The organism is Pectobacterium atrosepticum (genome assembly GCA_019056595.1).
GTDB lineage: Bacteria > Pseudomonadota > Gammaproteobacteria > Enterobacterales > Enterobacteriaceae > Pectobacterium > Pectobacterium atrosepticum.
Window position 1 is genome coordinate 3,748,649 of the sequence record CP036163.1, and the last position, 115,343, is coordinate 3,863,991.

General features: G+C 48.8%; 114 protein-coding genes and 7 pseudogenes (2 of these 121 running past the window's edge). 77 read left to right on the plus strand and 44 right to left on the minus strand.

The window, feature by feature from the left end:
• A protein-coding gene (gene norW, locus DCX48_17715) for an NADH:flavorubredoxin reductase NorW (GenBank protein ID QXE17291.1) crosses the window boundary here: on the minus strand, positions 1 to 178 show its start. 959 nt of this gene lie to the left of the window's left edge; 178 of the gene's 1,137 nt are visible here — the first part of the coding sequence; the start codon lies at positions 176 to 178; its stop codon lies beyond the left edge, outside the window.
• 10 nt (positions 179 to 188) lie between these two features.
• Complete coding sequence (locus DCX48_17720) at positions 189 to 1,706, minus strand: anaerobic nitric oxide reductase flavorubredoxin (protein QXE16188.1); 1,518 nt, start codon at positions 1,704 to 1,706, stop codon at positions 189 to 191.
• Positions 1,707 to 1,873: 167 nt separating this feature from the next.
• Between DCX48_17720 and norR the strand changes: the two genes are divergently transcribed.
• Positions 1,874 to 3,412 carry a nitric oxide reductase transcriptional regulator NorR gene (gene norR / locus DCX48_17725; GenBank protein QXE16189.1) on the plus strand — a complete coding sequence of 513 codons (1,539 nt, stop codon included), beginning with the start codon at positions 1,874 to 1,876 and terminating at the stop codon, positions 3,410 to 3,412.
• A 258-nt stretch (positions 3,413 to 3,670) separates the two neighbouring features.
• On the opposite strand, the gene DCX48_17730 is transcribed toward norR, so the two are convergent.
• Together DCX48_17730 and DCX48_17735 are read right to left on the minus strand one after the other, a co-directional pair.
• Positions 3,671 to 5,314 carry a fumarate hydratase gene (locus DCX48_17730; protein QXE16190.1) on the minus strand — a complete coding sequence of 548 codons (1,644 nt, stop codon included), beginning with the start codon at positions 5,312 to 5,314 and terminating at the stop codon, positions 3,671 to 3,673.
• A 448-nt stretch (positions 5,315 to 5,762) separates the two neighbouring features.
• Positions 5,763 to 6,641: a LysR family transcriptional regulator gene (locus DCX48_17735; GenBank protein QXE16191.1), complete on the minus strand. Its 879-nt coding sequence runs from the start codon at positions 6,639 to 6,641 to the stop codon at positions 5,763 to 5,765.
• A gap of 264 nt (positions 6,642 to 6,905) precedes the next feature.
• Here DCX48_17735 and DCX48_17740 point away from each other — a divergent pair, with 264 nt between their 5' ends.
• Both DCX48_17740 and DCX48_17745 read left to right on the plus strand, forming a co-directional pair.
• The gene (locus DCX48_17740) at positions 6,906 to 7,376 is read left to right on the plus strand and encodes a multidrug/biocide efflux PACE transporter (GenBank protein QXE16192.1); all 471 of its coding nucleotides are present in this window, start codon (positions 6,906 to 6,908) and stop codon (positions 7,374 to 7,376) included.
• Positions 7,377 to 7,475: 99 nt separating this feature from the next.
• Complete coding sequence (locus DCX48_17745; protein QXE16193.1) at positions 7,476 to 8,294, plus strand: IS630 family transposase; 819 nt, start codon at positions 7,476 to 7,478, stop codon at positions 8,292 to 8,294.
• Between the two features lie 26 nt (positions 8,295 to 8,320).
• Here the strand turns inward: DCX48_17745 and DCX48_17750 are convergent, their stop codons facing one another.
• On the minus strand, positions 8,321 to 8,983 hold the full coding sequence (locus DCX48_17750; GenBank protein ID QXE16194.1) for a DNA-3-methyladenine glycosylase 2 family protein: 663 nt from the start codon (positions 8,981 to 8,983) through the stop codon (positions 8,321 to 8,323).
• Positions 8,984 to 9,206: 223 nt separating this feature from the next.
• On the opposite strand from DCX48_17750, the gene ada reads away from it, so the two are divergent.
• Complete coding sequence (gene ada / locus DCX48_17755; protein QXE16195.1) at positions 9,207 to 10,322, plus strand: bifunctional DNA-binding transcriptional regulator/O6-methylguanine-DNA methyltransferase Ada; 1,116 nt, start codon at positions 9,207 to 9,209, stop codon at positions 10,320 to 10,322.
• Positions 10,319 to 10,975, plus strand: a complete 657-nt coding sequence (gene alkB, locus DCX48_17760) for a DNA oxidative demethylase AlkB (protein ID QXE16196.1) — start codon at positions 10,319 to 10,321, stop codon at positions 10,973 to 10,975. The genes ada and alkB overlap by 4 nt, the downstream gene beginning before the upstream one ends.
• A 229-nt stretch (positions 10,976 to 11,204) precedes the next feature.
• Here the strand turns inward: alkB and DCX48_17765 are convergent, their stop codons facing one another.
• The 6 genes from DCX48_17765 to DCX48_17790 form a co-directional block, all read right to left on the minus strand.
• Entirely contained in the window at positions 11,205 to 12,734 is a 1,530-nt protein-coding gene (locus tag DCX48_17765; GenBank protein QXE16197.1) for an FAD-dependent oxidoreductase, read from the minus strand.
• A 110-nt stretch (positions 12,735 to 12,844) separates the two neighbouring features.
• The gene (locus DCX48_17770; protein QXE16198.1) at positions 12,845 to 13,192 is read right to left on the minus strand and encodes an FMN-binding protein; all 348 of its coding nucleotides are present in this window, start codon (positions 13,190 to 13,192) and stop codon (positions 12,845 to 12,847) included.
• A 57-nt stretch (positions 13,193 to 13,249) separates the two neighbouring features.
• Positions 13,250 to 14,626 carry an MFS transporter gene (locus DCX48_17775; GenBank protein QXE16199.1) on the minus strand — a complete coding sequence of 459 codons (1,377 nt, stop codon included), beginning with the start codon at positions 14,624 to 14,626 and terminating at the stop codon, positions 13,250 to 13,252.
• Positions 14,627 to 15,589 carry a cytochrome c nitrite reductase subunit NrfD gene (gene nrfD / locus DCX48_17780; protein QXE16200.1) on the minus strand — a complete coding sequence of 321 codons (963 nt, stop codon included), beginning with the start codon at positions 15,587 to 15,589 and terminating at the stop codon, positions 14,627 to 14,629.
• On the minus strand, positions 15,582 to 16,280 hold the full coding sequence (locus DCX48_17785) for a 4Fe-4S dicluster domain-containing protein (protein QXE16201.1): 699 nt from the start codon (positions 16,278 to 16,280) through the stop codon (positions 15,582 to 15,584). Before DCX48_17785 ends, nrfD begins: the two co-directional genes overlap by 8 nt.
• 533 nt (positions 16,281 to 16,813) lie before the next feature.
• The gene (locus DCX48_17790; protein QXE16202.1) at positions 16,814 to 17,779 is read right to left on the minus strand and encodes an alpha/beta hydrolase; all 966 of its coding nucleotides are present in this window, start codon (positions 17,777 to 17,779) and stop codon (positions 16,814 to 16,816) included.
• 401 nt (positions 17,780 to 18,180) lie between these two features.
• Here DCX48_17790 and DCX48_17795 point away from each other — a divergent pair, with 401 nt between their 5' ends.
• From DCX48_17795 to DCX48_17820, 6 genes are all read left to right on the plus strand, one after another.
• Positions 18,181 to 19,080, plus strand: a complete 900-nt coding sequence (locus DCX48_17795; GenBank protein QXE16203.1) for a LysR family transcriptional regulator — start codon at positions 18,181 to 18,183, stop codon at positions 19,078 to 19,080.
• A 172-nt stretch (positions 19,081 to 19,252) separates the two neighbouring features.
• The gene (locus DCX48_17800; protein ID QXE16204.1) at positions 19,253 to 20,467 is read left to right on the plus strand and encodes a D-galactonate dehydratase family protein; all 1,215 of its coding nucleotides are present in this window, start codon (positions 19,253 to 19,255) and stop codon (positions 20,465 to 20,467) included.
• Positions 20,468 to 20,496: 29 nt separating this feature from the next.
• Positions 20,497 to 21,519: a Zn-dependent oxidoreductase gene (locus DCX48_17805; protein QXE16205.1), complete on the plus strand. Its 1,023-nt coding sequence runs from the start codon at positions 20,497 to 20,499 to the stop codon at positions 21,517 to 21,519.
• 394 nt (positions 21,520 to 21,913) lie between these two features.
• A complete protein-coding gene (locus DCX48_17810; GenBank protein QXE16206.1) occupies positions 21,914 to 23,287 on the plus strand; it encodes an MFS transporter in 1,374 nt (457 codons plus the stop codon).
• Between the two features lie 102 nt (positions 23,288 to 23,389).
• Complete coding sequence (locus tag DCX48_17815) at positions 23,390 to 24,856, plus strand: mannitol dehydrogenase family protein (protein QXE16207.1); 1,467 nt, start codon at positions 23,390 to 23,392, stop codon at positions 24,854 to 24,856.
• A 90-nt stretch (positions 24,857 to 24,946) separates the two neighbouring features.
• Entirely contained in the window at positions 24,947 to 25,633 is a 687-nt protein-coding gene (locus DCX48_17820; GenBank protein QXE16208.1) for a GntR family transcriptional regulator, read from the plus strand.
• Between the two features lie 160 nt (positions 25,634 to 25,793).
• Here the strand turns inward: DCX48_17820 and DCX48_17825 are convergent, their stop codons facing one another.
• Complete coding sequence (locus tag DCX48_17825) at positions 25,794 to 26,726, minus strand: LysR family transcriptional regulator (GenBank protein ID QXE17292.1); 933 nt, start codon at positions 26,724 to 26,726, stop codon at positions 25,794 to 25,796.
• A gap of 132 nt (positions 26,727 to 26,858) precedes the next feature.
• Between DCX48_17825 and DCX48_17830 the strand changes: the two genes are divergently transcribed.
• On the plus strand, positions 26,859 to 27,746 hold the full coding sequence (locus DCX48_17830; protein ID QXE17293.1) for an SDR family oxidoreductase: 888 nt from the start codon (positions 26,859 to 26,861) through the stop codon (positions 27,744 to 27,746).
• Positions 27,747 to 27,884: 138 nt separating this feature from the next.
• Here DCX48_17830 and DCX48_17835 read toward each other — a convergent pair whose 3' ends face one another.
• From DCX48_17835 to DCX48_17865, 7 genes are all read right to left on the minus strand, one after another.
• The gene (locus tag DCX48_17835) at positions 27,885 to 29,246 is read right to left on the minus strand and encodes an esterase-like activity of phytase family protein (GenBank protein ID QXE16209.1); all 1,362 of its coding nucleotides are present in this window, start codon (positions 29,244 to 29,246) and stop codon (positions 27,885 to 27,887) included.
• A 33-nt stretch (positions 29,247 to 29,279) separates the two neighbouring features.
• Positions 29,280 to 30,614, minus strand: a complete 1,335-nt coding sequence (locus DCX48_17840) for a phospholipase (GenBank protein ID QXE16210.1) — start codon at positions 30,612 to 30,614, stop codon at positions 29,280 to 29,282.
• Entirely contained in the window at positions 30,607 to 31,275 is a 669-nt protein-coding gene (locus DCX48_17845; protein ID QXE16211.1) for a MotA/TolQ/ExbB proton channel family protein, read from the minus strand. Before DCX48_17845 ends, DCX48_17840 begins: the two co-directional genes overlap by 8 nt.
• Positions 31,276 to 31,543: 268 nt before the next feature.
• Positions 31,544 to 33,784, minus strand: a complete 2,241-nt coding sequence (locus DCX48_17850; protein ID QXE16212.1) for a TonB-dependent receptor — start codon at positions 33,782 to 33,784, stop codon at positions 31,544 to 31,546.
• Positions 33,785 to 33,861: 77 nt separating this feature from the next.
• Positions 33,862 to 34,611 (minus strand): energy transducer TonB, encoded by a 750-nt coding sequence (locus DCX48_17855; protein QXE16213.1) that lies wholly within the window; start codon positions 34,609 to 34,611, stop codon positions 33,862 to 33,864.
• Between the two features lies 1 nt (position 34,612).
• The gene (locus tag DCX48_17860; protein QXE16214.1) at positions 34,613 to 35,014 is read right to left on the minus strand and encodes a biopolymer transporter ExbD; all 402 of its coding nucleotides are present in this window, start codon (positions 35,012 to 35,014) and stop codon (positions 34,613 to 34,615) included.
• 338 nt (positions 35,015 to 35,352) lie between these two features.
• Positions 35,353 to 36,546, minus strand: coding sequence for an MFS transporter (locus DCX48_17865; GenBank protein ID QXE16215.1), 1,194 nt, complete (start codon positions 36,544 to 36,546; stop codon positions 35,353 to 35,355).
• A 388-nt stretch (positions 36,547 to 36,934) separates the two neighbouring features.
• On the opposite strand from DCX48_17865, the gene azuC reads away from it, so the two are divergent.
• Complete coding sequence (azuC, locus tag DCX48_17870) at positions 36,935 to 36,991, plus strand: stress response protein AzuC (protein QXE17294.1); 57 nt, start codon at positions 36,935 to 36,937, stop codon at positions 36,989 to 36,991.
• A 123-nt stretch (positions 36,992 to 37,114) separates the two neighbouring features.
• On the opposite strand, the gene DCX48_17875 is transcribed toward azuC, so the two are convergent.
• The 4 genes from DCX48_17875 to DCX48_17890 all read right to left on the minus strand — a co-directional run bounded on the left by DCX48_17875 (position 37,115) and on the right by DCX48_17890 (position 41,681).
• The gene (locus DCX48_17875) at positions 37,115 to 38,983 is read right to left on the minus strand and encodes an avirulence protein (GenBank protein ID QXE16216.1); all 1,869 of its coding nucleotides are present in this window, start codon (positions 38,981 to 38,983) and stop codon (positions 37,115 to 37,117) included.
• Positions 38,984 to 39,217: 234 nt separating this feature from the next.
• A complete protein-coding gene (locus DCX48_17880; protein ID QXE16217.1) occupies positions 39,218 to 40,534 on the minus strand; it encodes a cytosine permease in 1,317 nt (438 codons plus the stop codon).
• Positions 40,535 to 40,548: 14 nt separating this feature from the next.
• Entirely contained in the window at positions 40,549 to 41,238 is a 690-nt protein-coding gene (locus tag DCX48_17885) for a helix-turn-helix transcriptional regulator (protein QXE16218.1), read from the minus strand.
• Positions 41,239 to 41,267: 29 nt separating this feature from the next.
• Entirely contained in the window at positions 41,268 to 41,681 is a 414-nt protein-coding gene (locus DCX48_17890) for an N-acetyltransferase (protein ID QXE16219.1), read from the minus strand.
• 742 nt (positions 41,682 to 42,423) lie between these two features.
• On the opposite strand from DCX48_17890, the gene fhuE reads away from it, so the two are divergent.
• Positions 42,424 to 44,637: a ferric-rhodotorulic acid/ferric-coprogen receptor FhuE gene (gene fhuE / locus DCX48_17895; GenBank protein ID QXE16220.1), complete on the plus strand. Its 2,214-nt coding sequence runs from the start codon at positions 42,424 to 42,426 to the stop codon at positions 44,635 to 44,637.
• A gap of 94 nt (positions 44,638 to 44,731) precedes the next feature.
• Here fhuE and gudD read toward each other — a convergent pair whose 3' ends face one another.
• A complete protein-coding gene (gene gudD / locus DCX48_17900; GenBank protein ID QXE16221.1) occupies positions 44,732 to 46,081 on the minus strand; it encodes a glucarate dehydratase in 1,350 nt (449 codons plus the stop codon).
• Entirely contained in the window at positions 46,074 to 47,420 is a 1,347-nt protein-coding gene (locus DCX48_17905) for an MFS transporter (protein QXE16222.1), read from the minus strand. The genes gudD and DCX48_17905 overlap by 8 nt, the downstream gene beginning before the upstream one ends.
• A 290-nt stretch (positions 47,421 to 47,710) precedes the next feature.
• Here DCX48_17905 and DCX48_17910 point away from each other — a divergent pair, with 290 nt between their 5' ends.
• Entirely contained in the window at positions 47,711 to 48,202 is a 492-nt protein-coding gene (locus tag DCX48_17910; GenBank protein QXE16223.1) for a DUF2569 domain-containing protein, read from the plus strand.
• 66 nt (positions 48,203 to 48,268) lie between these two features.
• Here the strand turns inward: DCX48_17910 and DCX48_17915 are convergent, their stop codons facing one another.
• From DCX48_17915 to DCX48_17935, 5 genes are all read right to left on the minus strand, one after another.
• Positions 48,269 to 48,838, minus strand: a complete 570-nt coding sequence (locus DCX48_17915; protein ID QXE16224.1) for a type 1 fimbrial protein — start codon at positions 48,836 to 48,838, stop codon at positions 48,269 to 48,271.
• Positions 48,839 to 48,865: 27 nt separating this feature from the next.
• Positions 48,866 to 49,900 (minus strand): hypothetical protein, encoded by a 1,035-nt coding sequence (locus DCX48_17920; GenBank protein QXE16225.1) that lies wholly within the window; start codon positions 49,898 to 49,900, stop codon positions 48,866 to 48,868.
• Positions 49,901 to 49,918: 18 nt separating this feature from the next.
• A complete protein-coding gene (locus tag DCX48_17925) occupies positions 49,919 to 50,668 on the minus strand; it encodes a molecular chaperone (protein ID QXE16226.1) in 750 nt (249 codons plus the stop codon).
• 38 nt (positions 50,669 to 50,706) lie between these two features.
• The gene (locus DCX48_17930) at positions 50,707 to 53,205 is read right to left on the minus strand and encodes a PapC/FimD family outer membrane usher protein (GenBank protein QXE16227.1); all 2,499 of its coding nucleotides are present in this window, start codon (positions 53,203 to 53,205) and stop codon (positions 50,707 to 50,709) included.
• A gap of 135 nt (positions 53,206 to 53,340) precedes the next feature.
• Positions 53,341 to 53,889 (minus strand): type 1 fimbrial protein, encoded by a 549-nt coding sequence (locus DCX48_17935; protein ID QXE16228.1) that lies wholly within the window; start codon positions 53,887 to 53,889, stop codon positions 53,341 to 53,343.
• A 675-nt stretch (positions 53,890 to 54,564) separates the two neighbouring features.
• On the opposite strand from DCX48_17935, the gene DCX48_17940 reads away from it, so the two are divergent.
• Complete coding sequence (locus tag DCX48_17940; protein QXE16229.1) at positions 54,565 to 55,338, plus strand: CadC family transcriptional regulator; 774 nt, start codon at positions 54,565 to 54,567, stop codon at positions 55,336 to 55,338.
• Positions 55,325 to 55,795, plus strand: coding sequence for a FidL (locus DCX48_17945; GenBank protein ID QXE16230.1), 471 nt, complete (start codon positions 55,325 to 55,327; stop codon positions 55,793 to 55,795). The genes DCX48_17940 and DCX48_17945 overlap by 14 nt, the downstream gene beginning before the upstream one ends.
• Positions 55,796 to 55,856: 61 nt before the next feature.
• Here the strand turns inward: DCX48_17945 and DCX48_17950 are convergent, their stop codons facing one another.
• On the minus strand, positions 55,857 to 56,429 hold the full coding sequence (locus tag DCX48_17950) for a TetR family transcriptional regulator (GenBank protein QXE16231.1): 573 nt from the start codon (positions 56,427 to 56,429) through the stop codon (positions 55,857 to 55,859).
• A gap of 92 nt (positions 56,430 to 56,521) precedes the next feature.
• On the opposite strand from DCX48_17950, the gene DCX48_17955 reads away from it, so the two are divergent.
• Complete coding sequence (locus DCX48_17955; GenBank protein ID QXE16232.1) at positions 56,522 to 57,415, plus strand: hypothetical protein; 894 nt, start codon at positions 56,522 to 56,524, stop codon at positions 57,413 to 57,415.
• A 105-nt stretch (positions 57,416 to 57,520) separates the two neighbouring features.
• Here the strand turns inward: DCX48_17955 and DCX48_17960 are convergent, their stop codons facing one another.
• The 3 genes from DCX48_17960 to DCX48_17970 form a co-directional block, all read right to left on the minus strand.
• The gene (locus DCX48_17960) at positions 57,521 to 58,072 is read right to left on the minus strand and encodes a hypothetical protein (protein ID QXE17295.1); all 552 of its coding nucleotides are present in this window, start codon (positions 58,070 to 58,072) and stop codon (positions 57,521 to 57,523) included.
• 236 nt (positions 58,073 to 58,308) lie between these two features.
• Positions 58,309 to 59,073, minus strand: a complete 765-nt coding sequence (locus tag DCX48_17965; GenBank protein QXE16233.1) for a sulfite exporter TauE/SafE family protein — start codon at positions 59,071 to 59,073, stop codon at positions 58,309 to 58,311.
• Between the two features lie 315 nt (positions 59,074 to 59,388).
• Complete coding sequence (locus tag DCX48_17970) at positions 59,389 to 59,988, minus strand: TetR/AcrR family transcriptional regulator (GenBank protein ID QXE16234.1); 600 nt, start codon at positions 59,986 to 59,988, stop codon at positions 59,389 to 59,391.
• A gap of 117 nt (positions 59,989 to 60,105) precedes the next feature.
• On the opposite strand from DCX48_17970, the gene DCX48_17975 reads away from it, so the two are divergent.
• Positions 60,106 to 60,693: a flavodoxin family protein gene (locus DCX48_17975; GenBank protein QXE16235.1), complete on the plus strand. Its 588-nt coding sequence runs from the start codon at positions 60,106 to 60,108 to the stop codon at positions 60,691 to 60,693.
• A 74-nt stretch (positions 60,694 to 60,767) separates the two neighbouring features.
• Positions 60,768 to 60,962, plus strand: a pseudogene (locus DCX48_17980) (methyltransferase).
• A 787-nt stretch (positions 60,963 to 61,749) separates the two neighbouring features.
• Here the strand turns inward: DCX48_17980 and DCX48_17985 are convergent.
• Both DCX48_17985 and DCX48_17990 read right to left on the minus strand, forming a co-directional pair.
• On the minus strand, positions 61,750 to 62,256 hold the full coding sequence (locus DCX48_17985) for a GNAT family N-acetyltransferase (protein ID QXE16236.1): 507 nt from the start codon (positions 62,254 to 62,256) through the stop codon (positions 61,750 to 61,752).
• 197 nt (positions 62,257 to 62,453) lie between these two features.
• Complete coding sequence (locus tag DCX48_17990; protein ID QXE16237.1) at positions 62,454 to 63,353, minus strand: LysR family transcriptional regulator; 900 nt, start codon at positions 63,351 to 63,353, stop codon at positions 62,454 to 62,456.
• A gap of 98 nt (positions 63,354 to 63,451) precedes the next feature.
• Here DCX48_17990 and DCX48_17995 point away from each other — a divergent pair, with 98 nt between their 5' ends.
• Positions 63,452 to 63,979 carry an N-acetyltransferase family protein gene (locus DCX48_17995; GenBank protein ID QXE16238.1) on the plus strand — a complete coding sequence of 176 codons (528 nt, stop codon included), beginning with the start codon at positions 63,452 to 63,454 and terminating at the stop codon, positions 63,977 to 63,979.
• Positions 63,976 to 65,163 carry an MFS transporter gene (locus tag DCX48_18000; protein QXE16239.1) on the plus strand — a complete coding sequence of 396 codons (1,188 nt, stop codon included), beginning with the start codon at positions 63,976 to 63,978 and terminating at the stop codon, positions 65,161 to 65,163. Before DCX48_17995 ends, DCX48_18000 begins: the two co-directional genes overlap by 4 nt.
• Here the strand turns inward: DCX48_18000 and DCX48_18005 are convergent.
• Positions 65,161 to 65,331, minus strand: a pseudogene (locus DCX48_18005) (XRE family transcriptional regulator). The gene DCX48_18000 and the pseudogene DCX48_18005 overlap by 3 nt on opposite strands.
• Positions 65,332 to 65,356: 25 nt before the next feature.
• On the opposite strand from DCX48_18005, the pseudogene DCX48_18010 reads away from it, so the two are divergent.
• The 4 genes and pseudogenes from DCX48_18010 to DCX48_18025 all read left to right on the plus strand — a co-directional run bounded on the left by DCX48_18010 (position 65,357) and on the right by DCX48_18025 (position 69,420).
• Positions 65,357 to 65,482 (plus strand): annotated as a pseudogene (locus DCX48_18010) (transcriptional regulator).
• Positions 65,483 to 65,679: 197 nt separating this feature from the next.
• A complete protein-coding gene (locus DCX48_18015) occupies positions 65,680 to 65,973 on the plus strand; it encodes a DUF1778 domain-containing protein (protein QXE16240.1) in 294 nt (97 codons plus the stop codon).
• 67 nt (positions 65,974 to 66,040) lie between these two features.
• The gene (locus DCX48_18020; protein ID QXE16241.1) at positions 66,041 to 66,460 is read left to right on the plus strand and encodes a GNAT family N-acetyltransferase; all 420 of its coding nucleotides are present in this window, start codon (positions 66,041 to 66,043) and stop codon (positions 66,458 to 66,460) included.
• A 353-nt stretch (positions 66,461 to 66,813) separates the two neighbouring features.
• Complete coding sequence (locus DCX48_18025; GenBank protein QXE16242.1) at positions 66,814 to 69,420, plus strand: restriction endonuclease; 2,607 nt, start codon at positions 66,814 to 66,816, stop codon at positions 69,418 to 69,420.
• A 211-nt stretch (positions 69,421 to 69,631) separates the two neighbouring features.
• Here the strand turns inward: DCX48_18025 and DCX48_18030 are convergent.
• From DCX48_18030 to DCX48_18045, 4 genes and pseudogenes are all read right to left on the minus strand, one after another.
• Positions 69,632 to 69,824 (minus strand): annotated as a pseudogene (locus DCX48_18030) (plasmid maintenance protein CcdB).
• Positions 69,825 to 69,864: 40 nt separating this feature from the next.
• Positions 69,865 to 70,083, minus strand: coding sequence for a type II toxin-antitoxin system antitoxin CcdA (gene ccdA / locus DCX48_18035; protein QXE16243.1), 219 nt, complete (start codon positions 70,081 to 70,083; stop codon positions 69,865 to 69,867).
• Between the two features lie 14 nt (positions 70,084 to 70,097).
• A complete protein-coding gene (locus tag DCX48_18040) occupies positions 70,098 to 70,346 on the minus strand; it encodes an XRE family transcriptional regulator (GenBank protein ID QXE16244.1) in 249 nt (82 codons plus the stop codon).
• An 84-nt stretch (positions 70,347 to 70,430) separates the two neighbouring features.
• A complete protein-coding gene (locus DCX48_18045) occupies positions 70,431 to 70,685 on the minus strand; it encodes an XRE family transcriptional regulator (GenBank protein ID QXE16245.1) in 255 nt (84 codons plus the stop codon).
• Positions 70,686 to 70,788: 103 nt separating this feature from the next.
• Here DCX48_18045 and DCX48_18050 point away from each other — a divergent pair, with 103 nt between their 5' ends.
• Both DCX48_18050 and DCX48_18055 read left to right on the plus strand, forming a co-directional pair.
• Entirely contained in the window at positions 70,789 to 71,031 is a 243-nt protein-coding gene (locus DCX48_18050; GenBank protein ID QXE16246.1) for a transcriptional regulator, read from the plus strand.
• A 177-nt stretch (positions 71,032 to 71,208) separates the two neighbouring features.
• Entirely contained in the window at positions 71,209 to 72,096 is an 888-nt protein-coding gene (locus DCX48_18055; protein QXE16247.1) for a ParA family protein, read from the plus strand.
• A gap of 151 nt (positions 72,097 to 72,247) precedes the next feature.
• Here the strand turns inward: DCX48_18055 and DCX48_18060 are convergent.
• Positions 72,248 to 72,547, minus strand: a pseudogene (locus tag DCX48_18060) (hypothetical protein).
• Positions 72,548 to 72,774: 227 nt separating this feature from the next.
• Between DCX48_18060 and DCX48_18065 the strand changes: the two are divergent.
• The 23 genes and pseudogenes from DCX48_18065 to pilV all read left to right on the plus strand — a co-directional run bounded on the left by DCX48_18065 (position 72,775) and on the right by pilV (position 95,590).
• Complete coding sequence (locus DCX48_18065) at positions 72,775 to 73,167, plus strand: hypothetical protein (GenBank protein QXE16248.1); 393 nt, start codon at positions 72,775 to 72,777, stop codon at positions 73,165 to 73,167.
• On the plus strand, positions 73,133 to 74,527 hold the full coding sequence (gene dnaB / locus DCX48_18070) for a replicative DNA helicase (protein ID QXE16249.1): 1,395 nt from the start codon (positions 73,133 to 73,135) through the stop codon (positions 74,525 to 74,527). Before DCX48_18065 ends, dnaB begins: the two co-directional genes overlap by 35 nt.
• On the plus strand, positions 74,527 to 76,251 hold the full coding sequence (locus tag DCX48_18075; protein QXE16250.1) for a hypothetical protein: 1,725 nt from the start codon (positions 74,527 to 74,529) through the stop codon (positions 76,249 to 76,251). The genes dnaB and DCX48_18075 overlap by 1 nt, the downstream gene beginning before the upstream one ends.
• 3 nt (positions 76,252 to 76,254) lie before the next feature.
• A complete protein-coding gene (locus DCX48_18080) occupies positions 76,255 to 76,527 on the plus strand; it encodes a hypothetical protein (protein ID QXE16251.1) in 273 nt (90 codons plus the stop codon).
• Positions 76,528 to 76,551: 24 nt separating this feature from the next.
• Positions 76,552 to 77,166, plus strand: a complete 615-nt coding sequence (locus tag DCX48_18085; GenBank protein QXE16252.1) for a DUF2857 domain-containing protein — start codon at positions 76,552 to 76,554, stop codon at positions 77,164 to 77,166.
• A gap of 8 nt (positions 77,167 to 77,174) precedes the next feature.
• A complete protein-coding gene (locus DCX48_18090; GenBank protein QXE16253.1) occupies positions 77,175 to 77,429 on the plus strand; it encodes a hypothetical protein in 255 nt (84 codons plus the stop codon).
• A 172-nt stretch (positions 77,430 to 77,601) separates the two neighbouring features.
• A complete protein-coding gene (locus DCX48_18095) occupies positions 77,602 to 78,798 on the plus strand; it encodes a helix-turn-helix domain-containing protein (GenBank protein QXE16254.1) in 1,197 nt (398 codons plus the stop codon).
• A 489-nt stretch (positions 78,799 to 79,287) separates the two neighbouring features.
• A complete protein-coding gene (locus DCX48_18100) occupies positions 79,288 to 79,965 on the plus strand; it encodes a TIGR03761 family integrating conjugative element protein (protein QXE17296.1) in 678 nt (225 codons plus the stop codon).
• The gene (locus DCX48_18105) at positions 79,965 to 81,980 is read left to right on the plus strand and encodes a DNA topoisomerase III (protein ID QXE17297.1); all 2,016 of its coding nucleotides are present in this window, start codon (positions 79,965 to 79,967) and stop codon (positions 81,978 to 81,980) included. Before DCX48_18100 ends, DCX48_18105 begins: the two co-directional genes overlap by 1 nt.
• Before the next feature lie 848 nt (positions 81,981 to 82,828).
• Positions 82,829 to 83,320 (plus strand): DUF3577 domain-containing protein, encoded by a 492-nt coding sequence (locus tag DCX48_18110; protein QXE16255.1) that lies wholly within the window; start codon positions 82,829 to 82,831, stop codon positions 83,318 to 83,320.
• A 64-nt stretch (positions 83,321 to 83,384) separates the two neighbouring features.
• Positions 83,385 to 83,933 carry a single-stranded DNA-binding protein gene (locus DCX48_18115; GenBank protein ID QXE16256.1) on the plus strand — a complete coding sequence of 183 codons (549 nt, stop codon included), beginning with the start codon at positions 83,385 to 83,387 and terminating at the stop codon, positions 83,931 to 83,933.
• An 86-nt stretch (positions 83,934 to 84,019) separates the two neighbouring features.
• Positions 84,020 to 84,457 (plus strand): DUF29 domain-containing protein, encoded by a 438-nt coding sequence (locus DCX48_18120; GenBank protein ID QXE16257.1) that lies wholly within the window; start codon positions 84,020 to 84,022, stop codon positions 84,455 to 84,457.
• A gap of 145 nt (positions 84,458 to 84,602) precedes the next feature.
• On the plus strand, positions 84,603 to 85,919 hold the full coding sequence (locus DCX48_18125) for a pilus assembly protein (protein ID QXE16258.1): 1,317 nt from the start codon (positions 84,603 to 84,605) through the stop codon (positions 85,917 to 85,919).
• Positions 85,919 to 86,365: a pilus assembly protein gene (locus DCX48_18130; protein QXE16259.1), complete on the plus strand. Its 447-nt coding sequence runs from the start codon at positions 85,919 to 85,921 to the stop codon at positions 86,363 to 86,365. The genes DCX48_18125 and DCX48_18130 overlap by 1 nt, the downstream gene beginning before the upstream one ends.
• Before the next feature lie 13 nt (positions 86,366 to 86,378).
• Complete coding sequence (locus tag DCX48_18135) at positions 86,379 to 88,043, plus strand: PilN family type IVB pilus formation outer membrane protein (protein ID QXE16260.1); 1,665 nt, start codon at positions 86,379 to 86,381, stop codon at positions 88,041 to 88,043.
• A gap of 10 nt (positions 88,044 to 88,053) precedes the next feature.
• Positions 88,054 to 89,364 (plus strand): hypothetical protein, encoded by a 1,311-nt coding sequence (locus DCX48_18140; GenBank protein ID QXE16261.1) that lies wholly within the window; start codon positions 88,054 to 88,056, stop codon positions 89,362 to 89,364.
• The gene (pilP, locus tag DCX48_18145) at positions 89,361 to 89,861 is read left to right on the plus strand and encodes a type IV pilus biogenesis protein PilP (protein QXE16262.1); all 501 of its coding nucleotides are present in this window, start codon (positions 89,361 to 89,363) and stop codon (positions 89,859 to 89,861) included. Before DCX48_18140 ends, pilP begins: the two co-directional genes overlap by 4 nt.
• On the plus strand, positions 89,861 to 91,420 hold the full coding sequence (locus DCX48_18150) for a pilus assembly protein (protein ID QXE16263.1): 1,560 nt from the start codon (positions 89,861 to 89,863) through the stop codon (positions 91,418 to 91,420). Before pilP ends, DCX48_18150 begins: the two co-directional genes overlap by 1 nt.
• A 131-nt stretch (positions 91,421 to 91,551) precedes the next feature.
• Positions 91,552 to 92,589 carry a pilus assembly protein gene (locus DCX48_18155; protein QXE17298.1) on the plus strand — a complete coding sequence of 346 codons (1,038 nt, stop codon included), beginning with the start codon at positions 91,552 to 91,554 and terminating at the stop codon, positions 92,587 to 92,589.
• A 55-nt stretch (positions 92,590 to 92,644) separates the two neighbouring features.
• Positions 92,645 to 93,250, plus strand: a complete 606-nt coding sequence (locus DCX48_18160; GenBank protein QXE16264.1) for a pilus assembly protein PilX — start codon at positions 92,645 to 92,647, stop codon at positions 93,248 to 93,250.
• A gap of 6 nt (positions 93,251 to 93,256) precedes the next feature.
• A complete protein-coding gene (locus DCX48_18165) occupies positions 93,257 to 93,775 on the plus strand; it encodes a pilus assembly protein (GenBank protein QXE16265.1) in 519 nt (172 codons plus the stop codon).
• A complete protein-coding gene (locus DCX48_18170) occupies positions 93,772 to 94,431 on the plus strand; it encodes a potassium transporter TrkG (GenBank protein ID QXE16266.1) in 660 nt (219 codons plus the stop codon). The genes DCX48_18165 and DCX48_18170 overlap by 4 nt, the downstream gene beginning before the upstream one ends.
• 13 nt (positions 94,432 to 94,444) lie before the next feature.
• Positions 94,445 to 95,590, plus strand: a pseudogene (pilV, locus tag DCX48_18175) (shufflon system plasmid conjugative transfer pilus tip adhesin PilV).
• A 2-nt stretch (positions 95,591 to 95,592) separates the two neighbouring features.
• Here the strand turns inward: pilV and DCX48_18180 are convergent.
• A pseudogene (locus tag DCX48_18180) lies at positions 95,593 to 95,847 on the minus strand (shufflon system plasmid conjugative transfer pilus tip adhesin PilV).
• Positions 95,848 to 95,905: 58 nt separating this feature from the next.
• On the opposite strand from DCX48_18180, the gene DCX48_18185 reads away from it, so the two are divergent.
• The 16 genes from DCX48_18185 to DCX48_18260 all read left to right on the plus strand — a co-directional run bounded on the left by DCX48_18185 (position 95,906) and on the right by DCX48_18260 (position 108,950).
• Positions 95,906 to 97,033 carry a site-specific integrase gene (locus DCX48_18185; GenBank protein QXE16267.1) on the plus strand — a complete coding sequence of 376 codons (1,128 nt, stop codon included), beginning with the start codon at positions 95,906 to 95,908 and terminating at the stop codon, positions 97,031 to 97,033.
• Positions 97,034 to 97,760: 727 nt separating this feature from the next.
• The gene (locus tag DCX48_18190) at positions 97,761 to 98,561 is read left to right on the plus strand and encodes a hypothetical protein (GenBank protein QXE16268.1); all 801 of its coding nucleotides are present in this window, start codon (positions 97,761 to 97,763) and stop codon (positions 98,559 to 98,561) included.
• Between the two features lie 144 nt (positions 98,562 to 98,705).
• Positions 98,706 to 99,908 carry a conjugal transfer protein TraF gene (locus tag DCX48_18195; protein QXE16269.1) on the plus strand — a complete coding sequence of 401 codons (1,203 nt, stop codon included), beginning with the start codon at positions 98,706 to 98,708 and terminating at the stop codon, positions 99,906 to 99,908.
• A 75-nt stretch (positions 99,909 to 99,983) separates the two neighbouring features.
• On the plus strand, positions 99,984 to 100,424 hold the full coding sequence (locus DCX48_18200) for a plasmid protein (protein ID QXE17299.1): 441 nt from the start codon (positions 99,984 to 99,986) through the stop codon (positions 100,422 to 100,424).
• Between the two features lie 66 nt (positions 100,425 to 100,490).
• The gene (locus tag DCX48_18205) at positions 100,491 to 100,790 is read left to right on the plus strand and encodes a hypothetical protein (GenBank protein QXE16270.1); all 300 of its coding nucleotides are present in this window, start codon (positions 100,491 to 100,493) and stop codon (positions 100,788 to 100,790) included.
• Between the two features lie 31 nt (positions 100,791 to 100,821).
• Positions 100,822 to 101,520, plus strand: coding sequence for a DUF2786 domain-containing protein (locus DCX48_18210; protein ID QXE16271.1), 699 nt, complete (start codon positions 100,822 to 100,824; stop codon positions 101,518 to 101,520).
• 97 nt (positions 101,521 to 101,617) lie between these two features.
• Positions 101,618 to 101,992, plus strand: coding sequence for a hypothetical protein (locus DCX48_18215; GenBank protein ID QXE16272.1), 375 nt, complete (start codon positions 101,618 to 101,620; stop codon positions 101,990 to 101,992).
• A gap of 102 nt (positions 101,993 to 102,094) precedes the next feature.
• The gene (locus DCX48_18220) at positions 102,095 to 102,970 is read left to right on the plus strand and encodes a hypothetical protein (GenBank protein QXE16273.1); all 876 of its coding nucleotides are present in this window, start codon (positions 102,095 to 102,097) and stop codon (positions 102,968 to 102,970) included.
• 9 nt (positions 102,971 to 102,979) lie between these two features.
• On the plus strand, positions 102,980 to 103,693 hold the full coding sequence (locus DCX48_18225; GenBank protein ID QXE16274.1) for a TIGR03759 family integrating conjugative element protein: 714 nt from the start codon (positions 102,980 to 102,982) through the stop codon (positions 103,691 to 103,693).
• Positions 103,672 to 104,280 carry a lytic transglycosylase domain-containing protein gene (locus tag DCX48_18230; GenBank protein ID QXE16275.1) on the plus strand — a complete coding sequence of 203 codons (609 nt, stop codon included), beginning with the start codon at positions 103,672 to 103,674 and terminating at the stop codon, positions 104,278 to 104,280. The genes DCX48_18225 and DCX48_18230 overlap by 22 nt, the downstream gene beginning before the upstream one ends.
• A complete protein-coding gene (locus DCX48_18235) occupies positions 104,281 to 104,802 on the plus strand; it encodes an integrating conjugative element protein (GenBank protein ID QXE16276.1) in 522 nt (173 codons plus the stop codon).
• The gene (locus DCX48_18240) at positions 104,799 to 105,416 is read left to right on the plus strand and encodes a restriction endonuclease (protein ID QXE16277.1); all 618 of its coding nucleotides are present in this window, start codon (positions 104,799 to 104,801) and stop codon (positions 105,414 to 105,416) included. The genes DCX48_18235 and DCX48_18240 overlap by 4 nt, the downstream gene beginning before the upstream one ends.
• A complete protein-coding gene (locus DCX48_18245; protein QXE16278.1) occupies positions 105,400 to 105,876 on the plus strand; it encodes a hypothetical protein in 477 nt (158 codons plus the stop codon). The genes DCX48_18240 and DCX48_18245 overlap by 17 nt, the downstream gene beginning before the upstream one ends.
• A gap of 3 nt (positions 105,877 to 105,879) precedes the next feature.
• On the plus strand, positions 105,880 to 107,976 hold the full coding sequence (gene traD / locus DCX48_18250; protein QXE16279.1) for a type IV conjugative transfer system coupling protein TraD: 2,097 nt from the start codon (positions 105,880 to 105,882) through the stop codon (positions 107,974 to 107,976).
• Position 107,977: 1 nt separating this feature from the next.
• The gene (locus tag DCX48_18255) at positions 107,978 to 108,733 is read left to right on the plus strand and encodes a TIGR03747 family integrating conjugative element membrane protein (protein ID QXE16280.1); all 756 of its coding nucleotides are present in this window, start codon (positions 107,978 to 107,980) and stop codon (positions 108,731 to 108,733) included.
• A gap of 22 nt (positions 108,734 to 108,755) precedes the next feature.
• Complete coding sequence (locus DCX48_18260; protein QXE16281.1) at positions 108,756 to 108,950, plus strand: hypothetical protein; 195 nt, start codon at positions 108,756 to 108,758, stop codon at positions 108,948 to 108,950.
• A 141-nt stretch (positions 108,951 to 109,091) separates the two neighbouring features.
• Here DCX48_18260 and DCX48_18265 read toward each other — a convergent pair whose 3' ends face one another.
• Positions 109,092 to 109,631: a hypothetical protein gene (locus DCX48_18265; protein ID QXE16282.1), complete on the minus strand. Its 540-nt coding sequence runs from the start codon at positions 109,629 to 109,631 to the stop codon at positions 109,092 to 109,094.
• A gap of 134 nt (positions 109,632 to 109,765) precedes the next feature.
• Between DCX48_18265 and DCX48_18270 the strand changes: the two genes are divergently transcribed.
• The 10 genes in view from DCX48_18270 to DCX48_18315 are tightly spaced (at most 26 nt apart) and all read left to right on the plus strand, a layout consistent with a single transcriptional unit that may run on beyond the window.
• A complete protein-coding gene (locus tag DCX48_18270; protein ID QXE16283.1) occupies positions 109,766 to 110,086 on the plus strand; it encodes a hypothetical protein in 321 nt (106 codons plus the stop codon).
• 1 nt (position 110,087) lies between these two features.
• Complete coding sequence (locus DCX48_18275; protein QXE16284.1) at positions 110,088 to 110,327, plus strand: TIGR03758 family integrating conjugative element protein; 240 nt, start codon at positions 110,088 to 110,090, stop codon at positions 110,325 to 110,327.
• A gap of 26 nt (positions 110,328 to 110,353) precedes the next feature.
• On the plus strand, positions 110,354 to 110,695 hold the full coding sequence (locus DCX48_18280; protein QXE16285.1) for a TIGR03745 family integrating conjugative element membrane protein: 342 nt from the start codon (positions 110,354 to 110,356) through the stop codon (positions 110,693 to 110,695).
• A 9-nt stretch (positions 110,696 to 110,704) separates the two neighbouring features.
• Positions 110,705 to 111,067, plus strand: a complete 363-nt coding sequence (locus DCX48_18285) for a TIGR03750 family conjugal transfer protein (protein ID QXE16286.1) — start codon at positions 110,705 to 110,707, stop codon at positions 111,065 to 111,067.
• Positions 111,064 to 111,720: a TIGR03746 family integrating conjugative element protein gene (locus DCX48_18290; protein ID QXE16287.1), complete on the plus strand. Its 657-nt coding sequence runs from the start codon at positions 111,064 to 111,066 to the stop codon at positions 111,718 to 111,720. The genes DCX48_18285 and DCX48_18290 overlap by 4 nt, the downstream gene beginning before the upstream one ends.
• Positions 111,717 to 112,643: a TIGR03749 family integrating conjugative element protein gene (locus DCX48_18295; protein QXE16288.1), complete on the plus strand. Its 927-nt coding sequence runs from the start codon at positions 111,717 to 111,719 to the stop codon at positions 112,641 to 112,643. Before DCX48_18290 ends, DCX48_18295 begins: the two co-directional genes overlap by 4 nt.
• Positions 112,633 to 114,165, plus strand: coding sequence for a TIGR03752 family integrating conjugative element protein (locus DCX48_18300; GenBank protein ID QXE16289.1), 1,533 nt, complete (start codon positions 112,633 to 112,635; stop codon positions 114,163 to 114,165). Before DCX48_18295 ends, DCX48_18300 begins: the two co-directional genes overlap by 11 nt.
• Positions 114,166 to 114,174: 9 nt before the next feature.
• Positions 114,175 to 114,618, plus strand: a complete 444-nt coding sequence (locus DCX48_18305; protein QXE16290.1) for a hypothetical protein — start codon at positions 114,175 to 114,177, stop codon at positions 114,616 to 114,618.
• Entirely contained in the window at positions 114,611 to 115,018 is a 408-nt protein-coding gene (locus DCX48_18310; GenBank protein ID QXE16291.1) for a TIGR03751 family conjugal transfer lipoprotein, read from the plus strand. Before DCX48_18305 ends, DCX48_18310 begins: the two co-directional genes overlap by 8 nt.
• A protein-coding gene (locus DCX48_18315; protein ID QXE16292.1) for a conjugative transfer ATPase crosses the window boundary here: on the plus strand, positions 115,018 to 115,343 show its start. 2,536 nt of this gene lie beyond the right edge of the window; the window shows 326 of its 2,862 coding nt (coding positions 1-326); its start codon is at positions 115,018 to 115,020; its stop codon lies beyond the right edge, outside the window. Before DCX48_18310 ends, DCX48_18315 begins: the two co-directional genes overlap by 1 nt.

Genomic DNA, 115,343 nt, shown 5'->3' on the forward strand with positions numbered 1-115,343 from the left:
TGGTTAGATCGTCGGCGTGCTGCTGCAGGCTCATCACATGGCTTAAACCCGGCTTGTTGTACTCATCACCGCTGTCGGCGGTGATGAGGCGGATAGGGCAGTGAGCATCCAGCTTACGTAGCTGCCGGATAAGCTGACGGGCTGCAAAGCCTGCGCCAATAATAACGATATCTTTCATCATCCTCTCCTTAGCGAATTGGATTGAAAACGTCTTTACCCAGCCCGCATTCTGGGCAAAGGAAGCTGTCGGGTACGTCCGACCACATGGTGCCAGGTGTGACATCCTGCATGGGTTCGCCGAGTGCCGGATCGTAGATCCACTGGCAGACGGTGCACTGCATACAGCCGCTTTCTGACTGTACCGCTGACTGTGTAGCAGCGACTTCGTTGCATCCGCAGGCGCTCTCAGCAGAAGCGCTCATCGGCTGTGCCGCAGTGGTAACTTGCGGTGCGGTAGCCGCCGGTTTCATTGGCGAGATGACACGGCGGGCAGGCGTATTATCCAGCGGATGCAGCGCCCACTGACGTGCAATTTCGCGACCGTGCTCGCGGCAAACTTCCAACGCTGAACCGTCAGGACGCCACTTGGTTTTCAACGCCAGCGTGGTTTCAAAACCGGCGTCCATCAGGCGGGTTTGAACGCGGTCTACCGCACCGCCGTTCCAGCCGTAGCTACCGAACGCAGAGGCTTTCTTGTTTTGGAAACGCAGTCCGGTGATCTCTTCCAACATGGCAGCGACTTTTGGCATCATCACGTTATTCATGGTGGATGAACCGACTAACACGCCTTTTGAGCGGAAGACTTGCGTCAGGATTTCGTTCTTGTCGTGGCGGGCGACATTATAGATTTTCACCGCGACACCGGGATCGACATCGTTGATGCCTTGCGCAATGGCGTCGGCCATCATGCGGGTGTTATTGGACATGGTGTCGTAAAACAGCGTAATGCGATCTTCCTGATAGCTGTCCGCCCACTTCAGATACAGGTGGATGATTTGTGCAGGATCGTCGCGCCACACCACGCCGTGCGAGGTCGCGACCATCGACAGCGGCAGGTTGAAGCCGAGCACTTCGTGGATTTTGGCCGTCACTAAGCGGCTGAACGGTGTCAGAATATTGGCGAAATAGCGCTGGCACTGCTCGAACAGTTCGGTTTGATCCACCTCGTCATTAAACAGGTGTTCATCGCAGTAGTGCTGACCGAACGCATCGTTACTGAACAGCACGGCATCCTCGGTCATGTAGGTCATCATGCTGTCCGGCCAGTGCAGCATCGGCGTTTCAATAAAAATCAACTGCTTGCCGTTCCCGATATCCAACGTGTCGCCGGTTTTGACCGTGTGGAAATTCCACTCAGGGTGATGGTGATGGCCGGTAATCGAATCGATCGCGTTATAGGTGCAGTAAATCGGGGTGTTGGGAATACGCGCCATCAGCTCGCTCAGCGCCCCAGCGTGATCCTCTTCGGCATGGTTGATCACGATGTAATCAATCGTGTTCAGATCCACTTCCGCCATGAGATTCTGCACAAATTCACGGCTGAATTTGTGATCGACGGTATCGATCAGCACGGTTTTCTCTTCGCGGATCAGGTAGCTGTTGTAGCTGCTACCTTGCAGCGTCTTGTATTCTGTGCCGTGAAAATCACGGACTTCCCAATCGCGTTGTCCAACCCAGTGGATGTTGTTCTTTACGTGAATAGTCATGTTCTGAAACCTCAATAAGCATATGCGAGAAAATATGCTGTAAAGATTGCAGGAAGCGTGCCAGTTTTTAATATGTTGATTTATAAGGTTTTGATAAATATAGATTGTCAAATTGACACATATTAACTATTGTCCTAATGACACAGGTTATGTCATTAGGACACACCATGACGCTTTCTATTAACGCCCTTGCCCATATCGCTATCGAGCTGCAAATGGGGCTATCGAATCAGGATCGTTTTCAGCGATTGATTAACAGCCTGCGCCAACTGCTGCGCTGTGATGCGTCGGCGTTGCTGCGTTACGAAAATCAGCTATTCCGCCCGCTGGCGATAGATGGCCTGGCACCGGACGTGCTGGGGCGACGTTTTCGCCTGTCCGATCATCCTCGTCTAGAGGCGATTGCCCGTGCTGGGGATGTCGTGCGTTTTCCGGCGGACAGTCAGCTTCCCGATCCGTATGACGGCCTGATCCCCAGTCAAGAGGATCTTAAGGTGCACGCCTGCGTTGGCCTGCCGCTGTTTGCCAATCAGAACCTGATCGGTGCGCTGACCGTAGACGGCATGGATCCGTGCCAGTTCGATCATTTTAGCGATGAGGAACTGCGGCTGGTGGGGGCGATGGCGGCGGCGGCGCTGAGTAATGCGCTGCTGATGGAACGCCTTGAACGGCAGCTGCCCGCGCCGGTGCGTGCCGAAAGTCCGGCAGCGGAAAGCGTGGAAGAAATGGTTGGATTATCAGAACCGATGCAGCGGTTGAAGAAAGAGGTCGATATTGTCGCGGGTTCCGATCTGAACGTGCTGATTATGGGAGAGACTGGCGTCGGTAAAGAACTGGTGGCGCAGGCGATTCATCATGGTTCCGGTCGTGCAAATCATCCTCTGGTGTATCTGAACTGCGCTGCGCTGCCGGAATCGGTAGCAGAGAGCGAGCTGTTTGGTCATGTGAAGGGCGCGTTTACTGGTGCGATTCATCATCGAACCGGCAAGTTTGAAATGGCGGACAACGGTACGCTGTTTCTGGATGAGATTGGCGAGCTGTCGCTGACGCTACAGGCGAAGTTGCTCCGCGTATTGCAATATGGCGACCTACAGCGCGTGGGGGATGACAGCAGCCTGAAAGTAAACGTGCGCGTGCTGGCAGCAACTAACCGCGATTTGCGGCAGGCGGTGCTGGATGGGGCTTTCCGTGCCGATTTATTCCACCGTTTGAGTGTGTTCCCGCTGTCTGTGCCGCCGCTGCGTGAGCGTAGTCAGGATGTAGCGCTGTTAGCTGGTTTCTTCTGTGAGCGCAGCCGTGCGCAGCTCGGGCTGGTACGTCTGGCGTTAACCGCGGAAGCGGGCGCGTTACTGGAACAGTACGATTGGCCGGGGAACGTGCGCGAACTGGAGCATGCAATTTACCGCGCTACTGTGCTGGCGCGTGCCGGACAAGAATCGGGAGAGGTACTTTTAGGCCCTGAGCATTTCAATCTCGAACTTCCCTCCCAACCGGTTCATTCCAGAGCAGGATCGTCGAATGCTATTGAGACCGCGTCCGCGTATTTCATCAGCGGCGGCCTGCGAGAGGCAACGGATGATTATCAGCGTCGGATTATCCAACAAACGCTGGCGCGCCATGAGGGCAACTGGTCATCCTGCGCGAGAGAATTGGAAATGGACAGCGGCAACCTGCACCGTCTGGCGAAGCGGTTGGGCATCAAATGAAAAACGCCCAAAAATCGGGGAGCCGAGGTTGTTGACAAAGCTTGCAGAGCGGGGGTAACGGATAGATCGTAAAGACGCTGCAAGTACGTCCATGTAAGCTCGGCTTGCGCCATCCTTGGCGCAAACGCTTTACTCTTCTATTCCGTTACTCCCGTTTTCATTCGGCAAATAGGTTTGTCAACGGTCTGAACACTCCCCGAAACTCGGGGGAGTTGGCACACGAAATATCCCCTAACCTCTAATCACGCAAAAGCTTCTTTAACCGCATTTCACGCATTTGGCGCTCTGAATCACCTGGAAGAAATCGTTGCCTTTATCATCGACCAGAATAAAGGCAGGGAAATCTTCTACTTCGATTTTCCAGATGGCTTCCATACCCAGTTCTGGGTACTCGATGCAGGTCAGGCTCTTGATGCTGTTTTGCGCCAGAATCGCTGCCGGGCCGCCGATGCTGCCGAGGTAGAAACCGCCATGTTTATGGCATGCGTCGGTGACTTGTTGGCTACGGTTGCCTTTTGCCAGCATGACCATGCTGCCGCCGTTGGCTTGCAGTAAATCGACATAGGAATCCATGCGGCCAGCGGTGGTTGGGCCTAATGAACCCGATGGATAACCTTCCGGTGTTTTCGCTGGGCCTGCGTAGTAGATCGGGTGATCTTTAATGTATTGCGGCAGACCTTCACCGTTATCCAGACGCTCTTTCAGCTTGGCGTGAGCAATATCACGACCCACGATGATAGTGCCAGTCAGGGAAAGGCGGGTGGACACCGGATACTGCGACAGCGTCTTCAGGATCTCGGTCATTGGGCGGTTCAGGTCGATTTTAACCGCATCGCCTTCGCCTGTTTCACGCAGATGCTCAGGGATATATTTGCCCGGATTCTGCTCTAACTGCTCCAGCCAGACGCCCTTGCGGTTGATCTTGCCTTTGATGTTACGGTCAGCGGAACAGGATACGCCCATCCCGACCGGACAAGATGCGCCGTGGCGCGGCAAGCGGATAATCCGCACATCGTGCGCGAAATATTTACCGCCGAACTGCGCCCCCAGACCCAGATCGCGTGCCGCTTCCAGAATCTCCTGCTCCAGTGCGACATCGCGGAACGCCTGACCGTGCTCGTTGCCTTCGGTCGGCAGTTCGTCATAGTACTTGGTCGAAGCCAATTTAACGGTTTTCAGCGTGGTTTCTGCCGAGGTACCGCCAATAGCAAACGCGATGTGGTATGGCGGGCAGGCCGCCGTGCCCAATGAACGCATTTTCTCGATCAGGAAGCTCTTCAGTTTACCCGGCGTCAGCAGCGCTTTGGTTTCCTGATACAAGTAGGTCTTGTTAGCAGAACCGCCGCCTTTGGTGACGAACAGGAATTTATAATCTTCGCCCTCGGTACTGTAGAGATCAATCTGCGCAGGCAGGTTGGTGCCAGTGTTGACCTCTTGGTACATATCCAGCGCAGCGTTCTGCGAGTAACGCAAGTTGTCTTCAATGAACGTGTTGTACACACCCTGAGACAGCGCTTCGGCATCGTTACCGCCGGTCCACACGTTCTGGCCTTTTTTACCCACGATAATCGCGGTACCGGTATCCTGACAGGTCGGCAGAATGCCCTTGGCGGAAATTTCTGAGTTGCGCAGGAATTGCAGAGCAACGTATTTATCGTTTTCGCTGGCTTCTGGGTCATGGAGAATATCGGCAACTTGCTGCTGATGAGCGGGGCGGAGCATGAAAGAAGCATCGTGGAAGGCTTGCTGGGCCAGAAGGGTCAACGCCGCTGGCTCGACTTTCAGGATGTCCTGACCTTCAAATTGCGCGACAGAGACAAAGTCGCTGCTCAGCAGGCGATATTCGGTGTCATCTTTACTGAGTGGAAAAGGATCTTGGTAATAGAAGGGTTTATTCGACATTTTTTTCTCACTTGCAATTGCATTAATTAGTAAATTCCGACCTTTATAGGATTTAACGTCTTATTATTAAGGTAAGGCGTATTACCGCAGCACCACAGGGATGTCTCGAATACAAAAGTAGTAATCCCTATAATAGTATGGTTTTTTGTCGGGAAGTACTACTTTGGTACATCACAATAATAATGATGATGTGCATTATTTTTCCCTGCGGCAGGCGAGAGAAGCCGCCGCGCGGTACAGGATAATGTGCACGGTATAACGTGCACATTATCCTCTTTTAATTGGCTTAATTAAGTAAAGTAAACGGTGAAATTAAAAATAATAACCATTTTATCGTTAATGTTATTCGTTAACGATATAAAGGAATTGTTATCGGCTTTTTATCTCTTTATGAAAAGCGAGCTCATCATAAAAGCCACCGGCTGTGGCCCGTATGATTTTGCCAGCGTTATGGCGGCGTACTCTCTTGTTGAGCAAGGAGATTGTCGATCATCCACAGTCCTGCTGGGCCGGGCGGATGGGGTTTAGACCAGACAACATCTACGTCAATCCACTGCGGCCAGCCTGACACAGGCAGCTCCACCAGCTTCTGTCTGTCGTATTGCGCCACCAGCCAGCGCGGTAGGCTGCTCCAGCCGTGCCCCTGCTGTGCCATCTCTAAGAGCATAAGGTAGGACGGCGCAGACCAGACGATCCCTTCCGGTTGCAGCCGGTCGCTACGTTTATAGGTATTGAGATAGAGCTGGCGGACTGTCGCCAATTGGCTACGTGTTACGGTTTTTTCAGTCGCGAGCGGGTGAGCAACCGACACGAAGACTGCCATTTCAGTCTTAACCTGCAAACGCGCAGCGGCAATATCGGGCGGGTAATCTGTCTGAGCACGTAATAGCCCGACATGCGCGCGGTCCATTTGCAGCAGGTCGATGACGTCGTCGCCTTCCGCAACCAGACATTCAAATTCAATATCGGGAAAGTTGTGTGCGAAACGCTGAATCACGGGTTCGTAATGGGTGGCTTGCCAGATATCGGACAGTACAAACGTCAGGCGGGGTTCGATATGGTCTGCCAGACGGATCGCCAGCTCATCCAGCTCTTCGCTGGCGGACAAGATCGCCTGTACGTGAGAAAGTACTTTTCTGCCTGCCAGCGTCAGTACCGGTTGATGGCCGGCTCGATCAAACAGCGTCAGCCCCAGATCGGCTTCCAGATTGGCAATGGCGGCGCTGATGGTGGACTGGCTTTTATGCAAGCGCCGGGCGGCGGCGGAAAACGAACCTGCATCAACGGTGGTGATAAAAGCCAGCAATGATTCTGGTGAATAACGCATCTTTATCTATACCCTAAATAATTCGAGTTTCAGGAAGGCGGCGACGCAGTGAATCCCCAGGAGCTTACATCAGTAAGTGACTGGGGTGAGCGAGGAAAGCCAACGCACATGCAACTTGAAGTATGACGAGTATATCGTTTTTATCGATGGAATCTAACTGTACTCTACCAGCTTATGCGATGAAAATAAGGCCGTAATACGATGCCATCCATGGTCATGGCAAAAACTGACCAGTAACTTGCAATAAATAAAAGTGAATGTGGTATGCAGAACAAGACTAGCAAAACCTTACGTGAACGCCTGTGCCATGCCGTGGGCTTTGAGCTGATTGCGTTGATGATCTGTGCGCCTGCGGGTGCCTGGCTGCTGAATAAATCCCTTTTCGATATGGGCGCACTGGCCATTATGTTGTCCAGCGTCGCGATGATCTGGAATATGATCTACAACTCGATATTCGATCGCTTATGGCCTGCGGAACGCGTTAAGCGTCGGCTGCCGATCCGCGTCGCTCACGCCTTGGGGTTTGAAGGCGGTTTTATCTTGATTGGTTTGCCGCTGGCGGCATGGATGCTGAACGTCACGCTGTGGCAGGCGCTGATGGTGGAGATCGGTTTCTTCTTGTTCTTCCTGCCGTATACCGTGCTGTATAACTGGGCTTACGACACGTTACGTGAACGCATTGTGAATCGTCGCAATCATGTCCAACACGTATCGGCTGGCTCCCGCCTGCGCTAAATAACTTTGCAAAATAATAGATCACTTGGAGGGAACTCAGTCCGAATTGAGCGATCTGATCAATCGCCAAACATCACAAATCACCAACCGGACTGAGCGATGCCGATCATAGCAGTAATCCCTGATGAAGAACGACAACTGATGCGTAAAGAAATCCAGCAGACACGCGATAAAAATTACGCCAGACGACTCATTGCCATGCTGATGTTGCATCGCGGGATGACCGTCACCGACGTTGCCAGACTGCTCTGCGCTGCCCGCTCATCCGTCGGTCGATGGATTAATTGGTTTACTTTACATGGTATTGAAGGACTACAAAGTCTCAGGTCCGGACGTGCTCCCCGGTGGCCTGTCGCTGATATTCTTCAGGTTCTTCCACTGCTGGTACAACGCTCTCCGCAGGATTTCGGCTGGCTGCGTTCCCGATGGAGCACTGAGTTATTGGTACTTATCGTTAATCACTGGATGCTCAAAGGACAACAGAAGCGTATTACTACGCCGGGACATAACCAAAAACATTATCTGGCAGGTGCACTGCATTCGGACACGAGGCGAGTCCATTATGTCGGCGGTAACAGCAAGTGCTCTGATTTATTTATCAATCTGTTAGAGGCATTACGGCGCACATACCGGCGAGCAAAAACGCTCACGATAGTGGTAGATAACTACATTATCCATAAAAGCCACAAGGTGGAGCGCTGGCTGGAGAAAAACAAGAAGTTCAGGTTGTTGTTCCTGCCAACGTATTCGCCGTGGCTGAATCCAATAGAATTGCTGTGGCTGTCGTTGCACGAAACCATAACGCGTAACCATCAGTGCCGATATATGTGGCAATTGCTGGGTCGGGTAAATCAATTTATGAATGCGGCCTCACCGTTCCCCGGCAATCATCATGGTCTGGCTAAAGTGGAGCGATAATATGCAAAGTTATTTAGTCCCGCCCTTTACCGGTGTGTCAGTTTGAAGCTTTGATACGCCGGTAGCTCAAGCGATCGCCATAAATACCATGACGCCACGGTGCGGTAAGGCTGACAGGGCAGGCTGAGCACCTGTAACTCGCGCGGCTTCGGCATATCCGATAAATCGTAGATGTAGCGCAATCCCTGACGAATGCCCAAATCGTCGAGCGGCATGATGTCGGTGCGTTCCAGCGAATAAATCAAAAACATTTCTACCGTCCAGCGCCCGATCCCCTTTATCGAGGTGAGCTGCTGAATGAGCGTGCCATCATCCCTCTCTGCGGCCTGTTCGAGGCTCGGTACCAGCCCACTTACTGCACCCTGTGCGATGCCATGTAGCGTATCCGCTTTGCGGGCGGAAAAGCCGCACTGCCGCAGCGTGTCGGTGGAACAGGCCAGCATTTGTTGCGGGCTGGGAAAGACATCATCATGTACCCGCAAGAGCTTCGCGACCATCGCATCTCCGGCACGCGTCGTCAGTTGCTGATAGGCAACCGCACGCATCAGCGCCTCATAGGGTTCCCGGTGTGGTGCAGTTTGATGACGACAGTCACCGACCTGCTCGATCACGCTTGCCCAGCGTGTATTAATCGCACTGAGATGTGCTTTGGCGTGCTGCGTCAAATCCGACGATGGGTGGGATGGCATAAACGGCTTCCGTGATGCGAACGCAAAGGACAGGAAACGAGCATAGGTGATTGCCGCGCGACACGCCATCTGGGAAGGGCTATTCGTATGAAAAAGAACATCCGAATGAAAAAGCAAGAATTGAACGTGTGCGCAGGGTGACTTCGGTTTAGCGTTAGCTCATGACGTGACTTTCAGTAATAGTAAGATTAGCAGTAATACTGAATTGAAATGAGGTGCATAAATGCGTAACGACACGATGCTTAACGATACACCGTTTCAGGATGACGACTCGCGCTGGCAGGCGGTAGTAACACGCAATAAGGCGGCTGACGGTTGTTTTATCTATGCGGTGAAGACGACGAGTATCTACTGTGCGCCATCCTGTGCATCACGCCAGCCTCAGCGTGAAAATGTAGTGTTCTTCGCGACGGCTGATGAGGCGCAGGCGGCGGGCTTCCGCCCGTGTAAACGATGTCGTCAGGGGATGCTTTCGCGGCAGGAACAGCAGGCGCAGCAGATTGCCCGCGCGTGCCGGATGATAGAGCAGTCGGATCGTCCGCCGACGCTAGCGGTGCTGGCTCAAGCTGTAGGGATAAGCGCTTTCCATTTTCATCGCGTGTTCAAAACCACAACGGGTCTGACGCCAAAACAGTATGCCAGCGCCTATCGTCACCGGCAGTTACGTGAACATCTGGCAGACAACGGCGAGGTGACCGCAGCGATTGTCGCTGCGGGCTATGACGCCAGCGGGCGCTTTTATGCCGAAGCCGGTACGCATTTAGGAATGACGCCGACGGCGTTTCAGAACAGAGGAAAGGGGATGACGATCCACTTTGCGATTGGCCGCTGCTCACTTGGCGACGTGCTGGTGGCGGAAAGCGAGAAAGGGATCTGTGCGATCCTGCTGGGAGACGATCCTGAGCCTCTGCTCAATACACTTCAGGAGATGTTTGCTCACGCGCATTTAGTTGGCGGTGATGCAACGTTTGAACAACGGATGGCGCAGGTCGTCGGGTTTGTCGACGATCCATCCATCGGCCTGACGCTGCCGCTCGATATTCGCGGTACGGCATTCCAGCAGCGTGTCTGGCAGGCACTGCGGGCCATTCCGGTAGGAGAAACGTTGAGCTATCGTGAGGTTGCTGAGCGAATCGGATCGCCCGCTGCCGTGCGCGCTGTCGCGGGTGCCTGTGCGGCGAACCGGCTGGCGGTTGCGATTCCTTGTCATCGCGTGGTGCGGCATGATGGGGCGCTGTCAGGTTATCGCTGGGGCGTTGAGCGTAAACGTGCTCTGCTGGAGAAAGAGCAAGTGGAGAAAAAACAGATTGTGCATCAGCCAGAGGAATCGCCGCCGTGAACTTTGATTTATTTGCCGATGAAGCACCGCGTCGCTGGACGGAAACGCTGGCTTCGGGCGCGGTCATCCTGCGTGGTCGCGCCTACGACGATGCGGCGGCATTGCTGGCGGCGCTGCAAACCGTCATTGCGTGTGCGCCGCTGCGTAACATGATCACGCCGGGCGGCTTTGTGATGTCGGTGGCGATGAGCAACTGTGGACAACTTGGCTGGGTGACGGATGAACAGGGCTATCGCTACACCTCACACGATCCGCTGAGCGGAGAAGCATGGCCCGCCATGCCGGAGGCCTTTTCCCGACTGGCGAAGCTGGCGGCGAGCGAAGCCGGTTTTGTTGATTTTGAACCGGATGCCTGCCTGATCAATCGCTATGATGTTGGTACGAGAATGTCTCTGCATCAGGATAAAAACGAACGGGATTTTCACCAGCCCATCGTGTCTGTCTCGCTGGGGCTCAGTGCGACGTTCCTGTTTGGCGGTATGGTGCGTAGTGATAAAGCACGTCGTGTTCCGCTGACGCATGGCGATGTGGTGGTCTGGGGTGGTGAATCGCGGCTCTATTTCCACGGTATTCTGCCGTTGAAAAGTGGCGCGGTACCAGAAGGGATGCCTGATGAATGCCGTTTTAATCTGACGTTTCGTAAAGCCGGATAAGAGAACGCTATTCTGCTTACCGTGAATTTTGTTTGCACTTGAGTGAATTCCTTTTAAATAGATAGCCAGCCCGCATCGGTATACAGGCTGGCTTAGGGGAATAATGCTGATCGCTTAAGCCCGTTGTTAGAGGAAACACAGGGGGAGGTTCCCGCAGGGACGCCTCACCCCTGTGGTCGCCCCGTGTATCTCGATGCTTAAACGGTCGGTATTAGGCGTAGAGTCGAGCTTATTTCTTGCTGAACTTCATATAATCAAGGGCGCTTTCTGCCGCAATACGACCTGAGTTGAGCGCAAAGCCAAACGTGCCGCCGCCTAACAGCAGGTCATAGGTGTCGCCATACATGCCAGCGGCATCATTACCTGTGACGTACAGGCCCGGAATGACCTCGCCGGATTTATCTATCGCCTGCATTTTTTCGTTGATCTTCACGCCGCCTAATGTGCCCAGCGCGGCGGGCTGCATTCTCACCGCATAGAACGGGCCGGTTTTTATCGGACGCAGGTAATCCATATTTTTGTTGAACACGTCATCCCGTTTTTGCGTCGCAAACTTGTTGTTTTCTTCCAGCGTATTCTTCAGCACGCTGGCATCCACGCCCATCTCTTTCGCCAGCCCGTCAATGGTGGCGGATTTGAAGACGAAGCCGCGATTTTTCTGACTTTCCTTCGTAAATTCGCTATCGAATTTTGTCAGCTTGGTATTGGCAATAACCCATTCGCCAATCGGCACATCAATGCCGTCTTCGACGTAATGTTTACGGGATGTCTCGTCAAAAATGGAGTACATGATGCCGCCCGCTTTTGACAACGCGTTGCCGGAGTGTGGCCAGATGATGACGTTAGATTCATCGGTAAAGCGGCGGCCGTGTTGATCAATCCACAGATAGGGCTGACGCGCGGCGGCCAGCAGGTGAGAGTTAGGCGCATAGTCTGGTAGGCCGGGGCGATAGGCTTGCAGCAGACCCATGCCGTCCGGTTTGGCACCGGCTTTCCAGGCCATATTAATCCCGTCGCCGTCTTTACCGACGTTGCCAACCATAATGGTGTCGGGGAAGGCGGCATATTTTTGCAGCATCTCTTTATTGTTGGCGTAGCCGCCAGTGGCGATGATGACGGCCTTGGCGTCTATCTGGAAGGTGTTGCCGTCGCTATCTTGTGCGATGACGCCCGTGACTTTGCCGTCTTTCACGACCAGATCTTTACCCGCCGTTTTCACCAACGTGGTGACATCCATACTTTTAAACTGCTCATGGAATGTCTTAATCAGGTGGCGTCCGTGGCCGGGGCCGTCGATCACATGCCAGGTCAACATACCGCCGGGGCCGCCGGGGCCGATGTATTCAAACTTGATGCCTTTCGATTTCACCCACTCAATTGTATCCGCTGAGCGATTCACGAAGGCGCGAACCACAAAGGGGTTTGCCATCCAGTGGCTATAATCCATGATGGTTTTAAACGCCATATCAGGCGTCACTATAATCCCCTGACGTTTCTGCATGCTGCTGTTGGCGGCGAAGATGCCTTCGGCAAAGTTACCCGTGCCACCGACGATCGGCTGTTTTTCCAGTAAGACGATTTTCGCCCCTTTTTCTGCGGAGGCCATGGTTGCCGAGGTACCAGCCGCGCCTGCACCGATAATAACGATGTCGGCACTTTTCGGGATTTCCGGCTTTGCTGCGTCCGCTGCCTGTGCGGTAGACCAGCTCATCATCGAGAGACAGAGCGTCGCGAGTACACTTTTTCTGAAGCGTTTCATGATGTTTTCCTTGATGTTATTAATATTTTTACAACACGGTGTGTTACCGCCGCGTTCCCACTGCCGTATTTCGCGCATGGAGAGCGTCGCACGTGGAAAACCCAACGGGATTAATTCGCTTTAGCCTGCGAGTACGCATCTTCCGCCGCTTCATGCACTGCACCACTGGTCATCGTGGCACCCGACACGCCATCAACCTGTATGCTCTGCTTTTCGGTCATAGTTTTTGCGAGTTCGATTGCCGCTTCCCCGCCGACTTCTGGTGTCTCTTCAGGTGCATCAATGGTCGATTTGAGGACTTTCCCCTGTGCATCGATATCGAGCGTGACGGTGACATCGCCGCCGATACCCTGTCTGGCGGCAGAATAGGTACCAGCTTTAAAATTCCCTTCTTGTGCGACTGCGGTTTCTACTGCGAATAAAAAGCAAAGTGGCAAAATGGCTGAGAATGTTTTCATATAACTTTTCATATAAGTAAGAGAGTCCCGTTGGTTTGAATGAGGTGAATAACTACGCTATCTCCCATGAATCAAGTGATAGCCGTCGTCGTTATTGAGAGGCCTGAATATCAGGCAGCAAATCGGTAAGCCAATGCCGAGTAATAAAAATAACAGGCTGAAATGGTTAAGATTGAAGATGATTTCGAACTGAGAGAGAAAACGTAATAGTGGAAACGTCAGCGTCATACTGAGCATGACGGAAAGTAGTTGGCTAATGGTCAAAAGGTTATTACCGCTGTGATACGTGCTGTTATTCAGATTACTGAAAGCCAGCGTACTTTCAGCTGAATATAACGTCGAAATCAGCACGCCTAACAGCATGGCGATAATGCCGATGAGGTGCATCGATCTCTCTTGCACCGCCGCGCTCAACGCGAGCACGCATAGCGACGTTACGCTGGTTGTCAGCATCAACAGCCGCCGATAGCCAATACGCTTGACCAGCGGCTCAAACAGCAGCTTTGACAACAGCGCACCACTGGAAAAGAGCAGCAGAATCAGGCTGGTTTCTGCTGGCTTACAGGCCAGCGTCGTTTGCAGCATGAGTGAGAGCACAACGGGTATTGATGCCAGTAGCGTTCGCGTCACGATGCCGCCAATGACGCCGACAGAAAAGGTTCTGATGCCAAACAGTGCGCGCGGGAATAATGCTGTCTCTGCAATGAGATGTTGTCGGTAGTAAAGAAAAACCAAACCCAATGTGCTGCAAGACAGAAATAACATGACGAACGTTGGCAGTATATTTCTCGTGGCGGTGGTTAGCATGAACGCCACAAGGAATAACATCAAAATGGGAAAGGCAACTTCATAGGCACCCGTGCGTGACGACTCTTTAGTCGTCGCAACAGGAATATATTTGGTTGCCAGAAAAAAGCAGAGTAAAGCCAGCGGGATATTAACGAAAAAAATAGCCTGCCAGGATAGAAAATTAACCAGAATATTACCGAACACGGGGCCGATTAGGGGGCCGAGTAATCCCAACAAGGTCACCCGATTAAGAAAGCGTAATTTCAGACTCTGCGGCGTGGTACGTAATATCACAGTTCTGATGATGGGCAGCATGAGCGCACCGCCTATGCCTTGAATAAAGCGGTAAAGGCTTAAACTGCCGAGCGTGGTGGCCGTCATACACAGCAGCGAGCCGAGCGTGAAAATGGCAATCGCTATCTGGTAGGTTTTTCTATCTCCTAGCCGTTCCGCCAGCCAGCTATTAGCCGGCGTAAACGCGACAACCGTGACAATGTAGGAAATCACGATCGTTTCCATATTCAATACCGGCTGGTGCAGCGACTGCGCAATAGCGGGAATGGCGATATACACCATGGTGGTATCCAGGGATTGCATGAAAAAGGTGGCTGAAGCAATCCAGAATAAGACCCATGACGTATTCATTTAGGCCACCGTCATTTGTCCGGCATAAAGCACGAACAGTCGTAGCAGGAACACGCCGAACAGACTCATGACGGCTAAGGTAATCACTTGCCCTTTGCCGGAATGGGCAGAAGGTTTGCGTACCCGATTGGCAATGGATGGGATCACAATGCCGATGCCGATAATGCCAATCCAGAATACGCTTCCCCAGAAGCCTGACAGCGCGGTCTGGGCGGCGACAACTTTTTGCCCGCCGCCAAGCAGCAGCCCGACAAAAAACGCCAGCAGCAGGAACAATTCGGCATACACCACTGGGGTTTCTACACGATGGATGAAATGCAGGGAGAGTGAATTCCCTGAAGTATGACGCCCCCACGCGCTGGCCAGCAGTATGACGGCAATACCGGATGTCGTACCGGATACTAAAAACAGGACGGGCAAGACGGGATTGTTCAGCAGCGGGAACGATTTCAGCGCGGACAGCAGAAAGCCGGTATAGCAGCCGAGTAGGATTGCCAAGACCAGCAGCAGGTTTTCAATCACCGCGGCGTTTTTGACGATAATTGCGGTTAATCTACGCGCTCGTGCAGCCAGTGCGGGCCGGTGCCAGACGGTCTCAAGCTGAGTCAGCCATACGTCATGATAAAGCGTGATGAGCCACAGCAGCATTACAACGAAATACACCTGAAAGAGCATCACGCCAAGCGACATGATGGAGGTGGGATTGTAAAAGACCATCAAATACCAAAAGGTCAGCGGCTTAGTCAGGTGAAAAATCAGAATCACGAGCCCGAGGATCACGGCAAGCGGTGCCACGATGGCCGTGGCTTTGATAACGCGATTACTGCCGTGGTATTCGGTAGGAACGTAGTGCCTAAGGAGCAGAGACAGCGACACCATCCCCGACGAGATACCAACCAGAAGAAGATAAACGGCGATGGGCCAATCCCAGACCAGCGTGTCGAACGTGAAGGCGTTATGCATTGTCGATTACTCCTCGTTTCCCAGGCATACGATAGAGTTGAGGTTCGGTGCCCAAATAAACCTTGGAGCGGTAGGTCGCGTTGCTCTCGATCATCTTGGCAATGTTGCTTTCAGGGTCGTTGAGATCGCCAAATACCAACGCTTTAGTGGGGCAGATTTCGACGCAGGCGGGCTGTTTCCCTGCCGCCAGATTGGTTTCCCGACAAAAATTGCATTTGTCTGCTGTTTTCGTGACGGGGTTGATGAAACGCACATGATAAGGGCACGCGGCAATACAGTAGCGACAACCCACGCAGCGTTTATCGTTGACGTCAACAATGCCGGTGAGCGCATCTTTAAAGGACGCCCCCGTTGGGCAGACGGCAACGCAGGGCGGATTCTCACAGTGCTGGCAGGACTTACGGAAAAATTGCTTGATGGCGCGCGTTTTCTCGACGGCGGGAATGTCGACGGTTTGCAGTATGTCCAGCCGGGTTACGCCATCAGGGACGTTATTCGTCTCTTTGCAGGCCTTGATACAGGCTTTGCATCCGATACAACGCATTTCGTTATGTAATAAGCCATATTTAACGGCTAATTTACCCTGCGTTTTTTCTGGCTCATTTTGAGCTTGTACGAGACCGATATTTCCACTAACGGCAATCGCACTTCCCATATAGGCAATAAAACGACGGCGAGATAATTCTTCCATATCATAAATCTTCACATTGAGGTGATAGCCGCGCGAACACCCAATTTTTCATGGATGTTATTAACCCAGCGATAGCGTTAATATTTCGCAGTTTGACGCTAATAGAAAAACAGTGGTCAATCATTATGATGAAAATAATAAATAGGCCATGTTGTTATTGTGGTTTTATTGGAGCATGGCGATAAAAGGCTAAGTGTGCGTTTGGTCACATTTATTTTTTTGTAGTTACCTATATAACAAACATCGATTTGTTATATATGGAATTAAATTGGTCGTTTATTTATTTCTTAGAAGGGTTGTTTTTAGGAGGCAGCGTTTCCATTGTCGTGGTTTGTTTTTTTATCTTTCTGCTTGCGATTATAGTGAGTAATTGATGTATATCAGATTATACGTTTTTTTATCCGCTAATGATGGCGTTTAAATTGATGGTGGTATTTTCTTTGCAACAAATAAAAAACGTTAGTGCTTATTTGGCACTAACGTTTATGTAACATAAGTAATTAAGAATAGAAAATCTTAATGGTAGGTTGGCATCAGGGTTTTAAGTGTTTATCAAGAAAGCGGACGGTAATTTTCATGATGTCCGGTTGCAGCCAATGTTGCCCGCCGTGCTCTGCGTCCTTAACGCTGTAATAGGTCGATTCGATATTTTTCTCTCTAAGAGCCTGATGCAGTCTCTCGGTCTGACGTGGAGAAACCACCGTATCGTTCGTGCCGTGCATGATCAGAAATGGGGGCGTTGCACTGCTGATAAAGTTAATAGGGTTAGCGGCGGCTGCTTTTTCAGGATAGCGGGTGATTGCGCCTCCTTCATTAAATACAGAGGTACCGTTGACCCAAATAGCTTCTGTCGCAGAAGGTGAAGCGTGCCTCTGGACGACATCATCAGGGAAACCTTCTCCCACCAGCGTCAGGTCGGATAGCCCATAAAAATCAATCGCGGCTTGAACATCACTGCTTTGGTCGAGGTTATCGCCTTTATCGTAGGTTTTTGAGCCATTTGTCGCTCCGGCAAATGCTGCCAGATAGCCTCCCGCAGAGGCACCGAAAACCGCAGCGTGTTGGCCGTCAATGCCGAATTTTTTCGCATTGGCGCGCAGATAACGAATAGCGGATTTTACATCTTCCAGCGGCGCGGGGAAAAGAACGGTAGGGGCGACACGATATTCCATACTGGCAACCACATAACCCGCTTCGGCAAGGTTAAGACGCTGTTGCAGATAATTATCTTTATTGGCATTAACGAATCCGCCACCGGTAATGAATAATACGACGGGAAGCGCTGTTTTCGCTTCGGGCTGAAGAATATCCATTTTTAATGCAACATTCGGATAGCCACGCACCGATACCTGAGAATAAACGACATCAGAGATTAATTTCACCGACGTTGTTTCCTGCTTTACGCTAATGTCATGCTGAGTCTGTGCTGCACTTATTGCTGTTGCCCCCATCATTGCCAATGATGCTAATCCTATTTTTGTTGTTTTCGGATAATTCATGTTTTAAGTCCTTTTGTTAGGGGTTTGTAAACTTTTTCGATTTGTAAGGGATGATGTTATTATTTGTAAAAATAATATTAAAAAATCTTTAATGTTATGGGTGTCCGTCTTGGCTAATAAATTATTTCCTTATTGATAATAAGTTGACTATATCTACCATTAACGTTATTCCTCATTAATTAAATGTGCATCTAATCACATTTGATTATTTACAAAACCTTATAATTGTTATCATAGGTGATGATACTCGTCATACTTCAAGTTGCATGTGCGTTGGCTGCGCTTAGTCACCCGAATCACTTACTTGAGTAAGCTCATCGGGATTCCTTCACTTGCCGCCTACCTGAAACTCGAATTATTTAGAGTATATAAATGAGGCAGTTGATGCGTAATATAAAACAATGTTTAGCATAAAGCGTGTGATTTATTATCAGGAACTCATCCGGGTCGGGAGTTTCACCAAGGCGGCGAAAGCGCTGAATATCTCTCAGGCTTTTTTGTCACAGGAGATCGCGCGCCTAGAGATTGAAACGGAAAGAAAACTGATTAACAGAACCACTCGGCAGTTTTCTCTGACGCCATTTGGGCAGATCTTTGCTGACAAAATTCAGGGGATGATTAAAGAACATTATGAGCTGGAACAGTTCGTTAGCAGCTATGAGGAAAGCACGGACGGCGCACTGCTGGTTGGGGTGATCCCAATTTTTAATCGTCTGGCCCACTACAATATGTTTAACCTGTTTCAGAAAGCCTATCCCAATATTGATATCTCTTTTATTGACGGTGTGAGTACCGATTTACTGGAAAGGGTGCGCAACGGCGAGATCCACCTGTCTTTCTCGACGCCTTTCGATGAATACCTGAACGATCCTTTGTTTCATCACACTATTTGCCAGATTGATGACATTGTTGCCGTGATGGCGACGTCGCATCCCTTGGCTGACAATAAGACGCTAAGCCTGCCGCAACTGGTAAAAGAAAAGCTGATCGTTCCGCAGAAAGGGACGGGGGAGCATGCCGCCGTTTCTGAATCCTTCACCAGACAGGGCATCAACCCCAGCTACTTTCGTGAATGCAGCAACATGGACATCATTATGGATCTGGTGATGAACCTATCCGGCGTGGTCTTCCTCTGTTCGTCTGTCGCCAAAAGCCTGACTGCTTACGACGTCGCGGTTATTCCGCTGGAAGAGCAGTTAAAAAGGACTTTCGCCATTAGCTATCTGAAGCGCAGCGTGAACATTCCCATGGTGCGTCTGTTTTTGGATTTTCTGCAAGATTACAGCGAGTCTGTTCGGTAGCGCATTTTATCCCCTCCCTCGATTCATTCAGTTTCCGCTTCCCGCTATTCACACGTTTTAGGTAAATGTTGCAAATGTGAATAAATGTGAGGCGATTCAAATTATCGTCATCAATATACTTGTATGGTAGTCAGCATAAACGAATAGCTATATGCACAGAAGGATAAGTAACGTGAAGATTGTCAGCGCTGAAGTGTTTGTCACCTGCCCGGGGCGGAACTTTGTCACCCTGAAGATTACGACAGATAGCGGATTAACCGGCCTTGGTGATGCGACGCTCAACGGGCGTGAGCTGCCGGTCGCCTCTTACCTCAAAGATCATGTGTGTCCGCAGCTTATCGGCCGTGATGCGCACCAGATCGAAGACATTTGGCAGTATTTCTATAAAGGCGCTTACTGGCGTCGTGGCCCGGTAACCATGTCCGCGATTTCCGCTGTCGATACCGCGCTGTGGGACATCAAGGCTAAAGCAGCCAACATGCCGCTCTACCAATTGCTTGGCGGTGCATCGCGCACGGGTGTGATGGTGTATTGCCACACGACGGGTCACTCGATTGATGAAGTGCTGGATGATTACGCGAAACATCGCGACCTAGGCTATAAAGCGATTCGCGTGCAGTGCGGTGTGCCCGGCATGAAAACCACCTACGGCATGGCCAAAGGAAAAGGGCTGGCGTATGAGCCAGCGACGAAAGGCAGCTTGCCGGAAGAGCAACTGTGGTCCACGGAAAAATACCTCGATTTCACGCCGAAGCTGTTTGAAGCCGTGCGCGACAAATTTGGCTTCAACGAACACATGCTGCACGACATGCACCACCGCCTGACGCCGATTGAAGCGGCGCGTTTTGGTAAAAGCATTGAGGACTATCGCCTATTCTGGATGGAAGACCCGACGCCGGCGGAAAATCAGGAATGCTTCCGTCTAATTCGTCAGCACACCGTCACGCCGATTGCGGTGGGAGAAGTTTTCAACAGCATCTGGGATTGTAAGCAGCTAATCGAAGAACAACTCATCGACTACATCCGCACTACGATTACCCACGCGGGCGGGATTACCGGCATGCGCCGCATCGCCGACTTTGCGTCGCTCTATCAGGTACGCACCGGTTCGCACGGCCCGTCGGATCTGTCGCCTGTTTGCATGGCGGCGGCGCTGCATTTTGACCTCTGGGTGCCAAACTTCGGCGTGCAGGAATATATGGGTTACTCGGAGCAAATGCTGGAAGTGTTCCCACATAGTTGGACATTCGATAACGGTTATATGCACCCAGGCGAAAAGCCAGGTTTAGGCATTGAGTTTGATGAAAAGCTGGCAGCCAAATATCCCTATGACCCCGCGTATTTGCCGGTTGCCCGTCTGGAAGATGGCACGTTGTGGAATTGGTAAGAGTGGAACGGGTAATAAGAGGCCAAAACATGAAAAGTATTGTGATACAGCAGCCAAATTCGCTGGTGATTGAGGAGCGCAGTATTCCGCAACCGGCGGCAGGTGAAGTTCGAGTAAAGGTGAAGCTGGCGGGCATCTGTGGTTCTGACAGCCATATCTATCGCGGACATAACCCTTTCGCTAAGTATCCGCGGGTTATCGGGCATGAATTTTTCGGTGTGATTGAGGCGGTTGGTGACGGTGTGGATGCAGCCCGGTTGGGCGAACGCGTCTCGGTTGATCCGGTGGTGAGTTGCGGCCACTGCTACCCGTGTTCAATCGGCAAGCCGAATGTCTGTACCTCGCTAGTGGTGCTGGGTGTGCATCGTGACGGCGGATTCAGCGAGTACGCCGCCGTATCTGCGAAGAATGCACACGTCATTCCCGATGAGATTCCCGATGAATTTGCCGTGATGGTGGAGCCTTTTACGATTTCCGCCAACGTGACCGCGCAGGTGAAACCGACAGAACAGGATATCGCCCTGATTTATGGCGCAGGGCCGATGGGGTTGACCTCGGTTCAGGTACTGAAAGGCGTGTTCAAAGTGAAGGAAGTGATCGTCGTAGATCGTATTCCCGAACGTCTGGAGATGGCATTACGTAGCGGGGCGGACAGGGTTATCAACAACGCGTCGCTGTCATTAAAAGATGAGCTGGAGACGCTGAATATCAAGCCTACGCTGATTATTGATGCAGCCTGCCATCCGTCTATTTTGCAGGAAGCGATTACGATTGCTTCTCCTGCGGCGCGTATCGCCATCATGGGTTTTTCCAGTGAGCCTTGTCAGATCAGCCAGCAGGGAATCACCAGTAAAGAGATCTCCATCTTCTCATCGCGTTTGAATGCCAATAAATTCCCTATCGTGATTGAGTGGCTGAAAGAGAAACGTATCGATCCGGCAAAGCTGATCACACACCGATTTGATTATCAGCAGGTGGTACAGGCGATTGAGGTCTTTGAAAAAGATCAAAAACGCTGCTGCAAAGTCTTACTGACTTTTAATGAAGCATGACGGGTATTAGCAACAAGGTCCATATAAAAGGGAAACACACTATCGATTACAGAAAACTATAATGATTCCTTTGAAGTAATTATTTCTCTCTTAATCACTCCAGACCATAAATAACGGGCTGGAGTGGATTGCGACACCATGATGAACGGTAATTTTATTTACTGTTATTTATACCCTAAATAATTCGAGTTGCATGACAAAACGTTAACGTTTTGAACAACGCTCTGCGTTGATCCTTTAGGGCAAGGCCCATTTATGGCCTTGTAACGCGGCGACGCAGTGAATCCCCAGGAGCTTACATAAGTAAGTGACTGGGGTGAGCGAGGAAACCAACGCACATGCAGCTTGAAGTATGACGGATATACCATAATTACAAAACGTCGAGAGTATATATATGAATAAGCATAAGATAGCATCTGGACAAGATAAGCCTGCAAGAAGTACCTCTGACTTAGTCAAAGCGGCGGTGTCCGGCTGGCTAGGTACGGCATTAGAATTCATGGATTTCCAGCTGTATTCGCTCGGTGCGGCACTGGTCTTTCATGAAATATTCTTTCCTGAACAATCAGCGGCGATGGCGCTGATTCTGGCAATGGGCACCTATGGCGCAGGCTATATTGCTCGTATTGTTGGTGCCTTTATTTTTGGCCGTATGGGTGACTCCATCGGCAGAAAGAAAGTGCTCTTTATTACCATCACCATGATGGGGATCTGTACCACGTTAATCGGCGTACTGCCGACCTATGCACAGATTGGTATTTTCGCGCCGATCTTGCTGGTGACCTTGCGTATCGTGCAGGGGCTGGGGGCGGGCGCGGAGATTTCCGGTGCAGGCACCATGCTGGCTGAATACGCGCCGAAAGGCAAACGCGGGATTATTTCCTCACTGGTTGCCATGGGCACCAACTGCGGCACGCTCAGCGCTACGGCTATCTGGGCCGTGATGTTTTTCACCCTTGAAAGAGAAGAGTTACTGGCATGGGGCTGGCGTGTACCGTTCCTGGCCAGCGTCGTCGTGATGATATTCGCGATCTGGCTGCGTATGAACCTGAAGGAAAGTCCGGTCTTTGAGAAAGTCAGCAATGATGTCTCCGGTACTGAAGATCCGTCATCTGCTCTGGTGGTTGAGCAAAGCGAGCAAAAATCCATCTTGTCGATGTTCAAAAGCAAAGCGTTTTGGCTGGCAGTCGGGTTGCGTTTCGGTCAGGCGGGAAATTCAGGATTAATTCAGACCTTCCTGGCAGGGTATTTGGTTCAAACGCTGTTGTTCGAGAAGTATATTCCGACAGATGCATTGATGATCAGTTCTATTATAGGTTTTATCACCATTCCATTCTTAGGATGGCTCTCGGATAAAGTCGGTCGTCGCATACCTTATATTATTCTTAATATCTCGGCGATATTGTTAGCCTACCCTATGCTCTCTCTCATCGTTGATAAAGAGAATAGCGTGAATGTCATTATCGTCAGCATTATCATTATTCATAACTTTGCGGTACTGGGATTATTTGCGCTGGAGAATATCACTCTGGCAGAAATGTTCGGCGGACGTAGCCGCTTTACGCAAATGGCGATTGCCAAAGAAACCGGTGGTTTAGTTGCCGTTGGTTTTGGTCCGGTATTAGCGGGTATTTTCTGCAATATGACCGGTTCCTGGTGGCCTATTGTTGTGATGCTGATTGTCTATTCCGTAATTGGTTTATTCGCGGCTATCTGCATGCCGGAAGTCAAAGATCGCGATTTAGATGAATTAGAAGACGCAGCATAACGTTCAGATTGTCATTGTTCGAGTTGCAGGGCGTTGACCTTTCTGCAACTCGAATTATTTAGGGCGTAGACGTATTTTTTGAATCACCTATCAGGGATAACGATGAGTATTAATAAGTTTTCTACTCTTAAACCGCAGGTTGTGGTGCCGCGTTACGACCGCAGCCAGCTAAAAACGCGTATTGCGCATATTGGCTTTGGCGCATTCCACCGAGCGCATCAGGCGGTCTGTGCCGATAAACTGGCAGCAGAGCAAGGCAGCGACTGGGGTTATTGCGAAATTAATCTGATTGGCGGCGAGCAGCAGATCGAGGCCATTCGCCAGCAGGATTTACTGTGGTCGGTTTCCGAAATGGCGGATAGCGGCTGGAATAGTCGGGTCATCGGCGTGGCGACGACTGCGCTGCATGCGGAAGTCGAAGGTATTGAGGCGGTGCTGGAAGCGTTAAGCGCACCGGATATCGCCATCGTGTCGATTACCGTAACGGAGAAAGGCTATTGCCATCATCCCGCTACCGGACAGTTGAATATCGAACATCCGCTGATTTGCCACGATCTGGCGTTACCCGCAGAACCACGCTCCCTGCCCGGTGTGATTCTGGCTGCCATCAAACGCAGACGAGAACGCCAGCTACCGGCATTCAGCGTGATGTCCTGCGATAATATGCCGGAAAACGGACACGTTACGCGCAACGTTATCGTGCAACTGGCTGAACAGCAGGATGTCGGACTGGCGCGTTGGATTGAACAGCACGTCACCTTTCCCTCCACCATGGTGGACCGTATTGTCCCCGCCATTACCGACGAAACGCTGGAGACGATCCAAGGGCAACTGGGCGTCGCCGATCCGGCTGGGGTCGCCTGTGAGCCGTTCTTCCAGTGGGTGATTGAAGATAACTTCGTTAACGGTCGCCCCGCGTGGGAAAAGACTGGCGCGGAGCTGGTACAGGATGTGCTGCCGTTTGAGGAAATGAAGCTGCGCATGCTTAACGGTAGCCACTCGTTTCTGGCGTATCTCGGCTATCTTGCTGGCTATCAGCATATCAGCGAGTGCATGCAGGACAGCGCGCTGGTCGCGGCAGCGCACCATTTGATGCTGCGTGAACAGGCACCGACGCTGCGTACGCAGGGTGTCGATCTTGCCGCCTATGCCGGTGCGTTGCTTGATCGCTATCGTAACCGTGCGTTAAAACATCGTACCTGGCAGATTGCGATGGACGGTTCGCAAAAACTGCCGCAGCGGATGCTGGATTCGATCCGCTGGCATTTGGCGAACGGTAGCCGTTTTGATGCGCTGGCGCTTGGCGTGGCGGGATGGATGCGCTATGTCGGCGGTGTAGATGAGCAAGGGCAACCGATTGAAATCAGCGATCCGCTAAAAGAAACGATCGCTGAAACGGTGCAAAACAGTATGGAAGGGGAAAGCCGTGTCGTTGCATTGCTGGCGCTGACGGCAATTTTCGGTGAGGATTTACCGCAGAATCCCGCTTTTGTGGAAGCTGTGACGCAGCACTATTTATCGCTGTTGGTTAACGGTGTGAAAGGAACGTTGCAGGCGGCAGACTGGTAGGATGAAAAGCGCGGCGGGTTCGGTAACACTGACACTCGCTGCGCTAAGCGTGTATCATAAGCGGTAAATTTCTTGGCTAAGCACAGCGGCATGGATACCTCTTTTCAGATCAACAACAGCGAACCAGTCAACCAGCAAATTTATCGCGTACTGCGCAAAGACATTGTGGAATGCAATATTCCGCCGGGTAAACTGCTGTCTGAAAAAGAAATCTCTGTGCGTTTTGATGTTTCTCGCCAGCCGGTCAGAGAGGCCTTTATCAAGCTGGCCGAGGCCGGACTGGTGCAGATCATGCCCCAGCGCGGCACGTTTGTGATGAAGATCTCTGAGCAGCGCGTGGCGGATGCCCGCTTTATCCGTCAGGCACTGGAATGCGCCATTGTGCGCCGTGCAGCCGAAATGGTGACGGATGAGCAACTCTTGACGCTAGAGCACAACTTACGCCGTCAGGAACTGGCCGCGCAGAATGAACAGGTTCGCGAGTTTCTTAGCCTCGATGACAGCTTCCATCAACTTCTGACGCAGATTGCCAACTGTCCGCTGGCGTGGGAAACCATCGAATCGATCAAAGCGACGATGGACCGCGTGCGTTTTCTCAGCCTGAGTCAGGTTTCACCCCCGCCAAGCCTAATCCAACAGCACTACCTGATTTTTAGCGCCCTGAAAGCGCGCGATCCCGATGCGGCGGAAAAAGCGATCCGTGAGCATTTACAGGAAATGATCTATTCGATCACGCCGATTGCACAGCAGAATAGCGACTGGTTCGAGCACGCCTGAGCGGGTATTGCGATATCCCGATCGCTATAGGTCAGCCGATCGGTAATATCGTAAGCGATGGTGCTAAATACGCCATTTGCTGGGGTTGAACGTTGAGGAAGCGCGCTCTCTGCGAGATGTCCCGAGAAAATAATCGACACAGATTTTGAGAGTGTGATGATCATACTGCACTAAGGTTACTGCCAGACGGGGATAGACCCTTGCTCAGAATATCGAGGAATGCACTGATTCTGGGAATGGTCTGTCTGCTTTTTTGCCATGCAAGATTAATCGGTAGCCCCTCAGTGGTTAGTTCTGGCAGAACTTCTACCAGCGTTCCTTTATCGAGTTGCTGTTTAATCAGCCATGAAGGAAGCTGCGCAATTCCAAGTCCTGCCAAAACGGCGGTGACCTGCCCTTCGCCGTCCCCAATCGCAATCCGCGCCGGAAATGCTTTTCTTTCCGTATCATGAGGCTGCCCCCCAGAGAAATGCCAGGGGGTGGTCATGCTATTATTTTCTGCATAAACGATGCAGGCATGTTGCTCCAGATCTTGCCTGTTCTTTGGTTGGCCATTTTTAAGCAAATAGGAAGGAGATGCGCAAAAAATTTGTTGTTGAACACCTAAATATCGATGCCCTAACGTATTTGACCATATATTAGAACCTCCGATTCTAACGATGATATCAATACCCTCAACCACAGGGTCAACAAAACGGTCGGAGAAGGTAATATGCGGGGTCAGCAGGGGATGTTTTTCAATGAAATTAAGGATAACGGGTAGAACATGCAAGCGTCCGAAGGACGCTGGTAAATCGATCCGCACTTTCCCTCGAGGGTCTGTCGTTTCAGACTGCATCGCAAGTTCCGCTTCTTCCAAATCCGCCAGCACGCTGGTGCAGGTGCGATAAAACGCGACACCGGAATCCGACAGTGACAAGCGTCGCGTCGTTCTATCAAATAACCTGACTTGTAGCCGACTTTCCAGTCTGGCTATCCCTTTACTGACTGCTGAACTGGTTAAATTCATTTTTTCTGCTGCCGCGGTAAAGCTCCCTACATCGGCAACGCAGACAAACAAATCAATCCCCTTTAAACGTTCTGAAGAGTACATCATGAACCTTATTGATGAATTAAATTCCCGTCAATTTGTATTTTATAACGCAAATACGAAATAAATTCACAGTAAACTCACTGATATCAACGCGACTTGATCATCCTTTTTGAAAAAATAGAGGCAGCCATGATGAATACGAAAAAAACAACCATCCTTATTACGGGGGCGACGGGTCAGATCGGCGGAGATACTTTACGTAACCTTTTGACCGATGACTCGATTACTGTTGTTGCAGCAGTAAGATCGCCAGCTAAAGCAAAAGCGTTCGAGGAGAAAGGGATCCGTACCGTGATCCTTGATTTCGACAAAGTTGAAACACTGGCTCCAGCTATGGAAGGGATCGATCGCGCTTTTCTGGTTACTGGATATACCGTGGATATGTTACGTCAGAGCAAAGTATTTCTTGATGAAGCAAAAAACATGGGTATTCGCCATATCGTACATTTGGGAGCCTGTGGCCGTGACGATAGCACTGTGGCACATTGGGTTTGGCATCAATACATAGAGCGCTATATTGAATGGTCCGGTTTCTCTTTTACACATTTACGTCCGGAAACGTTTATGCAGAATCTCCTAAGTTACGATGGCACTAAGGCCATTAAAAATGGAGTAATTCAACAATATACAGGCGATGCACCATTCAGTTGGGTAGATGGCGAAGATGTCGCACTGGCTGCCGCACAGGCTCTTTTACATCCAGATAAACACGGTGGGAAGACTTACCGTTTAGGTTATGACGCCAAATCTTATGGTGAAATAGCCGCGATTATGACTGAGATTCTCGGTCAGCCATTCAGCTATGAAGCCCTTGATCCGACACTGTTTCTTGAAAAAATGCGGGAAGCAGGTGCTGAAATGGCTTATATGCATTGTGTTTACGATAATTTCCGTAGGGTTGCTGCCAGAGATATTCCTGGCGTCGATGATACATTCGATAATTTCCCTAGTATTGTCGGTAAAGAACCCGTTCGCTGGAGAGAATTTATCGAAAGGCACAGAGATGCTTTCGCTTACTAAGCGGTATTAAATCATAAGACCATATTTGTTTTCGGAGATAGGGTTTTTTGATAACCCAGCTCTATTCGAGTACGCCTTAGTGGCTGAATTATGGCTTCCACCTTTGGTGCGATCCTCCGGTGGAGGCCATGCTAAAAGCTATTTCAGCGGCTGCGCCAATTTAATTAACCACAGCTCGTTATCGGCTTCTGGTTTCTGCAACGGTTTGATTTCCAACGTCGTATCGACCGACTTTCCGTCTCGCGTGAGTTTTCCATCGGCAGCGACCTGATAGTCGTCCGCTTTGTCTTTTGCTTTCATGGGAGAGTGCAGCACGGATTGCAGACCAAAGTCGTTGTCGTTGATGATGGCCAGCGTTTGTTTATCTACCAGCGCCAGACCTTCCACTTTCTCCTGCTGCCAGCCGAGCTTACGTAGGTCAACCAACTCCTGCTTGTGCGCCAGCGTAATACCGCGTTTCTCCAACTGAGCGAGATCGTCAAATTCCGGCGATTTACCGTCGGCATCAAATGGCGTCAGGTCGCTTGCTTTGCTTAGATCGACCAGATAGATGCGGTTCTGCATCTGTTTGTCTTTATCCGTACCTTGCTCGACCAGCAGAATGCGCTGATTGTCCAGTGCGACGATATCGCCGATCTTGGCATCCTTCGCTTTCTTATAGCTGTCGATGTTGATGGGATAACCCAGCATGCGGCTGGTTTGGGTTTCCGGATTAAACATCACCAGACGCGTAAACTGCGCTTTGTTTTTACTTTTGCCGTCGATATCCAGCGTACTTTGCACGGCCATGACGATGGTGCCGTCCGGCAGGCGAGTCAGCCCTTCAAAGCCCCGATTCGGCTGACGCCACTTGATGATATTCGGTAAGCCGCTGGCAACCGAGTGCTCATTGCCCGCAGGCGTTGGCCCGAATTTTTGCAGGATCTTGCCGCTGGCATCAGCGTGGATCAGGAACGGGCCGTATTCGTCACACAGCCAGAAGCCGCCTTTGCCATCCGGCGTAATCCCTTCGGTGTCGAGTCCACGCTGGCTGGTGCGGAGCGGTTGCAGGGCGTCATTCAGCGCCACTTCATTGGTGGCGCCAATAAAGTCTGCTGGCAGCGGTAAGCCAGTGATGTTGCCCTCTGCATCGTGCAGCGAGCGAGGGTTTATGGCTTCGGCCGCTTTCGCGCTGACCCGAATGTCCATCATCAGCGGCGCGTAGTCGGGGCTGGCGAAGATCTTGGCGTCTTTCTCGCCGACCAGCGGTGCATCGGCATTTGGGCCACGATCGGTGACGGTGGTGAACATCAGGTCATCACCCTGTTTGCCGGTGAAATAGAGGCCAGAGCCAATGCCGACAGGCAGACCGTTGGGAAAGTTTTTGGCAAATTTGCCCTGATACGGAACATGATCCCCAGCCGGGAAGGTGACGACATAGCGCGTCACTTTTTCTCTTTCGGCCTGGGCGCTGAACGGCAGAAATCCGGCAACCAGCAGTGCTAACAACGTGTGTTTCATGCTATTCCCCATCAAATGTCATTCTGGTGGTGGCTACGGCGCGGTGACCGTGCCGCCTGTCGTGGATGAAGCGGTGTTTTCTTGCTCTTTCTCTTTCACGCCGCCCGGATTGGGCTGCGGGTAATCATAATCAATACGCAGAGGATGCGCGTACGCACTGTTCCACAGTTGTGTATAGAGCAGGTCTACCCGCTGCGCCATCGCTGGGTTCTGAATCACCATCTCTAGATTACGCGAGTTATCCAGATAGCCACCGCTCCAGTTGCTGGTGCCGATCCAGGTTTTCGTGCCGTCGATGGTCATGATCTTACTGTGGATCACGCGGGCAAAAGGGATGAAGCCGCTGCTGACTTGCGGTATCGACACCGTTTTTATCTGGATGTTGGGTAGCAATGCCAGACTTTTCAGGTAGGCGATATTCGGCATTTTGGTGCTCCATTCGGACACCATCAGCTCTACCTGTACGCCGCGTGCGGCGGCGGTGCGAATCGCGTTATCGATAACCGCATAGAACGGGCGCGTTTTATCGGGGCCGTAGGAGAGCGGGACATAATCCATCACCTGAATGCGAACCTGCTGCTGGGCTTCCGCCAGCAGACGAGGGAGTTCTTCTTCTGAATCCATCACGCCAGCGGGATTAAACGCTTTGGGGCTGGCAACCAGATAGTTGCCTGAACGGTCAACGGCATCCGTCGATGCGGGTAGCGGTGGAACGGTTTCTCCGTTGCTCAGTCGCGCCTGTGCCTGCCAGTCTTGTTCAAAAATGGTGCTAATTTGATTCACCACGCGTGGGTCGTCGATCAATAACCCCGTTTCGTGAATGTGCTCCAGCGCTCGCCAATCAAGATTCTGGCTACCCATGTAAGCCTGTTTGCCATCAACCAGCAGGTATTTGGCATGCAGAATCCCGCCGCTCAGGCGTTCAAAGGGAATCACGCGCAGTTCCAGATTCGGGATGGTTTTGAGCTGATCCAGCGTGTCCTGTGTGGAAATTTTTAGCCCTTTTTCTTCGAGCAGCAGACGGATTCGCACGCCGCGTTCTCCGGCGGCACGCAGATGCTGTAAAACGCTATCGAGGCGTGTTCCTGCCTGATTAGCGACATAGAATTGGCCCAGTTCAATCGTGTGCTGGGCGTTATCAAACAGCGATATCCACACCGCATCGCTCGGGCGTAAATCGGGGGTGGTCAGCGTGGTTTCCATCGGGGCGTCATAGACGAGCTCATAGCCGGGAATTTTATAGCCGAGAGCGTTGGAGTCGGCATAGGCTGACGCACTTACAATAAGCAATACGCCTCCTGTCAGCAGCGTGTTGATGCAATGCTTCCAGCGTTGCCCCGGATACGTGAAACCACCACGATTAAGCATAGCGTTTCTCCGCCATCGCTTTCTCTGTCATGGAATTATGTGCCACCGCAGGGCCCGCTTTCTGTTGGCGAGTATGCGGCATTCCGGCACGAATCAGCAGGACTTTCAGCATTTCGTTGATGTGTTCCATCCGGCTTTGCAGAAAATTGTTCCCCAGCAGGCAAACCAGTGCGATGGCGATCCCCAGTCCGGTGGCGTACAGCGCGGTTCCCATTCCGGCAGAAACCTGACTCGGGTCGGAAATTCCGGCGGCGGACAGGGCTTTGAAGGTGTCGATGATCCCCATGATGGTGCCGAGCAGCCCTAGTAACGGTGCTGCGGTAACGACGGTTTCGAGAATCCATAGCCCGCGAGACAGCTGTGGCTTACTTTGCAGATATTGTGCGTCGATCAGGTCGTTAAGCGCATCGCGGTTTTCTGCCTGATGTGACTGCGCCAGAACGGGCGTGACTACTGTGATAGGCAGGCTTGGGCGCTGGGTCAGTGCGTCTGGGAGATCGTGAACGTGGCGAATATCCGCCGTTAGCGCGCGGTCCAGACGTTTGGCCTGCCGGCGTGTATAGGAAAAATAGAGACTGCGCTCGATGATGATCATCAGGGCGATCACCAGTGAGGCGTACATGACGTAGAAAATAATCTCGTGCAGCATATCGGCGTTCATGGCCTGATCCTTCTGTTGTCTTGTTGGGCGTGATTTATGATGACGATGTCCGTCGGGCGGGTGTAATGGGTAGATCGTAAAGACGCTGCAAGTACATCCCTGTAAGCTCGAGCCGCGCAGATATGAATCTCATCCCTGAGATTCACCCTTTCAGGGCCGTCGCAAGCGACGTTCAAAAAACGTTCCTGACGTTTTTGTCCCTGGCGCGGACGCTTTACTCTTCTATCCCATTACCCCCGTTTTGCTCTGTGCTTCGGCTATTAACGAATTAGAACGTGGCTTCCAGTGAGGCGCTGAAGGTGCGTTCTTCCCCGACGTTGTAAAACGGTGTGCCTGCCGATACGCCGTTATACGATCTCGAGTTGAAGCTCACTGAGCGTGCTGAGTCGAGATACTCTTTGTCGAACAGATTGCTGACGCCAACGCGTAAGGTGGCGCTTTTCACGATCTTCTTATCCACTGGCAGATAGACGCCGGCGCTGAGATCGAAAACGGTACGTCCGCCGATCTTCTCGTCATTGGTCATATCGCCGTAGAACGAACCGACATAGCGGCTATTCACGCCGGCGTAGTAAAGGCCGTCGTCATAGCCCAGCCCGAGGTTGAGCATATTTTTCGGTGCATTGGCTGCCTGCTTGCCCGTGGTGGGGAGTTGGCTGCCGCTGGTGGCGAGATTATTTTTCTGCTCGGTATCGGTATAGGTATAAGCGGCGAAGTAGTTGAAGTTGTGAGGCAGCTTGCCGCTCCACTCCAGCTCCAGCCCTTTGTTTTCCACTTTTCCAGCGTTGATCATTTCGTAATCACCGTCGGCGTTACGGCTGGAGATCTGGCGGTCGGTAAAGCGGATAAAGAACAGCGAGGCGCTCAGCAGCATGTCCTCATCCTGGAAGCGCCAGCCGAGTTCCTGATTCCAACTCAGCTCAGGTTTGGTGTTGATAGAATCGCCAACGTTGTATAAGACGTAGTTGGGCGGGGTGCGCATGTTGCGCGTGATGTTATAGAACACCTGATTTTCGGTATTGATGCGGTAAGCCGCGTTAAAGCTGGGCAGGAATTCGTGGTACTTCTTGTTCTTTTTCTCTGCGACGTTATACAGGCTGCCGAGGTTAGTTCCGTCACGTTCTACGTGCTGATAGGCCAAACCGCCGGTGAACGTCCATTCTGGTGAGAAGAACCAAGTGTCCTGTACCCAGATTTTATGCGCTGGCGTGACGGTAAACTGGTTACGACCCTGAACCACTTTTCCGTTAGCGTCGGTGATCTGATTGGCATCGCCGGGTTTGCCGGAGACGTTCACCGGGTTGCCGTCGCTCTGGATTGGAATGAATGGCTGCGTTTGGCGCTGGCGGGCACGCTCGAACCAGTAACCGATATCCAGGCTATGTTCATCGTTAAGATCCCATTTCAGCTTGGTGGTGATACCCGGCCGCCAGGTTTCCGTCCATGAAGGGCGGTAGTAGGTGTTCGAGGTCAGATTACGGAGATCGTAGTTACCCGCGCGGTCCGACGTTGCAGATAACACGCTGGCGCTTCCGCTGCCAAAGCTGCCGCCGTTCGTCGAGAAATAGTAAGGCTGTAAGGTCAACGCCAGATTATCGCGTAGCTGCAATTTCTGGGTGAATGTGACATTCAGCGTTTCAAAGTTATTGCGGTTGAGTTTGTAGGATTGAGAAATCTGTCCACGGCTGTTGTAAACCGGCGTCATGGCGTAATCCATCTTGCGCCCGTTTTGCTCGAACTGCCGTTTGCTCAGCGTTGAATAGTTGATGGTATCTTGCTGATTGTATTTCACAATCAGGTTGCTGCTGTGGCCATTTTCATGTTCGTACAGGCCATTCCACTCGACTTTATCAGCGCGGGAATACCCTGCGCCACGCCATTTGTCGGAATCGGTATACGAGTAAGAAAGCCAACTGCTGAAGCCGTTGTGTTTACCGGTTTCCAGACGCGCAAAGGTCTTGCTGAGGTTGTTACTGCCGAACGTTTGCTTAACGAAGCCGCCAAACTCTTTCGCCGGACGGTGGGAAACCAGCCCGATGTTACCGCCGCTGGCACCGATGTGCGGGCCATCCATTTCTGACGAACCTTGGGTAACGAAAATCTGCTCCAGGTTTTCTGGATCGCCCATCCCGTTCGGGTACACGGCGTAGTCGCCGGAGTCATTGACGGGAATGCCGTCCGATGACAGGCCGACCTGATCCGCACTCATGCCGCGCATGGTATAGCTGACGCCGCTCAAGCCGCTGGCGTCATTGCTGCTGACGTTCAGGCCAGCGGTGTATTTCAGTTTATCAATGGCGTTGCCTGCGGCGGGCATCTTGTCCAGCGCGTCTTTCGTCACGGTCGAACGTGATTTGGCGCTGTCTTCTTGAACCATTAGCCCTGCGCCGAGTGGTTGCCCCTGTACGTTGATGGTGCCGACATTTGTCGCCTCCTCCGCCAGCGCGGAGCCTGCCAATAATGCGCCGACGACGGACAAACATACCCCAGAAAGTTTGAACGGTTTCATTTCATAATCCTAGTATTATCAGTAATATACTGTTGATGTTGTTTTGCTGGTTCACTCTCTTGCTCAGGTGCGAAACGCTATTGCGCCTGATAATCAAACGTGGCTAAAAAGCGTTTTGTGCTTTGTCCTGCAAAGGCATCGGCAGGGAAGGCCCGAACCTGTTTGATGCTCTGTAAGCTGGCCTGTGCCGCGCGGTTAAGCAGCATGTTGGGTGCTTTGCTGTTGATCCCAGAATTGATGACTCGCCCTGTGCGATCGACTTCCAGCCAGACTTCAACACGGCCTTCGGGACGTTCAAGCGATGCCTGTCGCCCAGTCGGGTAACGTTTGGTTTGTTCAAGCTGCGCGCGCAGTGCCTGTGCATAGCTATTTTCCAGCGCGGCGACATTCACCGACGGCGCGGATGGTGCAGCATTCGTCGTCGGTGCCGAGCGTTTGATCGGAACTTCCGGGCGTGGCGCAGTCGGTTTGGCCTGAGCAGGCGTTGGTTTCGGTTTAGTTTCTGCCTTGGGCTTAACCTCTGGTTTAGGCTTCGGCTTCACTTCCGGTTTAGGGGGAATAACCGGCGGTGCTTCTATAATCGGGTCTGGCTCATCAACCGGAATCGGCTCGGGTTCTGGTTTCGGCTGTAGCACGGGTTTCGGCTCTGGGAGCGGTTCGGGCTGGGGAATCGGTTCCGGCTCAGCCAGCGTGAGCGCCATGACCGTTTCGTCGTATTGCTGCTGAACTTTCAGCGGTGGCTGTTGACTGGCGAAGAACAGGCAGGTGGCAAAGACCGGTAACGGCAACCAACTGATGGCGTGGCGTGAGCGATAGAGCGGATACATGTCACGATTTCCGGGTGGCGATAGAAATGGACGAGAAGCCCCCCTGACGCAGGGTATCCATGACGGCGACCAGACGCTCAACCTCGACGCTTTTATCGCTGTTGATAATGATGGTGGTTTGCTGGTCTTGCTGCTGTTGCAGCGTATTGATGAGATCGCTCAGCGCCATCGGCTGCCCGTCCAGCTCAAGTTGATCCTGTGCGCCAAGCGTGATGATCGCTTTTTTCTGCGGCTTGAGTTGCTGTGCACTGCCTGCGGCGGGGAGCTGTGTTTTCAGGCCAAGCGCTGGAATAACGTTCATGCTGATCAGGACAAAGAAGACCAACAGGAACATCATCACATCGATCATAGGAACCAAATCGATATGGGCTTTTTGCTTTTTAGGTTCGTTCCAGTTTCTCATTACTCATTTCCCTACAGGCGCGAATGTCTGAATGTCTAAATGTCTGAACAGGGCAATTCGCGTGGCATCGAAACAAAGCAGCCAATATAGGTAGGGTTTGTTTAAGTTTTTTTACATTTATGTGATTAATTTTTCATATTGATACGTTTTGATGGTAATTTTTTGTCAAAAAATAAGTTTTTTTGATGTTTTTACATCATTTTTTAACAGTGGTGGAATAATTCCGAGAGAAAGGAAAAGCACATTAGGCGGGTGAGAACAGCAGAAAATGAATAGCCAGTGAAGCCATTGGCCGAGTCGTTATACTTTGGTTGGAGAGTTATCCTTTGTCAGGATAGCTATCCTTTTCCGCGCGGTTTCTTGAAGGCGAAAAAGAGTTGCAGCGTGTTGCATAGCACCAGAAAAGCGGTCACGACGAACACCCAGCGGAATCCCATCAGGGCAGACACGCCAGAACCCATCAGCGGCCCCAGCACGTTGCCCAGATACATGAATGACTGGTTATAGCCGAAGATGCGGCCTGTCACTTGTTGGCTGCTGTATTTGACTAATAGCGCCTGCACGGTTGGCATCAGTGCGCCATCGGCAAAGCCCAGCATAAAGCGCAGGATGCCGAGCTGTGTGGGGCTTTGTACCAGCGCCATGACGAGGAATAGCAGTACGCTGATTGCCAGCGCCGCGATCAGGACGCGCTGTGCGCCGATTCGGTCGCCTAAACGGCCAAGGCGTGGTGCCGATAGCAGGGCGGACACGCCGGGAATGGCGGCAATCACGCCGCTGATAAAGGCAATGTTGTTCGTGCCGGGAGCCAAATCGCGGATGAACAGCGTCAGAATGGGGCTGATGGAGCCGTTTGCCATCTGGATCATCATCGTCGTAATGAACAGACAGATGATGAGTGCCGGATAAGGTAGAGAAGCAAAGACGGCTTTCCCGCTTAGCCTATTTTCTTTGGTGACTTTAACCACACTCTCTTTGATAGCGAAAAGCGTAATCAGAAAGCTGGTAAACAGTAGGCCGCCGGTGATGAAAAAGACGATGCGTAACCCAATGTAGTCGGCCATAAAGCCGCCGAATAAGGGACCAAGGATGACGCCAGCAATCTGCCCAGTCGATAGCATGCCCAGCGCCCAGCCGCTTTTTTCACGCGGAACCTGTGAGGCAATCAGCGCCATTGCGTTGGGAATGTACCCGGAGGTCAGCCCCATTAGCGAACGCAGGATGAACAACTGCCACACGTTGGTCGCCAATCCCTGCAACGACATCACGATCGCCATGCCGAGTGCGGCACGCAGCAGCATAAGCTTGCGGCCTTTACGGTCAGCGAGGCTTCCCCACAGTGGTGCAACGATGGCAGAGATCAGAAAAGACGAACTGAAGATCAAACCGGACCACAGGCTTAGAGACTCGTGCGAATTAACACCAAGCTGTTCTATGTACAGTGGCAGGAAGGGCAATATCTGGCTCATGGCCAGCCCGGTGAAAAAGCATCCCAGCCAGGCAGAGAAGAGGTTAAGTTTCCAGGTTTCCATGGGGGTCGGAACGGGCCTTCATCAGCGAATAACCAATGGCGAAACCGCGGTGACTGCGCGTGAAAAAGTGTGCTAACCGGCAGTGAATGGCGCTCAATTAATAACGGGCAGTGACTAAAATTTCGTCTTTCATCATGAGCATAGCATAGCCAGCGGCGTATTGGTCACTGAGGGTAATGATTCGCAACAAAAGAAAATCAGCGCGGGTAGGGGATAGCATAGGTGAGTTTTATTGTGTGACTTGTGTCACAAAAAATTAGCTTTTGCTCAACAGAGGTGTACAATTCACCACCATAAGGCAGGTCACTGCCAGTAAGACAAGATCAACTCCATCGCGTCATTCAAAAGTAAAACCAAGGTGAAAAAAGTGCGTAACTTATTTAAAAAAATGCTGGCGGCTTACCTGAATACCTATAAAAACGTGCCGCCTGGCGCACTGTTCTAGAATCTGTGCTATGCATCGCATAAAACAGGCCGCCAATATGGCGGCCTGTTTATTTATGGGGCTAACTTGTTTTGAGAACCAACGTAACGTGATTCTGAGTCCGTTCCCCTTTTCGTAGTGATACTATTTCGTGCTGTAGACCGGAACCGCCGTTACTTCTGGTACAGCGTCAGTCAGGTAAGCGCCGGCTGCACTGCTTTTGACTTCCTCTTCATCAATAAAACCATAGAACACGCCCTGCGACGCGGAAACGCCGCGAATTTCTGCATCTCCACGCATCTGTGCATTGCCTGACAGCACAATGCCGCGTTCATAGGCTCCTGGCCCCATGAAGACCGTATGCAGTCGCGCGTTATCGCGCACGATAGTATTGCCCTGCATTACTGTCAGGCCGCTGACAACGGCGCGTCCTTCCACCGTTCCGCTCAGAATCGTTGCACGATCTTCAATTCTGGCGTTATCCCTCACCGTACCGCCGATCACGCGAGCATAAGGCCCGACGTATGCAGTAGGGGCGACATTGGCAGAGTTAGACACCCAGCCGCCGCCGTTTGCGTGGCGAGAACCGTTAGCGGTTGGATTCGGTGCGCCGGGTTGACTTCCTTCAGGCCAAACGCCAGTGAAATCAGCCATCCACGGGTAGCGATAAAGAGAGTAGTAAGCCTGATCCCACTTGATTTTCTGCATTTGCGACGGTGTACCCATCACCACCATGTAAATACCGCTATCGTCCTGTCGGATGGTGAAGTTTTTCACCGTGGCAGACGCGCCGCGCTGCAATTCGCTGTAGCGTGAAACGCCATCCGAACCGATAGCGACAATACCCCAGCGCCAGTCGGAATTCGGCTGTGGCATCGTTGCCGGATCGTTTTTCAGCCCAGGGAAGCGGGTAATGGCCGATTTGCTCTGCACCATGCCACGGAATTTAACGGTGATTTTCGTCGCACCACTTTCTGGAATCAGTCGGACGATGTTGTAGCCTAACTGCTGCGGAGCCTGATCGAACGGTACGGAGAAGCGTCGTAGGCTAGCATTGGCACCAGCAACCGGCTCAAGCGCGGTGGTTCTCAGCAGGCGGTCGGCGTTATTCTGGTTGGGTTGGACTGCACCATAACTGCCGTAGGTTGAACGATAAAAACGACCACGATCGAAGCCGTCTGGATCAATGTAATCCCAGTTGACGTTGTGCATCGCCCAGTCACCGAAGGTATCGTTGAATTCAGACTGGCTCCAACCCATGTTAGTACGCAGAACGGACAATGGATCGGCGGTAGACTGTCCGCTTTCGCCCCCTTTCGGCGCTTTTGACCACATGTCGTTGATGGCGCTATAGCCAAAGCGGTTCTTCAGATATTCCATAAACTGCCAGTTGCAGTAACGGTTACGTGTTGAACCCAGATAAATATGTGAATAGTTGACCTGCATTTCTGAACAGTGTGCAGACGTACCGCGGAATTCATCCATCTGGTGCGTCATCCAGTTCGCGTGGGATTCCCAAATCCAGCCAACGTAGTCATCCCCGCCCGCACCCTGGAAGCCGCCAGTTTGCCCTTGTAACGCATGGGTAAATTCATGCGCCAGTCCCCAGTTGTCCTTCAGCGATGCTGGGCCGATCCACATTCCCATGCTGCCACCGCCAGCAATACCGCCGCTGAGTCCAAAAGTGGGATCAATGTGAATATTGGCTTTATATTTTACTGTCTGCTTGCAGTAAGGCTCGGGGTATTGAATTTGGTTAATGAACTTATCCCAAATTTGTTCCAGTTTCTGCCCAGCGGCAACCGCATCATTACGGTTAACGTCGTTATTATTCCAGCGGAAGGCAAAGTGCTCAGTCTGGTATTTTACGGAAGGCATATCGGTGATGGAACTATTTACCTGCCAGTTACCCGCGACGCAAGCTTCAGCGGCATTTGCCGTATTGACCATCAATGCGCCACTTAAAACGAGTAGACAGTTTAGCGGCGTGAGAAGTGTTTTTATTTTTGGCATAAATCCTTTTCCTAGCATGAATATTGCTAATCAGCCTTATTATTTCACGAGAGGGGATTCCTCGTTGATATATAAGACCCCATCCTATATGTCCGTCATATTGCAAACTGCCCGTGCGTTACTGCTACATGCAGTTAGAATTATTCAGGAATTATTTTTGCTTAAGTAAAAAATATCGACCTCTGTAGAAAGGGGTCGATTGGATTATAGATTAATTTTATCTTGTTACCTATTTCATTTTAAATTTTGGTTATGTTCTAGTTTCCTAAAATGAATGTGGTTATTGGTATAAATCTTTATTAGCCAATAAAGCAGACTGGCTGCCAGTAACGAATTAAACGCTGGCACGCCCCATTCAAAGGCTAATCCGACGATGGCACCGGCAATGCTGGCAATAATAGCCGGCCAGCCAATCAGCGGCGTTTGTGCGATATCGGGTAGTTGGCCTTCGGCACGGCTGGTGTCCAGCAGCGTTCTGTGAGTGCGCAAAATATAATAATCAACCAGCATCACGCCGATAATGGGTGGAAACAGCACGCCCAATAGCGTCAGAAAATCGATAAAACGGTCTAGAATACCCGCGACGGATAGCGCGGTGCCGATGAGGCCAATCACCAGCGTTATCGAGACATAGCGTAATTTTTTCCCCGTGACGCCCTCTATGGCATTGGCGATTCCCAAAGAGGAGGAATAAAGGTTGATATCGTTCACCCTCAATGTCGAAAATATAACGGCAATTAGCCCGATGCCACCAGCCGCCTGGGACATGATCGTCACGACATCTGCGGTATTGAGTGCGCGGGCAATAATGATGGCGAGGCCATTCACAATAAACTCCCCGACGATAATCGACAGCATCGTCATCCAGAACACGTGTTTTCCCTTTTGGGAATAACGCGTCATATCTGGAGTAATTAAGCTGGCGACGATGCAACCGCCTACTACCATCGTCGCGCCAGCACTAATGGAAATGACCTCGCCGTTAGGCGCTGAGGCGATCAGTTCAGCAATATTGTGGCCTGAGAGTGTCATTATCGAGATATAGCCGATAACGATAATAAACATGGGTACGGCGATTTTGGCCGTGAAACGTAATGCTCTAAAACCAAAGGCAACCAGTAGCGTTAGCGCAATACCGGACAAGGCGGCAGACCAGCCAAAGCCGAGCTTATCCGCCATCGCAAAGTTAAGCGCTTTGGCGAAAACGGCATTTTGGACGCCGAACCAGCCGATAAGGCTAATGGCGATAACCAACCCAATCAGGACTGAACCCATACGGCCAAAGCCGCACCAGCGTGCGAGCAGGCTTCCCGACATGCCTTCTTTCATTCCCGCATAGCCAAGCCCCACAGTCACTACGCCAAAGATGGCACTGCCAATAAATATGGAGAGGAACGCCTGACTTAGCGTCATTGAATGGCCAAGTACCGCACCTAGCATAAACTGGTCTAGCGCGGTTAACATGCCGATATGCACTAATGCCACGTTTAAGAAAGGCAGCCTGACATTTAGCGGAACGCGGCTGACGGGGTAATCATCTATTTTTTCCATGTAGATATGTTCTCTTATATAAATTGAATGCCTTTCTCGATGAGAGAGTTAGGAATATAACCATCGATTCCCAGATGGCGACAAAACTCCTCAAATTGAGGTAATGAGTGCGCCTCTGCCTTTTGATACATGTTATATATTCTGTTTTCGATTGTTTTGGGTGATACGTTCATTTTTCTTGCGATTTCTTTATTTGAAAAACGCTGTAATATCAGAAATATAATATCCAATTCTGATTGGGTGAAAATGCTGGTAGTTAACTCGGTTTGTAATGTGGTTGGCTTCTTTTGGTCTATGTATATAAGTGGAGACCTTGTATCCAAAGGCCTGGCATTCCACATAGTCCCAATACAAAGCTTATTCTCATCAAAAATGGGGATTTTTTCACTGACGAAGGGGGTCAGCGTTTTCTTTCCATACCAATAGTGTGTTTCGATCACGGTTACGCGCTGTTCACTATTTTCTGTCATCCTGTCATGTTCTTTTAAATCGTCGGAAAGCTCCGCCCAACTGGCAGGAAATTCATCATCAAGTCGTCCTTCAATATCAAAACCCATCGGTGTGTTGGTATAAAGGTAAGCGGCTTTATTCATGTAAACATGGCGTGATGATAAATCTTTAATACCCCATGGTTCATTTAAACACTCCATCATAATAATCAGATTGCGAATATAATCAGTCATGTTTGTTTTTGATGATGGCATCCTGCCCTCCTTAATAGGTCGGGATTAATTCAACGAATTAATTTAGCTAAATAATGTCGAGTATGCTTGTGTGCATACCCCGGCAGGTTCCCATACTCGGTGTATCCCAGTTTTTCGTAGAACCCCTTAGCCTGGAATCCGAATGTATCAACGTAAGCCTGATGGCACCCACGTTTTAATGCTTCATTTTCAGCTTTTTGCATAAGTTTACGGCCAAGACCACTTTTACGATACGCCTCACTGACCCAAAGATATTGAACTTCCAATGCTCCCCACCAGGTTCTGGAAATTAACCCTGCGATAATGTTATTTTCATCATCTTTGAAATTTAAGAAGAGCGGGGAAATATCAACAGACTCGTACTGCTCATTGTGTTTCCAAAGGCTTTCTATTACAAATTCTTCTTCATCTGGCTCTGGTGTGTCAGTAACATTCAAATTCATTACAATAAACCTCATTATTAGCACGCTAAACTATACTTCCAATATGAATATTTCTTTACCATGTTAAAAATATTTAGGCAAGGGTGAATTTCACTCGTTCTTACGTCGCTATATTGCTCTATGATAAGAAACATAATCTGATATTTATTGATTATATGTTGATAAAAAAAGAAATTAAGTCCGTATTTGCCTCGCCAGGGAAAATACCAGACTATTTATAATAAAAATGTATGTTGTGTCGAAAAATATGTTTTTTATGAGTGAGTTACTCTTCGATTCTTCCCCTTGACTGGCTTATCACACAGCTCGGTTTGTGCCAGCGAAATGCATTACCATTTCGCTGGCCCTCCCACCCTTTAATTCCCTCCACATAGCGTATGTTGTGCCATTGCAAAAGGCGACATTGTTATTGTTCTCATTGAATTGTTACGGCTTCTCATGACGCTGTTCTGGTTGAACGTTCGATAGCGCGCTATTTTGCGATTGTCCAGTATGGATCTTTTACCCGCGACACTGGCTGCGCTGTGACCACAGAATCGGTAAATGTTTCTTTTTTAACACTGTCTTGTTAACGATATGGTGATTTGTTCTTTTCTATCTGACTGCATTTCAATGACATTGACCATTTTATTGAAATAACAATAATAATGCGTATAGTTATCATTTTCCTTCCTGTGCAAATGTTGACAAGAAACGCATCAGCATCTCGCCAAAATCATCATTCGTTAACCAAGGATATACCATGTCTTTTGGAGTTACTCGCGCCGGGAAAACGCGCGTTTGTGATTCTTCGCTGGCCGGAGCAAAACCATTCGGAGTTTCTCTTCTCGCCCTGTTGATTTCTGCCTCTTTCCTGCCTACTCAGGCTGTTGCCGAAGAAAATCCCGCCTCAGGCGACACACTTGTCGTCAGCGCTAACGCCAATGCGAATGCAGAGGCCAGCGATCCGCAGGATTACAGCGTGAAAGTCACTAGCGCCGGAACGAAGATGACGCTGACGCCGCGTGATATCCCGCAGTCGGTGAGTGTTATCAGCAAGCAGCGTATCGAAGATCAGAACCTGCAAACCATTGGCGAGGTGATGGCGAACACGACGGGTGTGTCCTCTAAAATTATCGACTCCGAACGTGCGACGTATTTCGCTCGTGGTTTTCGTATCACTAACTATCTGTTTGACGATATTCCGACGGTGGTTAACGAAATCTGGGATTTTGGTGATTCAGGCTCAGACACGGCGATCTATGATCGTATTGAAGTGGTACGCGGTGCGACGGGACTAATGACGGGAACGGGTAACCCTGCTGCTGCGGTGAACATGGTGCGCAAGCATGCGGACAGCCGCGAGTTCAAAGGCTCGGTATCTGGCAGCTACGGTTCATGGGATAAACAACGGATGGTGGCCGATCTGTCTGCGCCGTTGACGGAATCCGGTAACGTGCGCGGGCGCGTAATTGCGGGCTATCAGGATAACGACACCTGGCTCGATCGTTACCATAGTCGCAAGAAATTCCTCTACGGCGTGATTGATGCTGATGTCACCGATTCCACCACGTTGTCGCTTGGCTATGATTATCAGGAACACAACACCGATAGCCCAACTTGGGGTGGTTTGCCAACGTGGTTTACCGATGGCAGCCCCACGAATTTTGGACACAAATTTAACTCCGCGCCGAACTGGAGTTATTCCGATAAAACGTCGAGAAAAGTGTTTGCCGATCTAACTCAACGCTTTGATAACGGCTGGCAGGTGCGTATGAACGGGACGCATGGCGAAACCAACTTCGATTCCAAGCTGATGTATGCCAATGGTTTCCTCGATAAAGATACCGGAATGCTTGTTGATCCGTCTGGCTTCAATACTGGAGCCTATGGTGGATGGAATAAGGGAACCCGTAAAGTTGATGCGATTGACACTTACGCCTCTGGACCGTTCGAGCTATTAGGACGCCAGCATGAGCTGGTGGTAGGCGGCAGCTATAATCGCCAACGTAGCCAGTTCTATAATACGCAATCGACGATCAGCCCGGCAGATATGGGCAATTACTATAACTGGAATGGCAATATTGCCGATCCAGCGTGGGGACCTTGGGCAGATTATGAACATTCAACCACGCGTCAAAAATCGCTCTATGCGTCGGCGCGTTTCTCTCTAGCCGATCCGCTGCATTTGATTGCCGGTGCGCGTTATACCGACTGGAGCATCATTGGTTCGACGGGTGATACCAGCAATAATCGCGTGACGCCTTATGTTGGTCTGGTTTATGACATCAACGATACCTGGTCGACGTATGCCAGCTACACCGATATCTTCCAGCCGCAAACGCAAAAAGATATTAATAAAAAGTATCTGTCTCCTACTACGGGTAAAAACTACGAAACGGGTGTTAAGGGAGACTGGTATAACAGCCGCCTGACTGCCTCGGTATCAATTTTCCGCATTGAGCAGGATAACTTGGGACAATCAACGGGAATCGCGATTCCCGGCGGTGGCGGTGAGTTTGCCTACCGTACAGTTGATGGTGTTGTCAGCAAAGGGATCGAGTTTGAAGTTAATGGCGCGGTGACGGATAACCTGCAAATGACGTTTGGCGGTTCGCGCTATGTGGTTGACGATCAAGATGGTAAGTCGGTCAACCCAGAACAGCCGCGCACGTCGTTCAAGTTGTTTACCCGCTACCAGTTACCAACGCTGCCGGAATTAACCGTTGGCGGCGGCGTGAACTGGCAAAATGGCATCTGGCAGGAGGGTTCCGGCCCGCAAAATACCACGCTGCGTGCCGAGCAAGGCAGCTACGCATTGGTTAACCTGTTTAGCCGCTATCAGGTCACTAAACAGCTGGCGGTACAGGCGAATATCAACAACCTGTTTGATAAAGAGTACAGCGACTACCTTGCGCCTTATGCCGTGTATGGCGCGCCGCGCAGTGTCTCTATGACGGTTAACTATGCCTTTTAAAGATTAAATGCATGTTTTTTTTAAAGTTTAAGTGCATGCATTCTACATCGTAACTCAATGATAATCCCCGCCGACAGTCTCGGCGGGGATTTGATCAACGAACCAGTGAGGGTCGTTTGGCGTTAAATGACCAGTTGGGAATTAAGAATTGCATACCAAGCGCGTCATTACGGTTTTTATCCGGTAGTGACTGATAAAGCCTGTGTGCTTCCTCTACTCGTTTCCTATTCAGGGTAATTCCTAATCCCGGTCCTTCAGGCAAATGTAAGTGTCCTTTGTCAATGCGCGGTGCTTCATGGGTGAGCTGCTGTCCATCCTGCCATATCCAGTGCGTATCAAACGGTGTAATGCGTTCGCCCGGCGCGGCGGCACCTAGATGAGCGACCATGGCGAGCGATATATCGAAATGGTTGTTGGAATGACAACCCGTAATCAATCCCCATTCGTGGCACAACTGCGCTACGGTATTGGCATTACGCATGGTCCAGAAGTGCGGATCGGCCAGCGGGATATCGATAGCATTAAGCTGGAGTGCGTGATTAAGCTGACGCCAATCGTTAGCGATCATATTGGTTGCGACAGGAATGTTGGTGGCGCGTCGGAATTCTGCAAGCGTCTCTCGGCCAGAATAGCCATTCTCCGCGCCGCAGGGATCTTCCAGATAAGGAATTTGACCCTGTAGCTCCCTCCCCAGTCGTATCGATTCATCCAGGGACCAGCTTGCGTTGGGATCTACGGTAACCCGCGAACCTGGGAAGTGTCGCAGCAGTGCTTTTACCGTCTCAACCTCTTTTTCACCGTTATGTACACCGCCCTTGAGTTTGAAATCGTTAAAACCGTAGAGATCGCTAGCGGCTTCCGCCAGACGAATCACGCCGTCGCTGTCCATCGCTGCCTGATGGCGTAGATAAAACCAGTCATGCTTTCCGGTTTCACCGGGCAGGTAATTCATATCGGTTTTGGTGCGATCGGCGATATAAAAAAGATATCCCAGGATGGGAATCGAATCGCGCTGTTTACCGCTGGCCAGAAGTTCCGCGACCTGAAGGTTTAAGAACTGCCCGGTCAGATCCAGCAGCGCAGCTTCTGTCGCGGCTATCGCATTATAAAATTTTTCCGGGTTCATCTGCGGAATATGAATCGCGGTGTTGTCGTTCTGCCCGCTGCTCAGATTACGCTTATCGCTTTTAAACAGCGTACTCAACGTGGTGTTCATTTTGAGTAACTGTGTCCCTTCTATCTGCGGGATGACGTCGTTTAGCAGAGTGAGCGTGCTGGAATGGCAGGGGCATTCTCCCACACCGGTATTCCCCGCGCTGTCTGTCAGTGTCACCAGAATCCGGGTGAAGTAGCAGTTGTGCGCGCCGCCAATATTCAAAAGCATACTGTCATAACCGGCGACCGGAATGACCTCCATTTTTTTAATGATAGGGCTGTCAGACATTGCGATGCTCCATAGGTTTGAGTGAGCTGGGTGGCGTGGCGTGTGTGCTACGCAGTAGTAAGAAAAGACCGGTAACGACGGAGACGCAGGTTAGGGAATAGAGGCCGCCTGTTGTACTGCCGGTTTTTAATTCCAGATAGCCAAATACGGTGGGCGCGACGAAGCCCCCAAGGTTGCCAATGGAGTTGATCAGAGCAATACCCGGCGCGACGATGGACGCAGGCAGATTGCCCTGTGGCATGGGCCAGAAGAAGGTCGCGCTGACCTTTGAACCAATGCAGGCAACGATCATGGCGAAGAAGCCGAACCACGGCGATCCGATTGTTGCCATAAAAGTACCGCAGGCTGCAATGAGCATGGCGACCCCCAGCGCTTTGGGTAAATGCTGGCGATGTTTGTCGCTGAATTTGCCAACCAGGTTGATGGCGATAATGGCACACAGCCAGGGAATAGCGGTAAGCAGGCCGATGCCGAAGCTACTGAACCCCTGAATACGTTGGATAATCTGCGGAAGCCAGAACACCAGCGTGTAACCTGTCATCGTCATGGTAAAGAAGATCGCGCAGTAAAACAGCGTTCTGCGGTCTGTGAGTAAATTCAGTTTCCCCGTGTGCGTTTGCTGCGCATCGCGTTCCATCTCTTCCTGCTGTAGCTGTTGCTCCAATGCGAGCTTCTCTTCTACGCTGAGCCAGCGGGCTTTATCGGGGCTGGATACCAGCACAAAGGCCGCCAGAATCCCTACAAGAATCGAACCGATACCTTCCAGAAACATCACCCATTTCCAGCCCACAATGCCGAGGAAATCATGCATCATCAGGATGCCGCCCGTAATCGGGCCAGAGAAGAGAAACGCCCCCGCACTGGCACTGAGTATTAGCGCTGTTGCCCGGCCACGCCAGGCGTTAGGCACCCAGAGCCGGAAGTAATACAACACGCCGGGGAAGAAGCCCGCTTCGGCTACGCCGAGTAAAAAGCGCAGGACATAAAACTGGGTAGGGCTGGTGACAAAGCCCGTGGCGACTACGACGGCTCCCCAGGTAATCATGATGCGAGTCAGCCATACCCGTGCTCCGTATTTCTTCATCATCAGGTTACTGGGTATTTCAAACAGCGCGTAGCCGATAAAGAAAAGCCCTGCGCCAAGACCAAATGCCGCCGCACTGATGCCGGCATCGGTCTGGAGTTCTGCTTTTATAAATCCGATGTTTGACCTATCTATCTGATTAATAATCAGCATAATGGCCAGCATTGGGATAATACGTTTGAAAAATTTGGCGATAGCTGAGGCGAGATGCGCCTCTCTGGTGTGGGTAGATGATAGGCTTGTTGTCGTTGTCACTTTTTACACCTCTCGTATGTAGGTTACGAAAGTGTTATAGAAAATGAGTGAAAGGTATGACTATGTGCAGATGCCTAGCATACGTTGGGCTACTCCACAGTGATGGCGAAAATGAAGGCGGCCAGCCCAATTAGGAAAAGTGAGGAAATATCACGTCTGGGACGGAGGTCACAGCCTGATGGGGGATGAGAGTTCGACATTGGCGCTTTTTATTCGCTTGCTAAGGTAATGGAAAAAACAGGCTATTCACCCGTCATCATTTTTTGGAATATTTTCACAGGGATTAAGAAATGAAGTGTTTAAACTGCGATAACGATGCGCGTCAAGAGTCTGGTTTGTGTTCAGCGTGTGAAGAGAAAGAACAGCAGAAGATTAACGGTATTCTCTACCTTCCGGCGCTGGGGATTATTCTTTCTGTCATTACGACGCCGTTCTCACTGTATGACATTATCAATGCGATGATTATTCACTTTAAGAACACTGGATTCCTCGGCTATTACGCTTTGGCTCTGGTGTTTTTCCTGCTTGCCATGTTCGCACTGGAAATTTTCGCCGCAATGAGCTTCTTCCGACGTAAAAAACGTACGCGGAATGTCATGGTTGCCTACTATCTTGTTAGCGCGGTGCTGGTGGGGTATATGACATTGCTACCGGCTTACTTGTTTGAGGTTAAGCTCGATACTGGCGATATTCGCGCAATTGTCTCTTCGGTCTTCGGCATTGCCGTCTGGATCCCGTATTTCCTGTTCTCGAAAAGAATTCCGCTGGTATTTAGTCGCTAACACATGCGTTTAGCCGCGTGCCGCCAGTGTGTGGGAAAGCACATGGCGGCACAGATCTTAGCCTCGTTATAAATAGCTCAAGGTGAAGTTCGCCGTTGCCACAAAATCACCGGATTGAATCAGGTCGTCGCGTATCTTTTCGATGCGAGCCGAAAAGGGAATGGCGTTGTCCCCGCTTTGCAGCACAACACTACCCGTGCTGTTGTTGATGCCGACCAGTTTGTTTTCATGATAAATGCCAATCGCGATGCCTTTGGCACCGGATGGGGTGTCCAGCGCCAACCGCTTTGGTAATAACGGCTCTTCTTTTCCTGAAAAGCGGATCGTGGCGTTTTGGTAAGTATCCAGATTGCAGTCCGTAAGGTTAATCGTGAAGTCATGCCAGTCACCGTAACTATTGGCTTTTAAATAGCGATCGGAGACTTCGCTCATGTTCACCACAATGGCTTTGCTCTCCGAACTCACATTGCAGGCGGCGTTGACGACTAAAACGTGAAACGTCACTTCATGGTCGTCCATTGATGATATCTGTTGCGCGATGGACGACCCCGAGGGCAGAGTCAGGATGCCGAGTGTGAAAGCGAGCCATGCGCCGCGTGGTCTGGCTTTTATTACCGTGTTGTCATTTTTTATCATCGTTGCGATCTCGCGTATGAAGACAGATTAATGATAATTAAACCGCAGAATAATATTTTTCTCGGTATCGCCTACCACTGCGGGACCGGAGGCGTAGAGCTTGGCTGTATAACGCCGTTCAAGCATGCCGCTTGATGCCGTCAGGCCGTCAACCAGACCGATGAACTGGTTAAACGTCACGTTATTGCCGCTACGCATATCTTCGATTTTTAATGTGGCACCATTTCCCATATTCATGCCGTCTACCCCGACGAGCGAATTTCCCCGCGAAGAGGCATCGAAGTTGATGTCCAGATCGAATCCCTTACCGCAGTCTTCTCCACCATCGGTCGATACATTGATGTGGAACTCCGTTTGCGCCAGCGCATTCGCTTCCGTACCTGACCATGCTCTAACCGTACCAAAATCGACATAACTATCGGGCGAGACGTTGATCTTCGCCGCACACTGCATAATTTCGATGCCGTGTAGCCCTGACAGGCTTAGACCATAGTTGCTGTCGGGCTTATTGTTGATGCCTCCTTCTCCGTCAATCTGGAAGACGCGCAGTGAATCCACTCCTGCCGTGGTATCGGTGATATTCCCCGTTTTTTGGAGATAGAGTTGCACCGTGACATTGAGCATGGTCGGGTTGGACGGCGGTGATGAACCATTGGGGCCCGGCAAGATCCACTGTCCTGTTGATACGCGAGATGCGGAGGTGCCGCCATTAGTAATCACGCCGAGATCCTGTCCGTTATAGATGATGCCAATCCCAACACCTTGACTGATGACACTGCCTTCAGGATTAGGGTAGAAATAGGACAGCTCACCCTGTGGGCGCACGGATTTATACGCCCAGCAGGCCAGGCTGCGGGCATAGGGTTTTGACGTCCAGAGGCGACTGCCAATAGGCAAGGTTGCTGGGATTTTTAGCGTACCTATATCCTCGTGATCGGCAACGGGGCCGGTCACTGTGCCCAACCGGCATTCCAACGCACTGGCGTTAAACGCCGTTAGGCCGAAAAAGAACGCCGCGCAGAGGGCGACATAGCGATGTTGACGAACGGCTAACCAAGACATGGCGGATATCCCTGTAACTTATTTACGGATTACGGGCTGACACTGGTTTTGTGCGCAGGTAAAAGGCAACTCCAGATGGCCGCCGTAGTCATTCACGTAGTACAGATAGAAGCGATCGACCGCACTGTCATTCACCTCAACCGAGAGGGTTGAGCGTGGCGCGACCATAAAGGCATTCCCCTTCAGCAGGCTGGTAGGGTTGGCGCGCGTCGCTTTGGGCTGTTTCAGGATGCTGCTTACCGTGATGTAGTACGGCGTTGGGTTCTCTACCTGAAAGGTGTTTCCCGTTTTTCTGACGATCAGTTTTTCCTGCCATATTTCGTCTTTGGCTGGCTTTACGCTACGGGGGCGGAAGAACACCTTTATTTCAGACTGAATAGCTATCTGTAGTACGTTAGGTTTTTCCGCTTTGGGGGGGATTTCCCGAACGTTAAGGTAAAACAGCGATTCGCGATCGGTAGGTAATTGGGTGATTTTTTCGGTTTTGACCAGACGGATCAGGCTATATCCTTTTGCTTCGATGCGCTGTAACGGCGGTAGCACCATTAGTGGTGTGCTCACCTTATTGTGGTGCTCGTCTGTCAGCCACGACTGCGCCAGAAACGGGTTCTCCGCGTTTTGATTCATCAACATGATTGTCGCGGATTGCTCATCATCGTTAAAAATAACGCGGGTGCGATCGAGGCTCAGGGCGCTGTAGGCCGATGGCATCAAAAACAGGCAACCGATGATGAATCCTGCTACTCGCCGATAAGATGGGTATTTCATAACGTACTCTCCGGGCTTCTCTATATTTTTCGCGCCGCTTATTTACAGGGAAGCAGCAGCGCATCAAGGTGATTTAAGGTGGCGGGCAGGGTGATGGAACACTGGGTTCTCCCCTCCCAGATGACGGACAGCGTTTCGTCAGGTGATACGCCCGTGATATAGGCTTGTCCACCGTTGGTAACCATGGCGATATCGCGGCCTTTCTGGTTCTTGATCTGGGCGGCGAACGGAGGATATTTGCCATCGGCCAGCGCAATGTGTGCCATGACTTTTGCTCCGCTAACTACGTCGAATTTGCGGTAGCCAATCGCGCCTTCGGTCAGCGTGCCCTGAACCACCGTCGTCATGGCTTCAATATTTTGCGGTAATTTCTGCATATCGATGCGGGTCGACACATCGTAGTAGCTACTGCTACCAGCAATCACGGCCAGGCCATAGCGGTTAGTTTCGACCTGACTGCCAGAGAACGGTACGCCCGCTTGTTCCGTATCGACCATGATGCGAGTGCCGCCCTGATTGCCTTTCGGATGTGCCGCGACGCCGTGGCGGGTTGCGGTAATCCCTCCGCGCAGTGAGCCGTTCAGGTAGGTATAGCGGTCTTGCTGCCAGGCGACGCCCACGGTGGCATCCGTCATCGGTGCCAGATGGGTATAGTTGCCACTCAGGTAGATGTTTTCTTTGCTGTCGTGCCGAGTGCTCAGATTCCAGGTACGACGCGGATCGGCGTTATTGGAATAGGTCAGCGCTTGATTGCTGCCGTCGTTATAGCGTCCCATGCTGTAGCTCAGGCGATCTTTTTCTCCGAGTGGAATAGAAAAACTCAGATACAGGCTGTCATCGGTGCGGCGGTTGAATTCGGTGCGGTAGGCCGATAAGTTCGCAGAAATTCCTTTAAATGCGCCGATATCAAGGTACTTGTTGAGCGAAATTCCGTAGCGATCCTGCTCGGCTTCATTCCAGTAGGTTTGGCGCGTATAGGTAACGTAGGTCGATAGCCCGTTCAGCAGCGAGGATGATTCTTGCGTCGCGAAGTTTTTTGAGAGCGTAATGGTGTAGCGCTCTTTTTCATTGCGATAGCGGTTATCAAGATTCAGCGCATAGAGATACTGCGCCATGCTCATGTAGGTCTTCTCTGAAAAGCGATAGCCGGCAAAACTGATCTGGCTATCGATCGAATTGAAATATTTAGACCAGTTAAGCGAAAACGCATGCCCCATTTGCGACGAGGACGTTGTCGGAAGCGTCGCGCGCGACTGTGTGATATCTGCGGACAGTGCGCCCAGCAGGTAGAGGTTTTTCCCTATACCTGCCGACCAAGACTGGTAGCCATTGGACAAAATGCTGCCGCCGTACACCGACCACGCGTTGGATAATCCCCATGAGGCTTCGGCAGCAGAAAAGGCTGGGCCTTGTAGACGATGGTTGGTGTTCGAGGGTTTACCTGCGGCGAGTTTGTACTGCACGTGTCCGGGGCGCGTTAGGTAAGGCAGGTTGGCCGACTCGGTCTGGAACGTCGTTACCGTACCGTCTTCTTCCGTCACACGGACATCCAACGTCCCGCTGACGCCGTTTTTCATATCCTGAATCGCAAAAGGGCCAGCAGGAACGGTGGTTTCATAGATCAGCCTGCCATTTTGCGTAACGGTCACTGTTGCGTTTGATTTGGCGACGCCGCGAACTTCGGGCGCGTAGCCACGCAACGAAGGGGGAAGCATGTTCTCGTTGTTGGCTAATGACGCGCCGGTAAAGCGATAGCTATCAAACAGATTACTGCTGAAATACATTTCACCCAGCTTGAGATCGGCTGACAGGGTGGGAAGCGGACGATAAGCGTAAAACTGATCCCACGAGAAGCTATCGCGATTCGAGTTGCGCGATTTTTGCAGAAAATAGCGGTAATCGGCACGGTAGCGCCAGGCTCCCTGATTAAATCCGGTCGTGCCGTAGCTACTGAGATAGTGTGATGTGCCTCTGCCATTGGTATCACGGCGTACGTTCCCGACGAGGTTATAATCTAGCAGCGCGCCGTTGATGCCGTGATCCCATTGTTCGGGCGGAATCCAGTTGCGATCGCTGTACACCAGCCAGGCTTGAGGAATGGTAATATTTAGCGTTCCCATGCCTATTTGATTCGATATTTTGACGCCAGCAATTGGCGTCAGATCGACACACGTGCCGTTATTCCATAATTCAACTTGGTCGCGTGCTTCTTTTTTCAGTGCCAGTTTATCGACGAGTTCAGTCGAGAGGCAGGCCGTTGGTCGAGGGCGATGATTACCTTCCGGCAGGTAGCTAATCATCTGCTGCTGTATTTCACGTGCGTTTACTTTTATCGATAAAAGATAGGTGCCAGGCGTGACGTATTCGGGGTCGGAAAAATGGCTAAGATCAATGTCACTACGTTCATCGACATCCAGTACATTAATGTTAAATTCCGTTGCACTGAGCGATGTTGTACTCAAAGAAAAAATAAAAATACCATAGTGAAATAATGCGGGTTGTATTTTTTCTTTGAGTGTAATGTTCTTCATTTCCATAGGAATATATGCTTAAGCAGATGCAGCACTGTGGTGTCCATTCATGTCAAACGACATGTGGAATAAAGAAAGGGTATAGGGGGAGGAGACCTCCCCGTTTGGTTACCGATACCCTGTTGCTAGCGCATAAATATTTTATTGATAAGACACAACAAAATTAGCTGTGCTGGAGAAAGCCCCTGTAGTTATTGTTGGTGATTGACCTTCCTGTGGGGTTGGGAGTTTGGCGACATAAGACGTGAAGGAGAAAATATTATCTCCGTTTGCCAGCGGCGTAGCAGGAACGGCTGGTGTTGTTCCGTCGAATTTAATTTTTTCGCCGATACGTTCTACGGCAATACCTGCACCGGTTGCACTGCCGTTTAATGCCAGCAGCTCATTATTGGTGCCTGATGCCGCGCCGCCGGAGAAAACAATTTTGGCGCTGGTTGCGGTATCCAGACTGCAATCTTTTAATGTGATATCAAACGGCTTAATTTCTGAGGTGCCGCCGTTTTCCAGCACGGTTTTGCTGATTTCGCCAAACTCAATAGTTTGATGCAGATCTTGCTGAGAAACTGAGCAGGGCGTATCAATAATTTTTCCTTTAAACGTCACCGATCCATTATGTGAATCTGCGGCATAGGCACCGACAGAAAATATCACGGAGATGAGGGATGCCAAGGTGATTATTGATGGTTTCATATTATGCTCTCTCTGTTGGTTACTCTATTTAAAAGATGATCGCTACGCATGAGTGCTCACCGTATTCATACATAACGGATAAAACCTTCTCTATTGATTGACTGACGGCTTACCACCTTTCATGTGGTGGATATATTTCCCAGCCTGTCCAGTTGATTGCTCTGGAACGAGGTGAATAGTAATGATGGTTGATTTTATGGTCAAATATATTGCTTTAAATATATTTATTTAGTCTATGTGTTTTAAATTTACAATTATTTAGGTTTTTATTCTGTTGTGTGTTTTCTTATTTTTGGTTTTATTCAAGGGTGGAATATCATTTTTAGATATAAATCATGTTAATTCAATACGTTATTTTAGGATCTGTTTTCTGTTCCATGATAGTGTGAAATGGTTGTTTTTTTATAAAAATAATGAAATGTCTTTTTGTTTAGACAGTGACTAAATGAAAGTTAAATAATCTTTGACAATAAATGGGTAAGTTTTTATCCTTGCCGAAGATAGCATCGATAAGACTATGTATATAATCGATTTTACTTTTATAGATAACCTATTTTTGTTTTGTTGCAGCGATTTTTCAGACTATTCCGTAGGTTTTATGATCATAAGAAAGCGTATCTATAATCTTATTGTAACAAATGAATAGTGCCTCTAATCTTGATGGAAAAAGGTCGAATGGTTTATTTGATTAATGATTTAATCATTTTCAACGAGGGAGAGGGGACACTGGCATGGATAGAACGTGAAAATGAAGCAACCTCTGTGAATTTTCCTATTTCACGATTGCTCTGCTTATTAATAGAGAATCAAGGGGTAACGCTAAGCCGTGATTTTTTGTTAACGGAGGCACTGGAAAAGCATGCGCTTTGTCCTTCTCTTAATAATCTCAACAATTACCTCTCTCTACTAAGGAAGGTATTGCGCGAGTTTGACCTTTCAGATTCGATAGTGACTATTCCTAAAATGGGTATTGTCTTTAACGCTGAAAGTATTGTTTTGCATCTTAAGAAGGATATGGGAGAGGAAGAGAAAGAAAAGTTAAATCAGGAGGCTGAAGATGAATTTGGAGAAAATTTCTATGAAGAAAAAAAGCCATTTTCTATAGAACATCATGCTATTCCTGAACCAGTAAGAAAGCAGCAATACATCAAGTTCCTTCTTATCTGGGCAGCGATAGTCGGGGTTTTCCTGCTCGTGCTGGCGAACGTAAACCGTTTCTCGTACCGACACCTTGCCGACGTGAAGATGAAAGGGAAATGCGATCTTTTTTATTTATATGACAGCGTTGGCTATCCTCTCCCTACCGACTATGAAAATCTGTGTTTAGATAACACATTGTTCTTCCTGTCGAAAAAAATCGTTATATCTGAAATGCTGGATAAGAAGTGTGAAATCGTTATTTCCTGCAAAAAAGATGGGAAGAGATGTGTAACTTATGTTAATAATTAAAGTCAGGAAGAAGATTTTTTGCACCATGGTGGTGCTTTTTATTTCATTCTCTCTGGGGATCGTTTTTTATTTAAAAAGCAATTTATACAGAAAACCGCTGATATGTCAGGCGGAGGTGAAGATTAAATCAGAAGAGCCGCGCGTCAGAAAGGAATATGACATCTATTTTTATCTTAATAAACAAAATAGGGCGCTGGTTTTGGTCAACGGCTTTTACATTGGTGAAAATGACGTACCGCTGACGATCCGGCGCACGTTCAGTTTTGATTCTGTTTGGGAGGAGAACCGGCTGGTGGTGAACAATATCGCGATGAATAAGAATGTTAATGATAATTCACCCGATGAGGCGATCCCTATCCTGGCTGAAAATGATGTCATTCAGTTTGAAATGCTGACGAAGCATGTTTATCTGATTAGCACCGTTCAATCAAAGATGGCATGCAACATCCGCGATTAATGTGTGTTGGAATAGCGCGTGTACACATTAATCGTTGTACGCTATGTGCTGCTTATGCACTTCACAACACACGTTGTATAAAATCATCAATATCTTCAATTGCTTGCTGAAAATCGTCAGGCGCTGGGTTAATAATCAGATGGTCAGAATAGCCGTTTAGCAGTGCGTCCAACTGGCGGGAGACTCGCTGGGTATCGGCACTTTTAAAGGCTCCGGACGCAACGCCTGATGCAATAATGTTTTCCAGTAAGGCAGACCACTTCTCTGTCATCACATGGGCGAGCGCTGCGTAAGCAGTATTGTGAATCGCCAATTGCCATAGCGATCCATAAAGATTCCAGATGACGTCAGTGGTATCTGGCAGATAATTTTTCACCAACCCGTGCAGTTTCTCTTTCGGTGCTAGTGTGGCGATTTCTGCCGCGACGTCTTCCAAATCTTTCTGCATAAACACCGTTAACGCCTCAATCGACAGCGTCTGCCAGTCAGGAAAGTAGTGATAAAGATGGCTGCGCGAAATGCCGACGTGCTCTGCCAGTTCGCGCGTTGTCACTTTCTCTATGCCTTTCTCAATAAATAGCTCGATTGCGCCATCAAGGATTTTGTCTTTTAGCGCTTTCGTCGTCTCTTTCATTACTGTCCCCGTGTTGACTTTGAGCAAGTGCTCAAATACAATTTTTGTTCTTGAGCGACCGCTCAAGTATAACTCTGTTAGATAGTATTCTCATGCAAACCCATAATATCAGCGAACCGGTCAAGGTATCGCATAGTGCTGCTGTCACCCTTAAAAAACTGGGAAAGCTGCATGGCAAAAAACTGATTCTCACGCTGCTGTTAGTCGTGGCGGAGAATGTGACTTATCTGCTCTATCCTCTGATGGCGGGCTTCGCCATTAACGCGATTATGAATGCTCAGCCTTGGCATGCGATATTGTATGCATTGATGGTTTTTATTATGTGGGCGATTGGCGCAGCGCGACGGAGTGTGGATACCCGCACGTTCGCCCGTATTTACGCTGCACTGGCGGTGCCGGTTATTCTGGTGCAGAGAAAAGAAAACCACAGCCACTCGACCATTGCGGCGCGAGTGGCGCTGTCACGCGAGTTCGTAGATTTTTTTGAAATCCACCTCCCAGTGCTGATCACGTCGCTGGCGTCGATCATCGGCGCGGCCGTGATGCTGCTGGTGATTGAATCCTGGGCGGGCGTTGCCTGCATCGTCATTCTGCTGTTTTTTGCCCTGTTCTTGCCAAGTTACACGCGGAAAAATGAAGTCCTGTTCGGCAAATTAAATAACCGTCTGGAAAAGGAAGTTGGCTTTGTCAGCAGTGCGACGGCGGCTTCATTGGCCAAACATTATCACGTGCTGGCTGGGCTGCGTATTCGCCTGTCGGATCGTGAGGCACTGGGTTACTTATCTATTGGTGCAGCGGCTGCCGTGCTGTTTTCGCTGACGATCCTATATATGACGCTTAACGGCGGAACGAACGCGGGACATATCTATTCGGTAATGACCTATATGTGGATGTTTGCCATGAGTCTTGACGACATGCCCGGATTGTTAGAAAAATATTCGCAGCTAAAAGATATCGGGAAGCGCGTGGATACGGGCGTGGTATGAGTGTTTCCTACGTGCGGTCTAAGTTCGATAATTCGTCTGTTTTTCCTTTAAATAAGAAACCCAGCGCTGCGGCTGGGTTTCTCAATCCGTGCTCAAAGCTTCTCTCTACACTCGTTCTTTCAATGGCAATGTCGTCATGCAGGTCTGGCTGTCGTCATAGGTTGCAAACGGTGAGCTTGCGATGCGTCCCTGATAAGTAACATTAATCGTGCCTTCAATATTGCGCGGTAACCAGACGCCAACAAAACCGTTCTGGTGACTACTTAGGGTTTTCTGCACGATAACGTTACCAGCTTTATCCGTGATTTTTACGTCAAACGCTGTATTGGCGAGTTCGCCCTGACACCCAGACAAACTGTGGTTAAAGCAGGGATGCGTTTGTTGAATATAAGGGGCGAATGAGAGATAGAATTTATTTCCCAGAGGATAGCTATATTGCTGTTGCCCATCTGATAATTTCAGTTCTTTGCTGGTAATGGCAGCGCTGTAGGGCAGAGGTCTTGCCTGCGGCGATTGATCGATAACATCGACGATCTGCTCGACGGTTTTTCCCGCCAGTCCTTGCTTGGCTAGAAAAGCGTTGGCGTCAGTCGTCGCTGCAAAACCTGAGCCGCTTAATGTCAGACCGAGTAGTACCGCCATCATCTTTATCTTCATCATTACTTCCCCTCAATAGAGTCATTATCTTGGAATCACATGCTATGACGTTACACCTTCCCCCTACGGGAAGGTCAAAAGGTGGGGTGTATAGAAAGGTAAATTAATGTATTTACTGGTTTTTTATTGATTTCGATCAATTTTAAACCATGGTGAACTGCGGTGATATCAGCGTCATTATTGATGCGGGCCATGAGTCAGGGGTTTTCACTAGCGCTGACCCGCGCAAATAAGCATTAATGCTGGAGCGTTTCCCACAGCAGCTTAATGAGTAGCGTCACCGCCAATATGAGAAATAGGCGACGAATCCAGTAATTCCCGCCTTTTAACGCTAGCTGAGTACCTGCAATTGAACCGAAAATGGCTGCGATACCAAGCGGTAGCGCAAGCCCGTAATTAATCAGTCCAGCTGGAATCAGGAAAATGAGCGTGGCGGAGTTGGTGCCGAAATTGACAACCTTGGCGCAGGCTGTTGCCCGTAGAAAATCAAAATGGAAAAAACGAACGAAAAGGAAGAGTAAAAAGCTGCCCGTTCCTGGCCCAATGAAGCCGTCATAAAATCCAATTATAAGCCCAAGAGCGGCACCTTTGATGAGGTCGCTTTGTGTTGGCTCCCTACTGGTATCCTGGCTTCCAAAGCTGGGGCGAAACCATGTGTAAGCTACCATGATCGCCAATACCACAATAATTACCGGGCGCATCCAAGAGGAAGGCATGAAATCCAACATACGGATTCCAATGTAGGCACCGGTGATAGCTGAGAGGACCGTTGGAAGCATGAGTCGCCACGGTAAGCGCAATCGGGCTGCGAACTGCCGTATGGACATTAAGTGCCCCATAACGGAAGAGAACTTATCGATCCCCATAATTTGGGCTGGTGTGAAATGGGGAAGCGTGCTGTAAAACATCGGCATACTGATGAGTCCACCGCCACCAACGGCGGCATTAATGGCACCTGCAATGAATGCGATTGGAATGAGGATAAATAGCTCGGGCGCCATGATAAGTCCTTTGTTGGGAGGTAACCGCTTTGGATGAATTCAGCACAGGCGACGTCAGGCGCGATGAATCATGCGGCTATACATTGCCGAGAAAGGCATAAATGATATTGCTGCCAGTCGCGGCATATGTGTGGTGGTGCAGCGGCTGCCATCTTAATTTGGACTGAAATATGTGTCTAATATATATCTAAGGAGGTATTGATTCACTTGGGGCTATAAATGGAGTTCCGTCACCTTCTTTATAAGCGGGTTTTATCCCTGAAGTGGCATAAAGTCTACTTTACGGCGTGCCACAGTCACGCTGTTATTATGATTTTAGCGCCCAGCGCTGCACCTTTTCACCATAGAAATAATCACATGGAATAGCTCATCCTTAGCCTGTTGTTCCGTAATAATTCCTTTAACCGCGGCATAAGATAATCCTTCCGCGGAGCCGATCATCGCCCGTAGCGCAGCGTCATGAGGTGGTTGGTCTGCACAGAATGGAGCAAAAAGAGCGCGGCATTTCTCTGTGAAAATGGCATCGTACTCTTGCCTGATGTGTTCAAGCTCGGGAGTGCCGGTGAGTGCAGCCATGACGTTGGGCATTTCACGTCCCTGAAGCAGCACGCAATCAATGTATGAGGTGGCAATCACCGCTGCCAGCTTGTCAAGCACAGGTTCTGTTTTACGGATAATGCCATCCATAATCGCCGTCTGGCGAGCATCATATTCCTTGTAAAGTGCAGCTAACAGCCCCGAACGGTTAGTAAAGTGATCATAAACCACTGGTTTCGTTACGCCAGCCTGTTCTGCCAGATGCCCTAGCGTCAGCGCCTCCGTACCTTCCTCCCGAATAATCTGCCAGGCGGCTTGTATCAGTTGTACATGGCGCTCTTCTCTTGATAAACGCTGTCGTGCCTGCGGTTTGGACATTGTCGATATTATCCTGTTGACATTCTTATATACCAAAAGTAACTTACTGATGGTAGGTTACTGTTAGTATATAAGACTATATCTGACGTCGTTTTATGGCAATAGGGAGTACCCAGAATGCATGCATTACTTGTCGTTTCTCATCCTGTTAATACCTCACTCACCCATAGTGTCGCTACCTCCATTGCGGAAGGGATTGTTGGAGTAAACCCGAAAAATACGTTTGAAATCGCAGATCTTACCCAGGAAGGCTTTAATCCGGTGTTTTCTGTGGCAGATATGGCGGCTTTTCAGTGTACAGGTGCAACATCGCCTGATGTTATTGCGCAACAGTCTCGTATTGATAACGCAGATGCGCTGGTACTGGTGTTCCCGATTTATTGGTGGTCCATGCCTGGGCTGTTGAAAGGCTGGATTGACCGCGTTTTTGCAAACGGCTGGGCCTATGAAGAAACGGCTGATGGGCATGTGATAAAGAAACTGGGGCATTTACCGGTGCACCTTGTGGCTCTTGGGGCTGCCAACCAGAGAACATTTGCAAAGCGTGGCTACGCGGATGCCTTTCATGCGCAGATCACACATGGGATTTTTGACTACTGCGGTGCACCAGTCTTGACGTCGGAAATGCTGTTGATGCCGGAGCTGGGAACACCGGAGGCATGTATCGATGCCGCACGTCATATTGGTGAGAAAGTTTTCCGATAATCGCTGTTATTGATCTATCCTCGCTATGAAATTAGATAATAAAGGGAAAGATATAAATTCCGCTGAGAATATAAGAAGAGACGTCGCCAAGATTATTGATGAATGCACTTTTCCAATCCGTTATATGCCAGAATGGCACGCGATACAGGACATTGAAAGATATGGAAGGTATTCTGAGGCTAAGCGGATTTATCGTCGTTGACACAAAGAAAATCTCAACCGGCCATACGGTCGTTGAAATTAGATTAAACGCTACGCGGCAGGGTTGAGTGGCGTAAACGACTCGTTTTCTTACGTTTTCCTTATCGGCATCCTCATGAATACTGTTATTAAAAACATGTTATTAAAAACAGTATTGACACTGTATTTAAAATCCGTAAATTGGTTAGCAACAGCGGTAAAGTTTCAGATTGCTGTTATAGTAAAGATAACGAGTACGTTCTTTAATAAGTATTTTTGCGATAAAGGCCACGAAGTATTTTTGTATGGGTAATCGATGTTGAGAAAATTTAATATTCTCACTTGATGATGCTTAAGGCCACGTAGTCAGTATCTACAATCGCAAAATGGGACGAAAGCGCGATGATGTAAGGCTATGATTTAATCTTTATTGTTTGCGATTGAGCGATAATTGAGTCATTCGTAAAATGTCGCAACGAGAGTAAGGCCACGCATCAAAGAGTATATATCGCGATGGGGGATGTACCTGTACCAGCTATACCTTTGAATGTCTCGTAAGGTTGGTTGGGGGTTTAAACCAGTAAATATATGGGAGGTCTGTTAGTTTTTAGTACCCAATATTGTCTGTTATAAACGTGTACATTTGAAGCAGTACCAATAGTAGTAAGACTATTAAGTCAATTAATGTTAAATATTAAGTCTGTAGTACCTTAAAAGCCCTGACTAACACAGTCAGGGCTTTTATCATTTTTACATCTAATTATCAGAATATCCCTTGTTCGGCAGACTGAACGTTAATCCCCTATACTTTCATCCTGTGAAAGGAGACTGTTGAAACCATTAGCAAATGTTCGACCAACTCACCTGAGGTAACCTCTATAGCAATTTATAAAAGAAGGTTGTGCCATCGAGAGTACCGGCGGAGCTGCGAGCAAACTGTGGGATTTGCCCCGCTTCCTGATAGCCTGATTTACGATACAAAATGGATGCCGTGTCATTGGTGCGGGTATCAAGGACGAGTAGGGTGCGCCGATTGGCCTGTGCCTGGCGTTCTACTTCTGCCATTAACTGCTGAGCAATGCCGCGCTGACGAAATGCCGTATGCACCATTAGTTTTTCTACTTCAGCACGGTGGTTGCCATTTTTCTTTGGACAATAGCTGATCTGCACTGCGCCCGTGATGCGCTCCGCTTCACGCGCTACCAATAACGTACGATCGCCTTCAGCCAGATCGGCAGCGACCGCCTGCCAATAACGTTTTGCTTCACCGGCTTCCAGTGGCGCAAGAAAACCGATGGACGCCCCACTTTCCACACAATCATTCAGTAAGACAACTAACTCATCAAGGCTTTCTGACAGAGTACTCAATTGCTCAATTTTCATTATATTCTTGTCTCTCAAGGTACAACTCTGGGATTAAGAAACCAGCCTCTACCCTGACATTTTCATCTCGGCTCTTGCCAAAATAAACTCTGGTGCCACGCTGGACCCAGTAACTCAGACGGTGTGAGGTATCCATTCTGTTTTAAAGCTTCGGAAGAAGTGTTCCATTGGGCTGTTATCCCAGCAGTTATTTATCTTCACTCATCTTTTGCAAAACTGCCGTTTAGTCTTTTCAGCACCTCGCTGATTCCTCTGCTGACAATCCGATCCTCCCGCATTACCGTCGCGAGGGTCCGGTACAGAAAGGGCACCATGGAATACACGCTGAGCCCCTGTCTTTCTCCCATGCTTCTAACGGACATGCGGGGAACGATGCTGTAGCCCAAACCGGCACGAACCATCCTTTTAATGGCTTCAATACTGCCAAGCTCCATCACAGGACTGGCAACATGCCCGGCATAACGGAACCACTCATCAATCAGGGCGCGGGTCCCGCTTCCGGGTTCAAAGATAATCAGCGGCAGTGACAAAAGGTCGTCCGGAGACAGCGGCTTAGTACTCTGCCCTAAGGTATCTTTTTCCATGATGATGACAAACTCATCCGTACCCAGAGGGTTAACGCTCAGGCATTTACCTGCTGCCGGCAGTGTTACCAGACCAATATCTATACGATTTTCTTCCACGCCTCGCACAATATCTGAAGTATTGCCAGTGCGTACGTCCACTTTCAACAGAGGATGCGTCTGTCGTAACTGCTGCAGTAAGGGTGGCAGAAGATGAATGCAGGCCGTTGCGCCGGTACCGACAGTGACGGTGCCGGTTATATCGTCTGAATGCAGGGACACTGATTCAACCGCCGCACTTACCACTGCATCAATTTTCATACAGTGCTCAGATAGAGTCATTCCAGCAGGCGTTGGCCTTATTCCCCGGCTGGTTCTCTCAATAAGACGGGCCTGAAATACCTGCTCCAACTGTCTTATCTGCAGGCTGACGGCTGGCTGTGACAGTCCGAGAGCTTCTGCTGCCCCGGAGAAACTGCCCCGGCTGATGACCATCCTGAAGGTAGTAAGGTGAGCAAGGTTCAGGGTTGCCATATCAAAGTTTTCCTTATACCGCAGATAAGCCCCGTGGCCTGTCTGAAAATATTAATTCGAGTTAGTCTCTGTTTATGAAAGTAAAAGGAACTGTACCAATGGAAATAACTGAAGCAGATGAACGACATATTCCTGCTATCCAGCAGATTTATGCTTATCACGTATTACATGGCACCGCCACTTTTGAAACCGAACCGCCGGATGCGGTTGAAATGGCAATTCGCTTGAAAAAAGTGCTTGCAGCAGGGTTGCCCTGGTTTGTCGTGGTTGATGAAGGACAGGTCCGGGGATACTGCTACCTGTCTTTTTACCGGGAACGGTTTGCCTACCGCTTCACCCTGGAAGACTCTATATATATTGACCCCACGTTTCAAGGGCGGGGTATCGGCAAACGGCTGTTGTCCCGTGCAGTAATGTGGGCTGAAGCCCGTGGCTTTCGTCAGCTCGTAGCCGTGGTGGGTAACAGTGAGAATACAGCCTCCCTTGCCCTGCATCGTGCCGCGGGCTTCAGCATCACTGGCACACTCACGTCCGTAGGGTTCAAACACGGGCGCTGGCTCGATACGGTCATCCTGCAGCGTACGCTCGGACAGGGTGATACCACGCTTCCAGAGTACAACGATTGACAGGCGGACATCTGACTGGCCGCACCGTTTTCTGCACTGGGATGACGCAGCTTATCAACTGGGGGATCACGTTCTACATGCCGGGTGTCTTCGGAACCGCCATCATGGCTGAAACGGGCTGGTCTCCTGTTGTAATATTTTCCGGCCTGACTGTTGCCATGCTGGTTATGGGACTGGTTTCACCGCTAACTGGGCCCGTTATGGCACGTACCGGCGGACGAGCATTGATGATGGCGGGTACTCTCGCCATTGCCGTCGGGTGTTTTCTGATGGCTTTTATCCATTCAACAGCCGCGTGGATTACGATCTGGATCCTGATGGGAGCTGGTATGCGGCTTGCCCTGTACGACGCCGCGTTTGCCCTGCTTGTGGAAACCGCAGGTGCAGATGCACGTCGGGCAGTCTCTCTGGTCACTCTGTTGGGGGGCCTCGCTTCAGCTGTGTTCTGGCCTGCAGGCGCTGCCCTGTTGCACGTCACTGACTGGCGGCATGCCGTTATCGTTTACGGCTGTGCAGGGCTGGTGAGTTTGCTTTTTCTGACTGCCGTTCCGGCAGGCCATCGGGTAAAACCTCCCGCTGCTGGCCGGTCTGGTTTTCCGGCATCGGGGACAGCAGAGAATCGAAAAGCATTTATTAGCGGCCTGTGGTATGCTGCCTTGATTGCGCTGCTCAGCTTTGTCTCCACCGGCGTATCCACGCATTTACCCCAGATACTGGCCGCTTATGGCATGCCCGCCCTGGCTGGCATGCTCTGGGGCGTGGGACAGGTGGGTGCCCGCCTGCTGGACGTGATTTCTGGCGCACGAATCTCCGCGCTACGTCTTAATCTTATTATCGGCATCCTGCTGCCGATCTGCTTTCTGGTCGGTCTTGCGGGCAATATTACCCCAGTCGCTACAGTCTTCTTTGTTCTGGCTTACGGGGCCGTGAACGGGCTTTGTACTGTCGTAAAGGCCCTACTTCCTCTTATGCTATTTGATCCGCAGCGGTACGCCCGCAAAACAGGCTTACTGCTGTCACCGGGTTTTTTCCTCGCGGCGCTGGCCCCGTCTGCGTATGCCATGCTGTTGGAGCAGTACGGTGTACACGGCACGCTGCTTGTTTCCACCATCTTGACCTTGTTCATTACGGCAATTTCTGTGGTGCTCTGGAGACGCCATTCCGGCTCTGCTGCACAGAACTAGATGGATAAATTCTACGATGTCTAACCTTCTTTCTCCGTTCTCAACTTTAGCGATAAACGATTGAGAGCGATCCAGCGCTAGGTTTCCTCTCGTGATCCCTCTGGCAATGCGTGCTTCACGTAATGCCTTGATAACGATCTGATATTCATCAGAGTAAACAGAAGCCATCGATTCAATCCCATAGCTAATTTTTTTAACAAGACATTCGCCGAAAGGTGAAAGGCTAATTGCCTATGCATTGGGAAAGCAGCCGGAGGAGATCTGGCCGTCGCGCTATCAGGGCATAAACCCAGATCATGGGGAAGGGGAGGCGGCATAGCCCTCTCGTAGAGAATCGCACGAGGTTCGATAGAAAGTCCGGTTCCCCGAGCTGTTGTCAAAACCCGTGGGTTGACCCATATTTTTATAGATGGATCAGAATGATGTGGCTCATACGATAAAGAAATGTCCAGTTCGTGTCTTTGGTTCGGTTCCCTATGGTACTAATATCCAGAGAGTATGACGGAGGATAACATCATGCCAGCAACGAACAGCGTTTCAGTTAAACGCGAAACACTAAATTTACGTATCAAGCCTGCTGAACGCGATCTTATTGATCGAGCTGCGAAGGCCAAAGGGAAAAATCGCACTGATTTTGTCCTCGAAGCTGCTCGCGCGGCCGCAGAGGAAGCGTTGATCGATCAGCGCATTATCATGGCAGATCCTGATGCCTATCAGGAATTCCTTGTTCGCTTGGATCAAGCTCCTTCGCCGAATGCCGCACTGCGTAAAACCATGCAAACACCTGCACCGTGGGAGCAGAAAAAATGATTTCCACGCCCTGAACCACTCCACACCGAACATGCACTTTCCTCGTTCTGTTGTGGTGTAGTTATCTATGGACAACTGGCTGAAACAACGGGCGATGAAAAATCAGATATCTGGCGCATCAAGGACTTTCGTTAGTTGCGATGGCCCAAAAGTGTTGGCGTATTACTCGCTTGCTTCCAGTGCCGTGGCAACGAATGCCGCCCCCGGACGCTTTCGCCGCAATATGCCCGATCCGATACCGGCGGTGGTGCTGGGTCGTCTGGCGGTAGATAAATCATTACATGGTCAGGGTGTTGGCCGTGCTTTGGTACGTGATGCTGGGCTAAGAGTGATTCAGGTCGCTGATACTATCGGCATTCGCGGGATGTTGGTTCATGCGCTGTCTGATGAAGCGCGGGAATTTTACCTGCGGGTGGAGTTTGAGCCTTCGCCAATTGATCCGATGATGTTGATGGTGACGTTGGGGGATTTAGTCAGTAGTATTTAATTTCAGGATGTTATTATATTGCTCTCAGTCTATACCGCATTAGTTTTAAGTCGAACTTATTACTACACAAGTATTAAAATACTAAGAAAAATCATGCTTAAGGCCAATCTTTACCTTTAAAAGACCTTCTTTATAAACTTCATTAGCTAGATATTATTGTAGTTACGATATTTTTAGCTGCCATTTTTTGAAAAGTCAATGTTATCTACGAAACTACATTGTCCACTTGTTTTTTATCATAATGATTGATAGAAATTAAACTGAGTGTTTCCATCCAAACTTCGAAAAGTTCAGATTGATAAAAAGTAAACGTTCTTGATGTAAATTTAAATTACACGTGAAAAGGAGATATCATGTCTGATAGTGAAATAATAACATCGATAAACTCATTTGATAGTTGGTTATTAGAACGGCCTAAATGGCTTCAAACTGCAGCTAGTAAAATAATTCATAAGAAAGCTAAGTTGGATGATGCTGAAATAAACGAAATGGTGGAGCTCTGCATTGCTGAAGTGTTGAATTCTAAAAATGATAAATTGCAACAATATACCCCAGGATTACTTTCTCAGGCCACAGTTAACGCCGCATTACGGTTAGTGAAACTAACCAACGTACAAGGTGTTAACGCGTTAAGTTCTCCCGGAGCTCTCGATTTTGGAAATAATCAACTGACAGTGGTTTATGGTTCGAATGGTGCAGGTAAATCAGGTTATGCTCGCCTAATTAAAAATATTTGCGGATCAAGAAATCGTGAGCATGTCTTGAGTAATGTTTTTTCCGAAACTAACATAGACATGAAAGCTTCTGCTCATTACAGTATTGATGGTGGAAATGTTATTGAAATTCAATGGACGCCGGCTTCAGGGCCTTGTAGGCCGTTAAAAAACATTCAAATTTTCGATTCCAGCACTGCATCTTCATATATATCGAATAAAAACCCTGCAACATATGAACCCGGGAAAATTAGATTTATACGTACATTGATAGAACTGTGCGATGATGTTACTCAACGGATAAATAATCAAAAGAATAAATTAACTGATCAAAGGCCTAGAATTCCAGATTTACTTAAAAATACGACTACTGCATATTGGAATAATAAAATATCGGCAAGAACTACTCAGAAAGAGATTGATGAACGCTGCATTTATAGTGATGAGATGGACCGCGAAAGAGTTACAGGAGAAGCAAATCTTTTACAGGCTAATATTCCTGATAGAATCAAAGCTATACAGCTAACAAGACAATCTTTGAAGCAAATCACGACATTTATTTACAGTATAAAGAGCTCTTATAGTGATGATGCCTTATCCTCAATAATTTCTTGTAATCTTGATTCTTCTAAAAAAAGAAAAGCAGCAAATGAAGCTTCTCAAAAACTTTTCAGCAATGCACCACTCGAAGGTGTTGGTCAGGAAACTTGGCTAGCTCTATGGCAACATGCCAGAAATTATTCAAACAATGTTGCATATAGAAATTTTCAGTTTCCCCATACAGAAAGTAATTCCCGGTGTGTCCTTTGTCAGCAAGAATTGAACAGTGAGGCTAAGGTTCGCTTAAACTCATTTGAGTCATATATAAAAGATAGTTTAGAAAAAAGTGCAAAACAGGCTGAGGCATTACTTATAAATTTATATGGTAAGCTTATTTCTCTACCTGATGATAATGATTGGAATTCTAGGTTACACACATTAAAATTACCTGAGGATAGTAGTGTTAACATAATCAGCGTAATTAGAGAGAGAAAGAGGTTGTTACTAGAGGTTGACTCGGTTGAAAAATTACCTCACGTCAATTGGGATTTGATTGATAAAGCTCTCACTGAAATTGATGCTGCACTAAATCTTGAAGAGAAAGCATTGCAGCAACTACAGACAGATCATGGAAGGCAAGCATTAATCACAAGGATTGATGAGCTAAAGTCAATTCAATGGCTGAGTCAAAATAAAAAACATATAGTTGATGAGGTTGAAAGACTAAAAAAAGTAGCCATTTTGACCAAAGCATTAGGACTGGCACGAACTAATCAGTTGTCATCCAAAAGTAATAGTCTTTCTCAAATGTTAATCAGCGAAGGTTATAAAGAAAGATTTTCGGAGGAATTAATTAAATTAGGTGGGAAAAGATTAAAGGTCAGGCCTAGAGAAAATAAAAAAGGAAAAGGTGAGACTACTTTTGATATAGAAATAATTGATGCAGTGCATTCAGTTTCTCCATCACTAATTCTAAGTGAAGGGGAGTCCAGAATAGTCGCATTAGCAGCTTTCTTGGCGGATATGACTGGTGAGCAATACGTTACTCCTTTTGTTTTTGATGATCCAATATCTTCACTTGATCAAGACTATGAAGAACGAGTTATAAAAAGGCTCATTGAGCTTTCTGAAGAACGTCAAGTCATTATTTTTACTCATCGATTATCGCTTGTTGCTTTAGTTGAAGATGAAATTAAAAAACGAAAAATCGGTAATTTAGGAAAACCTATAGTGCATGAAGTTCTTACGTTACAGAGCTTTGCTGGGCGTATAGGAATGCATGTTCCTGGTAATATAAGAAATCAACAGCCTAAAAAAGCATTAAACATGCTGTTAAATGATGCTTTACCTAAAGTGAAAAGGGCTTATGATAAAGGTGAAGTAGATGCTTTTGATATTGAAATAAAAAGTTTATGTAGTAATTTTAGGATAATAGTTGAGCGTTGTGTTGAAATTATACTTCTTTCTGAAGTTGTGGTTAGGTTTAGAAGGAGTGTAATGACGGGAAATAAATTAATGTCATTAACTAATATTAGTGATTCAGACTGTCAGTATCTTGAAAATCTGATGTCACGATACTCCGTCTTTGAGCATTCTCAACCAGATGAGCTTCCAGATACCTTACCAGAGGTTGATATTCTTGAAAATGATCTAAATGGTTTGATTAAATGGATTGATGAGTTCGAGTCCCGTAAGAAAAATCAATAGTAATACCTAGAGAGATGAAATAAATCCCATCTCTCTTTTTTATTCTTAATTAAATTATTTGTGTGTTATCTAAGCTGAAAATACTCTTTTTATTGCTGATAAATTTGCTTTCTTTGAATTGTAAGCACCCAGGCAATCAGGGTAAAATTATCAGTATACTCATGGTGCCATGGTGCTGGCTCAACATAAATGCATTGAATTCCCGCTCAAATCCCCAAAACATAAGATTGATAGTATCCTTAATCTCATCCGCATAGTCGCCAAGATCCGCGATAGCCTCACAAATCATCTCAACAGGAACCGCTCGACAACTCAGTCGTCATCAATCGATAATCTTCGCCGTCGATGCGGATCAGAGGGAGCAATGTTTTATTCACTTTCTCAGGCAGGTGATGAGACTCGATAGACTGAATCGTTTGTATTGATAAGCAATGAATTACACGATCACCAGTTCCTGTTTTCATCAGCAAAAGAACCATTCTGGGTAATAAATCTGGCGACGTCTTCCATCCCTTCACGGTTTTCCTTCTTCCACACCTCAGTTTTGATGCGGTGGTCTTCTTTGTCTATGACGTCATTCGTCAGACCAGAAATAGGTATCCAAGTAGCATTGGGGGTCTGCTTATCGTCTTTGTTCACGGCAATACTAATCCAGCGTTTCATTGCCGTGTTCCTCTTTAACTAAGTGCTTTATATTTTGCAGGGATCTTAGCAATAATGCTGGCGGGGTCCAGAGAAAGTAAACGGGCGATATGGATAAATTCTACGATGTCTAACCTTCTTTCCCCGTTCTCAACCTTGGCGATAAACGACTGAGGACGATCCAGCGCTAGCGCCAGGTTTACCTGCGTGATCCCTTTGGCAATGCGCGCTTCACGTAATGCCTTGATAACGATTTGATATTCATCAGAGTAAACAGAAGCCATCGATTCAATCCCATAAAATTTGGGATCAAATATCAGTCGCCTACTGTTTTATCCCAAAATGGGATAAATAAAAATTTGTGTTGCTTACTTAATGCTATTTGTCTGTATTTTATGCACTATTCTTTCTAAAACAGTGGAAGCGTCTACAGATAGCAGGTGAGCGATGTGGACAAATTCAACAACATCCAGCCTACGTTCCCCATTCTCGATTTTGGCGACAAAAGACTGAGGTCGACCTAAAGCGTTCGCCAAATTTTCTTGGGTCATGCCTTTTTCGATTCTGGCCTCTCGCAGTATTTTTATAACTGATTGATATTCATTTGAATAAATCGATGCCATTTTGGTGACCTTGATAGATATCCCAAAATCGAATATCAATCATTTTCTTTTTTATCCCAAAATGGGATAATTGGAGCAATTCATCATAGGGAGCGGTAGATAAATGGATAAGTACGATTGGCATCCGGCAGACATTATTGCTGGCTTAAGAAAGAAAGGAACAACGTTGGCGGCGGTATCAAGAGCATCAGGATTAGCGTCTTCAACACTCGCTAACGCATTAACAAGACATTGGCCCAAAGGCGAAAGGTTAATTGCCTGCGCATTGGGAAAGCAGCCGGAGGAGATCTGGCCGTCACGCTATCAAGGCATGAACCCGGATCATGGGGAAGGGGAGGCGGGATAGCACTCTCGTAGAAGAATCGAACGTCGTTCGATGGATAGTCCACACGCCAGAAACGAAAAACCCCCGCCAAAGGCGAGGGTTAAGAATAAGTGGTGCCCGGACTCGGAATCGAACCAAGGACACGAGGATTTTCAATCACCGTGTTGAGATATCTGCACATTCTACCGAGTGTGCAAAATGAAAATTTTACCCGTAATTTCGACAAAGGGCGGCGAAGGTAAGTCTACTCAAGCTGCTAATCTTGCTGGTTTTTTTGCTGATGCAGGGTTAAAGACTTTGCTTATCGATGGCGACTATTCGCAACCTACAGCCAGCAGTATTTATGCGCTGGAGCATGAGGCTCCGTTTGGATTGTTTGAACTGTTAATGCAGACAACAGATTTAAACCAGCCAGAGAGCATAATTTCTCGAACAGCCATACCCAATCTTGATCTCATCATTTCCAACGATCCTGATGATCGCCTTCCCACAGCAATGCTTCATGCCCCTGATGGACGCATGCGTCTCAAGAACATCCTTCAGCATCAAAGTTTCCAGAGTTACGACGTCATCATGATTGACTCGAAAGGGGCTGCCGGTGTGATGGTTGAACTCGTTGTTCTGGCTGCAACAGAAAATGTTGTTGGCGTGATTAAACCCATACTTCCTGATGTTCGGGAATTCATGCGCGGAACGGTGCGTCTAATGTCCCGCTTACTTGCGTTGCAGGCATACGGAATTCAGATCCCTGATATCAAAATTTTGGCCAACTGTGTTGAGAACACATCATTGGATCGTAAGACCTTGGAAGAGTTGGGCAATATCGTTTCTGAGAAGAAATACCTTCAATCCGAAAGCATCAATATTTCCATACTTGAAACAAAAATTGACCAGCTCGAAGTCTATAAGCGTGGTCATGCCTTTGGTCAACCAGTCCACCGTCTTGAGTATGTAACCGATCGCAAAAGCGCTGCGGCTGCAGTAACCATGCATAGTCTCGCTTGCGAGCTATTCCCGCATTGGAAAGATAAGTTTGATTCCGTGTTACGGAATCAAACTGGTGCAGGGGAGGTAGCCAGTGTTTAATCTTCAGTCACTACTATGCCGGAATGGCATCAGTCAGCGTGCTTTTCGACCAAGCATCCATTCCAGTGAACGGATCATCCAATCGGTCGAGCTGCTTTTCGATATCCCATTGCTTGGCACTCCAGTCAGGATCGGCTGCAAAAGCAGTCCAATAGTCGGTCAGCGCCAGCGACATATCTTTATCGGACATGCTTTGAATAATTTCCGGCGTCCACTGATGCTGCTTAATCAGCGCATATTTCAATGCTTCTCGCGGGGAACTGGGGCTGAATTGCTGATGCCAGCTATGCGTCAGACGAAGCCATTCGCCCAGCCACAACAAGCGGTAGGACATCTGAATCAGTTCTGCGCCGGGATATTCCGAATACTTTTCTGCTGCCTGACGGTAAAAAAATTTACAGCGTTTTTCAAAAGCATCAATGTCGGACTGTGTTTGTTTATTTGTATTCATGTTTTTTCCTTTCATGTTTCCGTGAATATGACATCGCTGGCATGTGCTTCTGATCGCGGTCGTCAAACTTATCGATCAGAAAACGTGCATCCAGTGAAAGGGAGTATATCCCTGGCAATTGTCAGTCCGACGCCCTTTTCAGAAGTTTACATAACCTCATTAAAAACAATGTTATTACATTACTTTAATGTAGTTTTAGCTCGTGGCTATGCTGTGGAGGGAAAGCAATGAAGACTCTCCATCGAGCATTCTGCTCCTGCAATCATTGGCGCTATAAAGACGTTGATGAACAGACCGTTTTTTTTGAAACATTTCACACTGAACATGCCGGAGAGCGTTTACGGTCGCTCTTGGCGAACACGTGGGGCGTTCCTGAGTCCTCAGTCATTGTTTACAACGTTTTTCCTGAACGGGAACTGTCTCTCCTCTCATTGGATGACTCATCCTCTGATGACAAGATGCTGTTTGAAACTGGTTGGGATCGAGATGCCAAACGTCCCTGCTATTTGGATGATTTTCCGTTAATGCTGGTTTCTCCCAGAACATATAAGCGTCTGGTGAAAGCATTCATGAGCATTAGCCAGATTGGCTGTGGCGGAAAGGAGGCTGCGCATGGCTAACTCTCAGATGCAATTTCTTCCTTCTTCTTTGGAGGCAGAGCAATCAGTCATCGGGGCATTAATGCTTGAGAACAACCGCTGGGACGATGTGGTTGAACGGATTGTTGTTGGCGATTTTTATAACAGGGCACATCAGCAGATATTTAAGGCTATGCAACGGTTGGTCGAGAGCGGTCAACCTATCGACCTCATAACGCTGTCTGAATCAATCGAAAAAGCCCCTGATAACCTGTTTGAGTCAATTGGCGGATTTGCTTACCTCGCCGAGTTGGCTAAAAACACGCCGAGTGCAGCGAATACGAATGCCTATGCTGAAATTGTCAGAGACAGGAGCCAGGCTCGTCAGTTGGTGGCATTGGGTAAGAAAATCAGCGCTGATGCCATGTCCACGGCACATGGACGAATAAAAATTTCAGATATCGCGGAACAGGCTGAACAGACACTTTTCGACATATCGGAACAGCGCGAAGCCAAAAGTGAAATACCACTCCAACAGGGATTGACGCTGGTTGTCAATCGGCTAGAACGCAACTATGCCGTACCCGACGGAATAACGGGAACGCCTACGGGATATATCGAACTGGATAAAGAAACGTGCGGTCTTCAGGAAGCGGACCTGATTATTCTTGCTGCGCGTCCTTCCATGGGTAAAACATCGTTAGGGCTAAATTTCGCTGAAAATGCGTTTGGGCGTGTATCTGATAAACCCGTATTCATATTTAGTCTGGAGATGCCAGCAGACCAGTTACTCATGCGTATGGCCGCATCTATTGCACATGTGAGTGTCCAGGCCATGCGCAGCGGCCAATTGAATGATGAAGATTGGGCGCGAATATCAGATGCATTGGGCGTCATGAAATCCTGGGGCGATCGTCTGGTAATTGATGATAACAGTGATTTAACCCCATCTTTATTACGTTCTCGTCTACGCCGTTTTATTCGTAAATACGGTCAACCTTGTTTAGTCATGGTTGATTACTTACAGCTAATGAGCTCTCCAGGTTCTGAAAACCGCACTCAGGAAATATCGGTAATCTCTCGTTCTCTAAAGGCCATTGCCAAGCATTTTAATGTTCCTTTGCTTGCGTTATCTCAGCTAAATCGTGCGTCACAAACTCGGGCCGATAAGCGACCAACACTCTCTGATCTTAGAGATGGTGGTTCTCTGGAACAGGATGCGGACATGATCATGTTTATCCACCGTGAAGAAGTTTATGACTCGAATACTCCGGATAAAGGGTTGGCAGAAATCATCATTGGTAAACAACGTCAGGGGCCTGTGGGTACGGTAAAACTTGCCTTTGATGCGCAATATACGCGTTTTAGAGAATGGAATTTAGGCTATGGAGAGAAATACTAATGAATAAAAAAATAGCCTCGTTGCAGCTCGGGAACGCGATGCTGCAAGGAAGTCGGGAACCAGCAACAGCTCAAATTTCCGCGTTGCCAGTTAATGAAATGCCAATGGTACTGACGTTGGATCAGATGGGTCCTCATCCAGATAACCCGCGTACCAAGCGTAATCCCAAATATAATGAGATTAAAGAATCCATCCGTCACCGGGGCTTAGACACCGTACTCAAAGTAACGCGTGATCCGAACGTACCTGATATTTATGTCTTCAGTGATGGTGGTAATACACGCTATGAAATCCTGAGCGAACTGTGGGAAGAAACGCAGGAAGAACGCTTCTTTCGTCATACCGTTATTTTCAAACCGTGGCCCGGCCGTCTCCAGTGTGTCATTGGCCATCTTGCTGAGAATGAGGTCCGTGGCGAATTGACCTTTATAGAAAAAGCTTTCGGTATCCAGAAAGCCCGCGGCATTTACGAGGAACAACTCGGCAAATCCGTATCATTGCGTGAGTTGGCAACGTTGCTGACGGAAGCTGGGTTACCTATAGATAATTCGAGTATTAGCCGGATGGACAACACAATTGCCTTTCTGTATCCATATATACCTAACTTATTGGAGTCAGGATTAGGAAGGTCTCAAATACAAAGTCTTTTATCTTTAAGGCATGATGCGGAAAAAATTTGGTCAGAATATGTTTTAACAGTTTCAACTGAATTGTCTTTTGAAGATGTTTTTGGCGGATGCTGCAAAAAATTTGATTCTCCGGATGACTGGTCACTAGAAATGTTCCGGGACGAGTTTATCGGTGACTTGGTCAGTGCTTTACCGCACCCGTCTCTTAACTACGATCGCTGGGTGATGGAATTAGATCCGAAGGTGCGTAATCAGCGCAAGCTTTTTGGTGAAACCGAGCCATTACCCGCGTTCGTCCATGAACCCTCTCTTGAAGCCATAAATAAAGACAAAGGCGATGATGCTGATGGTTCAAAATCCACAACACCATCGTCCTTAAAGGCTGGAAATAATGATGATAAACAACATTTTTCAGCACCAGCTTCAACATCTGCTGCTCCCCCGTTAAACAATCAAAGTGATGAACATCGTCAGCATATTGATGAAGACGATGAGCATCATGATGATGAGAATGCAGAGGACTGGGAATTTCAGGGCAATGACAATACCTTCTCCCATAACGACAACCAAGGCAATCTTTCTGGGTTGGCAAATCGCCAGAGTGAAGACTCAGATAGTCAGACGACATTTTCTTCACCTTCGGGTGGGCATTCTACCCAACAACTGGCCTCTTCTTCTGTACTTTCTTTTGCTAACGGAGGTCTGGAGCCAGTCTCTGATATCTGGCAGATCTCTGCGTTCCAGGATGACATCGAACATTTACAGGATAGCGCGTATCGACTGGCATTTGAGCTGGCTGAGGCTATGGGCTATCCCAATGAGATCGTGGAAGCGAAAGAGCCTTTTGAGGCTGGTTATATTGCATCAAGATCCAAAGCGCCATTCATTCTCTTTCTCAATGGACTAACTGGCCAGCAAAGCGATGAACCATTCAACATGTTCAGCTTTTGCCTAAATGTTATTGGCTCTGCAAACAAAGGGGACTCACCCGTTCTCGACGATGCCTACACCGTAAAAATGTTACGCCTGATTAGAGTATTGCGTCGTTTACGTGAACATCAGCGACAGATCGCCATGGAACAAGCTGAGCAGTAAAGGATGGGGAAATTACGTTTAGAAAGCGGCACCTATTATGAGGTACTGCTTAATGCACTATCCAGTGCCATAAAAGAGAAAGAGCGTCAGATACAGGATGCATATACGGATGATGTCAGAATATTAGATCGGCGCGGTGAAATACTCAGCCAGCATGATGAATGTGACATTTTCTTAAAAACTGCGAATGAATGCACGCCGTTAATAGATGATTTTCGGCGTATTCATATGTATTTGTCGTGTAAGTATTTAGATAACGAAAAAAGAAATAAATAATATTTTACACATGGAGCAAAACTTATGAGTGAAAATTCACTACAAATAGCAAATGCATCTCAGTCAGCAAATAATCTTTTGACTCAATTAGTGATGGACTTAAAGAGTGGTTACATACGCCGCTGTGAGTCTCTCGGATTAAAGCAAGAGGAAATGCAACTACTGCAAAGTCTGACGATTGAAGACTTGCACTATATTTCCAATAGTTCTGTTTCTGTATTGCAGTTCAACATTCACCACGAGAATTTTTACCGCTTAGTTCAGCATGCCCGCCGTGAACAAATGCGTACACAACGTATTGATCGTGCGTTATCGCTGGGGGGGTCTATTGAACTTATGCAACACATGTTTGGGTTATCCAGTCTTGAAGTCGCCAATCGGCGGCGCATTGCTGGCATTGACGTGCGCCCAGGACGAGGTGTTGTCTTGAGTGAAGAAGAAAGTACAACACTTTGGCAGCGTTGGCAGCTCGCTACTGTAGAGAATGTCGACAGTGGCGAGGGGTTGGATGTCATGATGTTAGCCGCAGAACAGATGGATGTGTCGTTGACTGCTGTTTGGCACGCCGTTCGGTCGTGGAGTCAAACGCATCGCATGAATATTTCCGCTGAATCAGCAAAAAAAACGATATCACGGTGAGGATAATAATGCGTTCTCGTTTATGCGAAATCATGCCTGGATTATATGCTCCGGCAACAATTCCAAAATCACATTATCACAAAGCTAAAAGTCAAATTCGACGCTTTCGAGATGGAGAGAGAAATTATACTCGGCTGACTGAAAAAAATACTAAGTATCTAAAAATTGACATCGGTCCATTTTGGCGATTATTGAGCCGAAATCACGGTGATTCGTGGGAATTAATGAATCACGAACGATATAACAAAGAAATTCGCAAATAATATAGGTGATTCATGGCTAAATCGGAATGTTAAAAATGAGTCAATAAATGATGACTAATCAGTGTCTTTATACTGCATCTAACTATTTGGATGCAGAAACAAGTGCATTGATGTTTTTCATCGCGAGCCAGCAGACGGATAAGAAACCGTCAGCGATAAGGATAATAATGATATGAATCTGCCGGCAGACAGCCTGATAGCTTACTCCGTTGAGAAGATGAACCTCCGGTTAGCTGAGCGAATACCCGGTGATGACGCGGGACAGCTGCGTAGCGGGCTGCTTTATATGGGGAACGTACATGATGCATACCCCAGACGCTTACTGTTAGACACTCAGCTATCTCCTCTTGATAAGATGGCCTGGATGATGATCCGTTTGTATGCCCAGCAAAATGAGGGCGCAATTTTTCCCACCTATGATGAATTACAACTTCAACTGGCTTCCCCACATAAAGGCGGAGCATCCCGGGAAACCATTAGCCGCGTACTGCTGATGCTGAGGATCACTGGTTGGTTAAGTTTGTGCAAACGCGTTCGCGATGAAAAGGGACGTGTCCGCGGGAACATTTATGCTCAGCATGATGAACCCCTTTCATTTCGTGATGCGGAGATTCTCGATCCGGGCTGGCTGGACACGGTTGCTGAAGCGTGCAGGAATAAAAACAAAACTATCAGCCAGACAGCATGGGAAGTTCTGAACGAGATCAAAAATGATACAACGATGCGACATCGTCATAGTCGTATTGCGCTTATTGAAAGTCGCCTTGGTTCCGTCCAAACACCACAACAAATGGCAGCCAGACAGAGTGTTCGTCACCTCAGTTCGGAATCCGAACTAAGACAAAAGTCACACAGTTCGGATACAAATCCACTGAGTTCGGTATCCGAATTCAGTCATCCAGAAGGGGATGAATCACCTAGTTCGGAATCCGAACTCAGTGGTATTTCAAGGGGTTGTCACTCAGTTCGGAATCCGAACCGTTACGTACGTAGTAATACACACTGTGTAAAAAGAAATACGTACGTACTGCCAGGCGCCTTTGAGCAATTGCTGTCACTTGATGACCGTAGCATGGCGACAGAACAACTTCAGGCACTGACCAGTGAACAAGCCGAACAGGTGCTGCAATCCCTGAAAAGAGCACTTTCTGACGGAGGGCTAAATAATCCAATTGGCTGGCTACTGGCCGTATTAAAACGGGCCCGTGACGGAAAACTCTTTACCCAAAGAGCGTCTAAACCGCCTGTTCAGGCCCAAACTTCTACGGCGGTAAGTGATGCTATGTCTAAGCCAGCTGTGAAAATTTCTGATAAAGCGCATGTTCAGAGTGTACTGGCTGAGATACGACGGAAGTGTGCGGCTGGATGATTGTTGAGTTGGTTAAAAAATAGGCGCTGCTGCGCCGCGCAGCAGCGATTAAAAAATAACCAATCAGTGAGTTCAGGTACAAAATGGCGTGATTTTGGATGATGACGTTTAGTCGGTTAAAAAACAGTCACTGTTGCCCCGGGCAACAGTGACTGAAAAGTGACCACTTTGTGGATTCAGGCACTGGAATGGCGTGATTTTGGGTGGTGAACGTTGTTTGGTTAAAAAATAACCACACCATCCTGTTTGTTTCATTTGTGGATATTTATAGATCTGTAAAACTGGTTTGGAATTGAGCTGGTTACTCCTTTGCCCTGAATATTTCTAACCCATATCAGAAATACTTTAGGTCAGCACAAGGAGTTAGCGATGTCAGAGTTAGATCATGGTGTGAATAATGACACACATCAGGAACCCGCTTCATCAGAGCCAGTCACTTCATCTTCTGCCACTCAACCTGTCCGTGAGAGAGAATCCCGTTCCGGCGCATTGAAATCATCTTTGACCCTTGAACTCCATACCCATTACGCGATTCGATTATGGGATGGTCGCAGAAAGGAAGATGCAGGCGAGGATTTGGCAAAAAAACAAAAAGAGCGCCCCCGATTTTTTACGATCTTTAGTATGCCTCAGGTTATTGCTGTTGCTGGCGTGGCAAACAATGATTCGTCAGTTGACAACCCGTATGCGGATGCATTGTTAGTTAAGTTGGAAAATGCTCTGGGTGTATCGAGCCAAAAAATACAGTCTGATGTTGACGAACTATCCGGGATTTTAAAAGCGATCCCTCAAACGCTTTCATTAACCGATGTGCGCTCTGTTTCTCCGTTAAATATTGGCGTGTATAGCCGTTCGCCTCTTGGCTACCGTTGTGTATGGTTATTGGTTGGATATGACCAGCTTGCAATGAGGGTGTTTCAGGCCTTTCACTACGGATTAATTTCCAGGGCGCAGAGGGATAAATACCTCGACAATAATGGTTATGCAGTAAGACGAATTTATCATTTGGTGCAGGGTTATAGATCATTCAATGTTACTCGAAGCGACATTTTATCTAAAACACCCGTTGGTATTAAAGCGATAGAGCGTTTCGGCGAACCAGATCCCGATATTATGTCTGGCCACGTTCGCTCATCATTCTCATCACCGTTGCGTGGGGGAGAATGATGCGACTTTTTCTTTGTGAAAAGCCGAGCCAGGGGCGAGATATCGCCCGTTTTATCGGTGCAACTCAACGAGGGAAAGGTTTTTTATCAGGCACCGGAACTGTCGTAACTTGGGCGTTTGGGCATCTTCTGGAAGTCGCCTCACCTGAAGAATACGGTGCTCAGTTCGGCAAACCCTGGCGTATGGATGTTCTACCTATTCTGCCAACAGAGTGGAAAATGGTTGTTAAGCAAAGTTCTGCTGATCAATTCGCTGTAATTAGTCGATTACTGAAACAGGCAGATGAAGTTGTTATTGCGACAGATGCCGATAGAGAAGGAGAAGTACTGGCGAGAGAGCTATTGGATTATTGTCATTTTACTGGGAATGTAAAACGTCTGTGGCTTAGTGCTCTTGACGATGCCAGCATCCGAAAGGGATTAGATAACCTTCTCCCAGGCGAGAAAACAGTTCGTCTTTATTATGCTGGCATGGGGCGTAGCAAGGCTGACTGGCTGATTGGTATGAATTTAACTCGAATATATACCCTTAAAGCTTCAGAACAAGGTATCGATGAGCTGTTGTCTATAGGACGAGTTCAAACCCCAACACTGGCGCTTGTTGTCCAGAGAGATAGCGATATTGAGAATTTCTCTCCTAAGCCCTACTGGCAGGTGTTTGCTGATATTGAAAAAGCCGGAATGACCTTTAGAGCTCAATGGGTACCAGCTGCTGGATATTGCGATGATGAAAAGCGCTGTATTCAGCATAATGCAGCCCTTGCAGTGGAGCAGCTCTGCAAGCAAACAGCAACAACATCTGTCGTTGATGTGTTACTTAAGAGAGAAAAAACGCCAGCGCCGTTATGCTTTAGCTTGAGCGTGTTGCAGAAAGCCTGTTCTGATAAATGGGGAATGATCGCCCAGAAGGTATTAGAAATCGCTCAGTCACTTTATGAGGTTCACAAAGCGACGACTTATCCCAGAACTGATTGTGGATACTTGCCTGAGTCCATGAAAGGGGAGGTGAGCGATGTGCTTTCCGCTATTTTACAGTCAGATCCTGCCGCCACATCACTTATTAAAGATGCTGATCGTTCTTTTGTTTCCCGTATCTGGAATGACAAAAAAATTTCTGCTCACCATGCAATTATTCCTACGAAACAACCCTTCGATATAAGCAAATTATCAGATGATGAGTTGAATGTTTATCAACTCATTCGTCTGCATTATTTTGCTCAGTTTTTTCCTCTCCATGAGTCCGATGTTACAGATGTTACATTTAATTTAGGTGGGCAACTATTTAAAACTCGAGGTAGGGTGAGTGTCGTTATTGGATGGAAGAAACTCTTTTTCAATGATAAAGAGCCCGATATTCAATCTGATGAAAATGGAAGTCAAGGGAGCCTTCCTGTTTTACATAACGGTGATATTTGTAATGTATTGGATTGTGAAGTTAAAGCCCAACAGACTAAACCGCCATCTCGATTTACTGATGGCACATTGATTGATGCAATGAAGAATTCAGCTAGTTTTATTAGTGATCCGACATTAAAGAAAATTTTACGTGATAATGCGGGGCTGGGTACCGAGGCTACTCGTGCAAATATATTAGATGTACTATTTAAGCGTAATTACCTAAAACGGCGTGAAAAGTTCATTTATTCAACGCAGCTGGCCAGAGAGCTAATCTCTCAATTACCAGAGGCTCTAACTAATCCAGGCATGACAGCGCTTTGGGAACAGGCATTGGATGATGTTGCTGAAGGACGCATGTCGTTGGATGCATTTTTACAAAAGCAAAAAGAATGGACATTAAGATTAGTAGATAGGGGGCGTCAACAAGCGATTAAGTTGACGGCACCAGTCTCTCCATTGTGTCCCCAGTGTGGTGGGATAATGAGAAAAAGAAACAGTGATAATGGTGTGTTTTGGGGGTGTGTGAAGTACCCGCTCTGTAAAGGGATCATTAGCGAAGGGACAAAAGGTAAGAGGGGTAAGAAAAATCTGAAAACTAAGAATAAACCAGCTACCTGACATTTGACATATTTGATAATGTAATGTCGCTTTGATGCACTTTGTACCTCGAAGGCTACGAGGTAGTGTGATGTTCTTACGGGGAACTGATCGCTACCAGCCCAACAGATGGCTACCGCACACTCAGTCGATCTGTAAGACGCATACCCTCCGTGAAAAGCGCGTCGGGAAATTTCCCCGGAGCTACGTTGAAGACCTCAGGGATATGGTACACCCTGTTAGACGGTGTCGGATAAAACCGACACCGTTTTAATTTTCGCAGAGTAGTAAATGGTTTTTCCGTTAATTTTCATTCAATAACGACTACTCTGCATTGGCTTTTTGGCCATGGCGAGAACAGTCCGAGCCAGACGTACCCAGCGTCGAACAGGGGCGAATAGGCATTCGATTGCCGCTGAACCAGTAGCATTGGTCAGGCGTTCTTACAAACTGTTGTTGTTCCTCCACGGCATCCATTTCGGGTGCCGTTTTTATTTTCACTGACGCGTAAACAATTTAGGTTTGACGATATTGCTCAGTGATTTAAAAATGACCGTGCTTACTCGTCATCTCTGATGACCACCAATGATCTATCAGTCTGTGAAGATCGCCTTCGGGTGACTGAATCACTTTTCCAAAGCCTGCAAGGAAAAGGGCGTGATTAAGAAACGCGGCAAATTTGCCATCCTTTGAGAGCAAATGTCATCAGGTAATTTAAACGCCTCTACGAGCGTGGTGATGAAGGTTCCGCTTAACTAACCAGACAAGTCAGGATAACAGCTGATCCTGACCCTTGACGGGAAATACAATTCCCTCAAGGGGAATGTATTTTTCGTCGAATAAATTAACATTCCATGGAGAAATACATTATGTCTGCAAATAACAACAACCAAGCTCAAAACAATTCTCAAACTGGTAAATCAGAATATTTTAATCTTCTGATTAATGGATTGGGATATGTCAGTAATATTCGTCACGTTACTGGCACATCAGGACAATTCCTGAGTTGTGTCATTAATGCTTTAAGTGGTCCGGCAGATAAAGCGAACTATGTTCGTTTTGATGTCACTGTGGCTGGTAAAGAGGCGACTGACCTGATCGCACGCTGCCAAAAGGCGTCAGATGAGGATCAGAAAGTTCTTATCGGATTCACACTGAGCAATCTCTCTGCTGAGATTTTTACATTAAAATCCGGTGACCATGCCGGTGAACAGCGTGTTAGCCAGAAGGCCCGATTGATTAAGGTTGACTGGATTAAGATAGGCCAAGAACAGGTCTATAAAGCTGAAAAATCTGACTCCGTGCCTCCTCAGAATAATGGTACCGCTGCGGCTAAATCCTATGCGAATAATTCATTCTGATAACTGGTACTCATTATAAACACCTCGCTTGCGGGGTGTTTTTCAATGTAAAAGGAGACAAATTATGGCTTCACGCGGTGTTAACAAAGTTATCTTAGTTGGCCATCTCGGTCAGGATCCTGAAATTCGCTATATGCCGAATGGTGGTGCAGTTGCCAACATGACATTAGCGACCTCTGAAACCTGGCGGGATAAGCAAAGTGGTGAACAGAAAGAGAAGACCGAATGGCACCGTGTGGTGATTTTCGGGAAACTCGCTGAAGTCGCTGGCGAATATCTTCGCAAAGGCTCTCAGGTTTACATTGAAGGTTCATTACAAACGCGTAAATGGGCTGATCAGGCTGGGGTAGAACGCTATACGACTGAAGTTGTCGTTAACGTTGGCGGCACATTGCAGATGCTAGGCTCTCGTCCTAACGCTGGAAGTAACAACCAAAGTGCAGCCAGTACTGCATGGGGAAAACCTCAGCAGCCAGTTGCACCGGCGCAGAGTGGTCCCCCTCAGTCTCAACGTTCAGCAGGCAATGAACCGCCGATGGATTTTGACGATGATATCCCGTTCCTTGGGTTTGGTTATGGCGTATGTCGCAAGGCAATCTACGCCGTTTCGTAAACACTAGCACCAGTCTTTGACTGGTGCTTTTTTACATGACAGACTTAGTAAAACACTTACTTTGTCTGTGATCCTTCGGGGGTAAAATGACTACTCATATTCGATACGAGACTGATGTCGTCGCCTGGGCTAATGAACAGGCGGAACTTTTACGCTCCGGTAAGTTTTCAGAGATCGACTGCGAGAATATCGCGGAGGAGATTGCAGACGTGGGTAAGAGCGAACAACGGGAGCTGGCAAGCCGCATGGCTGTCTTGATTGCTCACCTGCTGAAATGGAAATATCAACCGGAACGTCGTGGTTCGAGCTGGGAAAAGACGGTCAAAGCGCAGCGTAAAGATGTTGCGTATGCGTTGAAAGAGTCTCCCAGTTTGAAAACCAAGCTGAATGACCCTGATTGGTATGATGTTATCTGGTCTAAAGCAGTTGCCATCGCTACGGATGAAACACAGCTTGAAAACTTGCCGGATGAACAAATCTGGACAGTAGAAGAGGTGTTGTACGCCGAGTTCTGGCCAAATTAACCATCCCATGTGGCAATGGGCAGCTAACGCTGGCTTCGGTCAGCGTTTTTCTTTTCTGGGCTCGTTTTTAGTTTAGCGTTGTCCTGTTTGGGCTTGTCGGCAGAATAACCACCTGATTGAGATTACTCTTAAACGGTGGAGACTGATGACAAGACCTTTGCGGCACCCTCGAAATACGCCAACGCTGGCATGCCTTTCTGCTGCAGCAATGTTGGTAGCTGGATGTGCTCAACAGACAACAACGTCTTCAGTTTCCCGTCAGAATGTGTCTCCCAGAGTGAACGACATTTATCAAAATCGTTCACCTGAGGTTGTGCGCTATGATCGCTATACTCTGGTCAGCACCCGCCCTGCGGATTCACAACGCGATCCACTCAATCAAATGATCGACATCACGATGCCCCCGCAACTGGTGCGTAGCGTCGGGGATGGATTTCGGTATTTGTTGTTAGAGTCTGGTTATTCGCTATGCCCTTCGTCTTCATCAATGTTTTCTGAACTACTTGGGCGTCCGCTGCCAGGCGTACAACGCAATATTGGCCCGGTTCGTCTCAGTGAAGCGTTGCAGATAGTTGCCGGTCCTGCATGGCGACTGCGTGTCGATGATGTGAATCGGGAGATCTGTTTTGTGCTTCGCGATGAATACCGTTCATTTGCGCCAGCCGCCTCCGTTGCATTGTCTACCGCACCTGTTAAATCGGCCATTTCAACGACGCCGAAGACTTCCGGAACTCCCTTTACGGGCTCAGGGGCGCAGACGACAACGCGCATGTTAAAACCGGGCAGTCAACCCTTGCCTGTTCCTACGTTGATGACACCGTCGCCAGTTGCGACAGGCAGTAAGCCTTTAGTCGCGGGTGCAACGACCCCTGTATCTGCGAACACGTCGGTATCTTCTGCTGTTATACCGATGCCTTCTGTTGCTGCCCAAATGCTCCCGTTGTCTGGGCAACCATCACCGGTCAAATCTTCAGTTATTCCAGCTCCGGCTGCAAAATCCACCTTGGCACCGACTACAGCCTTACTACCGGCTCCTGTTGCGCAGTCGCCGAAAAAAGAGGAAACGACAAAGCTGCTTTCGACGCCGTCTAAAACGATCCCTGCAACCGTTTCTCCGGTGGTATCAACGCCAGTAGTTTCTCCGTCTTTGGCTTCGGAACCTAAGCCCATCCCTGTCATTATCCCGGTCTGGAAAGCAGAACCGGGTATTACATTACGTGAGTTTTTGACACGTCAGGCATCCACTGTTGAGTGTCCATACGGCGGAAAATGGACTGTTGTTTGGCCCGTTAATGTTGACTACCCCATTTCTGCTCGCTTAGTCATCCATGGCAGTTTTGATGCACTACTAGAGCGCATTTTCTTTTTGTATGGCCCAGGAAAGGTTGATACGCCGCTCTACGGTCGTGCTAATCGCAGCCAATGCGTTGTTGCTGTCTCTGATAAACCTGGAGAGAAGTAATGCAGGGCATGTTGGTGTTAATGGCGTTTTTAGTCCTGATCGGCGGGTATCAAGGGGCTCGCTCTGCCGGTGACGCGTTGAGTGATTCGGTCATCGAAACCTCCACTGCGCGCCACATGCTGCAGACGGCCAACACGCTTGGCAGGTTGAAGGCTCAGGGGATAAACGTTTTGTCTTTATGTCCCGGGAACCGCCCCTCAAATCTACTTTCGATTCCTGGATTGGAAGATAACCCAGACATTTACTGTACCGAACATAACGGACGGGTTGTTGTGTGGGCAAAAGAAAAACCGGTTATGGCCAAGGTGTTACGTGAATTATCCCGTGACTCGCGGCTTCTGGCTCGTATCAGCGACGGCCGAGTGAATACTCTGGTTGACCCTGCCCCTTGGTCAGTTCCATTGCCTGCCAGTGTCACGGAAGGCTCGTTGGTATACATCAACTAAGAGAAGACGGACGATGTCACAATTTACTCCTCATTTTACTTACCGGAACGTTGCGTTGGCATTGCTCGTCTCTACGGTCCTGAATGGTTGTGCTACCAAAGGATTTCGTGATGCGGATGATCAAGCTGAGCGGGATATCCGGACAGCTGAGCAGTTGCATGGATTATCTCTCAAGCAGCCTTCCTCACCTTCACTGGTCTGGGTCGATGAGCCCTGGGTTAATCCCCGTCCTATTCGTGTCAGCGCTCGCGCGCAACAGGTTAAGTTGCCGCCATGCAGCCTGACATTGATTATTGATGGCAGCTTGTCTTTGTATGAAGTAGGGCAGCGTATTACCCGCAGTTGTGGGTTCCCTGTCGTGATAACGCCTGATGCCATGAGCGCGCTGTCCGGTCCAGCATCACAGGGAGGCGTAGGGGCGACTCGCGCTATCCAGGGGGCGCTTCCTCGTCCAGATGAAGGTGGGCGTCCCGCACTTGGTAGTATTGGCGGCGTAACGTCTACTCAATCATTTTCACCGAATATCGGTGCAGGGCTGATTACGGATATTAGTTGGGAAGGGGAGCCGCTAGGCGGGGCGTTGGATCAGATTACCTCTCGCTTGGGACTTAACTGGAAATTCGAAAACAGTCAGGTGGTGCTGTATTACCTGGATACGCGAACTTACCGTCTCAAGGTTCTCAATGCCGAAACGGCGATGAACTCTAACTTAACGGGAACCAGCAGTTCGACAGCCGGTGGTGATAGCAGCTCGGTCAGTGGCAGCCAAAATTCCGGACAAAGCACGAGCGTCAAGCTGGAAAGCAAAATTCATAATGATATCGGTCAGTCCATCAAATCGATGGTCAGCTCATCCGGAAGCTGGCATCTGTCTGGTTCAACGGGCGAACTGGTTGTGACAGATGTTCCCCAGGTATTGGATAGAGTCGAGAGTTATATCGACAGCCTGAATGTGCGTATGAATCGGATGGTCAAGTTGATGGTGAGCGTCTATTCGGTTCAGCGTAAGGGCTCCAGCCAGACATCACTGGACTGGTCTGTCGTGGGTAAGCGTCTCGATCGCTTTGGCTTAACGTTGGCGGGTACGCCAACGGCAACTACCGCTGTTTCATCTGCGGGTATCAATGTTGTTGATGGGAAATTTGCAGGAACAACGGCGTTATTCCGAGCGCTAGAGACGCAAGGCAAGGTGTCTGTTGTGATGGCGCATGAGGCGACGACCACCAATCTGGTCCCCGCACCGTTTCAGATCGCAGGACAAATGGTTTACCTGAGAAACCAGAAGACAACGGTATCTGAGAACTATGCCACAACCGATATGGAGCCAGGAAGTATCACTACAGGGACGCAAATGACGCTGTTACCGGATATTCGCGATGAAGGGGATATTCAACTGCAATTTAACTTCAGCCACTCCGATCCGGCACAATTACGCCGTGAATCGTCTGAAGACGGCAGAACTAAAATGGAGATGCCGTATACCACCGTACGTAGCTTAAGTGAGCGGGTTAACCTGAAACCAGGTCAGACCTTGATCGTCAGTGGCTATAACTCCCGTAATCTGACTGCCTCTCGCGAAGGGGCATTTGATCCTGACGTCACTGTCGCCGGCGGTGGTAAATCCAGTGAGACGGATGACGTTACGCTGATTATCGCTGTTACGCCCGTGCTGATGTGAGGACGATAACGTGATTACTGTACCTCATGAAAATGGTGGGTTAATTGCGGGATTACGCTGGGAACCGATGTCTGAAAAGGCTTCCCGGCGATTTGGACGCGATGTGTTATCTCTGAAGCTAAACCCCATGCGCGGGCTCAATAAAGGGGCCGATATTCATTCTGGTGCGCCAGCGGTCACGGGCGCTTGCCCATGGAGGCCTGGGCGGTTGTGGTCACTTGCCGCACTGGCGACGAGTTGGACAGGGGAGAATGGGTATGGTGTTGTCCAGCTCGGTGACGACGAATTCGTTTTTTTAGCGACCATCAGTGGCATTCCGGCACTTAACGGCGACATCTGCGGTACGCGCGACGATATGCTCGCTATCACCAGTGAATTTATTGCGCTCACTCCAATACCAGATACGGGATGGAATGTCGCCTCCACACCTGAGGCACCGGCGGTACCTGCTGATATCCTGCCGTCGCGACGTCGCGACTGGCCTGCGCGTTATCGACTGACGTGTCCTGCCAGAATGCGGCGGACCTTATTGATTAGCGTGCCGGTGCTGCTTGTGGTCGGCATTGCGGGGATGTGGGGTGTGCAGTACTGGCAGAACTGGTCTGCCCGTCAGGCCGAGGCGGCAAAAGCAAAGCTGGCCGCTATGGCAGTAGGGGATAGCGAGTTTTCTCAAAAAGAAAAACGTGTTTTGCCCCATCCGTGGGCGATGCAGCCATCGGCTCAGGCGTTGCTAACGGTCTGCGAACGTAAGTTGGACGCACTTCCCCTGAAATTGGGTTTTTGGCCGTTGTCCTCTGCCGACTGCCGGGCAGATGGTGTCATGACGACATGGGTACGGGAAAAAGACAGCCGATTGGCGACGGTCAACCGTCTGATCCAGGCTGTGCAGTATCTTCCTGGCTCTCCGGCTGTTTTTATCGATGAGAGCGGGGATACCGCGCAGATTGCATTTTCCTATCCCGCGCTTCCGGGCGGTGGTGACGATCGCGTGATTGACAGCGAACCACTGCGTCGGCGGTTGCTGAGCTTCTTTCAGTCTCGGGGTATCCAACCCTCACTTCAGAGTGTTCCTCCAACATCAACCCCGCTGGATGATCAGGTTGTATGGATCCAGGACTGGAGCACATTTGCTTTTTCTCATACCTCTCGTTTAGCCCCCTCATTCCAGCTTGCAGGATTATCTGCCGTGGGACTCCGTTTGACGCGCATCGGATTGAAGGTTGAGGGGCGGGAGCGGTCACTGACCTGGTCATGGGATGGTACGGCATACAGTCGTGCTCAGGCCCAGGGCAGCGTTGCATCAGAAGGAAATGCACCATGATGAAAGTTTTTTCCCTATTTCCGTTGCTGTTTACGGCATCGGTATTGGCTTCTGATGTGACTGAAATCAGTCCCGTTCCTTCTGGAGGCGTCCTTGTTTCTGATGAGCCAACCGTCGAGACGCTAAGAGCCGTTGAGCTGGAAATTGATTTGATAAAAACACAGCAGGCGAAACAGGATGCGCAGAACGCCCTGGCGGAAAGCCGGCTGAAAGGACAAACGCTGAAGAATCGGCCCGATATTTCAGCCATATCTGGTGTTGGGCTGGGTACAGCGAACAAAGGCGCTGGGGTAAGCCTGGCTATTACGGCCGCGCGTTTGAAAGAGATATGGAGTGAAAACAGGAAACTCCGCGCGGCTGCTGAGTTTAACGGTCGCCGTATCGTACTTCAGCCAGGAGATACCTGGCCTGGTAGTGAACATCGCGTGAAAAGCATTACGTCACGTGGTGTTGAACTTAGCAACGGACAGGTAATCCAGACGGGGGTAGCACAATAATGAAGATGGATGTTCACCAGTCAGCCGATGCAGATTTAGCCTGTCGCGTGCCTGGGCAGTACCGCGAGGATATTGCACTCACGCGTCTTGATAACGAGTCTGTGAGTGTACGTGTTAACCGAGAAATTCGTGAAGAACCGACGTTCGTCAGCTGGTTTGCCGGGCTGCGTCGTGCCGGATTGAAGCCATTACCGCCTGAGTTTGTGATGAAAAGCGAACTCGGTCAGGGGGGGCTGGCGAATACGCATGACGTGGAAGTGGGGATCAGTGGGGCACAGCGCGATGTGCGTCGGATGTTTCGCGACGTCATATCGATGAGCGCCTCTGATATCCATGTACACCTTGACCGTCGCCAGGGAAGCAGGATCCGTACCCGGATCAATGGGCTGTTGTACACCATCCGTGAACCGGATTTTGAAGAAGGCGGGACATTGTTGTCGACCATGATGGAAAGCATGTGCGACACCAAATCTCAGGGATATAACCCGCGGGTTGCTCAGGATGGGCGCGTCAAACCGGAGTTTCTGGCAGACATGAACCTGTATGCTGCGCGCTACAGCCATCGCCCAACCGATGACGGTGGCGTTTTTGCGGTGATGCGCCTAATTGAAGACGATCGCGGACGTATCAGAACGCTGCAAAGCTTAGGCTATCAGCCGGAGCATGAAGCGGCGCTGGAAGAAATTGAATTGACATCACAGGGGTTGATTGGCCTGTGCGGGACTACTGGCTCCGGTAAATCGACAACGCAGAGGGTCCTCGCTGGTCGATGGCTGGCCAGAAATAACGGGCAGGTCAGCCTCCAGACCCAGGAAGCGCCGATAGAGGGACTGATTTTTGGCGCAGTGCAGTGTGCTGTAAACACTGACAACCTCAGTCTGCATCAGGCGGGGGAAGCCTGGGCGGGTAGTGTTGTGATGTCCCTGCGTCTTGATCCGGATGGAATTTATACTGGAGAGGCTCGTGATTATGCGTCAGCGTACGCCGCTCTGGAAACGTCTATCAGCGGTCATCCCGGCTGGTTTGGGCTCCACTGTACCTATCCGCTGGATGCATTGACCCGTATGCGTAACTGGGGGATTGATGCACGTGAGCTGGCGAATCCGACCTATTTTCGGGGGTTGATTGCCCAGACGCTGGTGAATACGATTTGTCCGTCCTGCTCATTACCGTGGTCTGAAGCTCTTGAACTACAGATGATCCCTCTCCCGCATCAGACGCTGGCCAGGCGCATGTTTAATGCGGATGAGCTTAGTCAGTTACGGTTTCGTAATCCCGACGGCTGTGAACATTGTACGAAGCAATTGCTGGGAACCGCGATTAACCAGGGGATCGGTGGGCGAACCCTGGTTGCAGAAATCGTACGCCCCGATCGTCACATCATGAAAAGCTGGCTGGATGAGGGGAGTTTTGTGGCTCGTCGGCGCTGGATTCAGGCAGGCGGATTTAGCCGTGGACAGCATTTACGGCGGCTGCTGCTGGCTGGCCAAACTGATCTGGTGATGGCCACAGAGCACCTAGATCCGGATGAAGATCGCGACTTTATGGAGTGCGCTTAGCCATGGTGACATTGCTGATAGCTATCTTCTGTTTGTTGCTGGTTTTAGCGGTTTTGCTGTTTTTATCCGTGACCTGGGCACCAATGATGCGCCGGACGTTTTGGCTGACAGAACGAATTAAGTTTTGGCAGATGGTGCGTACATTCTGGCGTATGGGTATGCCGCAGGCAGAAGTTTTCGACATCATGCGGGATATTTACAGTGATAACGGGAAGCGGCGTAATCGCGGCAGCCTGCTTTGCCAGCAACTGAGTGATGCGGTCAGCAAACGTACGTTTGCTGAGATGAACTTACCTGGCCCACGTGATCAGATAGCCACACCAGAAGACGTTCTGGCGGCATGGTGTTCACCACTGGAGGCGGTGCTTTTTCGGGTGGGGAATGCCTCGGGCAATATGTCTGAATCGTTGGCCCAATCCATTAGTTTGCTGAAATATATTCAGCAAATACGCAGTGCCATGGTTCCAGCATTAGGCCAAATGGGATTGGTCATGTGCTCTATACCAGGGATCCTCTACGGCGTATCGCAACATCTGTTGCCCGCAATGTCCAAGCTGATCCCCGAGGAGCGCTGGACGTTACATATCATCATATTGAATAGCGTCAGTCGTGGGATGCAGGAGCACGGGGCCGTTCTATGTTTTGTCATCGGCATTATCACTTTCAGCATTATTCGCAATCTTCCGAAGCGTGGGGGGGTTATCCGTCGCCATTTTTTCGAATTCATTCCGCCCTGGTCAATCTACGCCACACTGCAAGGCGCGCTATTTATGCTCAGCGCCGGCTCATTGCTGAAAGCGGGCATGCTCTCACTGGAAGTCCTGAATACGCTTAGCAAGCATGCTTCACCGTGGCTGGTCGCACGCCTCGATGCGGCAGCTTTTCGTGTGCGCAGCGGTCGCAATTTGGGGTCGGCACTCTATGAGAGTGGCTATAACTTTCCGTCCAGAGAAAGTGCCATTTTTCTCAGTCGTGCAGGTGCCAGTCGCGATATTGCCGATGTACTCAATGACTGGGGGCAGGAGCAGATGCCCGTTGCACTAGAGCGGATCCGGTCACTGAGTAACTGGCTGACCTTTGGTCTGGGCGGCATCATTGGTGCTTTTCTGATTTACGTCATGTTTGCCGTAGTGGGGCTGACGATGACATTAAGTTCTCAGGGGTTCTGACCTGTATTACGACATCCCGTTTTTTTAATACTAATTATTCTCAAGAGGTTATTGAATGGAAACGTCTCTGGCTACAACTCGCCGCAAACGCGGCATTGCACCGTGGCTCATCGCCCACTATCGCCCTGCACGGGGCGGCAATTTGAAAGATGCCATTATCGCGTTAGTGGTCGCTGCTGCTGTCGTTATTCTTGTCTTTCAACTGGGTTCTTATTTATGGGGGTTGTATCAGAATAGTGCGACCCAAACGGAAGTGACCACAATGCTGGAGCAGTCTCGCAAGCTGAAGAGCAGGGCGGGGTATACCGGGGCGTCAATGGCAACGTTACGTGCAGTTAATGGTATTCCTACATCGGTCGATCGCACGGGTGATATTTATTACAACCGCTACGGCGGAACGTATTCTCTGGCTCCTGCCAGGACAAACGGCTCGGCATTTAATAACTCGGTTTCGCTGACATTAACGGGTGTGTCTGAAGGAGGGTGTGGCGATCTATCGCAGATGTTCCTGAACGCCGGGGAGTCTATCTATTCTGTCACTATTGGCAGCACAGCGATGGTGACGGCCAATGTCACCACAGGCACATCAACGGCAGCGACGATGATCGGTACGCAATGCGATGGTGGCGATAAAACCGTCATTATTACCACGTCTCGTTAATTAATCATGGCCAATATGTTGCTGCTTATCACGGCTATCTTGCTGGCTTATTTCCCGGGCAACAGCGTTGCTCAGGGCAAATCCCCGGCAAAATATACGGTGCAACCCTGGGTGGCCTGCATTAATGCTGCGAGTGTGAAATATTTCATCGACACATTGCTGATTGAAGCGGTGATGGAACAGGAAAGTAGCTTTAATCCGCACGCTGTTAATCGGAGTAACTCGGATGGCAGTGCGGATTACGGTCTGATGATGGTGAACTCAGGCAATATCCCGAAGCTGATTCGAGAAGGCATTATCTCGACAGAGCAGGATCTTCTGGATAAGCCGTGCCTGAATATTCAGATTGGTACCCGATTGTTGGCATCCCATTTTCAGGTCTGCGGCATAACCTGGAACTGTTTAGGGAGCTATAACGCCGGGTTCGGTGATAAGCGTCATCGACTTCGTGAAAATTATGCTGACATCATCTGGAAACGCTACGAACGGCTGTTGCGTGAACGTCGGGGTATTGTACTGAAATGACGCTGACGCTATTTCTTTCTTTGGCCCCTGTGCTCTTTGTTGGATTAGCCATAGTCGCTTGGCTGGCATGTCAGCATGTGCGCTGGTTTGCTCGTTTTTTGGCACTACCGCCCGCGCCGGTACTGAATGGGATGACTCTGTTGTTTATCGTTATCCCATTCTGGTTGGTCAGTCTGGCATCACTCTATGTTCATGGTGCCAATCTCTTTCCTCTACTGATGCTGGCTGGGCTGCTTGCGTGTGCAGTAGCTGACGTGGAACGAGAATGGTTACCGGACAGCTATACCGTGCCGCTGTTTTTTTTCTCTCTGTATTATTCACCGTTGCCGGCCTACATCATTCAACCGGTGATGTTGATGTCTGCCATGGTCGTGGTAGCAACGCTCATCACTGTTGTTATTCGACCGTCGCTGGCCCCCCTTCTACCCGGACGGGGAGACATCATGCTGTGGCTGGTTTTGAGTGCCTGGGCAGGGGTCGCTGGAAGCGTGATCCTGTTTATGTCCCTGACTGCCGGTGCGCTGACGATGCAACTGACTGCGCGTGATCATACGCCGCTTGGCCCCTGGATTGCCGGATGTGGTGCTCTAATTATTCCCTTCACGACGGATATCCAGCGATTAATGGATCGCTTTATGTTTACGCTCTGGCACTGATAGAGGTGGCCTTATGTTTTCGATAATCACGTCATTACAGGGGCAATTGCGACGCGGCATATTGCGTCAGCCTGCTCGCGGTAGCTTAATCAAAGATTCAATCATCGGTGTGATGGTTTTTATTGCGTTGATTGGCCTGGTCACGCAGGTGATCAGCAATTATGTGACAGAGTTGCATTACCAGACCGTTGCCCGTCATGCCAGTAAAGTATCCCAGGCTGCTGGGAAGTATGTGTCTGATAAACATGATGCCTATTTATGTCAGTTGGCCCCTGCCACCTGTACGGCGGGGATATCCACACCATTACCGCAGCCGTTCACTGCTCAGACATTGATTGATGCGGGATACCTTGATGAAGGTATGGGCACAACAACGATGGACAGGCAGACCTATCGTTTCGGGGTGAGAGCGCGGATGGTGAATGGTTCAACAAAACCGGCACTGGAAGCGTTGATGGTCACCGCGGGTGGCGAAGCGTTGGACGAAGGTGGTATTCGTCGAGTTGCTCAGCTCATCGATGGGATGGGCGGTTTTATCAGCGATCCAAGCCTGACTGAGTTGGGTGGACAGGCGAGTACGGCGTATGGCGCCGAATTATCCTGGTCCCTTCCCGTCACCCCGTTTGGGTTAACTGCAGAACCTGGACATATTGCAGTGGCCATCAATGGCGGCCTGATTGGTGGTTTGGATAAAGAAAGCGATCGCCTTTATCGCTTCAGTAGTGATGCTCATCCGGAATATAACCAGATGAACACCGCTATCGATATGAATAGTAATAACATCAATAATGCTGAACAGGTAAATGCGAATGAGGTGAATGCTGCGAGATTTGTGGCATTGGAGAGTAATGGCTTTTTTGGCTGGCGTAATGGGAACGATATTCAAGCCTGGCTGAAATGGAATAACGATAAACAGAAAGTCGAGCTGAAGAACGCTGGCTTGAATGTCGAAGGAGACATTACTTCAGAAAAAAGCGTTAGTGCTGCCGATGATGTCAGTGCTGGTAAGTTGGTTGTCGCTGACCAATTTTTGTACCAAAAGACCGTTGTTGTTTCCGGCGATTCCTGTGATGCGGTGACGCTGGGACTGGCATCTATCAGCGATACAACTGGCCTGATAGGCCATGATAGTACTGGCGCGATACTTACTTGGCAAACTGATTATTCACACATTACAACTGACTGAAAACAGTTATTGTCGCCATTAGAGTTCGTCACCCATTGTGTTGTATTTAAAGGATAGGAGCTATCTGGAGAGTTCTTCCCCTGACCATACCAACCTAATATCCATCCTCCGGCACCGACTGTTTTTCCCGTTGGACAAGTGGCAACTGACCTGGTAGTCGAAGAACAAGTTGTGTTTCCGACCACGATTGTTTTGTCCGTTATTTTTATGCCAGTCCACGCACCGGATTGCCAATTAGGCAAACTGCGGTATTGTCTTTCCCTTTAAATTTAGGGACGGACATTTCTGATGAAAAAACGTATAAAAAAGATACTGCTAAGTAAGGCGCTGGATAAGTATTTTTCTGCCGTGTCGCGGCATAAAAGAGGTCAGTTACAGGAGTTTTATCGAATAAATGTTATCAAAAGGTCATCGCTTGCTGACAGGTACATGGATGAGGTCTCATCAGTCGATATTGCTAGCTACAGGGATGATAGGCTGGCCCAGATTAATCCTCGAACAAAAAAAGCTATCAGCGGCAATACCGTTCGTCTTGAAATGGCGTTGCTCTCGGCATTGTATAATTTGGCTAAAGTTGAATGGGGAACATGTACAACTAATCCCGTTGAGAATGTAAGAAAACCAACGGTTTCTTCGGGGAGGACGCGCAGGTTAGCTTCTCAGGAAGAACGGAAAATAATGCGTTATTTTAAAGGTAAAAACCCTGAATTATTGGCAATATTTCGTTTGGCTGTTGAGACTGCAATGAGGCAGGGCGAGATATTGTCATTACGTTGGGAGCATATAGACCTTCGACTCGGTATTGCTCACCTGCCATTAACGAAAAACGGCTCTGCACGTGATGTACCATTGTCTTCGAAAGCACGCGAGGTACTGAAAGATATTAGTGAGCTTGTTCGGCACGAATGCGGGAGTGTTTTTTCCTATACTTCAAGCGGTTTTAAAAGCGCGTGGCGTATTGCATTGCAGTCCATGTCTATTGAAAATCTCCATTTTCACGATCTTAGGCATGAAGCTATCAGTCGCTTGTTCGAGTTGGACACGTTGAACGTTATGGAAATCGCAGCAATATCAGGGCATAAATCCATGAATATGCTAAAATGGTATACTCATCTCAGGGCGACTCATCTTGTCGGTAAACTCGATGCACGTAAGAAACAGGCACAGAAACTAATTTCGATTTTCATACCGTACCCAGCGGATATCGAAGTTCATGATAGTGGGAGGGTAACAATGACATTTTCTGATTTTGATGATTTGGCGGTAACCGCCCCAACATATGATGATGCGTTAAGAGTAGCATCTGTTGAATTACTCAGATTTCAAGCGATAGCTGCAAAGAATGGCGAAAGGCTCCCTCCTCCTGGTCATATATCTGTCAATATGAGTGAACGCATACTGATCAACCCACTCTAAATCTGAAGAGGCGATATTGAGTTAAATATCGCCATTTCTTTAAGCAGTTTGCATGCTTTGGGTACTTATTCCCCCATGTGGCCACTTATGATTTTTGTATTTTTGTTTGTCGTATTTATTGTTCTGTACTGCCCCATTTACTTTTTTATATGTCTGCTTGTGCCATTCAAAGGATTTTCTGTCTCATATATGAAGCATAGGAGAAGACGGTATGCAGTGGTTCATGTTTCATTGTTTTCTAGAATTGGGCACCTCAACAAAAATCAGTTGAAAAAATTTAATACTGCATTCGTCTCTACATTAGACGCGGCTCTTCAAAACAAAAGAGAATCAGTCATTTTTCGCTCTCATTTGATGAGAACCTCTCAGGTGCAGTTAGCTGAGAATGTCTTATCTAAGTGTGGTCGCCGTTACCGAGTATCGACTGTGGCGTTATCAAGAGTGGAGCGGGTAGGGATTATATGCCAGACATTTTTACAAGAATGGCGACTGGTAACGATCCCTCATAGAGGGGTAATGATTGTAGTTATGGCGCGATAACTTTTAGTTGGGATGGTTAATTTACCGTGGATTGAATAAGTACATTACTTTAATGTGATCGATACATTAGATCGAACCGATCGATTTATTTTGTTGTACACGATTAATTATGTTGTTTAATCTCGTTTGTACATTAAAGCGAATTACTCAATTACATTGAAATGATTTTTACGTGGAGTCGTAGTGAATGAATCCTACATATACTGCGTTAATTGCACTGTTGCGTTCAGGTGAGAAGGCATTCCCTGAAGATGATGGTAAATATGATGGTAGTAATAGCCAGTTTTCGGTAAGAATCAAGCCTGAAAGCAGAGCGTTTCTTGATATGCATGCTGAACGTATGGGGGTCTCTAAGTCAACACTCTACGGCATTATTCTCGAGGGGGTGCTTTCTGAAGCCCGAACATCAACGGCTGATAAAATGATGGGAGTTTATGAGCGTTTTTGTTTGTTAATGGATGCATTCGGGTTAAGTGCTCTGCAGCAAGCTCAACTATTAGCACCATTTGGTATTAGCCAGGGGGCATTATCCAGTGCTGAGCGAACACTGGATTTGTTGAATCCCCAGGTGCTACATCAGTTGGCTTTATGGTTTGAAATCGATGTGCAATGGCTGCTTTGTGAAAAAAACTATCCGATGTCGAATAACTACTTTTTTGACAATGACTTTTTGAATCATGATGTTTTGAGTGATGACATTGAGGTGGCCTATTTTCGTGCGGTGGGTAACTATGAAGTAACTTTAGCTTTTACAAAAGAATGGAAAGATATTCAGGGCATCATTAGGATCCCAATCATTAAGGTTTATCGTGTCTTGAAAGAATGGGAGGTTGATTGTCGGCCCGGAGAAAAAACAAAAAGTACTAGGTATCTAACTTATTCGCAGAGACAAGTGGAATCCTTGACTTTTGGTTCCGTATTTCCAGTTATGATTGTTGATAAATATCAAGTTGAATATCAAAAGCATCAAGATTGGCGAGTGGGTTAGTTTATAAAATATTTTAATAATTAATGATGTGCCAGCATCAGGGAACCTTTTGTTAAAAAATAATAAGTGAATGTTGTGCCAGCGCCAGGGAATATTAAAAAACATAATCATAAATACTTTTATTTAATATATAGGAAATAACGAATGAAACCTTCATTAATCACACGCAGTTTTATTATTGCGGGGATCAGTGCAGTTGCTGCTTCAGCTAACGCTGCAGGAACATGGACTGAAGCTCGTAACGACGCGATGGGTGGAACGGGAGTTGCGTCTTCACACTACAGTGCAGCGGCGTTGGTTAACCCTGCATTGCTGACAAAATTCGATAAATCTGATGATTTCAGCCTGATTTTACCTGCCGTGGGTGCTCAGGTCTCCGATCCGGATAATCTGCAGGATGGTGTCGATCGTATCGACAACGACTGGAAATCGTTTGAACGTGCTGTCAACGCAGGGGGGGATACCAGCCTGTCGGCTGCCAAATTACGCGCATCACTGCAAGACTTGTCTGGTAGTCATGCGAAAGCGCATGCCGGCGCGTCAACGGTCGCGGCAGTTCCTAACAGCGTTCTGCCATTTGCAGTTGTTGCAAAGGGATGGGGAACAGCTACAGTCAAGACCAATGTGACAGATAGCGACCTCCAATGGCTTGATGGGGTGTCAAACGGTACAGCCAACGGCTCTGACCTGAGTTCATTAACGTCATCTGCTAATGGCCGTGCAGCTGTCGTTGCAGACGTAGGCGTTGCGATGGCACGTGAATTCAACGTCGGTGGGTTCGCATTCTCAGCAGGCATTACACCGAAAGTGCAGCGCGTCTATACATTCAATTACAACGTTGCGATCAATAACTACGACAGTTCGGATTTCCGTAGTAGCGATTATCGTAACGATAAAACGGGCGCCAACGTAGATGTGGGTTTTGCAACCAACCTGAGTGATAACTGGATTGTTGGTCTTGTCGGTCAGAACCTGGTTGCTCGCAGTATCGAGACGAAAGAAGTCAACGGCGTCAAAGATACGTTCAAAATTAAGCCTCAGGCAACGCTGGGAACCGCATACAGCAACGGTTTCTTTACTACAGCTCTCGATGTCGATCTGACTCCTGCTAGCCGTTTTAACTCCGACAAAGATAGCCAATTCGTTAGTGTAGGTGGCGAGTTGAATGCCTGGAAATGGGCGCAACTGCGGGCAGGCTATCGTACTGATATTCATGACAGCGATAACTCTTATTTCACTGCTGGCATTGGCTTGTCCCCGTTTGATGTTGTGCATCTTGATATCACCGGCATGGCAGGAACAGACAGAACGTATGGTGCAGTCGCGCAACTGACGTTTACATTCTGATGCTGAATAAGGGGCTATTTGCAAATAGCCCCTTATCTATCGATAACAGATTGGGGAGAGTAATTGATGAGCGACATCGCTGAAATGACAAAAGAACACGTTCTGGCTCGCATTATTATACTTAACAGTTTTCAACGAATGATTAGGCCTTCCAGTAAATTGGAACAAGGCCAATTCGTTGTGACCGGTCCTAATTTTCAGGGGGATGATATGCATGTCGGATATTGTGTCCAGGTGCGTAAGGGCGTTGGTCAATTTGGCTCTGACATAGTTTTTCTGCGCCATTCCAGTGGTTCTTTAGTTGCCCATGAGAATCAGTGTTACCGCGCTATGAATGCCGAACAAGAGGGGCTTGCACGCTCAGTATTTGAGGTTTTGCCAGAGGATGAGGAGTATGAACTCGGCTATAGCGATTGTGATAAAGTCCACGAAATCGGTTTTGTTATAGAACATTCAAATTCTCTCGGCACACCTGATGTACCGTTTGTCGTTGCAATTAAAAAACACAATGATTGAATGAACTCCATATGTATCTGTATGGGAACAGCATTAAAAATCACAGAGAGTACAGGAACGAAGTGAATGATAGGCATCATACTACTTAGTATTATTACTGCTGCTATTTATTTCTGGATCGAAAACGGTGGGGGTCGGCGTTTCCATATCAGATTAGGGAGATTTTTTGAGCAAAATGCATTTTATCTTGGCATGGTGATTATTGCATTTTATTTTGTTATATCTTTGTTTTTTAATCATTCCGAGAATGATTTTTATTTAATAAAAGGTTTGGATTCTATTGTTGAAATTCTTATTAACTGCTTGTTCTGGCTTGGTGTGCTGGCCATTACTATCGGTTTTTTGATGCGAAAAAAACCCAATTAAAATTAGTTATCACTATAACTAGTGTTGAGTAATAAAAATGAATAGCGAAGAAGATAAATACATAGAGAAAATTCAAAAACTCCTCCATTTAGCAAAACGTAGTACGAATGAGCATGAAGCGGCTAATGCTATTAGCCAGGCTCAAAACCTAATGCATAAATTTGGCCTGAGCGAGTTGGACATCGATCTGAAGTCGATTAAGGAATTTCAGAGTGAGTATTGCCCGTCTGATGCGAACAAACTCCCTGAATACGTGGTCAGTTTGGCCAATATGCTGTGTTATGCATTTGGTGTGTATTGTTATTACACCTGGACGCGGAACCATCGACGTTCTGTTGCATTCTACGGTCCGACAGAACGACCGCAGATTGCTGCATATGGGTTCGATGTATTGAGTGTCCAGTTAGTTAAAGCCCGTAGTGAGTTTATTGCCTCACAAAACAAACGCATCAAACGCAGTACTAAAACCAATCGCGCAGATCAATTTTGTGCAGGTTGGGTAAGTGGCGCCTGGAATACTATCAGCCGGTTTGCTGTTGAACCAGAAGAGCGACAGCTAATGTCTCTGTATTACAAGCAAATTTCCGAGGGGTTTGGCAAATTGGAAAACCGGGAAGCGAAAAGTTGTCGTGGTGATGATGATGCATATCACGCCGGCTATCACTCAGGTAAAGATGCTCGGCTGCACCAGGCAGTAAATGGGACATCAGTAGAGAAAATTGGAAGGTAACTCAATAGTCTTAAATCTGGGTAAATTGGCACTAAAAAGCTTCAGCTTCATGCGTTACAATTTGTCGATATTTTCAGTGTAGATAAGGATAGCCTGGATGCTCAAAACACCTCTTGTGATCGGCTCGATTTTACTGACTTCCCAATTTCCAGCCAACGCTGATGTAAACTGGCACGTCGGTGATTTTGTTCGTCAGACACAACGCTGGGATGAAGGCTCAAACCAATTTTTGTCTGGAGCCGCTGAAGGTGAAGGAGAGGGTTGCTGGCAAATTACCGCCACAACACCAGAACGTATCGCTCTGAAGCTGATCAGCGGGCATTTTAAGCCATGGTGGTCTGATAAACCCATAGCGATAGGTGAGTCAGATGAGTGGTTTGATAGCGGAATATATAAAGAAGCCAATCCCAATATGCCCCCGTTGTCTGAGATAAAAGCGACATTCTCAACGGTCGCCTCCTGCAAGCCTTAGTTTAAATTTCCCAATCTCAATATTCAGTTGTTTGTCGTCTCTTGTGCCCGGTTTTTGCAAAGTAATGGTGAAAACCGTTAACCAAAGGCAAGGATTTGAGGCATGACAACTGAGTCCTCCGTTACAGACACCGTACTTCCCCCTTTATCTGAAGCTCAAGAAGCCGATCCATTCGCTGAAGAGGTCGATGCACATTACGCAAAGACTTCCTCCGCTGATGTTGCTGCACGACGTATGGGGCTCTTCGAACGAGGGGAGTCTACCGATAAAGGTAACCAATCTTCGCGGCTGTCATGGCTCTTTAAAAGCCTGCTTGTTGTTTTATTTTTTGTTCCGTTAGCCGTTTCTGTCGTGCTGTTTCTAATCGTCCAACAGCAGAGTGTCCAGTTGGACTCGCTGGATGCCGCATTTCGGCATGGTCAGCTTCAGCAACTGCCGACAGAGATACAAGAATTGAAAATTAAAGTTGGCGAGCTTCGAAGTGAATTTATCACTGTGCAGGAGTTCGATACGTTCCGCCAGTCTCAGCAGAGTCTGGCTCGCACACTGGATGAAAAGCTGAATCAGTACATTAAAAACGCGGAAGGGCAATCAGCTATACCTGAACGCCTGGTACTCCTTGAACAGCGAATTAATGGTCTCCAGGGAACAGCAGATGCGCATGATAAACGTATTTCCTCTTTAGCCTCTGACTGGCAAAACAGATTTGAAAAGTTAGCGCCTCAGAAGGCTACCCCTGCAAAAAAGTCTCAACGGGTGACTAAACCCGTACCTGCCCCTTTTGCATTAACCAGTATTGAACATCGGGGAGGGCAGCAATATGCCGTCATTATCCCCCATTCAGCAGGTAATCGCTGGTCAGATCTACGAATGCTAACGCCTGGTGAGTCTGTTAATGGCTGGACGTTAGCCAGTATTGACGGAAATCAGGCGCGTTTTTTGGTTAATGGGAAATCTCAAATTCTCACATTGCAGTAAGGAACCGTTATGAGATTGAAAGCAATGGCGATGGTGCTTGCTTTGGCAGGAACGGCACACGCCTCAGTTAATACCAGTATTCATGTTACACCTGAAGCGAACTCACAAACCCGAGCTGTTGATCAGGGATTATCCCGCCTTCAGTCAACGCAATGGGGTCTTACTGATGACGAGTGGGCGCGATATCAGGACATGATTCGAGGGAAAACCGGTATTCAATCCCCCGGGTTGGATCCGTTAACCACGCTAGGTATTGAAGCTCGCAGTGATGCAGAACGGCGGCAGCTAGCAGAGAAGTGGGTTAAAGAAGAATACCAGCGAACTGAAAAGATCCTGAAGTTTCAACGTGAGGTTGACGCTGCTTGGGAACGTATTTATCCGAATGCATTGCCCGTCAATATGGGTAACGCGGGTGGTATTGCGCATGATAATGGCGGCAGATTGGCACTATTTATGAAGGCTAACGATTGCGGAAATTGCAATACGCGCCTTGCTGCTGTTCTTGCTGATAATCGCCCAGTTGATATCTACCTAGTTGATAGTGGCGGGGATGATAACAAACTGCGTGAATGGGCCAGAGAGCGCAATATCCCTGCCGAGCGGGTACGGAGCCGTCAGATCACATTGAACCATGATGGTGGTCGCTGGATTCGGTTTGGCAATGGCTTGATGCCAGTATTGTTGCAACAGGGAGAAGATGGATGGCGCGTTGCGGCATTCTGATGCTGATTATATTCAGTATTTTCTCTGCCAGTGTTAGTGCGTCACGACAGTCAGTGCCTGACGGGTATCAGCGTGTTGCGTATTTACATCAGGTTCCGCCTGAGCTGTTCTATGCACAATCATTACAGGAGTCTAGCCGCAAGCTGCCTCATGGCGTTCGTCCCTGGCCCTGGAGCATTAATGTCCAGGGGAGGAGCTATCAATATGACAGCCGACTGGAAGCCTGGCAGGCACTACAACGTTTTTTGAAGACGGTTCCACATAAAAATATTGATGTCGGATTAGGGCAGGTTAACTGGGGTTGGAACGGTCGTCGTTTTGCAAACTCCTGGGAGGCGTTTGAACCCTATACCAATCTGAATGTTTCGGCTCAAATCCTACGTGAATGCTACGAGAGAAAGCCGGACAGTTGGTTGCGTGCGGTTGGTTGTTACCACCATCCGGCCGGTGGTGCCCCAGCGGCAAGATACATTTCTGCGGTACAGCACAAGCTAGCCATGATTGAATCTTCGACAGCAGCTTCCCCCCTTCCTGAGATTGCTCATGCTACTCAACTTGTCTGGATCGAACCCCGGAGCGTCAAATAAATGAAAATTATTTCTGTATCTGCGCTGTGTGTGCTGGCAATCCCATTCTTTGTTCATGCGGAGCTGAATGTTGTCGCTGATCTGGGGGGGAAAGATGCCGCGCCTTTCTTTGAGAGTATTAATCGCCAGGGCAACGTCGGTAGCAATAATACTGAAAGCAGTACCTGGCAAGGCCAGCCGGGAGAAGGCGCTATGCTGCCGATTGTGACATCAGAACTGACCATTGGTATTGAAACGCCCAGATCTCTTAATTTGCCCGGCATTGGTGCGTTATTTCTCATTGGAGACGATCCGGCGTCGCGTTCCTGGCTACAGATGAATGCTGCAAAACTGAGTCAAATGCATGCAGTTGGCTTAATCGTCAATGTAACGGATATTGCTGCGGTTCAGTCCCTGCGCTCACTGGTTCCTGATGTGCAGATGGCTCCTGCGTCAGGCAGTGAGTTAGCTCGTCGATTACAATTGCGGCATTATCCCGTGCTGATCACGGAGACCTCTGTATCTTCAGAGGTACAACCATGATCCCACAGCGTCCATATCTGACTGAGATCGCAGAACCTGCCTTGAGTGTTGTGCCTATTCTTTTTTTCATTCTTACTGTTGCCGTTATAAGCATGTTATTCCGCTGGCGTGGCAAAGCCAGCGAGCGTCGCCACCGTCGTTATCGTAAAACTGCCGAACGCTTGTTAAAAAGACTCCCCACTTTGGCAGGCGATGCGCAGCGTTTTTCTTATCTCCGCCGTGTTAATCCGTATGTGTTTGAAGAACTACTTTTGCTGGCAATGGAGCGTCAGGGGCTAAAGGTGATTCGCAATGCATCATATAGCGGCGACGGTGGATTGGACGGGCAAGTCTTTATTAAAGGGCTGCGTTGGCTAATCCAGGCAAAACGTTACAGCAGAGCGATAGACCCCGCGCATGTCGAGGAATTCTCGGCATTACTGATACAACATCGGTGTTGCGGACTATTTATTCATACCGGACGAACCGGAGCTAAAAGCAAGCAGCACGCAAGTTCAAGTCATAACAATACGTTTCCCCTTTATATCATCAGCGGTCAACAATTACTTGCTTTGTTGGCTGGTAATCCAAATTGGATAAACTTAAAAGGTAGTGAATATGAAAGTATCTATTAATTATGGATATATCATGTCGTTTGCAAAAGACCTCAGCACCATGCTTTATCGAATGCTAATTATGTGGCCGAGCCTTATTGTCGGATCATTATTGTTTTTATTTTTTTTTATAGGAGCATTGAAAGGGGATGTTGAGCGTATTTATCTGAATGTTTTATCGTCTCAGGCACAGGCCTATCAAACAGCCCCATCTGGATATATGAATATACGAGACTGTGTCGAATTACCTATTGAGCTGGAGGGGGGGTATTTCGGTCAGTGTGTTAATAAATCAGTGGCATTATCAGAAATCGCTCATCGGGATCTTAAAAACGTTAATAGCTTTTATTGTTTTCTCGTTCTTATCTCAATGTGTATTGAGGGAGTTTATCGTTTCTGGCTATCCCATAAGATGAGTAAAGGAGTATATGGATATGGTCACGGAGGAGCTGTTTCAGCAAAGCAGCGCTGGGATGAGTGATATATGAGCGATCGTTATGTCATTGAGGCATTGCTGCGGCCCGCTGTTGAACTGAACACTGCCGTAGTTTCGGCTACAGCAGCATTTGTCTGTGTGCAGGCACCATGGGCGATTGCGTTGGCCCCTTCAGTCAGTTATGTGACGGCCGGTGGGTTCGCTGTTCTGGCCATGGTACGAACCCGCCAGGGAATGAAGGTACTGCGTTACCGTCGTAATTTACGACGCCTACCACGTTACGTGATGAGTAGTAAGCAGATCCCTGTAAGTAAACGGCGGTTGTTTATCGGTAAGGGATTTATGTGGACGCAGAAACACACCCAACGGCTGCGTGACACGTTACGTCCGGAGGTCGAGCGTTATATTCAGCCGCCAACCCTGTATCAGGCCGCCCGTAAACTAGAGAATGCAGCAGAGCATAACTTGCCCTGGCTCACGAAACTACTGAGCGTAGATTCTCCTCTGAACCCAGTGCGCCCATTACCGCCCGTCGGTGGAAAGCCGGTACTACATGGTATTGAGCCTGATGAGGTTGATGTCACTATGCCACTGGCCGATCGCCCCGGTCATACCATCGTATTGGGTACGACTCGTGTTGGAAAAACACGGTTGGCCGAACTGTTTATTACCCAGGATATCCGCCGTGGTGATGTGACGATTGTCTTCGATCCAAAGGGTGACCCTGATTTATTACGTCGAGTCTGGGCTGAAGCGCACCGTGCCGGGCGAGGTGATTCGCTCTACATCTTCCATCTGGGTTGGCCCGAAATATCAGCTCGTTATAACGCCGTTGGACGGTTTGGGCGTGTCTCTGAAGTGGCGTCGCGTATCTCTGGGCAATTGGCGGGGGAAGGGAACAGTGCTGCATTTAAAGAGTTTGCGTGGCGTTTCGTAAATATTGTAGCCAGAGCACTGGTTGCATTGGGTGAGCGGCCTGACTACACGCTAATTATGCGTTACGTCAATAATATTGCGGACCTGTATCTACGCTATGCTGAGAAAATCATTGAAGAGGAACTACCCGAGCTACAACTGCAGATACGCAATAACTTAGGGGTATTCACTGATGAAGATGTTCCCCGAAATATGCAGGGCCAGCCTAATAGCGTTGGCATTTGGGCAATAGAGGTTGCGTTAAGCTCAGAGGCCGGTAAGAAACTCTATGATCCGATTTTGGATGGCTTGCGCTCTGCGGTTCGCTATGACAGAACTTATTTCGACAAAATTGTTGCCTCTTTATTACCATTATTGGAGAAACTGACGACGGGTAAAACGGCGTCCCTGTTGTCGCCGGACTATCTGGATATGGATGACTCACGCCCCATTTTTGATTGGGAACAAATTGTTCGCAAACGAGGTGTTGTGTATATCGGTCTGGACGCCCTTACAGACAGTGAAGTTGCTACGGCAGTGGGGAACAGCATGTTTGCCGATCTGGTTAGCGTGGCTGGCCATATTTATAAACATGGTATTAATGCTGGACTGCCACAGCAGAAAGAAGAAAAAGCCGTCATTAACCTGCATTGCGATGAGTTCAATGAGCTAATGGGTGATGAATTCATTCCGTTGATCAACAAAGGCGGTGGTGCTGGCGTTCAAGTGACCGCCTATACGCAAACTTCATCAGATATCGAGGCGCGTATCGGGAATGCTGCGAAAACGGCTCAGGTCATTGGTAACTTCAATACACTGATCATGCTGCGTGTCCGGGACAACAAAACTGCAGAATTGCTCACGACACAGCTGCCGCAGGTTGAGATCTACAGTAAAACGTTGGTTTCTGGTCACTCGGATACGGCTAATGTTGAGACTGGACAGGATTTTACATCCAGTACTCAGGATCGTGTTGGTACGATAAAAACCCCGTTGATTGAGCCGTCTGATGTCGTCAGCCTGCCTAAAGGCCAGGCGTTCGCCCTGCTTGAAGGTGGTCAGTTGTGGAAAATCAGGATGCCGCTGCCGACCAATGATATTGATGATGCGATGATGCCAGCAAACTTGCAGGCTGTGGCGACAGAAATGCGCCGTAACTATCATTCCAGTGAGGGATGGTGGAGCGGGCGTTCACTTACTGCTGCAGATCGGCAAGTGGGAGGTGAGTAGTATGGCTGAACCTGCACGTAATCCTCCCCCACAAAAACCAGAGCGACCACATGGATTGCTTTATCACGTGTTGTGGGGCTGGCCATGGAAGTTGATTGGCATTGTTCTCGGCTCGTTATTGCTGAGCCTGCTGATTGAGTACGTGGGCATTGCATTCTTCTGGCCTACAGAAGGGGCGGCACACAGTCAGCAGGTGATGAACACTGAACTGGGCTATTTATCGTCAGAATTCAAGCGTAGTCTGTTGTTTTCCGAGCCCTCTGTCACCGTAATCCATTGGATCAACACCGGCTATCACTGGGCGTTTATCAACAGTGGCTTTATGGATTGGGTTAGTAACCAATATCAGATGCAGGCAAAAAGTCATAGTGAGCTAGGGCGTAGCTTAAACGCCTGGAGTGGTTGGCTGGCACAATCATTGCGGGAATATTTGCTGGCTACTGTATATGTCACGGTAGTTACCTTGGTTAGGGTCACCATCCTGTTTCTCTCGATACCCTTGTTTGCGATGGTGGTAATTGTGGCCATTGTCGAAGGGCTGGGGCGGCGTGACCTGCGGCGCTTTGGTGCAGGCTATGAATCCAGTTTTCTCTATCACCATGCCAAACGCTTGGTTAAACCTGCGTTTTATGTACCCGCTATGCTGTATTTGTCCTGGCCTATGGCGGTCTACCCTAACTTATTATTATTGCCGGCAGCGTTGCTATTTGGTACTGCGATTACAGTAACAACGGCCACATTTAAAAAATATCTTTGATTTTATAGGGGGATAGACGGTAATGAGTGATGAATCCTGTGATGCGACTGTCGCAGCTATTCAGTTTGCGTTGGAGCTGGATGCGGACGAATGCAAGATGTTCCTGCGATACTGGAATGAAGGTGAATTCGATATTCTGCGGGAAGAATGGGTAGGTATTCCTGATGAGGTATTTATTGGCGCAGATCCTCTTTTTCAGAAGATGAGTGTCTCTTAATTGAGCTGGACGAAGGCATACAAAACTTGCTTTTGTGTGCCTTCGTCAGCAGGCAAGCCGCTTGCGGCGCGTCAGTGCCTATAGAATGTGCAGAGAATCCCTATGAATATTACATCGAGAATCAAGGTCGAGTGTACGGCTCTATTTTATGAACCCATAAAACAAACCTATCAATCCTATTAAAAGACTGACTATTGAGATTCTTTGCTCACGTTTTGCTTTTCGTTGATTTGATAAATATATCTCATTCAACGACTTAGATAATTGTAGAATACCAGCATGATCAGTGTCTGTCTTTTTTTGCAAATGTAATAGCTGCAATTTAATGTTTTCAGGAAGATCAGCGAAAGGATCATTCTCTTGATGCCAAACGATAAGGTTTCTGATTTTTTCTAACGGCTCATCAGGACAATCTTTTTCGTTAAGATAGTCACTGAGAATAAGATTAAGCACGCTAGATATTTTTTCCCGTTTTACAACCCATCGTTCAGCTAAAAGATAAATATCTTCATTTTTCATTATCCCTGCATTGATTGCCTTCTTGATAGTCTCCTTACACTTGCGTCTTTTGATGGATTGAAATATGTCGTTTAGCATAAATGATAGTAAGGCTATATATGCTACAGATAAAAGTGGAATGGCTAATGATGCATAAAATGCCGAATTGTTAATAGAATCCATGTAAGTTCCTGTTGCATGAGTGTGTAGGTATATTTTCCATCATAAATTTTAGACATCGCAAATAGAGTTTATCGCTGACCAACCCTCCCTGATTCCTCATCCTATGCACACTGTCAACTTACTGTGAGGTGTGCATGTTTTATCCCTTTCTCCGGCTTGTTTGCCTTCTCGGTGCTTCATTGCTGTTTACCCATTCTGCAAGCGCATCAGAGAAAGACGAGCTGGCCAGCACGCAACGCCTACTCGATCAGGTCCAGGCCTCGCTGGAACGTGCTCGCGTTGTTGCTGCGCAATCTGACCCCGCCGATCGTGCCCGATACCATTTTGACTATCAACGTATTACTGCGGATTTGAATGCCATTAGAGCAGGTATTGATACCTATCTGGCGCCATCCCGGGCGCAGCCGCGTGAAGCCAGTTCCATTGCGGGAAACTACCGGCGGGAGCAGCCCTGATATGTCTATGACTGCTGCACAATCCTCAGCCTTTAAATCTGCATCTGGTTTGGATCCCCAAATACTCAGCCTCATCTGTATCGGCTTTCTGCTGGCCTCGCTGTTTCTGTGGGCTGCCTGGGCATTGGGTGATGTCTGGAATGGATGGGCTAACGAGAAAGTCAGAGATGCAGCGATGGGCAGATTTGCATTAAGGACAGCGATCTTGTTGGTCATCAGCATTTGGATGTTTGCCAGCTAATTTTTTCTACACAGAGGAGTTTCTCCATGTTTCTGTTTCGCCGTTTTATCTCGTTCTTATTTTACATTGGCGTGTTATGCCAATCCGCATTTGCTGCTTTGCCTGGCGTTGAGGCTCCACAATCCAGTGGAGGTTCAGGAATCATGGGGCAGTTCAAGGGGTATCTGCAGGATGGCATTGTTCTGGGAGGACTGCTGGTCGCGGCCATTATGTTTATTAATGTTGCGATTGCTGCCGGACATACATTTGCTGAAGTTCGTAATGAACGTGCAACCTGGACAAAATTTGGCGCTATCGTCGTCGTAGGAGCAATCCTGCTTGTCATCATCATCTGGTTGCTGGGCAAATCTGCCAACATCATTTTGTAAGGTGACGGCATGCGGACCATTCCTTTTTTACCCGATCGCCTGAATGCCGAACCCGTGGTGTTTCGAGGGTTTACCACGCCAGAGTTGGGGCTTGCTGCGTTGTTTGGGACTCTTGCCGGCCTCCTGTGGTCCATATTTCTTATTCCTCTTGCTGGATGGGTCATTATCCCTACAGGGATGCTATTGACCCCTTTATTGGTGGTTGGCTTCGGTGGCAACTGGATAGCACGAATTAAACGCGGTAAGCCTGAGAACTACATCTGGCAAAAGTTGGGAGAAAAGAAACGGCGATTTGGGTTGGGGGAGGGGACGTTGATTATTCACTCTCAGGGATGGTCATTACGCCGTAGCCAATCTAAGGGACGATCATGAGCATTTATCGTAACGCGGTGAGAAATCGCGACCAGCATATTCTGACATTACGCATTGCCTGTGGCGTTCTGGTTGTCCTGCTACTGGTCACGATACTCGGCTGGATGCGGGCACCTAGCAATTTGACGGTTCACAATCCTCCAGATCTCCGGGCTGGTAGTACCAAGCCCTGGTGGGAAGTGCCGGCACCGACAGTCTATAGCTTTGCGTTTTACATTTTCCAGCAACTGAACGCCTGGCCAAAAAATGGTGAACAGGACTATCCCAGCAAAATTTTTAGCCTATCCCCGTACCTGACGCCATCTTGCCTGGATTTTCTGAATGCAGACGCGAAAAAACGCTCATTGGGTAATGAGTTACTGGACCGCGTTCGTGTGGTTTACGAGATACCCGGGCGTGGGTACAGCGCGGAGAGTGTAGATGTTATCAGCCGTGATAACTGGGTTGTCCGTCTGGATCTGGTGACTGATGAGTATTATCACACCGAACCTGTCAAACGCGTACTGGTGCGTTACCCGCTAAAAGTCGTTCGCTGGGCTGGGGATGCTGAACGTAACCCGTTTGGCCTGGCACTGGATTGTTATGACGCTATGCCACAGCGTTTGGAAATTTCACATCAGCCTCAGCCAGAGAAAAAGGGGATTATGCAGTGAAAGTGAAACCTTCCACAGCACGATGGTTTTTTCATCGCGGGTTACTGGTATTTCTCATGACCGTATCGTGGCATGCCGCTGCTGACGAATTAATTAAATGGGAGCGGATCCCGCTGCAAATTCCACTAAAAATTGGGCAAGAACGCGTTATTTTTGCTGATAAAAATGTTCGTGTTGGCTTCCCGCCGGCACTGAATGACAAGTTACGCGTACAATCGACCGGTGGCGCAGTTTATCTCAAAGCGGACAGTGCATTTCCTCAAACGCGGTTGCAGTTACAGGATTTGGAAAGCGGCGAGATTATTCTGCTCGACGTGACTGCGTCATTGAATGGCCCGACGGAGCCTATCCGCCTGGTGTACAGCGGTGATGTGACCTCGGTTGATAATAGCGACCGTCCAGCCAAATCATCTGAGCGTAGTAGCTCATCCTCTGCTTCGGAAACGAAGCCAGACGCGAAAGCGCCTAAGACTCCCCGCTATAACGCACCCTTGCCCGTCGTTCTGACCCGTTTTGCCGCACAAACACTCTACGGTCCTTTACGTGCGGTAGAGCCAGTGAGTGGTATTCATCCCGTTAATCCTCGGCTATCTGGGAAGATCACGACGTTATACCCCTCTGAACCGTTTGATATTACCACGCTGTCAGCCTGGGGCGTTGGGGCGCGCTCCGTTGTAGCCCTGCGTATTCGCAATACATCAAGTCGAAAGGTCGTTCTCGATCCCCGGATTCTTCAGGGGCAGTTTGTTTCTGCGACGTTCCAGCATCGTTGGGTCGGGCCAATAGGCACACCAGAAGACACGACAACATTGTATCTGGTGACCGATAACCGTCCAGAACTGGCATTTGTCGCAGAGCCGGTCGCCAAAATAAGTTCGGCATCAGGTAAGGCCAGTAAGAAGGAGCGAGCTTATGCAAATTAAGTCCAATACGTTGGTCAAAGTGATTGTGCCATTGGTGCTGGCCATCGGCGCATTGATTGGCTTAAAAAGTTGCCAGGGACCCGCTCAGACACAGAATGCCACTGATACCTCAACGACAACGCTGGGATTGTCTCAGGATGAACTCAAGGCGTTAGGCGTTGCGGGTGACACCCCACAGGATACGTTACGTACAGTTGTTGGTTCGTTGAACCAGGTACGCAGTGATTTGGGCAAGCTCAGCCAACAAAATGAGGACCTGAAAAAACAAAATGATGTGTTGACCCGACGTAGTACTGATGTATCCGGACAAGTGAATGAGGCCGTTTCAGGTGTGCAACAGTCCTACGACACGCAACAAAAGCGCTTACAGGATGAGCAGTTACGGCTACAGAATAAAATCCAGGAACTGACCGATAAAGTGGCTAATACGATGAGTAATCCCGGTGGCCATATTAGCGGAGGGAGTAACTACCTGGGATCCTCAGGGCACGGTGATATCCCTCTGGGGTTAGGGTTGGACGGCATGGGAAGTGGTACCACTGGCACCCAGTCACAAGGTGCAGATGGCCTGATATGGGTACAACCAAAAGACCAGAAGCCAACGGATCCTAATAAGACTTCCAGTGCTGGCATGCCAGCGCTCCCTCAGTTTCCTACCTCCTTTCTTAACGACAATGAGCTAACGCGCCAGAAAGCGGCGTATGAGCAACAGGTGAAAGGGTACTCGAACGAAAAAAATGAGGTTACAGCAGAGCCTGTTTACACCTTACCAGAAAATTCCACGCTGATCGGCAGCCGGGCAATGACGGCGCTGTTGGGGCGCGTTCCGATTAACGGCACGGTGACTGACCCCTATCCCTTCAAGGTACTCATTGGTAAAGACAACCTGACCGCAAATGGCGTTGACTTACCTGATGTTGAAGGTGCGATCGTATCAGGTACTGCCAGTGGTGACTGGACGTTGTCGTGCGTTCGTGGCCAGGTCAATAGTATTACGTTTGTGTTTGCCGATGGTACCGTTCGCACATTGCCGCGTGCCAACGCCAACAGCAATGGCAGTAGTAGCGGCAATGATCAAGGTGCAAGTGGCGCTAATGGTGGTATTGGCTGGATTTCTGATGAAGCGGGGATCCCGTGCATCAGTGGCGAGCGAAAATCTAACGCATCTACCTATCTGCCCACCATTTTTGCCCTCTCTGCTGGATCTGGGGCAGCCAGCGCGTTGAGCCAGAATCAGCAAACGACGCAAGCAAATGGTTACGGTGGGATGACGTCCTCACTCACGGGAGACGCAGGGCAGGCCGTCCTTGGCAAAGCGCTGGCCGGTGGCCTGAATGAGACGACTGACTGGGTGAAACAGCGCTACGGGCAGACATTTGATGCGATTTATGTCCCGCCTGGCATGCGATTAGCCGTGCATATTACGAAGCAACTGGCGATTGATTACGAAGATAAAGGTCGCAAGGTTCGGTATGACTTCTCGTTGCCGGCTGATGGTGGCAGTCAACGTGGTTTAGATTAAGGAGGCGAAATGGAAGACGTTCACGCCTGCTGGGAAAATATCTGGATCTTTAGCACGGCGTCCGCAACCGACAGGCTCCGGATTGATATTCATTATTGTCAATCCGATTCTGAATTGTTAGCCAAAAGCCTGGTTGAATCAGCGCAAGCCTCGCTTTACTGGGTTAACGATGCTCTGTTTCTTGATGTCGGTAGCCATTGTATTCCGGTGCTGGAAGGCTGTTTTGTCGTCAGGCAGTTGCCGTCCACGTCACTTAAACGCTTTGAGCTGGCCTGCTTCCTGGAGAAACAGTCTGACCCTTTCCTGATGGCCATCGAACAGGGCCATTTCAATGACTGGCATACCGTCCGGATGACCGTTGCCGAATTATACCGTCATCCGATGTGTCAGTCATTTTCACTCATTGCCGGTCATTTTCACTTATTCCGACGTTCTGGAGAACAACATGCCTAAATACCAGATTATGGCCACGCTGCTCATCGCGTTCTTGAGCGGATGCTCGACCTCAAAAGAAGAAATGCTGCCGGCTGGAGAACACTCCATGTTGGAGTTATGGAATGGCGCAGATGGAGAAGGAACTACTCGACGTTCTGCTCAGGCCCGAGAGGCATTACGCCGACCACTGAGTACCGGGGAGAACCAGGCGTCTTTACATGATGATCGGAGCTACAGTCGCACTCAGGAGAGTGAAATCAGCCAACAGTTCCCCCGTCTGCCGAATCCAGACATGGTGATATACATTTTCCCTCATTTGGCAGAGGGCAGTACGCCAGTTCCTGGTTACAGCACGGTATTTCCTTTCTATAGCCAGACTCAGTATGCGATGCCGGGTGAACGCGTGGAGGCACTGTAATGTTCCCGCTGTTTAATAAAAAACGCCTATTCCGCTCTCAGGAAACCCGAGTGCCTGATGAAGTGATCGGCAGTCTTGCTGAAGGTATTCCACTCCAAGTGGCAGGGCGTCCGTCGCTACAGCTGCCGGGGAAGATGACGATTCAGGATGAGGTAAAGCTGAATCATGCTAACCCCTCAATTATCGATTACCTGCCGTGGGCTGAGTTCTTAGATAGTGACAAATGCCTGCTGCTCGATGATGGCATTTCTGTCGGTGCTGTATTTGACGTGACTCCTGTTGCGACAGAAGGGCGAACGGAAGCGCGATTGGAACAAATTCGCGA

Bases quoted from the DNA above. Each gene is read 5' to 3' on its own strand.
- DCX48_18130 (QXE16259.1), top strand. From the start codon at position 85,919: ATGCAGGGCATGTTGGTGTTAATGGCGTTTTTAGTCCTGATCGGCGGG.
- DCX48_17885 (QXE16218.1), bottom strand. From the start codon at position 41,238: ATGCCATCATCAAAAACAAACATGACTGATTATATTCGCAATCTGATT.
- DCX48_18165 (QXE16265.1), top strand. From the start codon at position 93,257: ATGGCCAATATGTTGCTGCTTATCACGGCTATCTTGCTGGCTTATTTC.
- norR (QXE16189.1), top strand. From the start codon at position 1,874: ATGACGCTTTCTATTAACGCCCTTGCCCATATCGCTATCGAGCTGCAA.
- DCX48_18045 (QXE16245.1), bottom strand. From the start codon at position 70,685: ATGGCATCGATTTATTCAAATGAATATCAATCAGTTATAAAAATACTG.
- DCX48_17995 (QXE16238.1), top strand. From the start codon at position 63,452: ATGGAAATAACTGAAGCAGATGAACGACATATTCCTGCTATCCAGCAG.
- DCX48_18080 (QXE16251.1), top strand. From the start codon at position 76,255: ATGGGGAAATTACGTTTAGAAAGCGGCACCTATTATGAGGTACTGCTT.
- DCX48_17720 (QXE16188.1), bottom strand. From the start codon at position 1,706: ATGACTATTCACGTAAAGAACAACATCCACTGGGTTGGACAACGCGAT.
- DCX48_17810 (QXE16206.1), top strand. From the start codon at position 21,914: ATGAATAAGCATAAGATAGCATCTGGACAAGATAAGCCTGCAAGAAGT.
- DCX48_18220 (QXE16273.1), top strand. From the start codon at position 102,095: ATGACAACTGAGTCCTCCGTTACAGACACCGTACTTCCCCCTTTATCT.
- DCX48_18215 (QXE16272.1), top strand. From the start codon at position 101,618: ATGCTCAAAACACCTCTTGTGATCGGCTCGATTTTACTGACTTCCCAA.
- DCX48_17945 (QXE16230.1), top strand. From the start codon at position 55,325: ATGTTAATAATTAAAGTCAGGAAGAAGATTTTTTGCACCATGGTGGTG.
- DCX48_18310 (QXE16291.1), top strand. From the start codon at position 114,611: ATGCCTAAATACCAGATTATGGCCACGCTGCTCATCGCGTTCTTGAGC.
- DCX48_18205 (QXE16270.1), top strand. From the start codon at position 100,491: ATGATAGGCATCATACTACTTAGTATTATTACTGCTGCTATTTATTTC.
- DCX48_18230 (QXE16275.1), top strand. From the start codon at position 103,672: ATGGCGCGTTGCGGCATTCTGATGCTGATTATATTCAGTATTTTCTCT.
- DCX48_18085 (QXE16252.1), top strand. From the start codon at position 76,552: ATGAGTGAAAATTCACTACAAATAGCAAATGCATCTCAGTCAGCAAAT.
- DCX48_18300 (QXE16289.1), top strand. From the start codon at position 112,633: ATGCAAATTAAGTCCAATACGTTGGTCAAAGTGATTGTGCCATTGGTG.
- DCX48_18290 (QXE16287.1), top strand. From the start codon at position 111,064: ATGAGCATTTATCGTAACGCGGTGAGAAATCGCGACCAGCATATTCTG.
- fhuE (QXE16220.1), top strand. From the start codon at position 42,424: ATGTCTTTTGGAGTTACTCGCGCCGGGAAAACGCGCGTTTGTGATTCT.
- DCX48_18190 (QXE16268.1), top strand. From the start codon at position 97,761: ATGAATCCTACATATACTGCGTTAATTGCACTGTTGCGTTCAGGTGAG.
- DCX48_17775 (QXE16199.1), bottom strand. From the start codon at position 14,626: ATGAATACGTCATGGGTCTTATTCTGGATTGCTTCAGCCACCTTTTTC.
- DCX48_18285 (QXE16286.1), top strand. From the start codon at position 110,705: ATGCGGACCATTCCTTTTTTACCCGATCGCCTGAATGCCGAACCCGTG.
- DCX48_17930 (QXE16227.1), bottom strand. From the start codon at position 53,205: ATGGAAATGAAGAACATTACACTCAAAGAAAAAATACAACCCGCATTA.
- DCX48_17970 (QXE16234.1), bottom strand. From the start codon at position 59,988: ATGTCCAAACCGCAGGCACGACAGCGTTTATCAAGAGAAGAGCGCCAT.
- gudD (QXE16221.1), bottom strand. From the start codon at position 46,081: ATGTCTGACAGCCCTATCATTAAAAAAATGGAGGTCATTCCGGTCGCC.
- DCX48_18040 (QXE16244.1), bottom strand. From the start codon at position 70,346: ATGGCTTCTGTTTACTCTGATGAATATCAAATCGTTATCAAGGCATTA.
- DCX48_18185 (QXE16267.1), top strand. From the start codon at position 95,906: ATGAAAAAACGTATAAAAAAGATACTGCTAAGTAAGGCGCTGGATAAG.
- DCX48_17795 (QXE16203.1), top strand. From the start codon at position 18,181: ATGTTTAGCATAAAGCGTGTGATTTATTATCAGGAACTCATCCGGGTC.
- pilP (QXE16262.1), top strand. From the start codon at position 89,361: ATGATGAAAGTTTTTTCCCTATTTCCGTTGCTGTTTACGGCATCGGTA.
- DCX48_18305 (QXE16290.1), top strand. From the start codon at position 114,175: ATGGAAGACGTTCACGCCTGCTGGGAAAATATCTGGATCTTTAGCACG.
- DCX48_18120 (QXE16257.1), top strand. From the start codon at position 84,020: ATGACTACTCATATTCGATACGAGACTGATGTCGTCGCCTGGGCTAAT.
- DCX48_17840 (QXE16210.1), bottom strand. From the start codon at position 30,614: ATGCTTAATCGTGGTGGTTTCACGTATCCGGGGCAACGCTGGAAGCAT.
- DCX48_18095 (QXE16254.1), top strand. From the start codon at position 77,602: ATGAATCTGCCGGCAGACAGCCTGATAGCTTACTCCGTTGAGAAGATG.
- DCX48_17875 (QXE16216.1), bottom strand. From the start codon at position 38,983: ATGCCAAAAATAAAAACACTTCTCACGCCGCTAAACTGTCTACTCGTT.
- DCX48_18170 (QXE16266.1), top strand. From the start codon at position 93,772: ATGACGCTGACGCTATTTCTTTCTTTGGCCCCTGTGCTCTTTGTTGGA.
- DCX48_18055 (QXE16247.1), top strand. From the start codon at position 71,209: ATGAAAATTTTACCCGTAATTTCGACAAAGGGCGGCGAAGGTAAGTCT.
- DCX48_17990 (QXE16237.1), bottom strand. From the start codon at position 63,353: ATGGCAACCCTGAACCTTGCTCACCTTACTACCTTCAGGATGGTCATC.
- DCX48_17950 (QXE16231.1), bottom strand. From the start codon at position 56,429: ATGAAAGAGACGACGAAAGCGCTAAAAGACAAAATCCTTGATGGCGCA.
- DCX48_18245 (QXE16278.1), top strand. From the start codon at position 105,400: ATGAAAGTATCTATTAATTATGGATATATCATGTCGTTTGCAAAAGAC.
- DCX48_17940 (QXE16229.1), top strand. From the start codon at position 54,565: ATGGTTTATTTGATTAATGATTTAATCATTTTCAACGAGGGAGAGGGG.
- DCX48_17820 (QXE16208.1), top strand. From the start codon at position 24,947: ATGGATACCTCTTTTCAGATCAACAACAGCGAACCAGTCAACCAGCAA.
- DCX48_17975 (QXE16235.1), top strand. From the start codon at position 60,106: ATGCATGCATTACTTGTCGTTTCTCATCCTGTTAATACCTCACTCACC.
- DCX48_18125 (QXE16258.1), top strand. From the start codon at position 84,603: ATGACAAGACCTTTGCGGCACCCTCGAAATACGCCAACGCTGGCATGC.
- DCX48_17965 (QXE16233.1), bottom strand. From the start codon at position 59,073: ATGGCGCCCGAGCTATTTATCCTCATTCCAATCGCATTCATTGCAGGT.
- DCX48_18255 (QXE16280.1), top strand. From the start codon at position 107,978: ATGGCTGAACCTGCACGTAATCCTCCCCCACAAAAACCAGAGCGACCA.
- DCX48_18015 (QXE16240.1), top strand. From the start codon at position 65,680: ATGCCAGCAACGAACAGCGTTTCAGTTAAACGCGAAACACTAAATTTA.
- DCX48_17915 (QXE16224.1), bottom strand. From the start codon at position 48,838: ATGATAAAAAATGACAACACGGTAATAAAAGCCAGACCACGCGGCGCA.
- DCX48_17865 (QXE16215.1), bottom strand. From the start codon at position 36,546: ATGGAAACCTGGAAACTTAACCTCTTCTCTGCCTGGCTGGGATGCTTT.
- DCX48_18235 (QXE16276.1), top strand. From the start codon at position 104,281: ATGAAAATTATTTCTGTATCTGCGCTGTGTGTGCTGGCAATCCCATTC.
- DCX48_18260 (QXE16281.1), top strand. From the start codon at position 108,756: ATGAGTGATGAATCCTGTGATGCGACTGTCGCAGCTATTCAGTTTGCG.
- DCX48_17750 (QXE16194.1), bottom strand. From the start codon at position 8,983: ATGCCATCCCACCCATCGTCGGATTTGACGCAGCACGCCAAAGCACAT.
- DCX48_17985 (QXE16236.1), bottom strand. From the start codon at position 62,256: ATGAAAATTGAGCAATTGAGTACTCTGTCAGAAAGCCTTGATGAGTTA.
- DCX48_17735 (QXE16191.1), bottom strand. From the start codon at position 6,641: ATGCGTTATTCACCAGAATCATTGCTGGCTTTTATCACCACCGTTGAT.
- DCX48_17825 (QXE17292.1), bottom strand. From the start codon at position 26,726: ATGTACTCTTCAGAACGTTTAAAGGGGATTGATTTGTTTGTCTGCGTT.
- DCX48_18270 (QXE16283.1), top strand. From the start codon at position 109,766: ATGTTTTATCCCTTTCTCCGGCTTGTTTGCCTTCTCGGTGCTTCATTG.
- DCX48_18265 (QXE16282.1), bottom strand. From the start codon at position 109,631: ATGGATTCTATTAACAATTCGGCATTTTATGCATCATTAGCCATTCCA.
- DCX48_18160 (QXE16264.1), top strand. From the start codon at position 92,645: ATGGAAACGTCTCTGGCTACAACTCGCCGCAAACGCGGCATTGCACCG.
- DCX48_17785 (QXE16201.1), bottom strand. From the start codon at position 16,280: ATGGAAGAATTATCTCGCCGTCGTTTTATTGCCTATATGGGAAGTGCG.
- DCX48_17960 (QXE17295.1), bottom strand. From the start codon at position 58,072: ATGAAGATAAAGATGATGGCGGTACTACTCGGTCTGACATTAAGCGGC.
- DCX48_18025 (QXE16242.1), top strand. From the start codon at position 66,814: ATGTCTGATAGTGAAATAATAACATCGATAAACTCATTTGATAGTTGG.
- DCX48_18150 (QXE16263.1), top strand. From the start codon at position 89,861: ATGAAGATGGATGTTCACCAGTCAGCCGATGCAGATTTAGCCTGTCGC.
- DCX48_17805 (QXE16205.1), top strand. From the start codon at position 20,497: ATGAAAAGTATTGTGATACAGCAGCCAAATTCGCTGGTGATTGAGGAG.
- DCX48_17845 (QXE16211.1), bottom strand. From the start codon at position 31,275: ATGAACGCCGATATGCTGCACGAGATTATTTTCTACGTCATGTACGCC.
- DCX48_17830 (QXE17293.1), top strand. From the start codon at position 26,859: ATGAATACGAAAAAAACAACCATCCTTATTACGGGGGCGACGGGTCAG.
- DCX48_18135 (QXE16260.1), top strand. From the start codon at position 86,379: ATGTCACAATTTACTCCTCATTTTACTTACCGGAACGTTGCGTTGGCA.
- nrfD (QXE16200.1), bottom strand. From the start codon at position 15,589: ATGCATAACGCCTTCACGTTCGACACGCTGGTCTGGGATTGGCCCATC.
- DCX48_17815 (QXE16207.1), top strand. From the start codon at position 23,390: ATGAGTATTAATAAGTTTTCTACTCTTAAACCGCAGGTTGTGGTGCCG.
- DCX48_18065 (QXE16248.1), top strand. From the start codon at position 72,775: ATGAAGACTCTCCATCGAGCATTCTGCTCCTGCAATCATTGGCGCTAT.
- ccdA (QXE16243.1), bottom strand. From the start codon at position 70,083: ATGAAACGCTGGATTAGTATTGCCGTGAACAAAGACGATAAGCAGACC.
- DCX48_18075 (QXE16250.1), top strand. From the start codon at position 74,527: ATGAATAAAAAAATAGCCTCGTTGCAGCTCGGGAACGCGATGCTGCAA.
- DCX48_17835 (QXE16209.1), bottom strand. From the start codon at position 29,246: ATGAAACACACGTTGTTAGCACTGCTGGTTGCCGGATTTCTGCCGTTC.
- DCX48_18225 (QXE16274.1), top strand. From the start codon at position 102,980: ATGAGATTGAAAGCAATGGCGATGGTGCTTGCTTTGGCAGGAACGGCA.
- DCX48_17855 (QXE16213.1), bottom strand. From the start codon at position 34,611: ATGTATCCGCTCTATCGCTCACGCCACGCCATCAGTTGGTTGCCGTTA.
- DCX48_17955 (QXE16232.1), top strand. From the start codon at position 56,522: ATGCAAACCCATAATATCAGCGAACCGGTCAAGGTATCGCATAGTGCT.
- DCX48_17880 (QXE16217.1), bottom strand. From the start codon at position 40,534: ATGGAAAAAATAGATGATTACCCCGTCAGCCGCGTTCCGCTAAATGTC.
- DCX48_18115 (QXE16256.1), top strand. From the start codon at position 83,385: ATGGCTTCACGCGGTGTTAACAAAGTTATCTTAGTTGGCCATCTCGGT.
- DCX48_17890 (QXE16219.1), bottom strand. From the start codon at position 41,681: ATGAATTTGAATGTTACTGACACACCAGAGCCAGATGAAGAAGAATTT.
- DCX48_18280 (QXE16285.1), top strand. From the start codon at position 110,354: ATGTTTCTGTTTCGCCGTTTTATCTCGTTCTTATTTTACATTGGCGTG.
- traD (QXE16279.1), top strand. From the start codon at position 105,880: ATGAGCGATCGTTATGTCATTGAGGCATTGCTGCGGCCCGCTGTTGAA.
- DCX48_17850 (QXE16212.1), bottom strand. From the start codon at position 33,784: ATGAAACCGTTCAAACTTTCTGGGGTATGTTTGTCCGTCGTCGGCGCA.
- DCX48_17740 (QXE16192.1), top strand. From the start codon at position 6,906: ATGCAGAACAAGACTAGCAAAACCTTACGTGAACGCCTGTGCCATGCC.
- DCX48_17745 (QXE16193.1), top strand. From the start codon at position 7,476: ATGCCGATCATAGCAGTAATCCCTGATGAAGAACGACAACTGATGCGT.
- DCX48_18090 (QXE16253.1), top strand. From the start codon at position 77,175: ATGCGTTCTCGTTTATGCGAAATCATGCCTGGATTATATGCTCCGGCA.
- DCX48_17920 (QXE16225.1), bottom strand. From the start codon at position 49,900: ATGTCTTGGTTAGCCGTTCGTCAACATCGCTATGTCGCCCTCTGCGCG.
- DCX48_17770 (QXE16198.1), bottom strand. From the start codon at position 13,192: ATGAAAACATTCTCAGCCATTTTGCCACTTTGCTTTTTATTCGCAGTA.
- DCX48_18105 (QXE17297.1), top strand. From the start codon at position 79,965: ATGCGACTTTTTCTTTGTGAAAAGCCGAGCCAGGGGCGAGATATCGCC.
- DCX48_18110 (QXE16255.1), top strand. From the start codon at position 82,829: ATGTCTGCAAATAACAACAACCAAGCTCAAAACAATTCTCAAACTGGT.
- DCX48_17935 (QXE16228.1), bottom strand. From the start codon at position 53,889: ATGAAACCATCAATAATCACCTTGGCATCCCTCATCTCCGTGATATTT.
- DCX48_18020 (QXE16241.1), top strand. From the start codon at position 66,041: ATGGACAACTGGCTGAAACAACGGGCGATGAAAAATCAGATATCTGGC.
- DCX48_18240 (QXE16277.1), top strand. From the start codon at position 104,799: ATGATCCCACAGCGTCCATATCTGACTGAGATCGCAGAACCTGCCTTG.
- DCX48_17910 (QXE16223.1), top strand. From the start codon at position 47,711: ATGAAGTGTTTAAACTGCGATAACGATGCGCGTCAAGAGTCTGGTTTG.
- DCX48_18050 (QXE16246.1), top strand. From the start codon at position 70,789: ATGGATAAGTACGATTGGCATCCGGCAGACATTATTGCTGGCTTAAGA.
- DCX48_17790 (QXE16202.1), bottom strand. From the start codon at position 17,779: ATGAATTATCCGAAAACAACAAAAATAGGATTAGCATCATTGGCAATG.
- DCX48_17730 (QXE16190.1), bottom strand. From the start codon at position 5,314: ATGTCGAATAAACCCTTCTATTACCAAGATCCTTTTCCACTCAGTAAA.
- DCX48_18275 (QXE16284.1), top strand. From the start codon at position 110,088: ATGTCTATGACTGCTGCACAATCCTCAGCCTTTAAATCTGCATCTGGT.
- DCX48_18195 (QXE16269.1), top strand. From the start codon at position 98,706: ATGAAACCTTCATTAATCACACGCAGTTTTATTATTGCGGGGATCAGT.
- DCX48_17925 (QXE16226.1), bottom strand. From the start codon at position 50,668: ATGAAATACCCATCTTATCGGCGAGTAGCAGGATTCATCATCGGTTGC.
- DCX48_17860 (QXE16214.1), bottom strand. From the start codon at position 35,014: ATGAGAAACTGGAACGAACCTAAAAAGCAAAAAGCCCATATCGATTTG.
- ada (QXE16195.1), top strand. From the start codon at position 9,207: ATGCGTAACGACACGATGCTTAACGATACACCGTTTCAGGATGACGAC.
- DCX48_17765 (QXE16197.1), bottom strand. From the start codon at position 12,734: ATGAAACGCTTCAGAAAAAGTGTACTCGCGACGCTCTGTCTCTCGATG.
- DCX48_18155 (QXE17298.1), top strand. From the start codon at position 91,552: ATGGTGCGTACATTCTGGCGTATGGGTATGCCGCAGGCAGAAGTTTTC.